Source organism: Flavobacterium solisilvae (genome assembly GCF_012911605.1).
GTDB lineage: Bacteria > Bacteroidota > Bacteroidia > Flavobacteriales > Flavobacteriaceae > Flavobacterium > Flavobacterium solisilvae.
Genome location: NZ_JAAMPT010000209.1, coordinates 230686 through 346028, shown reverse-complemented (window position 1 = coordinate 346028; position 115343 = coordinate 230686). Strand labels below are relative to the sequence as shown.

Annotated in this window: 96 protein-coding genes, 3 tRNA genes and 1 pseudogene (3 of these 100 cut by a window edge); 49 read left to right on the top strand and 51 right to left on the bottom strand. The window is 32.8% G+C overall.

Going from position 1 to position 115343, the window contains the following annotated elements; translation table 11 throughout:
* Positions 1-23 carry the end of an ion transporter gene (locus G6042_RS13885; RefSeq protein ID WP_169525039.1) on the top strand. Its footprint begins 817 nt before the window's first position, so the window shows 23 of its 840 coding nt (coding positions 818-840); the start codon falls outside the window, past its left edge; the stop codon is at positions 21-23.
* Positions 1-957 carry the 3' portion of a tRNA (adenosine(37)-N6)-dimethylallyltransferase MiaA gene (gene miaA, locus G6042_RS13880; RefSeq protein ID WP_235933320.1) on the top strand. 27 nt of this gene lie to the left of the window's left edge, so only the last 957 of its 984 coding nucleotides appear in the window; the start codon falls outside the window, past its left edge; it ends in the stop codon at positions 955-957. Before G6042_RS13885 ends, miaA begins: the two co-directional genes overlap by 50 nt.
* A 59-nt stretch (positions 958-1016) precedes the next feature.
* Entirely contained in the window at positions 1017-1742 is a 726-nt protein-coding gene (locus G6042_RS13875; RefSeq protein WP_169525038.1) for an acyl-[acyl-carrier-protein] thioesterase, read from the top strand.
* Positions 1743-1874: 132 nt separating this feature from the next.
* Here G6042_RS13875 and G6042_RS13870 read toward each other — a convergent pair whose 3' ends face one another.
* The 15 genes from G6042_RS13870 to G6042_RS13800 all read right to left on the bottom strand — a co-directional run bounded on the left by G6042_RS13870 (position 1875) and on the right by G6042_RS13800 (position 25609).
* The gene (locus tag G6042_RS13870) at positions 1875-2576 is read right to left on the bottom strand and encodes a response regulator transcription factor (RefSeq protein WP_169525037.1); all 702 of its coding nucleotides are present in this window, start codon (positions 2574-2576) and stop codon (positions 1875-1877) included.
* 5 nt (positions 2577-2581) lie between these two features.
* Positions 2582-4162, bottom strand: coding sequence for a sensor histidine kinase (locus G6042_RS13865; RefSeq protein WP_169525036.1), 1581 nt, complete (start codon positions 4160-4162; stop codon positions 2582-2584).
* 70 nt (positions 4163-4232) lie between these two features.
* Positions 4233-4817 (bottom strand): dephospho-CoA kinase, encoded by a 585-nt coding sequence (gene coaE / locus G6042_RS13860; RefSeq protein ID WP_169525035.1) that lies wholly within the window; start codon positions 4815-4817, stop codon positions 4233-4235.
* Complete coding sequence (locus G6042_RS13855) at positions 4814-5809, bottom strand: glycosyltransferase (RefSeq protein WP_169525034.1); 996 nt, start codon at positions 5807-5809, stop codon at positions 4814-4816. The genes coaE and G6042_RS13855 overlap by 4 nt, the downstream gene beginning before the upstream one ends.
* 122 nt (positions 5810-5931) lie before the next feature.
* Positions 5932-9225, bottom strand: coding sequence for a T9SS-dependent choice-of-anchor J family protein (locus G6042_RS13850; RefSeq protein ID WP_169525033.1), 3294 nt, complete (start codon positions 9223-9225; stop codon positions 5932-5934).
* Positions 9226-9356: 131 nt separating this feature from the next.
* Complete coding sequence (locus G6042_RS13845) at positions 9357-13367, bottom strand: T9SS type A sorting domain-containing protein (RefSeq protein ID WP_169525032.1); 4011 nt, start codon at positions 13365-13367, stop codon at positions 9357-9359.
* Positions 13368-13499: 132 nt separating this feature from the next.
* Positions 13500-17774, bottom strand: a complete 4275-nt coding sequence (locus tag G6042_RS13840) for a T9SS type A sorting domain-containing protein (RefSeq protein WP_169525031.1) — start codon at positions 17772-17774, stop codon at positions 13500-13502.
* A gap of 181 nt (positions 17775-17955) precedes the next feature.
* Positions 17956-19149, bottom strand: a complete 1194-nt coding sequence (gene fabV / locus G6042_RS13835) for an enoyl-ACP reductase FabV (protein ID WP_169525030.1) — start codon at positions 19147-19149, stop codon at positions 17956-17958.
* Between the two features lie 43 nt (positions 19150-19192).
* Positions 19193-20845, bottom strand: a complete 1653-nt coding sequence (gene recN, locus G6042_RS13830) for a DNA repair protein RecN (RefSeq protein WP_169525029.1) — start codon at positions 20843-20845, stop codon at positions 19193-19195.
* Positions 20846-20874: 29 nt separating this feature from the next.
* Positions 20875-21762, bottom strand: a complete 888-nt coding sequence (gene porD / locus G6042_RS13825; RefSeq protein ID WP_169525028.1) for a type IX secretion system protein PorD — start codon at positions 21760-21762, stop codon at positions 20875-20877.
* Positions 21746-22963, bottom strand: coding sequence for a bifunctional phosphopantothenoylcysteine decarboxylase/phosphopantothenate--cysteine ligase CoaBC (coaBC, locus tag G6042_RS13820; RefSeq protein WP_169525027.1), 1218 nt, complete (start codon positions 22961-22963; stop codon positions 21746-21748). Before coaBC ends, porD begins: the two co-directional genes overlap by 17 nt.
* A 5-nt stretch (positions 22964-22968) precedes the next feature.
* Positions 22969-23289, bottom strand: a complete 321-nt coding sequence (locus G6042_RS13815) for a DNA-directed RNA polymerase subunit omega (RefSeq protein ID WP_169525026.1) — start codon at positions 23287-23289, stop codon at positions 22969-22971.
* A 2-nt stretch (positions 23290-23291) separates the two neighbouring features.
* Positions 23292-24092, bottom strand: a complete 801-nt coding sequence (locus G6042_RS13810; protein ID WP_169525025.1) for an outer membrane protein assembly factor BamD — start codon at positions 24090-24092, stop codon at positions 23292-23294.
* Between the two features lie 112 nt (positions 24093-24204).
* On the bottom strand, positions 24205-25089 hold the full coding sequence (gene dapA / locus G6042_RS13805) for a 4-hydroxy-tetrahydrodipicolinate synthase (protein ID WP_169525024.1): 885 nt from the start codon (positions 25087-25089) through the stop codon (positions 24205-24207).
* Position 25090: 1 nt separating this feature from the next.
* Positions 25091-25609: a DUF6913 domain-containing protein gene (locus G6042_RS13800; protein WP_169525023.1), complete on the bottom strand. Its 519-nt coding sequence runs from the start codon at positions 25607-25609 to the stop codon at positions 25091-25093.
* 78 nt (positions 25610-25687) lie between these two features.
* Between G6042_RS13800 and G6042_RS13795 the strand changes: the two genes are divergently transcribed.
* Entirely contained in the window at positions 25688-26434 is a 747-nt protein-coding gene (locus G6042_RS13795; RefSeq protein ID WP_317168100.1) for a 5'-nucleotidase, read from the top strand.
* Positions 26435-26436: 2 nt separating this feature from the next.
* The gene (locus G6042_RS13790) at positions 26437-27351 is read left to right on the top strand and encodes a bifunctional metallophosphatase/5'-nucleotidase (RefSeq protein ID WP_169525021.1); all 915 of its coding nucleotides are present in this window, start codon (positions 26437-26439) and stop codon (positions 27349-27351) included.
* Here the strand turns inward: G6042_RS13790 and G6042_RS13785 are convergent.
* The 6 genes from G6042_RS13785 to rpsF all read right to left on the bottom strand — a co-directional run bounded on the left by G6042_RS13785 (position 27337) and on the right by rpsF (position 31895).
* Positions 27337-28020 (bottom strand): lysoplasmalogenase family protein, encoded by a 684-nt coding sequence (locus tag G6042_RS13785; protein ID WP_262887315.1) that lies wholly within the window; start codon positions 28018-28020, stop codon positions 27337-27339. The genes G6042_RS13790 and G6042_RS13785 overlap by 15 nt on opposite strands.
* A 117-nt stretch (positions 28021-28137) precedes the next feature.
* Positions 28138-30135 carry an NAD-dependent DNA ligase LigA gene (gene ligA / locus G6042_RS13780; protein WP_169525019.1) on the bottom strand — a complete coding sequence of 666 codons (1998 nt, stop codon included), beginning with the start codon at positions 30133-30135 and terminating at the stop codon, positions 28138-28140.
* A gap of 73 nt (positions 30136-30208) precedes the next feature.
* Complete coding sequence (locus G6042_RS13775; protein WP_169525018.1) at positions 30209-30682, bottom strand: DUF6495 family protein; 474 nt, start codon at positions 30680-30682, stop codon at positions 30209-30211.
* Between the two features lie 67 nt (positions 30683-30749).
* Positions 30750-31190 carry a 50S ribosomal protein L9 gene (gene rplI / locus G6042_RS13770; protein ID WP_169525017.1) on the bottom strand — a complete coding sequence of 147 codons (441 nt, stop codon included), beginning with the start codon at positions 31188-31190 and terminating at the stop codon, positions 30750-30752.
* A 61-nt stretch (positions 31191-31251) separates the two neighbouring features.
* Positions 31252-31548: a 30S ribosomal protein S18 gene (gene rpsR / locus G6042_RS13765; RefSeq protein WP_169525016.1), complete on the bottom strand. Its 297-nt coding sequence runs from the start codon at positions 31546-31548 to the stop codon at positions 31252-31254.
* A 5-nt stretch (positions 31549-31553) separates the two neighbouring features.
* Positions 31554-31895 carry a 30S ribosomal protein S6 gene (gene rpsF, locus G6042_RS13760; RefSeq protein ID WP_169525015.1) on the bottom strand — a complete coding sequence of 114 codons (342 nt, stop codon included), beginning with the start codon at positions 31893-31895 and terminating at the stop codon, positions 31554-31556.
* Positions 31896-32083: 188 nt separating this feature from the next.
* Here rpsF and G6042_RS13755 point away from each other — a divergent pair, with 188 nt between their 5' ends.
* A complete protein-coding gene (locus G6042_RS13755) occupies positions 32084-32779 on the top strand; it encodes a LytR/AlgR family response regulator transcription factor (RefSeq protein WP_169525014.1) in 696 nt (231 codons plus the stop codon).
* Here the strand turns inward: G6042_RS13755 and priA are convergent.
* From priA to G6042_RS13735, 4 genes are all read right to left on the bottom strand, one after another.
* A complete protein-coding gene (gene priA / locus G6042_RS13750; protein WP_169525013.1) occupies positions 32776-35226 on the bottom strand; it encodes a replication restart helicase PriA in 2451 nt (816 codons plus the stop codon). The two genes, G6042_RS13755 and priA, sit on opposite strands and share 4 nt — an antisense overlap.
* A gap of 148 nt (positions 35227-35374) precedes the next feature.
* A complete protein-coding gene (locus G6042_RS13745) occupies positions 35375-36334 on the bottom strand; it encodes a YihY/virulence factor BrkB family protein (RefSeq protein WP_169525012.1) in 960 nt (319 codons plus the stop codon).
* Between the two features lies 1 nt (position 36335).
* Entirely contained in the window at positions 36336-37193 is an 858-nt protein-coding gene (gene nadC / locus G6042_RS13740; protein WP_169525011.1) for a carboxylating nicotinate-nucleotide diphosphorylase, read from the bottom strand.
* A 70-nt stretch (positions 37194-37263) separates the two neighbouring features.
* Positions 37264-38322 carry a sensor histidine kinase gene (locus G6042_RS13735; protein ID WP_169525010.1) on the bottom strand — a complete coding sequence of 353 codons (1059 nt, stop codon included), beginning with the start codon at positions 38320-38322 and terminating at the stop codon, positions 37264-37266.
* A 128-nt stretch (positions 38323-38450) separates the two neighbouring features.
* Between G6042_RS13735 and G6042_RS13730 the strand changes: the two genes are divergently transcribed.
* Positions 38451-39485, top strand: coding sequence for a quinone-dependent dihydroorotate dehydrogenase (locus G6042_RS13730; RefSeq protein ID WP_169525009.1), 1035 nt, complete (start codon positions 38451-38453; stop codon positions 39483-39485).
* Here G6042_RS13730 and G6042_RS13725 read toward each other — a convergent pair.
* Both G6042_RS13725 and G6042_RS13720 read right to left on the bottom strand, forming a co-directional pair.
* Positions 39468-40178: a DUF3307 domain-containing protein gene (locus G6042_RS13725; RefSeq protein WP_169525008.1), complete on the bottom strand. Its 711-nt coding sequence runs from the start codon at positions 40176-40178 to the stop codon at positions 39468-39470. The two genes, G6042_RS13730 and G6042_RS13725, sit on opposite strands and share 18 nt — an antisense overlap.
* Positions 40175-40786 carry a SatD family protein gene (locus G6042_RS13720; protein ID WP_169525007.1) on the bottom strand — a complete coding sequence of 204 codons (612 nt, stop codon included), beginning with the start codon at positions 40784-40786 and terminating at the stop codon, positions 40175-40177. The genes G6042_RS13725 and G6042_RS13720 overlap by 4 nt, the downstream gene beginning before the upstream one ends.
* A gap of 181 nt (positions 40787-40967) precedes the next feature.
* On the opposite strand from G6042_RS13720, the gene G6042_RS13715 reads away from it, so the two are divergent.
* The 3 genes from G6042_RS13715 (at position 40968) to guaB (ending at position 45308) form a co-directional block, all read left to right on the top strand.
* A complete protein-coding gene (locus G6042_RS13715) occupies positions 40968-41831 on the top strand; it encodes a hydroxymethylglutaryl-CoA lyase (protein ID WP_169525006.1) in 864 nt (287 codons plus the stop codon).
* A 123-nt stretch (positions 41832-41954) separates the two neighbouring features.
* The gene (locus G6042_RS13710; protein ID WP_169525005.1) at positions 41955-43778 is read left to right on the top strand and encodes a tetratricopeptide repeat protein; all 1824 of its coding nucleotides are present in this window, start codon (positions 41955-41957) and stop codon (positions 43776-43778) included.
* Between the two features lie 57 nt (positions 43779-43835).
* Entirely contained in the window at positions 43836-45308 is a 1473-nt protein-coding gene (gene guaB / locus G6042_RS13705; protein WP_169525004.1) for an IMP dehydrogenase, read from the top strand.
* 117 nt (positions 45309-45425) lie between these two features.
* On the opposite strand, the gene G6042_RS13700 is transcribed toward guaB, so the two are convergent.
* The 4 genes from G6042_RS13700 to G6042_RS13685 form a co-directional block, all read right to left on the bottom strand.
* Complete coding sequence (locus G6042_RS13700; RefSeq protein ID WP_169525003.1) at positions 45426-47660, bottom strand: cation:proton antiporter domain-containing protein; 2235 nt, start codon at positions 47658-47660, stop codon at positions 45426-45428.
* 94 nt (positions 47661-47754) lie between these two features.
* Complete coding sequence (gene purB, locus G6042_RS13695) at positions 47755-49098, bottom strand: adenylosuccinate lyase (protein ID WP_169525002.1); 1344 nt, start codon at positions 49096-49098, stop codon at positions 47755-47757.
* 109 nt (positions 49099-49207) lie between these two features.
* Positions 49208-49906 carry an SIR2 family NAD-dependent protein deacylase gene (locus G6042_RS13690; RefSeq protein WP_169525001.1) on the bottom strand — a complete coding sequence of 233 codons (699 nt, stop codon included), beginning with the start codon at positions 49904-49906 and terminating at the stop codon, positions 49208-49210.
* Positions 49907-49981: 75 nt separating this feature from the next.
* Positions 49982-50578 (bottom strand): glutathione peroxidase, encoded by a 597-nt coding sequence (locus G6042_RS13685; RefSeq protein ID WP_169525000.1) that lies wholly within the window; start codon positions 50576-50578, stop codon positions 49982-49984.
* A 303-nt stretch (positions 50579-50881) separates the two neighbouring features.
* Between G6042_RS13685 and G6042_RS13680 the strand changes: the two genes are divergently transcribed.
* Complete coding sequence (locus tag G6042_RS13680) at positions 50882-51412, top strand: RNA polymerase sigma factor (RefSeq protein ID WP_169524999.1); 531 nt, start codon at positions 50882-50884, stop codon at positions 51410-51412.
* On the top strand, positions 51412-52203 hold the full coding sequence (locus tag G6042_RS13675) for an anti-sigma factor (protein ID WP_169524998.1): 792 nt from the start codon (positions 51412-51414) through the stop codon (positions 52201-52203). The genes G6042_RS13680 and G6042_RS13675 overlap by 1 nt, the downstream gene beginning before the upstream one ends.
* A 71-nt stretch (positions 52204-52274) precedes the next feature.
* Here G6042_RS13675 and ccsB read toward each other — a convergent pair whose 3' ends face one another.
* A complete protein-coding gene (gene ccsB / locus G6042_RS13670) occupies positions 52275-55403 on the bottom strand; it encodes a c-type cytochrome biogenesis protein CcsB (RefSeq protein ID WP_169524997.1) in 3129 nt (1042 codons plus the stop codon).
* Positions 55404-55704: 301 nt separating this feature from the next.
* On the opposite strand from ccsB, the gene G6042_RS13665 reads away from it, so the two are divergent.
* From G6042_RS13665 to G6042_RS13650, 4 genes and pseudogenes are all read left to right on the top strand, one after another.
* Complete coding sequence (locus G6042_RS13665) at positions 55705-56205, top strand: hypothetical protein (protein ID WP_169524996.1); 501 nt, start codon at positions 55705-55707, stop codon at positions 56203-56205.
* A gap of 439 nt (positions 56206-56644) precedes the next feature.
* Positions 56645-56837, top strand: a pseudogene (locus G6042_RS13660) (VOC family protein); the annotation flags it as partial.
* Between the two features lie 102 nt (positions 56838-56939).
* The gene (locus tag G6042_RS13655) at positions 56940-57302 is read left to right on the top strand and encodes a DUF2200 domain-containing protein (RefSeq protein ID WP_169524995.1); all 363 of its coding nucleotides are present in this window, start codon (positions 56940-56942) and stop codon (positions 57300-57302) included.
* Between the two features lie 15 nt (positions 57303-57317).
* Entirely contained in the window at positions 57318-57677 is a 360-nt protein-coding gene (locus G6042_RS13650; RefSeq protein WP_169524994.1) for a bleomycin resistance protein, read from the top strand.
* A gap of 72 nt (positions 57678-57749) precedes the next feature.
* On the opposite strand, the gene G6042_RS13645 is transcribed toward G6042_RS13650, so the two are convergent.
* Positions 57750-58169, bottom strand: a complete 420-nt coding sequence (locus tag G6042_RS13645; RefSeq protein ID WP_169524993.1) for a lipocalin family protein — start codon at positions 58167-58169, stop codon at positions 57750-57752.
* A 68-nt stretch (positions 58170-58237) separates the two neighbouring features.
* Complete coding sequence (gene holA, locus G6042_RS13640) at positions 58238-59242, bottom strand: DNA polymerase III subunit delta (RefSeq protein WP_169524992.1); 1005 nt, start codon at positions 59240-59242, stop codon at positions 58238-58240.
* A 37-nt stretch (positions 59243-59279) separates the two neighbouring features.
* On the opposite strand from holA, the gene G6042_RS13635 reads away from it, so the two are divergent.
* The 3 genes from G6042_RS13635 (at position 59280) to G6042_RS13625 (ending at position 61638) form a co-directional block, all read left to right on the top strand.
* Complete coding sequence (locus G6042_RS13635; RefSeq protein ID WP_169524991.1) at positions 59280-59720, top strand: type I restriction enzyme HsdR N-terminal domain-containing protein; 441 nt, start codon at positions 59280-59282, stop codon at positions 59718-59720.
* Positions 59721-59729: 9 nt separating this feature from the next.
* On the top strand, positions 59730-60722 hold the full coding sequence (locus tag G6042_RS13630; RefSeq protein WP_169524990.1) for a glycosyltransferase family 2 protein: 993 nt from the start codon (positions 59730-59732) through the stop codon (positions 60720-60722).
* Positions 60723-60798: 76 nt separating this feature from the next.
* Positions 60799-61638, top strand: coding sequence for an OmpA/MotB family protein (locus G6042_RS13625; RefSeq protein WP_169524989.1), 840 nt, complete (start codon positions 60799-60801; stop codon positions 61636-61638).
* Positions 61639-61749: 111 nt separating this feature from the next.
* On the opposite strand, the gene G6042_RS13620 is transcribed toward G6042_RS13625, so the two are convergent.
* The 3 genes from G6042_RS13620 to G6042_RS13610 form a co-directional block, all read right to left on the bottom strand.
* A tRNA-Arg gene (locus tag G6042_RS13620) sits at positions 61750-61823 on the bottom strand.
* 31 nt (positions 61824-61854) lie between these two features.
* Positions 61855-61929 (bottom strand) — tRNA-Pro (locus tag G6042_RS13615).
* Positions 61930-61936: 7 nt separating this feature from the next.
* Positions 61937-62020 (bottom strand) — tRNA-Ser (locus tag G6042_RS13610).
* A 251-nt stretch (positions 62021-62271) separates the two neighbouring features.
* On the opposite strand from G6042_RS13610, the gene G6042_RS13605 reads away from it, so the two are divergent.
* Positions 62272-63450 (top strand): acetyl-CoA C-acyltransferase, encoded by a 1179-nt coding sequence (locus tag G6042_RS13605; RefSeq protein WP_169524988.1) that lies wholly within the window; start codon positions 62272-62274, stop codon positions 63448-63450.
* A 76-nt stretch (positions 63451-63526) separates the two neighbouring features.
* Positions 63527-64288 carry a C40 family peptidase gene (locus G6042_RS13600; protein WP_169524987.1) on the top strand — a complete coding sequence of 254 codons (762 nt, stop codon included), beginning with the start codon at positions 63527-63529 and terminating at the stop codon, positions 64286-64288.
* A 39-nt stretch (positions 64289-64327) separates the two neighbouring features.
* Here G6042_RS13600 and G6042_RS13595 read toward each other — a convergent pair whose 3' ends face one another.
* Positions 64328-65449, bottom strand: a complete 1122-nt coding sequence (locus G6042_RS13595; RefSeq protein ID WP_169524986.1) for a cysteine desulfurase family protein — start codon at positions 65447-65449, stop codon at positions 64328-64330.
* Between the two features lie 93 nt (positions 65450-65542).
* On the opposite strand from G6042_RS13595, the gene G6042_RS13590 reads away from it, so the two are divergent.
* The 4 genes from G6042_RS13590 (at position 65543) to G6042_RS13575 (ending at position 70264) form a co-directional block, all read left to right on the top strand.
* Positions 65543-66517 carry a hypothetical protein gene (locus G6042_RS13590; protein ID WP_169524985.1) on the top strand — a complete coding sequence of 325 codons (975 nt, stop codon included), beginning with the start codon at positions 65543-65545 and terminating at the stop codon, positions 66515-66517.
* A gap of 9 nt (positions 66518-66526) precedes the next feature.
* Positions 66527-68116, top strand: a complete 1590-nt coding sequence (gene bshC / locus G6042_RS13585) for a bacillithiol biosynthesis cysteine-adding enzyme BshC (RefSeq protein WP_169524984.1) — start codon at positions 66527-66529, stop codon at positions 68114-68116.
* A 247-nt stretch (positions 68117-68363) separates the two neighbouring features.
* Positions 68364-68783 carry a nucleoside-diphosphate kinase gene (locus tag G6042_RS13580; protein WP_169524983.1) on the top strand — a complete coding sequence of 140 codons (420 nt, stop codon included), beginning with the start codon at positions 68364-68366 and terminating at the stop codon, positions 68781-68783.
* A gap of 134 nt (positions 68784-68917) precedes the next feature.
* On the top strand, positions 68918-70264 hold the full coding sequence (locus G6042_RS13575) for a DEAD/DEAH box helicase (RefSeq protein ID WP_169524982.1): 1347 nt from the start codon (positions 68918-68920) through the stop codon (positions 70262-70264).
* A gap of 61 nt (positions 70265-70325) precedes the next feature.
* Here the strand turns inward: G6042_RS13575 and G6042_RS13570 are convergent, their stop codons facing one another.
* Positions 70326-71432, bottom strand: coding sequence for a lactonase family protein (locus G6042_RS13570; RefSeq protein ID WP_169524981.1), 1107 nt, complete (start codon positions 71430-71432; stop codon positions 70326-70328).
* A 124-nt stretch (positions 71433-71556) separates the two neighbouring features.
* Here G6042_RS13570 and G6042_RS13565 point away from each other — a divergent pair, with 124 nt between their 5' ends.
* The 6 genes from G6042_RS13565 (at position 71557) to G6042_RS13540 (ending at position 77846) form a co-directional block, all read left to right on the top strand.
* The gene (locus tag G6042_RS13565; protein ID WP_169524980.1) at positions 71557-73485 is read left to right on the top strand and encodes a BatA domain-containing protein; all 1929 of its coding nucleotides are present in this window, start codon (positions 71557-71559) and stop codon (positions 73483-73485) included.
* Entirely contained in the window at positions 73482-74738 is a 1257-nt protein-coding gene (locus G6042_RS13560; protein ID WP_169524979.1) for a dihydroorotase, read from the top strand. Before G6042_RS13565 ends, G6042_RS13560 begins: the two co-directional genes overlap by 4 nt.
* A 101-nt stretch (positions 74739-74839) precedes the next feature.
* Positions 74840-76096 (top strand): LTA synthase family protein, encoded by a 1257-nt coding sequence (locus G6042_RS13555; protein ID WP_169524978.1) that lies wholly within the window; start codon positions 74840-74842, stop codon positions 76094-76096.
* Entirely contained in the window at positions 76093-76812 is a 720-nt protein-coding gene (locus G6042_RS13550) for a glycosyltransferase family 2 protein (RefSeq protein WP_169524977.1), read from the top strand. Before G6042_RS13555 ends, G6042_RS13550 begins: the two co-directional genes overlap by 4 nt.
* A gap of 54 nt (positions 76813-76866) precedes the next feature.
* Complete coding sequence (locus G6042_RS13545) at positions 76867-77190, top strand: hypothetical protein (protein ID WP_169524976.1); 324 nt, start codon at positions 76867-76869, stop codon at positions 77188-77190.
* Positions 77190-77846, top strand: a complete 657-nt coding sequence (locus G6042_RS13540) for an alpha/beta hydrolase (protein ID WP_169524975.1) — start codon at positions 77190-77192, stop codon at positions 77844-77846. Before G6042_RS13545 ends, G6042_RS13540 begins: the two co-directional genes overlap by 1 nt.
* Before the next feature lie 52 nt (positions 77847-77898).
* Here G6042_RS13540 and G6042_RS13535 read toward each other — a convergent pair whose 3' ends face one another.
* From G6042_RS13535 to G6042_RS13525, 3 genes are read right to left on the bottom strand one after another with little or no spacing between them, the layout of a single operon-like run.
* Positions 77899-78387, bottom strand: a complete 489-nt coding sequence (locus tag G6042_RS13535; protein ID WP_169524974.1) for a hypothetical protein — start codon at positions 78385-78387, stop codon at positions 77899-77901.
* Positions 78388-78398: 11 nt separating this feature from the next.
* Positions 78399-78893, bottom strand: a complete 495-nt coding sequence (locus G6042_RS13530) for a hypothetical protein (protein WP_169524973.1) — start codon at positions 78891-78893, stop codon at positions 78399-78401.
* A gap of 4 nt (positions 78894-78897) precedes the next feature.
* On the bottom strand, positions 78898-79665 hold the full coding sequence (locus G6042_RS13525) for an MBL fold metallo-hydrolase (RefSeq protein WP_169525108.1): 768 nt from the start codon (positions 79663-79665) through the stop codon (positions 78898-78900).
* 126 nt (positions 79666-79791) lie between these two features.
* On the opposite strand from G6042_RS13525, the gene G6042_RS13520 reads away from it, so the two are divergent.
* The 4 genes from G6042_RS13520 (at position 79792) to lpdA (ending at position 85383) form a co-directional block, all read left to right on the top strand.
* Positions 79792-81258: a TonB-dependent receptor gene (locus tag G6042_RS13520; RefSeq protein ID WP_211161692.1), complete on the top strand. Its 1467-nt coding sequence runs from the start codon at positions 79792-79794 to the stop codon at positions 81256-81258.
* A 68-nt stretch (positions 81259-81326) separates the two neighbouring features.
* Positions 81327-82070: a tRNA pseudouridine(38-40) synthase TruA gene (gene truA, locus G6042_RS13515; RefSeq protein WP_169524972.1), complete on the top strand. Its 744-nt coding sequence runs from the start codon at positions 81327-81329 to the stop codon at positions 82068-82070.
* Between the two features lie 28 nt (positions 82071-82098).
* Positions 82099-83859 carry an ABC transporter ATP-binding protein gene (locus G6042_RS13510; RefSeq protein WP_169524971.1) on the top strand — a complete coding sequence of 587 codons (1761 nt, stop codon included), beginning with the start codon at positions 82099-82101 and terminating at the stop codon, positions 83857-83859.
* 135 nt (positions 83860-83994) lie between these two features.
* The gene (gene lpdA, locus G6042_RS13505; RefSeq protein ID WP_169524970.1) at positions 83995-85383 is read left to right on the top strand and encodes a dihydrolipoyl dehydrogenase; all 1389 of its coding nucleotides are present in this window, start codon (positions 83995-83997) and stop codon (positions 85381-85383) included.
* 68 nt (positions 85384-85451) lie between these two features.
* Here the strand turns inward: lpdA and G6042_RS13500 are convergent, their stop codons facing one another.
* Positions 85452-86765, bottom strand: coding sequence for a tetratricopeptide repeat protein (locus G6042_RS13500; protein WP_169524969.1), 1314 nt, complete (start codon positions 86763-86765; stop codon positions 85452-85454).
* A 16-nt stretch (positions 86766-86781) separates the two neighbouring features.
* Positions 86782-89334 (bottom strand): DNA gyrase subunit A, encoded by a 2553-nt coding sequence (gene gyrA, locus G6042_RS13495; RefSeq protein ID WP_169524968.1) that lies wholly within the window; start codon positions 89332-89334, stop codon positions 86782-86784.
* A gap of 262 nt (positions 89335-89596) precedes the next feature.
* On the opposite strand from gyrA, the gene G6042_RS13490 reads away from it, so the two are divergent.
* The 6 genes from G6042_RS13490 (at position 89597) to G6042_RS13465 (ending at position 95266) form a co-directional block, all read left to right on the top strand.
* Positions 89597-92140 carry an ATP-dependent Clp protease ATP-binding subunit gene (locus tag G6042_RS13490; RefSeq protein WP_169524967.1) on the top strand — a complete coding sequence of 848 codons (2544 nt, stop codon included), beginning with the start codon at positions 89597-89599 and terminating at the stop codon, positions 92138-92140.
* Between the two features lie 99 nt (positions 92141-92239).
* Positions 92240-93619, top strand: a complete 1380-nt coding sequence (gene rimK, locus G6042_RS13485; protein WP_169524966.1) for a 30S ribosomal protein S6--L-glutamate ligase — start codon at positions 92240-92242, stop codon at positions 93617-93619.
* Between the two features lie 15 nt (positions 93620-93634).
* Entirely contained in the window at positions 93635-94150 is a 516-nt protein-coding gene (locus G6042_RS13480; RefSeq protein ID WP_169524965.1) for a DUF421 domain-containing protein, read from the top strand.
* 4 nt (positions 94151-94154) lie between these two features.
* Positions 94155-94520 (top strand): DUF1304 domain-containing protein, encoded by a 366-nt coding sequence (locus G6042_RS13475; protein WP_169524964.1) that lies wholly within the window; start codon positions 94155-94157, stop codon positions 94518-94520.
* A gap of 82 nt (positions 94521-94602) precedes the next feature.
* A complete protein-coding gene (locus G6042_RS13470; protein WP_169524963.1) occupies positions 94603-94851 on the top strand; it encodes a DUF6364 family protein in 249 nt (82 codons plus the stop codon).
* 1 nt (position 94852) lies between these two features.
* Positions 94853-95266: a type II toxin-antitoxin system VapC family toxin gene (locus G6042_RS13465; protein WP_169524962.1), complete on the top strand. Its 414-nt coding sequence runs from the start codon at positions 94853-94855 to the stop codon at positions 95264-95266.
* Position 95267: 1 nt separating this feature from the next.
* Here the strand turns inward: G6042_RS13465 and hutH are convergent, their stop codons facing one another.
* Positions 95268-96770, bottom strand: a complete 1503-nt coding sequence (gene hutH / locus G6042_RS13460) for a histidine ammonia-lyase (RefSeq protein ID WP_169524961.1) — start codon at positions 96768-96770, stop codon at positions 95268-95270.
* A gap of 400 nt (positions 96771-97170) precedes the next feature.
* Between hutH and thrA the strand changes: the two genes are divergently transcribed.
* The 4 genes from thrA to G6042_RS13440 all read left to right on the top strand — a co-directional run bounded on the left by thrA (position 97171) and on the right by G6042_RS13440 (position 103366).
* Positions 97171-99618 (top strand): bifunctional aspartate kinase/homoserine dehydrogenase I, encoded by a 2448-nt coding sequence (thrA, locus tag G6042_RS13455; RefSeq protein ID WP_169524960.1) that lies wholly within the window; start codon positions 97171-97173, stop codon positions 99616-99618.
* A 240-nt stretch (positions 99619-99858) separates the two neighbouring features.
* The gene (locus G6042_RS13450) at positions 99859-100785 is read left to right on the top strand and encodes a homoserine kinase (RefSeq protein ID WP_169524959.1); all 927 of its coding nucleotides are present in this window, start codon (positions 99859-99861) and stop codon (positions 100783-100785) included.
* A 72-nt stretch (positions 100786-100857) separates the two neighbouring features.
* Positions 100858-102144: a threonine synthase gene (gene thrC / locus G6042_RS13445; protein WP_169524958.1), complete on the top strand. Its 1287-nt coding sequence runs from the start codon at positions 100858-100860 to the stop codon at positions 102142-102144.
* 37 nt (positions 102145-102181) lie between these two features.
* A complete protein-coding gene (locus G6042_RS13440) occupies positions 102182-103366 on the top strand; it encodes a hypothetical protein (RefSeq protein ID WP_169524957.1) in 1185 nt (394 codons plus the stop codon).
* Between the two features lie 42 nt (positions 103367-103408).
* Here the strand turns inward: G6042_RS13440 and ytxJ are convergent, their stop codons facing one another.
* Positions 103409-103798, bottom strand: coding sequence for a bacillithiol system redox-active protein YtxJ (gene ytxJ, locus G6042_RS13435; protein ID WP_169524956.1), 390 nt, complete (start codon positions 103796-103798; stop codon positions 103409-103411).
* 189 nt (positions 103799-103987) lie between these two features.
* Here ytxJ and clpB point away from each other — a divergent pair, with 189 nt between their 5' ends.
* From clpB to G6042_RS13415, 4 genes are all read left to right on the top strand, one after another.
* Positions 103988-106576: an ATP-dependent chaperone ClpB gene (clpB, locus tag G6042_RS13430; protein WP_169524955.1), complete on the top strand. Its 2589-nt coding sequence runs from the start codon at positions 103988-103990 to the stop codon at positions 106574-106576.
* A gap of 739 nt (positions 106577-107315) precedes the next feature.
* A complete protein-coding gene (locus tag G6042_RS13425; protein ID WP_169524954.1) occupies positions 107316-109043 on the top strand; it encodes a sensor histidine kinase in 1728 nt (575 codons plus the stop codon).
* 24 nt (positions 109044-109067) lie between these two features.
* Positions 109068-109706, top strand: a complete 639-nt coding sequence (locus G6042_RS13420) for a response regulator transcription factor (protein ID WP_169524953.1) — start codon at positions 109068-109070, stop codon at positions 109704-109706.
* A gap of 242 nt (positions 109707-109948) precedes the next feature.
* On the top strand, positions 109949-110290 hold the full coding sequence (locus tag G6042_RS13415; RefSeq protein WP_211161691.1) for a DUF4870 domain-containing protein: 342 nt from the start codon (positions 109949-109951) through the stop codon (positions 110288-110290).
* A 32-nt stretch (positions 110291-110322) separates the two neighbouring features.
* Here G6042_RS13415 and G6042_RS13410 read toward each other — a convergent pair whose 3' ends face one another.
* The 5 genes from G6042_RS13410 to G6042_RS13390 form a co-directional block, all read right to left on the bottom strand.
* Positions 110323-113331: a glycoside hydrolase family 3 N-terminal domain-containing protein gene (locus G6042_RS13410; RefSeq protein ID WP_169524952.1), complete on the bottom strand. Its 3009-nt coding sequence runs from the start codon at positions 113329-113331 to the stop codon at positions 110323-110325.
* Between the two features lie 10 nt (positions 113332-113341).
* Positions 113342-113824: an ABC transporter ATPase gene (locus tag G6042_RS13405; protein ID WP_169524951.1), complete on the bottom strand. Its 483-nt coding sequence runs from the start codon at positions 113822-113824 to the stop codon at positions 113342-113344.
* 76 nt (positions 113825-113900) lie between these two features.
* On the bottom strand, positions 113901-114692 hold the full coding sequence (locus G6042_RS13400) for a (Fe-S)-binding protein (protein ID WP_169524950.1): 792 nt from the start codon (positions 114690-114692) through the stop codon (positions 113901-113903).
* A gap of 64 nt (positions 114693-114756) precedes the next feature.
* Entirely contained in the window at positions 114757-115203 is a 447-nt protein-coding gene (locus tag G6042_RS13395) for an LNS2 domain-containing protein (protein ID WP_169524949.1), read from the bottom strand.
* Between the two features lie 80 nt (positions 115204-115283).
* Positions 115284-115343, bottom strand: the end of a protein-coding gene (locus tag G6042_RS13390; RefSeq protein WP_169524948.1) for a (Fe-S)-binding protein. 1248 nt of this gene lie beyond the right edge of the window; the window shows 60 of its 1308 coding nt (coding positions 1249-1308); its start codon lies off the right edge, out of view; its stop codon occupies positions 115284-115286.

Sequence of the window (115343 nt, the reverse complement as noted above, 5' to 3'; positions counted from 1 at the left end):
GAGAAAAAATTTGTGATGAATAACTATTTAATTACCATAATTGGACCAACTGCAATTGGAAAAACGGCGCTAAGCATAGCTTTGGCACAACATTTCAATTGCGATATCATTTCTTGCGACAGCCGTCAGTTTTTTAAAGAAATGAAAATTGGCACGGCCGTTCCATCTGATGAAGAATTGGCAAGCGCAACGCATCATTTTATCCAAAACAAATCGATTTTTGATAATTACTCTGTTGGTGATTTTGAAAAAGAAGCTATTGAAAAATTGGATGAATTATTTTTAAAAAATAATATTCAAATCATGGTTGGTGGAAGCGGATTGTATGTTGATGCTGTTCTAAAAGGTTTTGATGATTTTCCAGATATTGACGAAGAAATTCGAACAAAAATAAATGCTGATTTTGAACAATTTGGAATTGATTATTTACAACAAAAATTAAAGGAATTGGATGCTCATTATTTCCAAAAACTTTCAACCGAAAATCCGCAAACATTACAAAATCCGCAACGAATGAAACGCTTTGTAGAAGTTTGTCTTGGAACCGGAAAACCATATTCTAGTTTTATTGGGCAAAAGAAAAATCAACGCAACTTCACTCCTATTATCATTGGATTGGAAGCCGAAAGAGAAATGATGTACAACCGAATTAACCAGCGCGTTGACATTATGATGAATGAAGGTTTACTAAAAGAAGCTGAAAATTTATTTCCAAATAAAAACTTGAATGCTTTGCAAACCGTTGGCTATCGTGAACTATTTGATTTTTTTGAAGGAAAAACATCTTTGAAATTTGCCATTGAGCAAATCAAAATGAACACACGTAGATTTGCAAAACGCCAAATTACTTGGTTTAAACGATCCGAAAATACTGTTTGGTTTGATTATTTAGTCGATAGAATGGAAATTATAAATTTTATAGAAAATGAAATAAGCAACGCAGATTTAAGAAATTAGAAAAATTTTTGAAATTTTATTTATTTCTTAAATCTGTGTTCGAAAAAAATAAAGCTAAAATGCCAATTTCACCCAACTTCACCTCTATTTTACACGAAGAAAAAGAAATTAATTTTCTTCAATGTTATCCAAACGGTTATTTGAAATATACCGATTTGTGTAATATTTTGCAATTGACTGCTGGTTTGCATGCTGAACTTGGTGGCATTAGTTTTAGCGATATGCAAGTCTTTCATCAAGCTTGGGTTTTAAGCAGAATGCGTGTTGAGATTAAGCGTTTACCAAAATGGCGTGATGTTGTTACGGTTAAAACTTGGATAAAATCGTTGGAAAATTCGCGTTCAGTTCGTTGTTTGGAATTGTATATTGGTGATGAAAAAATTGTAGGTTGTGAAACGTTTTGGGCTGTGATTAATACCAATAAAAGAAAACCCGAAAGCTTGGCTTTGCCTCACGAACATTTTGGAAAATTTCCAGAAAATGCCACCGAAAAATCGTTTTCTAAAATTGATATAAAGGAAGAACTTGAAATTTTAGAAAATTATACCGTTCGGCTTTCGGATTTGGATGTTGTTAATCATGCTAATAATGTGAAATATTTGGAATGGTGTTTAAACAATTGTGATGTTACTCAATTAATTAGCAATGGTTTGAAAGCTTTTGAAATGAATTTTATGCGTGAATTGGCACTTGGTGACGAAGCTGTTATTGGTCGTCATGATGATGTTTTTGTGATTACTAATAATGACAAAGCGTGTTTTGCTTTGCAACTGGAGTGGAATTAATGCCGGAAGTTTTAGCCCCGATTGAAGCGGCATCCTTTATAACGAGTTTGCAAAACGAGTTGTAAAGATATAGCGGAAAGCGGGAATCAGCTCCAAAAAAAAATCCCCGTCAAAATTGACAGGGAAATTTATTTATTTTTTGATTACTAATCTAAATCCTTCGCCGTGAATGTTTAGAATTTCAACGTTTGGATCGTCTTTTAGATATTTACGTAATTTGGCAATATAAACATCCATACTTCTGGAAGTAAAGTAGTTATCTTCTCTCCAAATTTTGGTCAATGCTAATTCTCTTGGCATTAAATCGTTTTCATAGATTGCCATCATTTTCAATAATTCTGATTCTTTTGGAGAAAGTTTGATTGGCTCATTTCCTTCGAAAGTTAAGAAACGTAATTTCGAATTTAAGTTGAATTTACCAATTTGGAATTCAAATTTTGCTGGTTCGTTTTTGTTTTCGCTAGCTTTTCTTTGAATAATGGCTTTGATTTTCATTAAAAGCACATCTGAATCGAACGGTTTGTTCAAATAATCATCAGCTCCAACTTTGTAACCTTTCATCACATCTTCTTTCATTGACTTAGCTGTCAAGAAGATAAGTGGAATATCTTTATTTTTTTCTCTAATTTCTTTGGCTAAAGTATAACCATCTTTGTATGGCATCATTACGTCAAGAATACATAAATCGTAGTTATCTTTCTTGAATTTTTCGAAACCTTCCATTCCGTTTTTGGCTAATGTAACTTCGAAATCATTTAGGGATAAATAATCTCTTAATACAACTCCAAAATTTTGATCATCTTCAACTAGCAATATTTTTTTAGTAGTTTCCATATATATTAATTAATGAGTGGGACTTTTATTATAAACGTACTTCCTTTTCCTTTTTCGCTTTCTACAAATATTTGACCGTTATGGTCATCAACAATTCTTTTTACATAGGATAAACCTAATCCGTGACCTTTTACATTGTGAACATCACCTGTGTGTTCGCGGTAGAATTTTTCAAAAATTCTTTTTTGAGCGGCTTTGCTCATTCCGATACCGTTATCTTTTATTTTGATAATGATAAAGTCTTTTACATTTTCTGTTGTAACGATAATTTTTGGTGCTACAACAGAGTATTTTATGGCGTTGTCTAAAACATTTACAAGAACATTTGTAAAATGTACATCGTTTAGCAATACTGAATTTCGAGGTGCATCGAGATGCGTTTCAATGCTTCCTTGTCTGTCTTCAACTATTAAATGTACGTGTTCGATTGCATCTTCTATAATTTCGTGAACATCGTGAGTTTCTTTAGAAATATCGAGTTCTTTTTTCTCTAATTTTGAAATTCGCAATACGTTTTCAACTTGAGCATGCATTCGCTTATTTTCATCTTTTATCATTTGAAGATAGCGATTGACTTTTTCTTTGTCGTCAAAAACTTTTGGATTTTTTATGGCATCCAAAGCCAAATTGATTGTAGCAATTGGCGTTTTGAACTCATGCGTCATATTATTTATGAAATCGGTTTTGATTTCAGAAATTTGACGTTGCTTGATAATTTGACTTAATGCGCTGGAATATGCAATTACAATTACTAGCGTAAAAATCATTGAAAGCACTGCAATTCCTATCAATTCTGATATTAGAAATTTTTTCTTTTGAGGAAATTGCAATAACAATTGGTATTTTTTATTTCCTTCGTTATCAATCAAAATTGGAATTGAATAGGTTGATTCTTTATCAAATCGAAAATAATCAGACTTTATTTTGGTTGCCAATCCATTGCTATAAACACTAAATTCGTATGGCGTATTGATACCATAATCTTTTAATTCACTAGATAACAATCGATTAAGCAATTCATTTGAAATTCTATTTTGAATAGAATTTAAAGCCGCAATATCTCTGTAGAATATTTCAAATTGTGCATTATCAAGAAGTTCTAATTTTCCTGATTTTTCAATTCGAAGTTCTGGTGTGATGTTTTGCTTCATTCCAGAATTATCAACGCTTTCGTTGTAAACTTCGGTTTTTCTATTGGCAGAAAAACTTTTTATTTTATTGACTTCACCATTTTTATCAAAGAACGACGAGTTTATTCCATAATCTTCTGAAATAATACTGTTGGAATAAATTATGGTTTCGTTTGTTCTTGAATCTCTTTGGTAATAACCAAATTCAAGAAAATCGCTTTTTTGAGGTGTTTTTCCAATGCTATCTTTTAAACGATTGTATCGCTCATAAAAAGTATAGGCTTCATATTTGTTCAGTTTTTCGGATACATTTCCTAAAACTTGCTTAACATGATATCGAAATTGTTCTTCATTATTTTTTAACGAAGTATTGAACCAGTATACTTGAACAAGTATTATTCCTATTAAGGATAAACTCATTAGCACGACAAGCAAACGGAAAAATAATTTATTCATCGAACAAATTTAACATTTTAACATTTAAGCAATAAAAACATTAACCAAAGATTAACATCTTACTGTAAAATTATGAATTATTCAACAATTTAAGAATTCCTTCAGCTTGCTTTAAAGCTTCTTTAACAGAAATATTAGAGATAACATAGTCACTTTTAGAAATTCTTTGTTCGTCTGTCCATTGATTATTAATGCGATGAAGTATTGATTCTCGAGATGTATTGTCTCTTTTCATCACGCGATTAATGCGTTCTTCTAATGGCGATGTTACAGTAATTATAGCGTCACAATCTTTATAACTTCCACTTTCAAAAAGGATTGCGGCTTCTTTAATAATTATTGGATGATTTTTATGAGAATGTAACCAATTTTCAAAATGAATTTTTACCGCAGGATGAATAATGGAATTGAGTTTTTTTAACTTTTTTGGGTTTTGAAAAACAATTTGGGCTAAAGCTTTTCTATCAATTTTTTCGTTTTCGATGATTTCATCTCCAAAAACAGCTTGTAGTTTAGCAATAATTTCAGGATTATCCATGAGTTTTTTTGCCTCATCGTCAGCAATATAAACAGGAACGCCAAGCGATGCAAAGTGTTTTGCTATCGTCGTTTTGCCGCTGCCAATTCCGCCTGTTAATCCAATTATTTTTGTCATCGTTTAAAGAATAATTCGGGAAATGCTTTTTCAGGTTGTTGTTTTAAGATTTTTATTTTTAGAAATGACTTTAAATATCCTAATCCATAGCCAAAAAACTGTCGGTTTACAGCAACTAAAGATAGTAATCCTATTTCGAGACTTTTGTTTTGTATGGTCGAAAAAACTAAAATCATTAAGTAATAAAAAGCATAAAGCAATAGCGGTAGTTTGCATCCAAAAATCAATACTATTACCGAAAAAACTAATCCAATGATAAAAAGCGATGGAAACCAAAATGTGATTTTGCTATATTCTGGATACCACGAGTCAAGTATTGGTCGTGCTTTTCCAAATTTATTCACTTGAATGGAAAATTTATCCCAGTCAATTCTTCGCTTATGATAGACGAAAGCATTGGGAAATAGTCGGGTTTTATAGCCTAATTTCCATAAACGGATGGACAAATCAGGATCTTCGCCAGGATGAATATTTCCAAAGCCTTTTGATTCTTGGAATGCTTTTTTGGAAATTCCCATATTAAAACTTCTCGGTTGAAACTTCCCTATTTTTTCGGAACCACCACGAATTCCACCAGTTGTTAAAAACGAAGTCATGGTGAAATTGATGGCTTTTTGAATTTTTGAGAACGATTCGTGAGCTGCATCCGAACCGCCAAAACAATCAACATAATTGGTTTCAAGTTCTTTTTCAACTTCCGATAAATAATTGGCTGGAATTAAGCAATCGGAATCTAATATAATAAAATAATCGCCTTTGGCAACTTTCATTCCGTAGTTTCTAGAATCGCCTGGACCAGAGTTTTCTTTGAAATAATAGGAAATCGAAAATTTATCAGCATATTGAGCGACAACATCTTTGCAGTCAATTTTTGAACCATCTTCGATGATTACAATTTCATATTCCTTTTTATAACTAGATAACAGCAAACTTTCTAAAAGTTCTTTTATTTCTTCTGGTCTGTTATATATAGGAATGATTAAAGAAAACATGCTCACTTTTTTTTACAAATATATAGTTTAATGATTAATGGTTAAAGTTTAATGAGCAATAACATGTAAACAAAAAAACCACCTAATCTCTTAGGTGGTTTCATTTTATTCAATTAAAAAACTCATTGTTTGATAACTTTAACTGTTTTAGTTGTGTTATTAGAAGTAACTTTTACAAAATAAGCTCCGCTTGCTAAGTTAGACATATCAATTTGTCCTTCATTTGCATTAGGTGTAATATTTGCTACTCTTTGACCAACTAAATTGTAAACTTCAACATTTGAAATTTCTTGGTTGTAGTTAACATACAAGATATTTTTAGTTGGGTTTGGATACACTTTTAAAGCTGATTTATCAAACTGAGGTGATGAAAGATCTGGTCCAATGTAGAAATTATCAAAACCAATATAATAATCATCACTACTTCCTCCGCCCCAATTTGCTGTTATACGAACTTGTATGTATTGACCTTCATACGCAGACAAATCATAAGGTCCGAAAGTGTTATCCCAGGTTAAACTACCTACTGTATCAACAGTTTCGATTTCTGTAAAAGCACCGCCATCAGCTGAGATAGAAACCACAAAGTTACCATTAACTACTGTGTCTTCTGGATCGTAAGGAAACGCTGCGTAATTGAATGATAAAATATTTCCATCTCCTACCTCACCAATACTAATTGTAGTAAAACTTGCTCCTGTTGTAAATGCACTGTAAACGTTTTTGTAGATAAAATCACCTGTACTTCCTGGAATATAATATACATCATTCCATCCATTATATCCATCATCAATATTCCATGACCAATCTGGATTTAAACTCCATCCATCAGGAAGTGATGCGTCAGCAAATTGTTCTGTCCAAGGAATTGTAGCTGGAGCAACTAATGTAGTAAATGAATAGGTTATCCAAGCTCCAAATTCACCTGCATCACAAACACTTCTTACATGAAGATAATATACTGTGTTAGAATCTAAACCAGAAACACTATCAAAAGTATCATCAATATCGTCACCAGCTGTTGGTGGTGTTACTGATGTAGTAACTGCATATTCATAACTTTCAACTCCCAAATCACTCATGTCATCCCAAGAAACATCAGCTGAATTATGAGTAATGCTTCCTGCTACTAAGCCTGTTACGTCCGGACACGAAGGAATTAGTTCTACTACAAAATTATCCACCCAATAATACCAATAATCTGAGTCGGAATTATGTCTAAAAGCAACATACTTATTTCCTCCTTGTAGTTGAGTAGAATCAAAATTAATTGCATATTGATTGTAATCATTATTATCTGGATCTATGGTTTGAACAAGTTCAAAAGTACTTGTGTCAGAAGGATTACTCATAACTCCAACTTCAAAAGTTCCTGAAAAAGTTCCTTCTCTTTTTAGAGAGAATTTAACTCTAAGATTGTGAATATCTTCAACAAATGCTGGAGAAACTGCATAAGTTGGAGTACCTACTTCTGATTGAAATTTTAAACTATTAGGTTCACTAACCGAATTGAAATCAACAATTGAAGGCCAAACAAGCCATTCCGTAAAAGTAACTGGTCTGGTCCAACATACAGGAAACGCATCTGAACCCGTTCCATAAGTATCGAAATTTTCAATATATGGAAGTGTAGTAAACGCAACACATTGTGTCATAAAAGGAGCTGAAGTAACCCAATATCCAAATTCACCACTACCACAACTAGTTCTAACATGTAAATAATAAACCGTTTGAGGTTCTAATTCTGATGCTTCATAAAAAGTATCCGTAATTACTTCTCCAGATGCTGGTGGTGTAATAGAAGTTGTAATAGCATACTCATATCCAATAACTCCATCAGCACTCATATCATCCCATGAGGTAGATGCACTATTAGAAGTTATGCTACTAACCACTAAACCTGATTGGTCTGGACATGATGGCGCAATTCTTATTTCAAAATTATCTACAAAAAAATCAATATTAGCATCTCCATTAGCTGTTCCTTCAACTGCTCTAAAAGCGAATCGTACTGTTTCGCCAGCATAATCATCTAAATTAAGAATATTAAATAATCCTGTATTGGATGGAATGTTTAAACTATTATAAGTATCTAAAACAATCCAGTTAGATGTTCCGTCTACGCTAACTAATACTTCAACAAAATCATCTTCTTCCCACAATGATACTGCTGAAGTTGTATTATAATCAGTAGCAGCAACTTTAAATTTTAATTCATATCCAGTTGCAGGTATAGAAAACTGAGGAGAAATTATCCAATCATTTGCTTCTTCATAGTATAAATTATATCTAATGGCACCGTCATAACCATCATTTGCAAAACCATCTTCACCCCAATTACTATAACCAAAATCTTCTGGTCCAGAAGCTAAATCACCATTCTGACCTGCTAACCAACAATCATTAGGTAAAACATTATCAAATGGTTCAAAATGTGGATATGTTGATAAAGGAGCACAAGCAGTTGTAAATGAACTAGGAATACTCCATTCACTAAAACTTCCTGAACCACAATCGGTTCTAACAAACAAATAATAGACTGTTTGTGGTGTTAAATTATCTAATTCTGCATAAGTTTCTGCATTTGAACCTGAAGAAATTCCCGCTCCTGTTGGAAATGCATTTGATGTTGATATAAAATACTCATATCCTAAAGCAGATGTTGAACCTGATTCATCCCAAGAAACATTTGCAGTAGTAGCAGTAATATTTGACGATACTAAACCTAATGGCGCAACACAATCTGCCAAAGTTCCTTCAAATTGAATTTGAGGTAATGTACTAACTCTTGCATAAGCAGATGGTGGATTATTTGGATCAGGGTTATTCACATCATCATCCGTTCTATACATAATACCTGAATTAGGTGTTGAAGTATAGCTTCTAAAAGTAGGAGGTTCATTCCAACCTGGAGCGTTTTCATAAACGGCTACAGCAATATTTCCTCCGGTATAATCAAAAGGTGCTGTGAAGGTTATTTCAAACCAATTTTCTGCTACTGGATCAGGAGTTACTGCTCCGGTAAACACTTGTGTTAATTCAGTTAATGGAATCCAATCCGTGTTAGAAATAAACGACGTTTTTGTAGTATTTCCAATGTAAACCGTTAAGTTGTTCCAAACTGAAATAGTCCCAATACTAGTAAGATAGTAACGAATTTTTGTAATTTCTCCTACAGTACCTCCACCAGAAGCATACTCTGCTGCAGTTATAATTTGTTGGTTGTAATTGTAAACATAATTACTCACTGGAATTGCTTCAGATCCAGCAACAGTTCCTGTTCCAGAACCTATTTGAATGGTACCTATATCTTGCCCGAACATCATTTGCCCTATACAAGTTGAAAGAATTCCAATCCATAATTTTGTTTTTTTTATCCGTTTCCTACTGGAATCAGAAAAAGTAATTTTTTTCATAATTTATAGAATTGTTTAATAGTTAATTCTATAAATGTATAATATTCTAAAAAAAATCACAAGTCTTTATGATTTTTTATAAAAAAACCACCTAATTACTTAGGTGGTCTTTACTTTTAATACTAAAAAACTTATTCTTTAATAACTTTAACTGTTCTAGTTGCGTTATTAGAAGTAACTTTTACAAAATAAGCTCCACTTGCTAAGTTAGACATATCAATTTGTCCTTCGTTTGCATTAGGTGTAATATTTGCTACTCTTTGTCCAACTAAATTGTAAACTTCAACATTTGAAATTTCTTGATTGTAGTTAACATACAAGATATTTCTTGTTGGGTTTGGATACACTTTTAAAGCTGATTTATCGAATGAAGGAGATGAAAGCTCTTCTCCAATATAGAAATTATCAAAACCGATGAAATAATCTGCATCAACATCAGTACCAGACCAAGTATCTGTAATTTTTACTTTTATAAATTCACCTACATAAGCATCTAATGGATAAGTTTTAGTTTGCCAACCTGCAACGCCATCATTTGTTACAGTTTCTACTAAATCATAAGTTGCACCATTATCAATTGAGATTTCAACTGTATAATTTCCTGAACCTACAGATGGCTGATTATCATCAGGATAATTAATTAATTTATAATTAAAGCTTAATACCTGTCCAGCGGCAATTTCTCCAGCTGAATTAGTTGTAAAGCTACCTGTTGTAGAAAACTCCCATGAATTTCTTCTGATAACGTTAGTTGTTCCATCACCAAATTTAATTGAAGCAGGAAAACCAATACTTGCATTTGCTGCAGCAACAGTATAACCATTTGTTGTCCAACCACCAGGTGTACCCGTTACATCAAAGTTTTCATTCCATGGAATAGTTGAAGGTGCAACTAAAGTTGTAAATGATAATGTTGCCCAATTTCCAAACTCACCACCTGAACAGATTGATCTAACATGTAAATAATGAACAGTATTAGAAACCAAACTAGTAGCTTCATAAAAAGTATCAGTTGTTGCTGTTCCAGATGTTGGTGGTGTAGCGGTAGTTGTTACAGCATATTCATATCCTGTTGCACCATTCCCACTCATATCATCCCAAGATGTAGAAGCACTGTTTGATGTAACATTAGCAACAACCAATCCCGTTTGATCGGGACATAAAGGAAGTGGTTCCCAAGAAACATCGTCAATCAATACACTTAATAAAGCAGTTCCAGTTCTTAAAGCAAAAACTACATCTCCTGATGGTAAACCAGAAGGAATTGTAATAAATGACTGTGGAACAGTTGTGCTATTTGTTACTATTGAATTAATAGGTGTAAACGTAGTTGCATCAGTTGGAGTTGTTAAATAACCTAATTCAATGGTTTCACCTGCTGTAAAATTAGCTCTAACTTTCATTACCATTCTATGCGTTCCTGCACTAGCGTTACTAACAGGAATCATAGCCACAACTGGTCTACTTGTTGCACTAGAACTATACATATATACGTTTCTTGCACCTGAAATTCCTGTACTTGCTTGCGTATAAGCTGAACCTGAACCACCAACTTTTGACCAACATGATGGGAAAAGAGCACCAGTAGTAGTTTCAAAACCTTCAGTGAACGAAGTTACAGAAGAACATAGTGTAGTGAACGAAGTTGTTACCCAATTTCCAAAACTTCCAGAGCCACAATCTGTTCTAACATGTAAATAGTGTACAGTATTTGAATCTAATCCAGAAGCTAAATAAAAAGTATCTGTTGTAGCTGTACCAGAAGCTGGCGGAGTTACAGTTGTTGTAACTGCGTATTCATAACCTGTAGCACCAGATGCACTCATATCATCCCATGAAGTGGACGCACTATCCGAAGTAATACTTGACACTACTAAACCTGTTACATCAGGACAAGATGGAATTGCTTCAACAATAAAATCATCTATGTGAAAATCAATATCTGGAGATAATGAAGTAGAAGTTGCAACAAAACCAATTTTAACAACTCCTGAATAAGCTGTTAAATCTATTGTTTCAGATGATGTTGGTGTATAAGTTCCAGAATATGTTTTAATTACATTAGAATCTGACCATGTCGCTCCACCATCTGTAGAAACTACAACTTTAACAACATGAGTACCTAAATTTGTTTGAGCAGTTGTTCCATTGTAGGAAGTAAGTGCACTTTTATATTTTACTCTGTATAATCCTGGAGTTGAACCTAAATCAATAGGACTTGAAATCATCCAATCGTTATCCGGTGTAGCAGTAGAACCACCATATAAATTTACTTTAGTACCCATATTTGAAGTTGATACTCCAGCAAATTGATAGCTTATCCAAGCACCATCTACGTTATTTAAAGTTGAACTTGCTGTTAAAGCACCAGTTGCTTCACTCCAACAAGAAGGTAAATATGTTGTAAAAGTTTCAGCAACAGTTGGAGCTGTAACTGCAGCACAAAGAGTTCTGAAAGAAATTGAAGTCCAGTTTCCAAATTGACCTCCAGAACAACTTGTTCTAACATGTAAATAGTGAACTGTATTTGAAGCTAATGTTGAAGCAACGTAAAAAGTATCTGTTGTAGCTGCTCCAGAAACAGGTGGAGTTGCAGAAGTTGTAACTGCATACTCATATCCTGTTGCGCCATTTGCACTCATATCATCCCATGAAGTTTCAGCACCATCAGAAGTGATGTTAGCAACAACTAAACCTGTTTGATCAGGACATAATGGAATTGGCTCCCAAGTAACATCATCAATCAACACACTTAATAAAGCAGTTCCTGTTCTTAGCGCAAAAACTACATCACCAGAAGGAAGTCCAGTAGGAGTTGTTGAAAAAGTTTGAGGAACTGTAGTACTATTTGTTACAATTGAATTTAATGCCATAAAAGTAGATGCATCTGCAGGATTGGTTAAATAACCCAATTCAATGGTTTCACCAACAGTAAAATTAGCTCTTACTTTCATAACCATTCTGTGTGTGTCAGCATCTGCGTTATTAACAGGTGGCAATGATACTACTGCTCTACTGGTAGAAGTTGAACTGTACATATATAAAGATCTAGTACTTCCAAAACCTGTACTAGCCTGAGTATTAGCTGTTCCTGTTGCTCCAACTTTGAACCAGCACGATGGAAAATTAGTACCTGTTGTTGATTCAAAACCTTCAGTAAATGATGATACCGAAGAACATAATGTAGTAAATGAAATTGGTAAACTCCATTCACTAAAACTTCCTGAACCACAATCAGTTCTAACAAATAAATAATAAACTGTTTGTGACCATAAGTTATCTAATTGAACAAAAGTCTCTGCACTTGAACCCGAAGAAGTTCCTGGTCCCGTTGGTACTGTATTTGACGTTGATATAACATATTCATATCCAACAGCCGAACTAGATCCAGATGGATCCCAAGAAACATCAGCAGTTGTTGCAGTTACGTTTGCAGAAACTAATCCTAAAGGTGCAACACAACTTGCTAATGTACCTTCAAATTGAATTTGAGGCAAAGCACTAACTCTAGCAGTAGCAGTTGGTGGTGAAGCTGGATCTGGATTTTCTGTATCACTTCTGTACATAATACCAGAATTTGCAGTTGAAGTATAACTTCTGAATGTTGGTGCTGTTGTCCAATTTGGTGTATTTTCATCAACTGCAATTACAATATTTCCTCCTGTATAATCAAAAGGTGCTGTAAAGACAATCTCAAACCAGCTATTTGATACTGGATCTGGTGTAATAACTCCTGAGAAAACTTGAGTTAGTTCTGTTAATGGAACCCAATCAGTTGTAGATGAAAAAGCCGTTTTAGTTGTATTACCAATATAAACTGTTAAATTATTCCATACCGTAACTGTACCAACATTTGTTGGATAATATCTTAATTTGGTAATTTCACCTGCTGCACCACCACCAGAGGCATACTCTGCCGCAGTTACAATCTGTTGACTATAACTAGATACATAGTTAGTAACTGGAATAGCATTAGTTCCTGTAATTGTTGATGTTCCAGAACCAATTTGAATGGTTCCAACATCTTGTCCGAAGACCGACTGACCAACAAAAAACGCTGTGCTTATCGATAATAATCGAAGCCATCGTTTTGCTTTTTCAATTCGATTTTCATCAGAATTGAACAAAGTAGTTTTTTTCATTTTATAATTGTTTAAAAGTTAATTTTATAAAAGTATATTAAATTTTAAAAACTCACAATACTTAATACTAATATTTTACAAAAAAAAACCGTCTAATAAATTAGACGGTTAATTGCTTAAATTAAAAAGGATTTATTCTTTAATTACTTTCACTGTTTTACTTGCATTATTTGATGTCACTTTTACAAAATAAGCACCGCTTGCTAAATTAGACATATTAATTTGTCCTTCATTTGCATTTAACAGCATTGAAGTAACTTTTTGTCCAATTAAATTATAAATTTCAACATTTGAAATCTCTTGAGTGTGTGAAATATACAAGATATTTTTTGTTGGATTTGGATATAATTTTAGATTAGCAAAACTGAATTCATTGTTAGACAATTCAGGCTCAACAGTCAATACACCGCTAATAAATCCAGTTCCATCCCAAAAGTTTCCTCCGCTTGTTGGATTAGTAGCATTTATTCCTCCATAAGCAAAATCACCTCCATTCAAACTAAAACGTGTTGCATAATAATATGTTCCAGGAGTTAATGTTGAACCTATTTGAGCTTGATACTCATCATCATTCCCTGCTTCAACGTTAAAAGTAGCTGAAACCCAATCCGTCCATGTATTAGGGTTTGAATTAGTAGCACTATAACCAACCCAAGCTTGAATACCTGCAGCTTGACCTGATGTAGTATCTGTCAAACCACCTACATAAATTCTACCATAAACTGTTATATTACCACCTTCAGTAATTGTTGCTGAGCCTGGCCATTGTAAGTTAACAAAATCAATTGATGGACAATCTTCTGTAGTTGATATCGCTAATCTAGGACTTTCACAAGTTCCATTATTTGATGCAACATAATAAGTAGTAGATGTGACTACAGTAGAAGAAGGTAAAACATTACCCGCATTTGGAGCGTCATACCATACTAAATCTGTTCCTGTAACATCTAGTGACGCCAAAGTATCTCCAGAAGTTGTACAATATGTTTGATTAGCATTTCCAGATGGAGTTGCTGGTAATGAATTTACTGTAACCGTTAATGTTGCAGTTGTTGCACATTGACCTGCATCTGGAGTAAATGTATACTCAGTTGTAGCTGTATTATTAATAGCTGGCAACCAAGTTCCTGGAATACCTTCTAACGATGTTAATGGTAAAACAAATGTTGAACCTGAACAAACTGCTGGAATAGCATTGAAAGTTGGGGTTGTTGGAGTTCCTGTAACATCCCATTGACAAGAAGTAGAATTAAATGTAGCTGTTTCGTAACAAGCTATTTCTGGTTGAACTGGTTGAGTTCCTGTTACTTCCCATACACAAATAGTTGTATTGAAACTAGCTGTTTCGTAACAAGCTATTTCTGGTTGAACAGGCTGTGTTCCAATATTTTCCCAAGCACAAGTTGTACTATTGAATACAAATTCATCCCAACAATTTACTACTGGTGGCTGAACTGGTTGATCTCCTGTTACTTCCCATTGACATGTAGTTGAATTAAAAGTAGCAGTTTCGTAACACTCTAATATTGGCTCAACCGGTGGTTGGTTTACAGTAACCGTTAACGTTGCCGTTGTTGCACATTGTCCTGCATCGGGAGTAAAAGTATATGTTGTTGTTGCAGTATTGTTAATAGCTGGCGACCAAGTTCCTGTAATATTTTCTAATGATGTTGTTAGTAAAACAAAAGTTGAACCTGAACAAACTGCCGGAATAGCATCGAATGTTGGCACATCAGCAGCATCAATTGTAACTGTAACTGCTAATCTAGCAGAACCTTCACATGTTACTGTTTGAGACGCATAATATACATTTCCAGAAACTAAAGGAGTAGTTGATGTTAACAAAGTACCAGCTGTTGCAGCATCATACCATTTTAAAGCTGTACCTGTAGCTACCAAATTAGCAACTGTTGGATTACTTGCTGAACAGAATGTTTGTGTTGCATCGCCAGTTGGTGCTGCTACAAAAGATGAACAATCATAAGCAGAAACTAAAAACGCATTACTTGTAGGAGTTGCAGCAGCTGGTTCATATTTCCACACAGCTACATATAAAGTTTCTCCTGGTGTTCTTCCTGAAACATTTGCAATTGACATTAAATTATTTGCTCCTGCTGGACCACCATCATCATCACAAATAATTTGAGCTCCACCACATGATGGATAAACCGCAATAACCGTATCTGATAATGAATTTGTTGGTGCTACTTGAGTTTCAATAGTTACTTTTCCAGAAGCTGGAACAGTTACGGTAAACCACACATCTCTACCAAAAGAAGCCTGACATGATGGCGTTACTCCTGCTGTTGTAGTTGCTCCAAGTAAAGATGAAGTTACTGGATTAGCAGCAAAATTTGGACCAACAGTTAAAGCCGTTGCGGTAGCACATGTATCATTTACAGGAATTGTAGTGAACGTAATAGTAGCCCAATTTCCATATGTATCATCATCACAACTTGATCTAACATGTAAATAATAAACTGTTTGAGCGTCTAATCCAGATGCACCATAAAAAGTATTCAAAGTAGCTGTTCCTGTAGTTGGAGGAGTTGCTGATGTTGTAATCGCATATTCATATCCAGTTGCTCCAGTTGCACTCATATTATCCCATGAAGTATCTGCACCTGATGCAGTAATATTTCCTACTACTAATCCTGTTTGGTTAGGACATGTTGGAGGTGTTCCAATAAAAAAGTTATCAAAACCAATAAAATAATCACCACTTGTCCAAGTATCTGTTATTTTAACTCTTACAAATTGACCTGCATAAGCATCTAATGGATATGTTTTTGTTCTCCATCCTGCAACATTATCATTAACTACTTCATCAATTTGAGCGTAAGTATTTCCATAATCTGTAGAAACTTCTACTTTAAATCTACCAGAACCAACAGCTGGTGGATTCGCATCTGCATAATTGATTAATTTATAATCAAAAGTTAAAACTTGACCAACAGCAACAGTTCCTACTGAAATAAGAGAGAAATTACCTGTTACACTACTTCCAAATGGATTACGTCTAATGATATTTGTTGCTCCATCTGCAAATTTTGTTGCGGCTGGACTTCCTATTGAAGCATTTGCTGCTGCAAAAGTGTAACCTGTATTTAACCAACCTGTTGGTAAAGTAGTTGTCGAAAAACTTTCATTATATGGAACACTTGTAAAACCTGGAGTTGTAAAGGTATATGGTCCAGCCCAAGTACTTACTCCTTCTGAAGTAGCATTACAATCAAGACGAACAAACCATCTGTAAGTTGTATTTTGCGTTAAATTGTTTGGAAAAGTAAATGTAGTTCCCGAAACACCTGTTTCAGTATTAGTTCCAGCACCAGCTGTAAAAGTACCTGTATCCCAATTAATGTCAAAAGTTGTTCCAGCACTTGTCCATAGAATAGTTGCAGAATCTGGTAATAAAGTTGATACAATACCTGCTGTAGGTGCAGGACAAGCTACATTTGTAGTAAAATCAATTTTATTTGACCAAGTGCTTAATCCATCTACTCCACAATTTGTTTTTACATACAAATCATAAGGAGTTGAAGCCGTTAAACCAGAAACAACATCTGATGTTCCTGTTATAACTCCAGTTGCAATTGGAGTTGCGCCTGTACCTGCATCATTAGCAACCACAATCCATTCATATTCAGTTGCATTAGCAACAGAAGACCAACTAATATTTGCTGAATAAACAGCAGGAGTTGCAGTAATACCACTTGGCGACATACATGCTTCTGTAAAATATAATTGCATTTGTGGTAAAGTACCTGTTCTTCCTGTACCTATTGGAGGAGTAACTGGATCAGGATTATTTATTGCTCCATCTGCTCTGAAATACAATGCTGTATTTGTTCCTGAAGTAAATGTTCTAAATGTTGGACCACCAGACCAACCTAAACTATTTTCATCAATGGCTACAATCAAATTTCCACCAGTGTAATTAAAAGGTGTACTAAAAGTAATTTCCCACCAATTGTTTGCAACTGGTGTTACAGCACCTGTATATACTTGAAGTAAATTTGCAAAAGGTTCCCAATCGGTTGTTGAAGCAAATTCTGTTTTTGTAGTACTTGCTAAATAAACATTCCAACTAGTTGCCCAAACAGATGTTGTACCAATTGCAGTGGTGTAAAAACGTAGTTTTGAAATCTCTCCGGTAATAGCATTTCCTCCATTTCCAGCTGTAATTTGAGCTTCAGTTATTATCATTTGACAATAACTGAAATCATAATTGGTAACTGGAACTGTTGCACCACCAGCTGTTGTTGTTGCAGTTCCGCTACCAACCTGAACTGTTTGCGCAAACAATAGTTGCCCAAACAAAACCATTAAGCAGGTCGTCAGCAATCTTTGCCATCGACTTACCCAAAGGTTTGGTTTCCTTTTTGAATAATAGTTTTTTTTCATATTCATAAATTAAAGTTAAATTATTTGGTATAAAAGTAATTAATTCAATATATCTCACAAGTATTTGTAAGATTTTGTTAATAAATAAAATAAAAATGAAAAAAATACAAGAGATATAACAACAAAAAAACTCACAAAAATTTGTGAGTTTTTAAAATATATAAATAATTTTACTTCTGTTTTAATTAGCTATACTTGCAACCATTTTTAGTTCATTGGCTTCTGCAGTATAATCAACGCTATCAAATCCGAAGCCAAAAAGATTCAAGAAATCACTTTTATAACCTGCTAAATCTCCATTTTCTGTTAATGTTTCAGTGCTGATTGATTTCCAAAGTTCTGCAATTTCGTCTTGATAAACTTGTCTCATTTCCCAGTCATCAATTCGAATTCTTCCTTTTTCATCGGTAGGAATTTCGGAACCATTATACAATCTATCCGAATACAATCGTTGCATTTGTTCAATACATCCTTCGTGACTTCCGTCTTTTTTCATTATTTTGAACAATAAAGACATATATAATGGAACTACCGGAATTGCTGAACTTGCCTGAGTTACCAATGCTTTGTTAACCGAAACAAATGCTTTTCCGTTGATTGCTTTTAAATCATTTGTAATATCAAAAGCGGTTGCTTCAAGATGATCTTTTGCTCTACCAATTGTACCTTTTCTATAGACAGCTTCGGTAACTTCTGGTCCAATGTATGAATAAGCAACTGTCATTGCGCCATCAGCTAAAACTCCTGCTTCGTTCATTGCATTCATCCACATTGACCAATCTTCTCCACCCATTACAACTACGGTATTATCGATATCTTCTTGGGTTGCTGGTTCAATAGTAACATCTGAAACTACGCCTGTATGAAAATCAACAGTTTTGTTTGTAAACGTATTTCCTATTGGTTTTAAAGTAGAACGGTGTAAAACTCCTGTTGTTGGATGCATTCTTACTGGCGAAGCCAAACTATAAATCACTAAATCAATTTGTCCTAAATCTTTTTTAATCAAATCGATTGTTTGCTGTTTTACTTCATTTGAAAACGCATCGCCATTGATACTTTTTGCATATAAACCAGCTTTAGTAGCTTCGTCTTCAAATGCCGCTGAATTATACCAACCTGGAGTTGCAGTTTTTCCTGCTGATGGTTCTTTTTCAAAAAATACGCCAATAGTTGCTGCATCACATCCAAAAGCACTCGTAATTCTTGATGCCAATCCAAATCCTGTTGAAGCTCCAATAACTAAAACGCGTTTTGCACCGTTTATTTTACCTTTTGACTTTACATATTCAATTTGGTTTTTTACATTTTGAGCACAACCATCTGGATGAGCTGTAAGGCAAATAAAACCTCGCATTCTTGGTTCGATTATCATATTCTTAGTGTTTTTGTTATTCTTATTTTACAAAAGTAATCAATTAATTTAATAATGCTTTAGCATGTGTCAATGCTGATTCTGATGGATTTTTTCCCGATAACATTTCGGCTATTTCCAAAATCCTATCATTTTCGTTTAACAAAATAATTTCTGAAACGGTTGTGTTTTCTTTTATTGTTTTAAACACTTTATAATGTGCTTCGCCTTTTGAAGCAATTTGTGGCAAATGAGTTATCGCAAAAATTTGCATTTGGTTGCTCATTTGCTTCATTATTTCTGCCATATTGTTAGCTATTTCTCCAGAAATTCCGGTATCAATTTCATCAAAAATTATCGTTGGTAATTTAGTTTCTTCTGCTAAAACCGATTTTATTGCCAACATAATTCGCGACATTTCTCCGCCAGAAGCTACTTTTTTCAACAATCCAAAGTTGGAACCTTTGTTAGCAGAAAACAATAATTGCACAGTATCTTTTCCATCGGAAAGAAAATTTTCTCCATACTGAATTTCAAACTGAAACTGAGCATTTGACATGCCTAACTGTGATAAAATTGCACTCAATCGTTGGGTTAAATTAGGCACAACTCCTACTCTATTGTCGTGAATATTTTTGCTTACTTCGTCTAATAAATTTTTCTTCGATTGAAGTTGATTTTGAAAAGCTGCTATTTGATTTTCAATGTCATTCGACAAAAAAACTTTAGCATCTAATTCGTCTTTTATTGCAATTAATTCATCAATTGTTTCTACTTGATGCTTTTTTTGAAGCAAATAAATAGTTTGCAATTTTTGATTTACCAATTCTAATTTTTCAGGATTAAAAACTAATTTTTCAAGCTCGCTATTCAAATCTTGATTGACATCTTCAAGTTCAATAATAACGCTATTTACTCTTTCAAAAAGTTGGTTATAAACAGGCGATAATCCGCTAATTTTTTGAAGTGAAATTCTAATTTCTTTTAAATTTTGAATTACACCAAATTGTTCTTCTTCGGAAATTGCAATCGACTTTTCAATATTTTCTTTAATGAATTCAACATTGCTCAGCATTTCCAACTCGCTTTCCAAGATTTCTTGTTCGCCTAATTTTAAATCGGCTGCAAGCAATTCTTCCAATAAAAAATTATTGTAATCTTGTTCTTTGTCCAGCGAATTTTTATTGGAAATTAATTCCTTTAAACTGTTATCTATTTTTTTATAAAGTGATAATTCTGATTTGTATTGGCTAACTAAATTTTGATTTTTTGCCAATGAATCCAATAACGTAATTTGAAAATCTTGATTGCTCAATTCAAGTGTTTGATGCTGCGAATGAATATCAATTAAATAATCGCTCAAATCTTGTAACTGCTGAAGGTTAACTGGCGAATCGTTGATAAAAGCTCGTGATTTTCCGCTAGGCAAAATTTCTCTTCTTATTATTGTTTCGGTTTCGTAGTCGAAATCATTTTCTTCAAAAAAAAATTTTAAATTATAATTTTCGATGGTAAAAACAGCTTCAATAACACATTTTTCGTCTTTATTTTTCAACGAAGTTAAATCGGCTCGTTTTCCACGAACTAAATCCAAAGCACCAAGAAGTATTGATTTTCCTGCTCCAGTTTCACCTGTAATTACAGAAAAACCTCGAGAAAAATTGATGTTTAATTTTTCAATTAAAGCAAAATTTTCAATTGAAAGCGATGTTATCATAATTAAAAATTAAATTGAGAAGTACTAAATCACAATCTAATTGTTGCCCATTTACTTGAGTTTATGGGAGAAATTCTGTTTAATTTATCAACAAAAGTTCTAATATCCATATTTGGTCCACCTGATAAAACCGACACAATTTCGTCAGCTTTTGCATCAAAGAAAACTCTGGTCAAAAATGCATTTGGTCGCGCTGAATAAATTACCGAAAGTTTATCTACAGCGTTGACAACATTTTCTTTAGCAACTTTTACATCTTCGGTCATAGTGTCAAGTCCGTTTCTGTGGTAGGCATAAAGCGCGTCACGATAAGGTTGAAATGTAGTCGACAGCAAATCATTTATTAGAAAAAATCGATTTTGATTTCCATCATTTTGGCTCCAACCACGATAACCACCTTGTTGCGCAGTAGTTTGAACCTGTAGAGCTAAATCAAGCCATTCTCTTCCACCGTTTAATTTATAAGTATCGGCATCTAATCCTATCATAATGTAACTGTAGAAAGATAAGACAGAAACCAAATTAGATTCAAATGTAGCTGGATTAAAAATTAAGTTTTCAAACTCAGTATATCGAAATGTAAAATCTTTGTCATTAAAATTAAAAACGGGCGACGAATAGGTAGAATTAAAAACTGGTCGTGTAGATTGTACTTGAATTGTACCCGTAAAATTATTATTTTCAAAACCATCAATAATGATGAGCATGGAACAATTTACTTTTTCGTGTTGTTTTAAAACTTCGCCAGTAAAATCAGTTTTATTCATAAAATCATTTATGGCAATTTGCAGATTTTTAAATAACTGATTATTGGTTGTTTGTACTTTATCCGTATTGATTTGAACGGTACAGTTTAATTGCTGAGCGTTTACCGAGCAAAAAAACAACAACAAAAATGCACTAAATATCTTTTTCATAATATGAAATTATTTTGTTTACAATATCATTCGCTACTTCTTCTTTTGATTTAAGAGCTTGAGGTTCAATTGTAAAATCGTTGCTAATAAAAGTTACTTTATTTGTCGATTTCCCAAATCCTGCGCCTTCATCACGAAGCGAATTTAAAACAATCAAATCTAAGTTTTTTTTCTGAATTTTCAACTTAGCATTTTCAATTTCATTTTCTGTTTCTAATGCAAAGCCAATTAGGTATTGATTTTTCTTGATTTTACCCAAAGAAGCCAATATATCTTTGGTTTTTTCTAGTTCTATAGAAAATTCTGCTTCCGATTTTTTAATCTTTTGTTCAGCAACTTGCTTAGGTTTATAATCGGCAACGGCAGCGGCACAAACGGCTACATCCATATTTTCATAATACTGATGACAAGCATCAAACATTTCTTGAGCCGAAACTACTCTAACCAAATTAATAAAAGTATTAGCCGGTTTTAAATGAGTTGGTCCAGAAATCAAAGTAACTTCTGCACCAAGATTTGCAGCAGAATTAGCAATATCAAATCCCATTTTTCCCGAAGAATGATTTCCTATAAATCGAACTGGATCAATGGCTTCATAAGTTGGACCAGCTGTAACCAATATTTTTTTTCCTTTGAGCGGAAGTTTGCTTTCTATGTCTTTTTCAAGAAAAGCTACAATATTTTCTGGTTCCGCCATTCTTCCTTCACCTGATAATCCGCTGGCAAGTTCGCCACTTTCAGCAGGAATCATACTATTTCCAAATTCTTGCAAAGCTTTAAAACTAGCAATCGTTGATGGATGTTTATACATGTCTAAATCCATTGCTGGCGCAAAATAGACAGGACATTTTGCCGATAAATATGTAGCAATTAAAAGGTTATCACAAATGCCGTTTGCCATTTTAGACAACGTATTGGCTGTTGCTGGAGCAATCAACATAAAATCTGCCCAAAGACCAAGTTCTACGTGATTATTCCACTGCGCATTCTCGTCTTCTTCGTTATAAAAAGTAGAATGTACAGGATTTTTTGAAAGTGTGGATAATGTTAATGGGGTTACAAAATCCTTAGAAGCAGGTGTCATTATCACTTGGACATGTGCACCTGCTTTTATAAATAATCTAACTAAAGTCGCAGTTTTATAAGCAGCAATTCCACCAGAAATTCCTAGTACTATTTTTTTTCCGCTTAAAACCGACATGCTTTTTAGTCTTGGTTTGTATTTCTGTAATAGATTTTATCGTCTAACCATTCTTGAACAGCAAGAGCATGAGGTTTTGGTAATTTCTCATAAAATTTTGATACTTCAATTTGCTCTTTGTTTTCAAAGATTTCTTCAAGACTATCATTGTAAGTAGCAAACTCATCTAACTTTTCAATCAATTCTTTTTTGATTTCGGAGTTGATTTGATTTGCTCTTTTTGCCATAATTGTTATAGCTTCATAAACGTTACCAGTACGTTCTTCAATTTGACTTTTGTTGTAAGTAATTGTGTTTACTGGTGCATTCGTCTTTTTTAAATCCATCACTAATTTATTTTAGAAAATTGTTTTAAATCGTTTTCAATTCGCGCCAACATTTCATCGGCTTTGCTTTTAAATTCTGTATTGGCATTTAATTTTACCAAATTGTTATAAGCATTTTTTGCACTTTCTAGACGTTCTTGCATTTTTGAAGGAACACTATTAATGGCTAACTTATAAGAAGAGTCTAATTTATAGTACAATGCTTTTTCTTTAAACGGCGTTCCTGGATAATTAATTATAAAGTTATCCAAAGCCACAACTGCCGCTTTATGATTTTCAATTGTATTGTATTGTTTTGCAGTTTCAAATGCTTTTTTCTCTAATTTTTCTCTTAAATCCTTTGCAACTATATTTGCTTCTGCTAAATAGGTTGATTCTGGATATTCATCAATAAAATTCTGCAATTTCTCAATTGCTTTGTAGGTATCAACTTGATCTAAACTAAAAACTGGAGAAAGTTTTGAATAACTTTTAGCTCCAAGAAATGATGCTTCCTCAAGTTTTTGGCTTTTTGGATAATTTGCTGCAAAACTTTCAAATTGATGACCTGCTAAATAATATTGTTTTGTATTGTAGAGCGATTGTGCATACATATAAAACATCTTTTCTGCAGAAGGTTTCCCTTTGTATGCTGGAGCAATTTGTTCAAACAATCGAATGGCTTTGCTGTACTTTTTTGCTTCATACATTTTTTCAGCCATGTCATATTTGACTGCTACATCTTCTGATTTCATTGCTTTTTGGTATTCGCTACAAGACGAAAAAAGCAAAACAAAAGCAATAAATACTAATAATTTCTTCATTTAATTTATTATTCAGCCCAATTTTAAAGCCTTTGATGAGTTTAAAAAAGCAACTGCAAATTTAGTTATTAATTATGGAATACAAAATATTTTTTTTCGATTAAAAAAACGACTACATATTCGTGATTTTATTCACAAAAGTATGTAATCGATTTGCTAAATCTTCATTAACATTTACCAAAGGTAATCGAACTGTATTTTCAGATAATCCAAGCGATTTGAATATCTCTTTAATTCCGGCAGGATTTCCTTGTTCAAAAATCATATCAATGGAATCAGCTAGTAAATAATGTAATTTATAAGCTTCATCTACTCTTTTATTTAACCCGAGACGAACCATTTCGGAGAATTCTTTTGGAAAACCTTCTCCAATAACTGAGATAACTCCTGCTCCTCCAGCCAAAACCATTGGCAAAGTAATCATATCATCACCCGAAATTACTAGAAAATCTTTTGGCTTATTTTTGATTAAAGTCATTGCTTGAACAATATCGCCAGCAGCTTCTTTAATAGCAACTACATTTTTAAATTCATTTGCCAGTCGTAAAACTGTTGAAGGCAACATATTACTTGCCGTTCTTCCAGGTACGTTATATAGAATTATTGGCAAAGGGGAAACTTCGGCAATTGCTTTAAAATGTTGGTAAATTCCTTCTTGAGTTGGTTTATTATAATAAGGTGAAACCGAAAGTATTGCGGTAAAATCAGATAGGTTTCTTGTCTTTAATTCGTCTATTACTTCTTGCGTATTATTACTTCCAATACCAAGAACCAAAGGTAATCTTCCATTGTTAGCTTCAACAATAGTCTGAATTACAAGCTCTTTTTCCTGCTTACTTAATGTAGCCGTTTCAGCAGTTGTTCCTAATACAACAAGGTAATCAATTCCATTGTCTATTTGGAAATTCACAATTCTTTTTAAAGCTTCTACATCTACAGAAAAGTCTTTTTTAAACGGCGTAACTAGAGCAACTCCAGTTCCAATAAGTGATTGCATATTAAATTTTATTAAGTATTCTTAAATATTTAAACAGTTCGTTTACAAAAATTTTGTAATTCTCGGCATTAGTGTCAATCATAAAATGATTTAATCGCTTATCAACAACACTAAAACCTACTTTAAAACTAGCTTTTGACAATTGAGAAACTAACAATAACGCTGCTTTTTCGGTATCATAATAGTTTATCAATAAATCAAATGGCTCGTTTACAAACTGTTGTGCTTCGGGTATTTCAATTTTTCCGTTCCAACTTAGATTTTTATAACTAAAAACAGGATAATCAAATGTTTCTGTTTTTTTTATTTTATTCTTAAAAACCAATACTTTAACATTAGTTTCCAAAATTCCTTCGTTAACCAATTCTTTGACTAAATCATCTTTCTCATAAAAATAAGTTTCGTCAAAAATAATTCCAACTGTTTTTATCAATCCATCAGAAGATGAAAGTTTTACATTCGATAAACTTTTCTTAACTGTTTTTTTTGTTAAAAGTTCCTTGATATAATTGAAAAACATTGTACTTTTACTTGGGTTACAAATTTACTAAATTTGGTGGCATTAACGATGGTAAAACTAAAAAACTATAACGTTGTATTGAAACATTTTGTTTTAATATTAACATTTTCGCTTTTCTTTTCTTGTGCAGAAAAAAAATATCATGTATCCAGAATTGAAGGTACAAAAATTGGAATTGAAAACACGCTTTCCGAAAGTTCTGAAATTGAAAACTTTATCAAACCTTATCGAGATAATATCAACACCGATTTAAGTCAGGTTTTGTCATTTGCACCGATAACTTTGGACAAAAATGGCACTTGGCAAACCTCGGCAGGAAATTTTCTTTCGGATATTACTTTGGAGAAATCAAATCCTGTTTTTCAAAAAAGAGAAAACAAATCAATAGATATTTGCTTGCTTAATCACGGTGGAATTCGCTCTATTATTCCCAGTGGAAACATCACTGCTAGAACAGCTTATGAAGTGATGCCATTTGAAAACACAACTATTGTTGTAGGTTTAAAAGGCGAACAAATTGAAGAAATTGCCAATTATATTGTTTCCGAAAAAAAACCGCATCCATTATCGGGAATGAGTTTTGTGATTGCAAAAGACAAAAGCGTAAAAGATATTTTGGTACAAGGAAAACCATTGGATAAAAATAAAATTTACTACGTAGTAACTTCTGATTACCTTGTAAATGGTGGTGACAACATGATTTTCTTCAAAAAAAGTGTTGAAAAATATGATTTAGATTATAAGTTGAGAAACGTAATGATTGATTATTTTAAGACTAATAAAGAAATCAAAGCCAATACTAACGAAAGAATAAAAGAAGAATAATTATGAAAAGAAGAGATTTTATTCAAAAAACGGCAATTAGTTCGGCTTTTTTAGGACTTGGCGGACTTTCGTTAAGCAGTTTTTCTTCAGTTAACACAAAGCATTTAACGATTTTACACACCAATGATGTTCATAGTTACATCGATCCATTTCCTGAAAATCATCCCAAAAATCCAAATATGGGCGGAGTTGCTCGACGTGCTGCTTTAATTGAACAAATTAGAAAAGAAAATTCAAACGTATTATTACTTGATGCTGGCGATATTTTTCAAGGAACACCTTATTTCAATTATTTTGGTGGAGAAATTGAGTTTAAGTTAATGAGCATGATGAAATATGATTTGGCAACCATTGGAAATCATGACTTTGATAATGGAATTGACGGCTTATACAATCAATTACCTAACGCTAGTTTTAGCTTTGTAAATGCTAATTATGATTTAAAAAACACCATTTTGGATGGTCATATCAAACCGTATAAAATCTTCCATAAAAACGGAATTAAAGTCGGAATTTTTGGTCTTGGAGTTGAATTAGAAGGTTTAGTTGATAAACGAAATTACAAAGAAGCGGTTTATAATAATCCTGTTGAAATTACTCAAGACATGACAAGAATTTTAAAGCACGAACAAAAATGCGATTTAGTGATTTGTCTTTCACATCTTGGGTATCAATATAAAAATGAACCTGACAAAATTAGCGATACCAAACTCGCTACTTTAACCAAAGACATTGATTTAATTATTGGCGGACATACACATACTTTCTTAGATAAACCTACTATTTTAAAGAATACCGATGGAAAAGATGTTATTGTAAATCAAGTTGGTTGCTATGGCTTAAATCTTGGTAGAATTGATTTTTATTTTGACAATGATAAATCAAAAATAATGGAAGGAAAATCAATCCTCATTTAATTTTTCAGCTTCAATTACATAACGATAAAAAGAATAAAAAGCCATACCGTTTAAAGTCATTGATAGTGGTCTTAAAATGCTGTCGTATTCATTATTCAAATAATATTTTTCTACAAATATTGAAAACTGAAGCATAACAAAAAGCATTGCGCTAATTAGTAAAATAGAGTTTTGTTTGTTATCATTCATCACATAATCTGACAGCGAAATTCCGGCAAAAACAGATATCAAAATATTTTGCAAAATCAAGATTATCAAACTGCTCTCAGGTAATTCTGGTGTTTCAAAATACAAATAGAAAAACACAATTAAAAATGGCGCTGTTGCAATTACAACCGGAATGTAATCTTTAATTTGATTGAGTCGAATAATTAAAAAAATGACTAAAATTCGATGTATGGTAAAGACAACTAATGCATAAAACAGTGATTCAAATGTATTTGGAATAAACAACAAATTAGTCACCAAAGACAAAAACATTAATACAATATATACTACATTTTTCTTTTCACTTTCCTCAATATACATCAGAATCAATGTTAAAGGAATAAGCGGTTTAAAAATCAGTATCAATGGTTTATATGAAAACGATTCTGCAATTACCTCAATTGCAAATACGAGAAAAAAAAGAAAGGTAAAGCATTTTAATATGGTATTCTTTCTAGGCATTTTCAAGTTTTATTTTTTTTGTAAAAGGAGTAAACCGTACTACAATAAATTTCTTTTTAAGGAAATATTATGTGAATTTACAAAAATTTTAACAAGAAAAATAAAAAAATATTAAAATTATTTTAACATTTCAATAAAATCATCTTCCGAAATAATAGAAATCTTTAATTGGCTTGCCTTTTCTAATTTGGCTGGTCCCATATTTTCGCCTGCTATTACAAAATCAGTTTTAGCCGAAATAGAACTTCCTACTTTTCCACCATTATCTTCGATTGCCTTTTTCAAATCATCACGAGAAAATTTTTCAAAAACTCCTGAAACAACAAATGTTTTTCCGGCTAATTTATCAGTAGCATTTGGATTGTGTTTTTCAATTATTTCAAATTGAACTCCAAATTGTTTTAAACGTTCAATTATTCTAATATTTTCAGGATTTTCAAAAAACTCAATTACACTTTGCGCAATCTTCTCACCTATTTCATCTACCAGAATTAAATCCATCAAAGAAGCATTTCGAATAGCATCAATGTTTTTATAATGTTTAGCCAGTTTCTTTGCAACAGTTTCGCCAACATATCGAATTCCTAAGGCGTATAAAACTCTTTCAAAGGGAATTTCTTTTGATTTTTCAATTCCATTTACCAAATTTTCAGCCGATTTCTGCGCCATTCGTTCCAACGGAATTACATCATCAACTTTCAATTCATACAAATCAGAATAATCTTTTACCAAATTATTATTGAATAACAAAGCAACCGTTTCTCCGCCAAGTCCATCGATATCCATAGCTTTTCGGGTTATGTAATGCTGAATTCTACCTATAATCTGTGGCGGACAACCATAAAAATTGGGACAATAATGATTAGCTTCGCCTTCTTTTCGTTCCAACTCAGAATTACATTCGGGACAATGTGTAATGTATTTTGTGACTTCAGCATTTGGATTTCTCTTAGAAAAATCGACCGCGATAATCTTCGGAATAATTTCGCCTCCTTTTTCTACAAAAACTTCATCGCCAATTCTAATGTCTAGTTTTTCAATTTGATCAGCATTGTGCAATGAAGCTCGTTTTACGATCGTTCCAGCCAATTGTACTGGTTCAAGATTAGCAACTGGAGTTATTGAACCTGTTCGTCCAACTTGATAGGAAATTGAATTTAATTTAGTCGAAACTTGCTCGGCTTTAAATTTATAAGCCATTGCCCAACGTGGTGATTTTGCTGTATAGCCAAGTTCGTCTTGATGCTGAAAACTATTCACTTTAATAACAACACCATCAGTTTCATAAGGCAAATCATGACGATGTTTGTCCCAATAATTAATGTATTCAAAAACTTCTTCCAAATTATTAGCTAACTTTGATTCCTTTGGAACTTTGAAACCCCAATTTCTTGCGGCTTCTAAACTTTCATATTGCGATGAAATTCCAAGGTTATTTCCAACAATAAAATACAACAAACATTCTAGCGGACGTTTGGCTACTTCAGTACTATCTTGTAATTTCAAACTTCCCGAAGCGGTATTTCTCGGATTAGAATAAGGAGTTTCTCCAATTTCAATCAATTCTTGGTTCATTTTTTCAAAACCTTCAAGTGGTAAAATAATTTCCCCACGAATATCAAATCTATCGGGATAATTTCCTTTTAGTTTCAGTGGAACCGATTTTATTGTCTTAATATTATTGGTTACATCATCACCTTGAAAACCATCACCACGCGTTACAGCTCGTTTCAGTTTTCCATTTTCATACGTAATACTAATTGATGCGCCGTCATATTTTAATTCACATGTATATTGCAACGGAACATTTCCTAACACTTTTTGAATTCGAGTTTCCCAATCTTTTAAATCGTCTGCCGAATAAGAATTATCCAACGAATACATTCTATAATCATGAACAACGGTTTGGAAATTTTTAGTAATAGTTCCGCCAACTCGTTGTGTTGGAGAATTTTCATCAAAAAATTCAGGATATTGATTTTCTAATTCTTGAAGTTGTTTTAGCTTTTGGTCAAATTCAAAATCGGAAATCGTTGGGTTATCCAAAACATAATAATTATGATTATGTAAATTGAGCTCTTCTCTTAAATCCTGAATGTTTTTTTGAATATCCATAAAATGAAATTGGCTATTTTAGTTGCAAATTGTGTGCACTAAAATAGCCAATATTTTTTAAAAGTATAAACTTTTATTGCTGAATAATTCCGTTGATTTGAAGGTATAATTGTCCGTCGCTTAGAATTGCTCCTTGAGAAATTAAATCAAACAATGCTACATTTCGTTCTTGTTCGTATTCTTTTTTACCAATATGAATTTCAACTAAATCGGTAAACATATTATCACTTAACCATTGTAAACCTTCTTTTTGCATAAAATCTGTTTCTGGAAGTACAGATTTTAAAACAATAGATTGGATTAGTTTTTCCTGGCAATGAAAAAGGAAAATGTAGTTTTTAGAAAAATGCTCTAAATAGTGAGCATTGGTCAAAACGCCTTCCCAAATCAAATCAGAGAAAACGTCTAGTTCTTGTTCGGCAACTTCTGGTTTTTCCGCTTTAATTAAATCCCATTCGGCTTTATCTATAGATTGTGTTGCTAAGAAGTTACTAAACTCCTGGTGCAATGCTCCAAATTGTTCTTTTGTTAATCTTCTATACTTCATGCTAATTTTTTTATATAAAAAAATCCCGACGTGAAATCGGGACTTTTAATTTTTGTATGTTGAAATATTATTTCTCAGCTACAATTTCGTATGGCAATTCAATTACTACTTCTCTGTGTAATCTCACAGTTGCAGCATATTTACCTGTACGTTTTACTACACCACTTGTGATAAATTTTCTTTCGATTGGTTGACCAGCAGCTTCTAAAGCAGCAGCAATATCAATATTAGTGATAGAACCGAATAATTTTTCACCACCTGCTTTTGCAGTAATTTTAATTTCTAAAGCTTTTAATGCTTCAGCTAATTTTTTAGCATCATCAACAATTTTAGCTTCTTTAAAAGCTCTTTGTTTTAAGTTTTCTGCTAAAACTTTTTTTGCAGAAGGTGTTGCTAATTGAGCAAAACCTTGTGGGATTAAAAAATTACGACCATAACCAGGTTTAACTGTTACTACATCGTCTTTAAATCCTAAATTTTGAACGTCTTGTTTTAAGATCAATTCCATGTTGTTGTCCTTTATTTGAGAAGTTAGCCCGCCGTGGCGAGGCAACAACTGTTAGTTTATATTATTTTAATAAATCAGCTACATATGGCATTAAAGCTAAATGACGAGCTCTTTTTACCGCTACTGATACTTTTCTTTGGTACTTTAATGAAGTTCCTGTTAAACGACGAGGAAGAATTTTTCCTTGCTCGTTAACGAATTTTAATAAGAAATCTGCATCTTTATAATCGATGTATTTGATTCCTGATTTTTTGAAACGACAATATTTTTTAGTTTTGTTCGTATCAATGTTTAAAGGGGTAAGATATCTGATATCTCCGTCTTTTTTTCCTGAAGCTGATTGTTGCAAATTTGACATGATAATTAAGCTTTAGATTCTTTTAATTTTGTTCTTCTTCTTTCTGCCCAAGCAATTGCATGTTTGTCTAAACTTACAGTTAAGAAACGCATAACTCTTTCGTCACGTCTAAACTCAGTTTCAAAAGCAATTAACACTTCTGGAGCTACTTGGAATTCGAATAAATGGTAAAAACCACTTTTTTTGTTTTGGATTTCATAAGCTAATTTTTTTAAGCCCCAATCCTCTTTAGATACCATCTTTGCTCCTTTTGACGTAAGAAAATCTTCAAATTTGCTTACTGTTTCCTTTACCTGTACTTCAGATAAAACGGGATTTAAGATGAAAACAGTTTCGTAATGATTCATAATAAAATGTTTAAAATTTTAAATTGGGCGCGAAGATATAAATATTATTTTATTACTCAATCAAAAAGTTACAGAAATCGTCAAAAAGTAAAAAATATCGTTTAAATGCAAAAAAAATCGACGAAATGCTTGGTGGTTACAAAAAAACTACATATTTTTACAGCACCAAATCTATAATAAAAGAAAATATGAAATTAAATTGTGTTGTAGTCGATGATAGTTCTATACAAAGAATGATCATTGCAAAGTTAGTAAATAATCATCCAAATTTACATTTAGTAGGTGATTTTTCTAATGCAATTGAAGCAAAAAATTGCATGTCGGTTCATACTGTTGACTTAATCTTCTTAGATATCGAGATGCCAGTCATTAGTGGATTTGATTTTCTTGACGGATTAAAAGTAAAACCCCAAATTATTTTTATTACGTCAAAAGCGGAATATGCTATGAAAGCATTTGACTATGATGCTACTGATTACCTACAAAAACCTATCGCTTTAGACCGATTTAATTCATCTGTTAGACGAGCAATGGAATTCCATATGCTTAAAAGAGAAAACCATGAAGAAGATGGCGAACACATTTTTATCAAAAGCAACCTTAAAAAACTAAAAGTTTATACTAATAAAATTAAGTGGATTGAAGCTTATGGTGATTATGTAAAAGTAGTTACTGAAGAAGATAGCAATTTGGTACTTTCTACAATGAAATCATTTGAAAAAGATTTACCAAGCGATAAATTCATCAGAGTTCACAAATCCTACATTATTAATATAGACAAAGTAGAACGTTTTAACAGTAAATTCGCAGAAATTGGTGTAACAAAAATACCTTTAAGTCGCAACAAAAAAGAAGATTTGATTAAAGCTTTAGCTTTAGCCTAATAAAAATCAACATTTACAGTAACTTTAATTGTTCTGTATTGCGAAACCATATCAAAACTATTCAGTACTTTCTGGATAGTTTTTTTTGTGGTTTGTAAATTCGTATTACTAGGAATTTTTACGATTATCGTTCGGATGTATTCATTTCTAATTCTACTAATTGCTGGTTCTTCTGGACCAAGAACTGGAATAGAAAGACTTTGTTGTAACACTTGATACAACCACATCGAACCTTCTTTTAGTTTTTCAAAATCTCGGTGTTTTAACGTTAACCGAATTAATCTAAAAAACGGCGGATATTTATAAATTTGTCGTTCATAAAGTTGTTCTTTAAACATTCCTTCATAATCATTATTGGTCACTTGCTGAATAATATTATGCAACGGATTGTAGGTTTGGATAACCACTTTTCCTCTTTTCTCACTTCGACCAGAACGACCAGAAACTTGAGTTAGCATTTGATAACTTCTTTCAAAAGCGCGAAAATCAGGATGATACAACATATTATCGGCATTCATTACGCCAACTAACGAAACATTATCAAAGTCTAAACCTTTGGCAAGCATTTGCGTTCCTACCAAAACATCAATTTCACGATTTTTAAATCCGTCGATGATTTTTTCAAAACTGTATTTTCCGCGAGTTGTATCTTGATCCATTCGCTTTATGTTCTTCGTTGGAAACAATTCTGCTAATTCCAATTCGATTTGTTCTGTTCCAAAACCTTTGGTTTCCAAATCCACGCTTGAACACGCATGACAATTGGTTGGTTTCGCAATACTATGTCCACAATAATGACAACGCAACTGATTTTTAAATTTATGAAAAGTCAAACTTACGTCACATTGCGGACATTGAGGCACGTGACCACAAGTCAAACATTCAATAACAGGAGAAAATCCGCGACGATTTTGAAATAAAATTACTTGTTCACCATTAGAAAATGCTTCGGTGATTTGCTCGATTAAAGTTAAACTAAAATGACCTTTCATCTTTTTACGGAAATAGCTGTCTTTCAAATCGACCAACTCTATTTCGGGCATTTGTACATTTCCAAAACGTTCTTTCAAGGAAACTAAACCATATTTTCCCGAAGTTGCGTTATAATAGGTTTCGATACTTGGCGTTGCCGAACCCAATAAAACTTTGGATTGATGGGAATTTGCTAAAACAATTGCCGAATCACGAGCGTGATATCTTGGTGCTGGATCGTGTTGCTTGAATGTTGCTTCGTGTTCTTCGTCAACGATGATTAATCCTAAATTAGAAAAAGGTAAAAACAAAGCCGATCTTGCTCCAATAACAATTTGAGCTTTCTCAGAATTTTGAAGCACATTTTGCCAAACTTCTACTCGTTCATTATTATTATACTTCGAATGAAAAACGGCAACTTTATTCCCAAAATACTGTGTTAATCGAGAAACAAGTTGGGTTGTTAAAGCAATTTCAGGCAAAAGATATAAAACCTGTTTTCCTTCCTTAATATAATGTTCTATTAATTTCGTATAAATCTCTGTTTTTCCGCTGGAAGTTACGCCGTGTAAAAGACAAATATCTTTTTCAGTGAATGCTTTTTCAATTTCAGTAAATGCGGTTTGCTGTGCATCGCTTAACGCAAGCTGATTTTCAGTTTTATTTTTATCAAAATTTACTCTGTCTTCCTTAATATGATACTCTTCAAAAATATTTTTTTCGACCAATGCTTTTACAATCGATGATGAAGCGCTGGCTGTTTCAGCTAATTGTTTTATCGAAATAGGATTTTTTTGTTGAGCATGCAATTGAAAATACTGCAAAACCAGATTTTTTCTTTTATCGGATTTTAAGTTATCCAAAAGTTCAACCAACTTATTTTCTTCTTGATAATCTTGATGCAAGCGAATGTATTTAACCAATTTTGGTTTGTATTCTTCTTGAATTTCTTCTTGAAGCGAAATAATATTTTTGTGCAATAATTTTTGAATTACCGGAAAAACCGTTTTCTTATTCAAAATAGCAACAATATTTTGAATTTTTAACGACGATTGATGTTGCAACGCTTCGTAGATTAAAAACTCATCATCAGATAATTCGGTTTCATCAACAACTGTTGAAGTTTGTAACGTGATGATAGTTTCGCTTTCTAAAACCAATGCCGATGGCAAAGCGCCACGATAAACATCGCCAATGTTACACATATAATAGGAAGCAATCCAAAACCAATGACTAATTTGAAGTTCGTTTACGATTGGTTTTTCATCCAGAATTTGATGAATTTCTTTGGCTTCGTATAAAGTTGGCGGATTTTGATGTAAATCGATTACTAAAGCTGTGTAAACTTTGTTTTTACCAAATGGAACAGAAATTCGCATTCCTTTTTTTATGAAATAATATTCAGCTTCTGAAACCTTGTAAGTAAAGGTTTTAGGTAGTGATAACGGAACTATTACTTCTATAAAATAATTCATTTAAAAAATGCGATTAGTCTGTTTTTTTAACCCTGATGGAAGTGGAAATCCTTTTTTATTGTTTTAGAAAAAATACCTCGACTGCGCTAGGCATGACAAAACAATAAAAAAGATTGTAACGAACAGCAGGAATATGGTTTAAAAAATGCTATGGATTGGTTTCTACTTCTTTTTGTTCTTCTCGTTCTCTTTCTCGTTTAAGTTTATTGATGGATGCATTCAAATCAAAGCCTAAAAGCAGTATCATGCAGTTGATCCAAACGTAAAACATGACGACTAAAAGTGTTCCAATCGAACCGTAAAGTTCGTTGTATTTTGAGAATTTTACAACCCAAATTCCGAAAAAATAGGACGATAAAATGATTAAAATTGTGGTAAAAACGGAACCAATGGAAATAAAGGCACGGTTTTTTTCGCGTTTTACACCAAACTTGAAAAGCAACGATGTTGAGAATAAAATCATTAAAATTACGAAAATGTATCGACCGGTTTCAAGCAGTGAAATTTTGTCGGAAAGTACATCTTGAATGATGGTTTTTTGAATGATAACTTCCAGAATTACAATGGCTGCAACGGTAATGATCAAAATTAATGATAGCAATAATGACAATGCTAATGACACAAAATATTGGCGGAAAAACTTTCTTTTGAGTGAAAAATCAATGTGATGAGAATTTTCAAATCCGCCAAGAATGGCATTTACTCCATTGGTCATCAAGATGATAGCCATGAAAAAACCAGTAGAAATTAATCCTGTATTACTATTGTTTAAAATATCGCTAATGATGGAATAAATCGCATCATAAGTTGTTGGCGGAACATTTTGCTGCACAAAACTGAGAAAATCTTCCTGAAAACCTTCAATTGGAATATAAGGAATTAGGTTGAAAATGAACAGCATAAACGGAAATAACGCCATAAAAAAACTCCACGCAATGGCTGCGGCACGATAGGAAATTGCGCCTTCGATGATACCGATGAAATAAATATCGAGTAAATCATACAGCGAAAGCCCGTACAGCCAAGGTAATTTTATTTTTTGCAACAGAATGATAACCTGCTTAATTACAGGAAGTTTCATCAATTTATTTTCGATTGGCGATGACATTTTAAATGGCTTTTAAACTCAAATCCATGTTGTAAACCGAATGTGTCAACGCACCAGAAGAAATGTAATCAACGCCACATTCTGCATATTGGCGAATGGTTTTTTCGTTGATATTTCCGGAACTTTCTGTTAAACATTTATCACCAATTAATGCAACGGCTGTTCGCGTATCTTCGAAATTAAAATTATCAATCAAAATTCGATAAACGCCTTTGTTTTCAAGGATTTCTTTGATTTCGTCTAAGTTTCTGGCTTCTACGATAATTTTTAAATCGAGATTGTTTTCGGCTAAAAAAGCTTTGGTTTTATTGATTGCATGTGTAATTCCTCCAGCAAAATCGTTGTGATTATCTTTTAGCATAATCATATCATACAACGCAAAACGATGGTTTTCGCCACCACCAATTTTCACTGCCCATTTTTCGCAAGCACGAAATCCTGGCGTTGTTTTTCGAGTATCGAGAATTTTAGTTTTTGTTCCTTGGAGAAGTTGAGCAAAATGATTGGTTTTTGTAGCAATTGCCGACATTCTTTGCATGGAATTCAATACTAAACGTTCTGCTCTCAAAATAGATTGTGAACTTCCTGAAACGTGAAAAACTACGTCGCCATATTTTACTTTTTCGCCATCATTGATAAAGGTTTCCACGACAAGATTAGCATCGACTTCGGCAAAAATCATTTTGGCAAAGTCAACTCCAGCAATAATTCCTTCATCTTTTACGAGAAGTTTTGCTTTTCCTTTGGCATCAGCAGGAATGCAAGCCAAAGAACTAAAATCGCCTGGACCAATATCTTCGCGAATTCCGTTTCTTATAATTAATTCAAGTTCATGTTGAAATTGTGCTTCTGAAATCATTTTATTGTAATTGAATGGCTAAAATAATACAATAAAATCTGATTTAAAAAGAAAGTGAATGTTTTGAGATTTATTTTTTTAGAACGAAATAAAAGTTGGAACCTTTGTTGAGTTCGCTTATAAAATCAATCGTTCCGTTATGCTCGTTAATTATCTTTTTAGAAATCGCTAATCCCAAACCTGTACTGTGTTCACCAGCAGTAGGCTGCGTTGTTGTTCGTTGAAAATAATTAAATAATTTATGATGTTCTTCTTTAGGAATTCCTTTACCACTATCAATAATTTCTGTTTTTAGATTTTCATTTTCATCTAACGAAACTTTAATAGCAATTTCTGAGTTTTTATTTGAAAACTTAATAGCATTTGAAAGTAAATTAGACGTAACTTCTGTCATATAATTTTCGTCAAAATCAATAAAAAACTCTTCTAAATTGGTTTCCAAATTCAATTGAATATTTTTCTTTTTGGCAATAATTTGATGATAAAAAACTTGCCTTTTAATGAACGGAATATAATCCTGTTTATGAATTTTAAGGTCTATTGTTCCTGACTCTATTTTGGAAACATCAAGAACATTTTTAAGAATATGTAATGAATTTGTACTCAATTCCTTGATATAACCTACTATTTCTTTAGCTTCATCATCCATATTGTTTGAAAAATCAGAAATTAGTAAGTCTGAAAAAGATGAAATTGTACCAATAGGATTTTTTATATCATGAGACGCAATTCCAATAAATCGATTTTTTTCTTCGTTTAGCCGATTCAATTGTTTGTTTAACTCTTCTAACTTGAATAAACGTTCGTTCAACAAACGAAGCAATACACCAAAAGACAAGAAAATAAAAAATCGAACTAATGCATTCCAAACTGGTATTACATCATTAGTATATTCTCTAGAAAAATATTCTGAAACAAACCATACAATCGCAGCAATTATGGTATTGATTACGATTAACGTTTTATTGGAATTTCTATGAAGCGACAGAAAAAAAACGGGGATCAAATAAAAAAATAGTAATGATATTTCTGAACCGGTAAAATAATCGATTAAACCAACTGTAGCTAGAAATAAAAAGGAAATGGCTAGTATTGTTATTTTACTGAAATTGTTATTCAATAATTTCATTCTTTTGATTTTTTTGCCGAAAATAAAATAATTTCTTTCAAAAAAAAATTTTTTAATTTTTTATTATTAAGTCTAAAAATTGAAAAAAATCTTTTTTAATACTATTTTTGCACCACAACACAACAACTATGTACAAACTAATTATTCGTCCGATACTTTTTTGGTTTGATCCCGAAAAAGTACATTACTTTACATTTTCGACAATTCGATTTTTTTCTAAAATTCCATTTTTTTCAAGCATTTGTGCTTCTTTATATGAAGTAAAAGATAAACAGTTGGAAAGAGAAGTTTTTGGCTTAAAATTTAAAAATCCTGTAGGTTTGGCTGCTGGTTTTGACAAAGATGCCAAGCTTTATAAAGAACTTTCTAATTTTGGATTTGGCTTTATAGAAATTGGAACTTTAACACCAAAACCACAAGAAGGAAATCCTAAAAAACGTTTGTTTCGATTAAAAAACAATAATGCAATCATCAACCGAATGGGTTTTAATAATGGTGGTGTTCACGGAGCTGTTGAACGTTTGAAAAAAAATAAAAACGTTTTAATTGGCGGAAATATTGGTAAAAATAAAATCACTCCAAACGACGAAGCAGTAAATGATTATCTGATTTGTTTTGATGCTTTGCTTGATTATGTTGATTATTTTGTAGTCAATGTAAGTTCTCCAAACACACCAAATCTTCGCGAATTACAAGACAAAAAACCGTTGACAGATTTATTAACAAAACTCGAAACTCGAAACTCGGAACACGCAACCAAAAAACCAATTCTGTTAAAAATCGCTCCCGATTTGACTGACGAACAACTTTTGGATATTATTGACATTGTCAACGAAACCAAAATTGCTGGCGTTATTGCTACGAATACTACTATTTCGAGAGAAAATTTAAAGACTGAAAACAATCCTGAAGTTATGGCTGAAATTGGCGGATTATCAGGAAAACCATTGACAAAACGTTCTACCGAAGTGATACGTTTTCTTTCAGAAAAAAGCAATAAAGCGTTTCCAATTATTGGTGTTGGCGGAATTCATTCGGCCGATGATGCCATTGAAAAATTAGAAGCTGGAGCGAGTTTGGTGCAACTTTACACTGGATTTATTTATGAAGGACCAAAATTGGTGAAGGAGATAAATCAAGCGATTTTAAAAAGAAAATCCTAAACTTATTTGCACCAAAAGTCCAATTAATAGCGCAACGCCAAAACTTAGTAACGTTCCAATTAAAACATATTCGGTTAGTTTTCGGTCTTTGGCTTCTTTCAAATCGCCAAAACGAAAAATAGATTTTGCTGCCAATAAAAATCCAATAGCTTCAAAATGACCTGTTAGAATAAAACAAAACACAAAAAGACGTTCCAAAATCCCAATATAATTTCCAGCATTTTGAAGCGAATTGTCTTTGGTTTTATTTTCGGGTGTCCAAATTGAAATGATGTTTTTAATAATTATTGATGTTGGTTTTGTCAGCAAAACAATTCCTGTAAGTACAATCCAAAATTGGCTACTAAAACTCTCAAACTCTATTTTTGTATCCGTATAAACCAATGTAACTAGAAGAATTACAATTAAATGCAAAATTTGGTCAACTGAAAACCAAGTTCGTTTTGTTTTCTTCGTTTGAAAATATAACTTTAAAAAATCGATGCCACCATGGAGAAATGCTAGCAAAACAGCAAATCCAAAAAATGCTTTTTCTCCAACTAAAATCCAAGCAATCGCACCATGAAGAAAAGTATGCAAATACAAATACAGACTTTTTTGTTTATTCTTTTCTTTATCTTCAACCCATGAAGTTGGTTGCAATAAAAAATCGCCTATTAAATGTGCCAAAAGAAGTTTTACAAAAATAATCATACTTCAAGTGATTTAACTTTTTTTCTAAAATAACGTTCCACTTGTAGCATCAATTCAAACTGTGAACGCTTTTGTCTTCGGCTAACAGCAGCTTGGTTTATACCGAGTTTTAAACCAATTTCTTCCTGAGAAAGTGTTGGGTTTTTAATTGCAACCAACACAAATTCAGCCGATTGTTGCAACCAACTATCCATAAACGACATACTTAATTGCAACATCAAATTGAATTCTTCATCAAAATCGGGATTTCCAGAATTAACAGCCAAGTTAATTTTTTGCTTTTTTAAGGTTTCAAATAATTCTCCCGAACGAATAAAAGCACTTCCATTACTTTCAGTTATTTTTTTTGTTTTATACGTTTTATCACCAAAACCCAAACTCATTCTAACATCTAAATTGATCGATTTAAAAAAAGCTTTTATCTGAAACGCAATCAAAAAAGCATCTTCTGGATTTTTAATTTCCAACTGAAATTCATCGCCACGATAGATTTCCCAATCGTTTGGAGACTTTCCAAAACTATTGAGTAATTGCTTAAAATCATTCATCCATTTCTTAGAAGAAAGCTTTCTTGAGTTGATTATATCGGCTGTAAGTATCACAATCATAGTTCAAATATAGAAAAATATTTTAAAAAATCATAAATTATTACGGAAAAGCGTAATATTTTTAATTATTACGGAAAAGCGTAATATTTTTAATTATTACGGAAAAGCGTAATATTTATAAAATCATCATCATAAAAAACGATTTCGTAAAAAGATAATTCTTTAGTATATTTGGCATCCAATGAAAAAAGTCAAAATCATAGAATGTCCGCGCGATGCCATGCAAGGTATCAAAACGTTTATTCCTACCGAAACCAAAGTGCAATACATTCAGTCATTGCTTCGCGTTGGTTTTGATACGATAGATTTTGGCAGTTTTGTTTCGCCCAAAGCCATTCCACAAATGGTTGACACCGCAGAAGTTTTAGCACAATTGGATTTATCTAAAACCGAAAGCAAACTACTAGCTATTATTGCCAATACTAAAGGTGCAGAAATGGCTTCGGTTCACAAGCAAATTCAATATTTAGGATTTCCTTTTTCTATTTCCGAGAATTTTCAAATGCGAAATACACATAAAACCATTGCGGAAAGTTTAGTGACTTTACAAGAGATTTTAGATATTGCAAATGCAACAAATAAAGAAGTTGTTGCTTACTTATCAATGGGTTTTGGTAATCCGTATGGCGATCCATGGAATGTAGAAATTGTTGGTGAATGGACGGAAAAATTGGCGAAAATGGGCGTAAAAATACTTTCACTTTCTGATACCATTGGAAGTTCAACTCCTGAAGTTATTGACTATTTATTCTCCAATTTAATTCCAAAATATCCTGAAATTGAATTTGGCGCACATCTTCACACAACACCTGACAAATGGCACGAAAAAGTAGATGCCGCTTTTAAAGCAGGTTGTACTCGATTTGACGGTGCAATTCAAGGTTTTGGTGGTTGTCCAATGGCAAAAGACGATTTAACTGGAAACATGCCAACCGAGAAACTTCTCTCCTATTTCACGGCTCAAAAAGCTGAAACCAATTTAAGTGCTATGAGTTTTGAAAGCGCTTACAACGAAGCTTCAAAATTATTTGGAAAATACCATTAATTTGGATTTTACATTTCGATTTTTGTATATTAGTCCCGAAACCACAAATTTTATATAGATTTGCCCCAATCTTTAAACAAATTACTACTGCTTTTGTTGCACTTATTTTTATTTCAAAATAACGTGTACGCAAATTCTTACTCGAAAGATTCTGTTGATTATTATATCAACGAAGCTAAAATATATTCTTATACAGATTTTAAAAGAGCAGAAAATTGCCTTAATAAAGCTGCCAAAATTGCTGATCAACTCAAAGATAAAAATCTAATTGCCGAAGTTATTTTCAATAGAGCAGCGAACCATTACATAATCGGTTCTTATGATGTTGCTTTGAAAAACTTTTTAGAAGCTTCAGAATTATTCGAATCTAAAAACAATCAGCTAGGAATTGCCAAATGTCTCATGGGCAAAGGCATTATCCTTCAAGGTATTGGTCGCGATAAAGAAGCAATTGAAAATTTCACCAAATCAATTGCTATTTGCAGAAAAATAAAGAATGATAAATTTACCACTAAAAATTTACTCAATCTAGGCGTTTCTTATATCAACTTAAAAAACTACAATGAAGCCTACAAAAAGTTTTCCGAATCATTAAAAATCAGTAAAAAGAAAGCACAAATCGATGATTACCATATGGGATTGAACAAATTAGGCCAAGTTCACTTCTTTAAAAAAAATCTTGATTCGGCATTGTATTATTATAAAAAAGTTATTGACGATAGTGACAAGCCTAATTTATGGGAAGTTTCATTTGCTGTTTCAGGAATAGCTGAAACATATTTGGAAAAAGGTAATTATCCTGAAGCTATAAACTATGGTTTAAACGGTTATCAATCTGCCGTGAAAGTTCAGGCAAAATGGGATATTGCTCGTGCTGCTGAAATTCTTTCTAGAGTATATCGTCAACAAAACGACTTTAAAAATGCCTATAATTATTTAAAAATAAATAAAAAATACAACGACTCTTTATATGCAGAATCGAAAATAAAGGAGATTAATATTCTTCAACTAGAAGCCAAAGAAGCTGAAAATCAAAAACTATCAGCAAAAGCTGAAATTGCACAACAAAAACTAAATAATACTCGAATTTTCGTTGGATTTATTTTCTTTTTACTGATTTCGTTGTTGATATTCATTTATCAATATTCAAAATATACAACCCAAAAAGAAAAACTTTACAAGCAAATTGATGCAAAAAACAAAGAAATCGAAAGTCAGCAATCGATGATTATTTCTCAAAATTCGGCTTTGGAAGAGTTAAATCAAACGAAAAACAAACTTTTTTCTGTTTTGTCACACGATCTAAAATCACCCATGAATTCGCTGCTTCAAGTCATTGAATTAAATAAAGACGAAGATTTAACCAAAGAAGAACAAGCTGTTATTTATGAACATTTACACAAACAAGTTGAAGGAACTTCGTTAATGCTAAACAACATATTATCATGGGCAAGTTCTCAAATTGATGGTGCCAAAGTAAAACTTGAAAAAGTAGAAATAAACCAAATCATAGACGAAACGGTAAATTCGCTATATCGTGATGCTTTTAAAAAGAAAATTTCATTTCTACACGATAAAAAAGATATTCATTTTGTCAATGCCGATATTGGTCAAACTCGAATTATTTTGCAAAACATTTTAGCAAATGCTTTAAAATATGCGCCTTTAAACAGTAAAATCGAGATATTTTATTCCGAAGAAGACAAATATCAAAATGTTCATATCAGAGATTTTGGCGATGGAATTAACCAAAGTAAAATTCAAGAAATCATTAGTTTTGATAAACGACTTTCCTCCGAAAAAGGAACTTCTATGGAAGAAGGAACTGGTTTAGGATTATTATTAGTGAAACAATTTTTATTGAACAATAAAGGGAAACTTGACATTAAAAGTACTGAAGGAAAAATGACCGAATTTGTTATTTCATTTTTAAAACATCATTCATAAATAATTCAGGTATTTTCATTATATTTGCACGCAATTTAACTACAACTACAAATTGCAATGCATACACACAACTCAAAAATCATCAGTGAAGGTTTAACCTATGATGATGTTCTTTTGGTTCCTAATTTTTCAGACGTTTTACCAAGAGAAGTTTCCATTCAATCTAAATTTTCAAAAAACATTACCTTAAACGTTCCTATTGTTTCAGCAGCAATGGATACCGTTACCGAAAGTTCTATGGCAATTGCGATGGCGCAAGAAGGCGGAATTGGTGTTTTACACAAAAACATGACCATTGAACAACAAGCTGCTAAAGTTCGTAAAGTAAAACGCGCCGAAAGCGGAATGATTATCGATCCAGTAACTTTACCACTAACAGCTTTGGTTGCTGATGCAAAAAATGCTATGAAAGAGTTTGGTATCGGTGGAATTCCAATTGTTGACGAAAACAAAACTTTAAAAGGAATCGTTACTAATCGTGATTTACGTTTTGAGAAAAATAATTCAAGACCAATCGTTGAAGTAATGACAAGCCAAAATTTGGTTACAGTTGCCGAAGGAACATCGTTGGAACAAGCCGAAGTTGTTTTACAAGGACATAAAATCGAAAAACTTCCTGTTATTAATTCTGAAAATAAATTGGTTGGACTAATCACTTTCAGAGATATTACAAAACATACTCAAAAACCAATTGCCAATAAAGATTCTTTTGGTCGTTTACGTGTTGCGGCAGCCATTGGCGTAACAGGCGATTCGCTACAAAGAGCGGAAGCTTTAGTAAATGCTGGAGTTGATGCCATTATTATCGATACTGCTCACGGACACACGAAAGGTGTTGTTTCGGTTTTAAAAGAAGTGAAAAATAAATTTCCACAAATTGATATTGTCGTTGGAAACATTGCAACTCCCGAAGCAGCTTTGTATTTGGTAGAAAATGGTGCCGATGGCGTAAAAGTTGGAATTGGTCCAGGTTCTATTTGTACTACAAGAGTTGTTGCTGGAGTTGGATTTCCTCAATTTTCGGCAGTTTTAGAAGTTTCAGCGGCTTTGAAAGGCACAGGAATTCCTGTAATTGCTGATGGTGGAATTCGTTATACTGGTGACATTCCAAAAGCAATTGCTGCCGGAGCAAGTTCGGTTATGCTAGGTTCATTATTAGCTGGAACAAAAGAATCGCCTGGAGAAACCATCATTTTTGAAGGAAGAAAATTCAAATCATATCGCGGAATGGGTTCGGTTGAAGCGATGCAAGAAGGTTCAAAAGACCGTTATTTTCAAGATGTTGAAGATGATATTAAAAAATTAGTTCCCGAAGGAATCGTTGGTCGTGTTCCATACAAAGGCGAATTAAACGAAAGTATGCAACAATTCATTGGCGGACTTCGTGCCGGAATGGGTTATTGTGGCGCAAAAGATATTCCAACATTGCAAGAAAATGGACGTTTCGTTAGAATTACTTCAAGCGGAATTACAGAAAGTCATCCGCATAATGTAACGATTACTAAAGAAGCACCGAATTATTCGAGATAAATTTTTGAACCACAAAGTTCACTAAAAATGCACAAAGCTCACAAGTTTTTAATCACTTCGTGAGCTTTGTGTTTTTTTTATTCGTGTTTTTATGGTTAAATTTTTATCATTTCATTTTTATACCTTCAAAAATTCTGAAATCTTTTTCTTTTCACCTGCAATCCAAAGAATATCGCTGTCTTCCAAAACTATATGCGATTCAGGATTTAAAATACGTTTTCCGTTGCGCTCAATGCCAACGATAATTCCGTGGGTTTTCTCTCGAATTTGCGACTCGCGAATACTTTTACCAATACAAATTCTATTCTTCAGTTCCACTTTTTGAAGTATAATGTCGGCTTGTTCCGTTAGTTCGGGAACATCAATTTCATTTTTATCCAAAAATATTTTGAATTGTTTTACTTGATCATCCGTTCCAATTACGCTAATTTCATCGCCAGGAAATAATCGCTCAGATCGTACTGGAATATTTATCAAAACATCACCACGACGAATAGATGTAATATTAATTCCAAACTGTTCTCTGATTTTGAGTTCTTCTAATGTTTTTCCTGCCAAGTTTGATTCTTTAGCAATAGAAAAATCAGTCATGTGTCCATCCCAAGGCGACAAAGTATTTTGACGTTTATTTTCTTTCTTTTTCTCTCTATCATTAAAATTATCAATAAAATGACTTTCTATTTTGTAATAAATTGAATTTAGTTTTTTTGGAAAAACAACATAAGCAGTGATAGCAAGTAGAAAAGCAATTAAAGCAACACCTGATGAAAAGAACGTATTCAGAACAAAACCTACATAGAATAAAGCAAGTGCAATTCTAAAAAGTACCAACATAATTATTGGACCTTGATGTTTTTTCTCTTCAAGCAAGATTGCTACTTCGTTTACAGCAACTCTTCGCAAGGATAATGCCCATAAAAATGGCGAAAGAAGAACTATTGTAATCAAAGCTGTTATCGCATTTCCAAATCTTGAACCTTGAACCAACGGCAAAATAAAATTAAAAGACAATAAAATGATAGCAACTATAATTATGGAATGAATAATTACTTGAGTTAAATAACTTCTAATTACTATTTGCCAATTACTTAATGATTTAATTTCTTCTGTGTTTGAACTATACAATTGAATTCTTTTCACCCATTTTCTTGGCAACTTTTTCTCTACAAAACCCGAAAAAGGTTCCGCAAATTTAACCATAAAAGGCGTTGTAAATGTTGTTACTGCCGAAACCGCTACAACAATTGGATATAAAAAATCACTCGTTACTTTTAATGTTGTTCCAAGTGTGGCAATGATAAACGAGAATTCACCTATTTGTGATAAACTCATTCCGGTTTGAATAGATTGTTTCAACGGTTGACCAGATAATAACGAACCTACTGTTGAGCTTAATGATTGACCAAAAATAACTACTAATGTTAAGATTGCTACTGGAATTGCATATTCAACCAACGTATCAGGATTGATTAACATTCCAACCGACACAAAGAAAACTGCTCCAAATAAATCTTTTACTGGTTTAACCAAATGCTCAATGTGTTCTGCTTGAGTAGTTTCAGCTATAATTGAACCCATGATAAATGCACCTAATGCTGGCGAAAATCCAACTCCAGCTGCAAAAATTACCATCAATAAACAAAGTGCTAAAGAGATGATTAGCAGCATTTCATCGGTTAGTAAATGTTTTGCTTTTTTTAGAAGCGTTGGAATAAAAAAGATACCCACAACAAACCAAATTGTTAGAAAAAACAACAATTTCAAAACTGAAAAAACTAACTCCATTCCTGAAAATTGCTGACTAACGGCAATAGTAGAAAGCAAAACCATCATCAAAATGGCAATAATATCTTGAACAATCAATGAACCAATTACGTTTCCGGCAAATTTTTGGGATTTTACGCCAAGTTCATCAAAGGTTTTTAGAATAATCGTTGTTGATGAAATGGATAAAATTACACCTAAAAAGATGCTATTCATTTTATTCCAACCCATTAATTGACCTACAAAAAAGCCAATCGTAACCATTGAAATTATCTGAGTAAAAGCAGTAATAGAAGCTGTTCCACCAACTTTCATCAGCTTTTTAAAACTGAATTCTAAACCTAAACTAAACAAGAGAAATATCACTCCTATTTCTGCCCAAACTTCTACACTGTGAATGTCTCTTATTGTTGGAAAAAAGTCAAATTGATTTCCTGCTAAAAATCCAGCAACAAGATAACCCAAAACCAAAGGTTGTTTTAAAACTCTAAAAAGTAAAACAGCAATAGCTGCTGTAACTAGAATTAGTCCTAAATCACTAATTAAATCTGGTAAATGAACTGAAGTTGCTGTAGATGCTAAAAACATAGGCGTTTAATTTATTTTTTTACAAAATAGCAAAAAATCTGCTTTTTTCAAAATGAAACAAGCAGATTTAAAAAAATTATAACAATTTACAGAGCTAAATTCCCAAATAATTACTTGGTGAAATTTGTTTTAATTCTGCTTTTAATACATCAGAAACATCCAAAGTATCAATAAAATCATGTATCGATTGTTTGTTAATTACTGTGTTCGTTCGGGTTAATCCTTTCAATGCTTCATAAGGATTTGGATAACCTTCGCGACGAAGAATGGTTTGTATTGCTTCAGCCACAACTGCCCAATTTTTTTCTAAATCTTCGGCAAATTTTGCTTCATTCAACAATAATTTATTCAAACCTTTCAATGTTGCTTCAAATCCAATAATCGTATGACCAATTGGAACTCCAACATTTCTTAAAACCGTACTATCAGTCAAATCGCGTTGCAATCTTGAAATGGGTAGTTTAGCCGAAAGATGTTCGAAAATAGCATTGGCAATTCCAAGATTTCCTTCGGAGTTTTCAAAATCAATTGGATTTACTTTATGTGGCATTGCCGATGAACCAATTTCTCCAGCTTTGATTTTTTGTTTGAAATAATCCATCGAAACATACGTCCAAATATCTCTATCTAAATCGATGATGATGGTATTTATTCTTTTCAAAGCATCAAAAAAGGCAGCAAAATGATCGTAATGTTCTATTTGTGTCGTTGGGAAAGAATGTTGTAATCCTAAAGTTCCTTCCACAAAATCGGTTCCAAATTTTTTCCAATCTACATTTGGATACGCCACATGATGCGCGTTGAAATTTCCTGTTGCACCACCAAATTTTGCTGCAAATGGAACATTAAATAACAAACGCATTTGTTCTTCCAAACGTTCTACAAAAACCAAAATCTCTTTACCTAAACGTGTTGGCGAAGCTGGTTGACCATGTGTTCGTGCCAACATTGGAATGTCCTTCCATTCCACACTTAGTTCTTTCAATTTAGCAATTACACTGATTAAACCTGGCAAATACACTTTTTCAAATGCATCTTTAGTCGAAAGCGGAATGGCAGTATTGTTAATATCTTGAGACGTTAATCCAAAATGGATAAACTCTTTGAATTGCGAAAGTCCAAGTGTTTCAAATTTTTCTTTAATGAAATATTCAACAGCTTTTACATCATGGTTTGTTGTTTTTTCGGTTTCTTTAATCCAAAGTGCATCTTCGGTTGAGAAATTTTTGTAAATATTTCTCAAAGCTTCAAAAACAGATGAATTCACATTTTGTAATTGAGGTAAATCATTTTCACAAAGTGAAATAAAATACTCAACCTCAATTAAAACTCTATATTTAATTAAAGCTTCTTCTGAGAAAAATTCGGCTAAAGGTTTGGTAGCTTTTCGATAGCGACCATCAATTGGCGAAATGGCATTTAAAGTAGTTAGTGACATTTGTTGTGTTGTTGTTTAAAGGTGCAAAAATAGTGATTAGTAATTAAGAATATAGAAAATAGAACATAGAAAATAGATAAAAATAAACTAAAAATTTACATTCTAATTTCTATGCTTTATACTCATTTAGTAATTTCTGTCTCAAAAATGGAACACCATCAGTTGCATTCATCGGAATAATTTCTAATGGATTTTGTAAATCATAAATGGTTGCTGGTTTAGGATCAATGTAAAAAACAGGAACATTTGACTTGGCATAATGCAATAATCCTGCGGCAGGATAAACTTGCAAAGATGTTCCAATAACCGCGAGAAAATCGGCGGTTTGGGTAATTTCAATGGCTTCGTCTAATGCTGGAACGGCTTCGCCAAACCAGACAATATGTGGTCGCAATTGGTTTCCGTTTGTATCAACATCGCCTAAATTCAAATCGGTTTTCCAATCTAAAACATAGCTTTCATTTTTTGTACTTCTTACTTTAAATAATTCACCATGAAGATGCAAAACATTTGAACTTCCGGCTTGTTCATGAAGATTATCTACGTTTTGAGTAATAATATGAACGTCAAAATCAGCTTCTAATTCGGCTAAAGTGAAATGTCCAAGATTTGGTTTTACTTGATGCAATTGTCTTCTTCGCTGATTGTAAAAGTCGAGTACTAATTCTTTGTTTTTACGCCAACCTTCGGGCGAAGCAACTTCCATTACATCGTATCCTTCCCAAAGTCCATCAGCATCGCGAAAGGTTTTTATGCCACTTTCAGCAGAAATTCCGGCACCAGTTAAAACGACTAATTTCTTTTTCATATCCTTCGTTATTTTGCTAAAAATAAAAAAACTCTCAAAAATATGAGAGTTTATTATTGTTTAATTTTTAAAAAATTATCCGTTTATCCAACCTACAATTTCATTATCGGTTGGTAAAACTCTTGGTGATAAGACTTTAACCAATTCTCCTTGTTCATTGATTAAATATTTTTGGAAGTTCCACTCTACTTCACTGTCTTGTAAACCGTTTTTACTTTTCTCTGTCAAAAATTTATACAACTCGTGTTTATCATTTCCTTTTACTGATATTTTTCCCATCATTGGAAAAGTTACACCATAGTTTTTTTGACAAAATGTTGCAATTTGTTCGTTTGAACCTGGTTCTTGTGCTCCAAAATTATTAGCTGGAAAACCTACGATAACAAAATTTTTGTCTTTGTATTTTCCATAAATAGCTTCTAAATCTTTGTATTGTGGTGTTAATCCACATTCTGAAGCAGTGTTGACAATCAATATTTTCTTTCCTTTTAATGAGGCAAAATCAAATTCATTGCCATACAAATCAGTTACTTTAAACTGATAAATCGTTTGTTTTTCCATTGTAGTTGTTTTGTTATCTTTTTTTTGTGCTGTATTTTCTTGATTTTGTGCCTGATTTTGACAACTCAACATCAGCAGCGAAATCAATAAAAATGAAGATAGCTTTTTCATAGAATATTTTTTTATAAAATTAAGAAATAGAAACCACACTATATGTTATACAAATGATAAAGTTATGCCAATCTTTGTAAAAAGAGAAACCCAATGAATTGGGAAACATTGGGTTTCAAAACATAACAAAAACTATCCTAACCTTTCGTTTTTGTTATCAGTAAAAACAAAAAACCTAATCACTACATTCATATACGGAGAAATTATAGATTTGGATTTTTTAGAAAAAAATTAAAAAATAGCTTTAAAGAATTGATTTACTGATTTGTTTTAATAATTTTACCTATCACACAAATTATAGCTATGACACAAGAAGAACTTTTACCCTTAGTCTTGAAGAAAGACGACAGAGCTTTTACGTTGCTCTATGACATGTATTCCAAGAGTTTATTTTCCGTTATTTCAAATTTAATTAGCGATCGCGAAGAAGCCGAAGACGTACTTCAAGAAAGTTTTGTTAAGATTTGGAAAAACATCGAAACCTATAATGATTCCAAAGGAAGACTTTACACTTGGATGTTGAACATTACCCGAAATACTGCTATTGATAAATTGCGTTCCAAAGGTTTTAACAACAAACAAAAAAACCTTTCTTCGGATAATTTCGTACATCTATTGGACGACAGTAACAAAGCCATCAACCGAATTGATACTATCGGAATTCAAGAGTTTATTAAGAAATTAAAGCCAAAATGTATTCAATTGTTAGATTTATTATTTTTTAAAGGATTTACACAACAAGAAGCTTCAGACGAACTTGAAATTCCATTGGGAACAGTAAAAACACAAAACCGAAACTGTATTAATGATTTAAGAACGTATCTTCAAGTATAATGGAAGCAAAAGAATTTATAGAATCAGGAATTTTAGAACTTTATGTATATGGTTTATTAAATGAAACCGAAATTGCAGAAGTTCAACAAATGGCAAAACAACATCCTGAAATTAACAAAGAAATTATTGCCATTGAAAAAGCAATTCTCAATTTATCGAGTAGCTTTTCGCCGTTTATTTCGCACAGTCAATTTGAAAAAATCAAAGCACAACTGGAAATTAAACATACTGCTAAGGTAATTGATATGAAGCCAAGAAATAACCGTATGCAATATATTGGTTGGGCTGCATCGATTGCATTATTGATTGGAATTGGTTATCAGTATTTTGAATTGGAAAAAACCAATAATCAAGTTGTAACGATTGAACAAGAGAAAAATAAATTACAGGAAACCGTTGTTGATTTAGAATTAAAAAACAAAACTACTAATGATGTTTTAGCTATCGTAAGAGATGAAAACAACAAAGTAATTCCGCTTGGCGGACAAACGGTTGCTCCAACAGCTAAAGCTAAAATTTATTGGAACAAAAAAACTGACGAAGTTTATGTTGATGCTAGCGGTTTGCCTGAACCACCAGAAGGAAAAGTTTATCAAATTTGGTCGCTTAAATTACAGCCAACTTTAACGCCAACAAGCATTGGTTTATTGGCCGATTTCAAAGCAAACGACACCAAAATATTTGCAGTTGATAAAACATCTGGTGCAGAAGCTTTTGGTATAACGCTTGAACCAGCTGGCGGAAGTGCAACACCAACGATGGAACAACTTTATACATTAGGAAAAGTATAATTTTAGAAAAACTTAGTACAATAAAAAAAGGTTCAACGCAATGTTGAACCTTTTTATTTTTTATGAAATTACTATCGTTTATAATATTTTCTGAATTTTGGATAAGTAACTATTCCAACTAAGGAAATTGTTCCTAAAGTATAATAAATCCAACTTAGTGATTTTGCTTCGCCACTTGCATAAGAATGTAATCCTACTAAGTGGAAGTTTACTCCATAATACGTGAATAATATCGATACAAAAGCAAACATTGCCATCAAATTGAAAAACCATTTACTACGCATTCCTGGAACAAATCGAGCGTGAATGACAAAAGCATAAACCATGATGCTGATCAAAGCCCAAGTTTCTTTTGGATCCCAACCCCAATATCTTCCCCAACTTTCGTTTGCCCATTGTCCGCCAAGGAAATTACCGATGGTCAACATTACTAAACCTACGGTTAACGCCATTTCATTAAGATAAGTTAACTCTTTTATGTTTAACTCCATTCTCTTTTTGTTGCTTTCATTGGTAAAAAACATCAATAAAAGCGACACAAAACCAAGAATAAACCCGAGTGCAAACGGACCATAACTTGCCACAATTACTGCAACGTGAATCATCAACCAATACGAATTCAATACCGGTTGTAAGTTCGCAATTTCAGGATCAATCCAGTTGGCATAAGCAGCCGTTAATATCATTGCGGTTACAAATGCTGATGAAGCAACTGTTAATTTTGATTTTCTATCAAATGCCAATCCGAAGAACATCGTTGACCAAGCTACATAAATAATACTTTCATAAGCATTACTCCACGGCGCATGACCAGAAATATACCAACGAGCAATTAAACCTAATGTATGTACTACAAAAAGTAACCCGATGATAACATGTAATACATTAATGGAAATCGTTAAAAATTTTCTTTCTTTGAAAATTTGAAGAATAACAAGCACAAACATCAATCCTGCAATACTGATATACCAATAAGGTAATTTCTGGAATACATTCAGTTTGTTATACAAAATCTCTGCGTCAATTTTTTTGTTGGTTGGTCTAACTTCGCTTCCGTATTTCATTTGGAATTTTTCTAAACCATCAAGCATTGTGTTTGCCAATGCATAATCTTTGGTCTTGATACCTTTTGCCAAAGCTTCCAGATAAAATGGAAATGCGGTTTTAATTGTGTCCAAAGCCGTTCCAGTAGCATGACTAAGTTCTAGATTTGAAACCCATTTGTTATTTTTATCATTTGGTGTTGGATAAATTCTAAGTATGCTTCCAAATAAAGCCGAATTCAAAAGATTTATCTTTTTATCGGTTTCTACGAAATCTTTTTCAAACTTATTAGGATTTGGCGTTTTATAAGCAGCATCTAAATAAGGTGATAATTTATAATTTCCTTCATCGTCAAAAAATTTCTTAAACGGAATTAACTCTTGTCCTTTTTCAACACCTAAAATTTTTCGGATACTGTCGTTACTACTTTTTACATAAACCAATGGAACTTCTATCCAAGCAAAAGGAAATTGTTTCATCGATATGAATACTTGGTCCGAATTCATTCCTTCATACGTATCATTATGGCTAACTTTTCGCAATAATTCCGATGAAAAAGTGTTGATAGGTTTCATTCTTCCGCCATCATCTTGAATGATTAATCGACCAAAACGAGAAGCTTGAATTTCGGGAACTTGATATTTTTTAATTGAATCAAGATAATTCATATTGGTTTTTGCCTGATGCGAATGATTTTCTTTTTGTTGCGCAAAACCAAGTGTTGAGAATAAAACCAAAATCGTTAGTAGTTTTGTTTTTTTCTTTTTCACGGTTTCCAATTTTCTTTTCAACTCCGCAAAACGAGTATTTTTTGCAAATAAAATCAACATTAAGCAAATGTATAAAAGTGTGTAACCAACATAAGTAATCATTGTTCCCCAAAAATCGTGACTTACTGAAAGTACTGTTCCTTTTTCGTCTGGATCAAAATTAGCTTGGAAAAAACGATACCCTTTATGGTCAAGAATATTGTTCATATAAATTCTAGCATCAAATTTTTCGGTAGAATCAATTACGGTTGCTTTACTTTCAAAAGAAGAATAACTTTTCTCGGTTCCAGGATATTTTTCGGCTATAAAATCATTCAATTTCAAACTAAACGGCAATGTATATACTTTACTTCCAAAGAAAAATGTAAATTCAAGTTCGCCAATTTTTACCATTACCGGTTCGCCAGTTTTTCCTTTAGAACCAACAAGTGTAACTTCTTTTTGCTCTTTACCCGAGGTAACTAATATCGTTAACGCATCATCATGAGCTTTGGCTTTAAAATCACCACTTGATTTGAATACTTTTTTACCTTTTACAGCCATTTCTGGAATAACAAATTGGCTTCCGCTAACGTTGTACAACGAACGATACATCAAAGCTTGCACCGAGTCTTTCACAACTTTTCCTTGCAATTTATCTGCCATTCGCATGAAAGTTCCATCGAATGGAGTTGAAATCGTATTGTTTTTTGTGTCAATATTAATTGCACCTTGCGTAGGTTTATTCAAAGCAAAAAGCACATTGTGAATATTTTGCACTTCGCCTTCTTTCAGCATGTGTTCGTGACGCGTTCCATCGCCCGATTCTACTAATTTCAAATACAATTCACCATCAGCGCTTGGTTCGATAGTTTCTTTAGCATCCAATTCGAAGTTTTTGTATTCGATAGAAAAAGGAATATCGGCAAACTTTTCGTTGATAGAAAAATGATTATTGGTTACTGGCGAAAGCAAAAGCGATTTCTCAAACGTTCGTCTTTTTAATTGACCTTTATAATCGCCATCAACAAGAACGGTTAAGAAATTTTTATCCGAATACATTTGGTTAGCTGTTTCGCCTTCACGAATTGGCATCATACCTTCATAACTGATGTAACGCGTAACAAATGCGCCAACGATGATGAAGATAAAAGACAAATGCAGCAAAAGTGTTACCCATTTTTCTTTTTTGTATAACTGATAACGTTTAATGTTTCCAAAAAAATTGATAACAAAAAACAACATTATAGCTTCAAACCACCAAGCGTTGTATATCCAAATTCGAGCGGTATCAGTATTGTATTTACTTTCTATAAAGGTTCCGAAAATCATGGCTACGGCAAAGCTGATAAAGAGAAAAGCCATTAAACGAGTAGAGAAAAGAATGGCTAGTAATTTTTTTTCCATAACTGGACAATTTGGTTTTTGATAAAGTGGTACAAAAGTAATTTAAAAAACTCAAATTCTAACAGATGTTTATGTGTTTTAAGTAATGTTTAACTTGTTGCGTTTTTGGATTTTTTAACGGTAGATTTATGCAAAAAATCACGAAGTTTTTTGGGAAGAAATTTATTTAATTTTTTAATGATTTATTTTATATTTTTACAATTGTAACAACTCATAAACGTTTGTAATTATTTATTATTATTTACAAATGGAACATTTGTATATCTGTAAGTTAGCAACAAGTTTAAAAAAAACAGAAACGATGAAAATAGAAGCGATTCCTAATATTGGTATTATAATCAATGGAAAAGAATTCAATTGGGGGAATGACAGAAATTTTCTTAGAGAAAGTTTGAATAACTTACATAAAGAAGACGATAATATTTTTGAAATGTCTGATTTTTTTGATGGAGATACTAGTTACGATATCATACAAAAAAGAGATATTTATGAAAATATAAACAGTAAAGAAAATTATTTCTTTCTAAACTATGATGAAGATGAAAAATTAGAATCCGTAGAAATTCACAACGGAATAAATATTTCAATAAATAACATTGATTTGATTTTTGAAAAAGACATCAATGAATATTTAAAATTATTCAAATCTATAGGAGAAGACTATGTTGAAATTGAAGAAGGAAATTTTTTATTCCAAAATCTAAAAATAACTATAGCAAATTCTGAATCAATGGGTGGCGACGGAAATAGATTATCATATTTTTACTCATCAAAAAGTATAGAGCATTTACTTGAAGAATAAAACCAATTGCTAACACTCGTTTGGCGCAATTGCGAATTTTGTAGTAAATACAAGTTTAGATTTCACAAGAAATTTTTAACTTTAATAGAAAATAATCAGTTCCGAAGTTAGCAACCTCGCGAAGCCACGGAACGTCAGGCTGAACAGTTATCCAAAACCAATTACATGAAATCAAAACTTTTCTATATTCTAATTTGTTTTATATTATTTTCCTGCGAAAAGATTAATCAATCAAACAAATCTAAAATTATAAAAGTCAAGGAAAAAAAATGCAACGCCAACTGTTGACATCGAGAGTTATAATTTAATTCTCAATTCTGTTGAGGATCGAAAAACTGATGCACAAGAGATTTTACGGATAAAACGTAAATGGCCACAAATTATGCAATCTCCAACATTTGCAGGTTTTGATACTATACTGTCAAAAGATGTCACTTTTGGTAACAACTTCTCCGTTTCAATCAACACCGATAGCGCAGCAGAAGCTGACAAACTTTTCGTTGGACTTTCAGCAGGTGGAAACGTAATCACGCCTATGGAAAAAACATTTTGGGGTGCTTATTTTTTGAATGTTTACCGATAAATTTGGCATCAACTGGATGATTAATTTTGATGAAATGCCAAAACACTAAATCATTTTTCACGAATTTCTAGAAAACTCCGTCTTTGTGATGGAGTTTTTTTTGTGGAAATTTTTGGAATTATTTTTTATATTTGAGAGAGCAAATAAAAAAATGATCCCAACACCAGAACATAACGAACGCATTGCCAAAATGACTTTTGCATCGGTTTATCCGCATTATGTAACCAAAGTCGAGAAAAAAAACCGTACCAAAGAAGAACTGCACGAAGTGATTACTTGGCTAACTGGTTTTGATGAAGTAACCATTCAAAAACTAATTGATGAAAAAGTAACTTTTGAAACCTTTTTCCAAAAAGTAACCCTCAATCCAAACGCAGATTTAATTACTGGCGTGATTTGTGGTTATCGTATTGAAGAAATTGAAAATGAGTTAACCAAGCAAGTTCGTTATTTAGACAAACTGGTTGATGAATTGGCAAAAGGCAAAAAAATGGAGAAAATTTTACGCAGTTAATCAAAAAACTAAACTATGCTAACATCAATTCACCCAAAGTTACCCATGCGTAACAAAGCGAAAACCAAAGATTTCTACCTAAATCAATTGGGTTTTGTTGATATTAGCGCAGCAGATTATGACGGTTATTTGATACTAAAAAAAGACAATGTTGAAATTCATTTTTTTGAATTCGCAACTTTAAATCCTAATGAAAATTACGGTCAAGTTTACATCCGAACCAATACGATTGACAATCTTTACCAAACGTTATTAGACAACAAAACCCGAATTCATCCTAATGGTTTGTTGGAACTAAAACCTTGGGGACAAAAAGAATTTTCCATCCTCGATCCTGATAAAAATTTGTTGACTTTTGGGGAAAGTATACTATGATGATATAATGATAAACTATATTAAAGGGTAAAAAAAAACATTAACTATTGTGTTAATGTTTTTTTTACTTTTCTAGTTATTTGTAAAGTTAACTTTTACATTTTCTTCGTCGCCATCATCATCATAATCAGCTCGAACTGTTAATTGTAATTCTGTATCACTTAACTTTGTTACTTTACCGCTGTAATTCTCACCATCAATCGCTACAGCAACAGTATTCCCATCTAAAACCCAACTTCCAGTTGAAGAACCTGTTTCTAATGGACTACAATCATTTACATAAAATTCAATATAACTACCATTTGGTAAAAACTCAACATAATCTTTGGCACATGGTAAATGGTCATAAGCTTCTGTTTCTCCATTTGCTTGATAACTCTTGTAATACCACTTTTTAGTTAATTTATCCTCTGTAACTTTTACAGAATCATCTGAGGAACAAGACGACAACATTGCCATTGAAGCTAATGTAAATAGTAATATTTTTTTCATTAAAATAAAATTTTGATTAGATTGCTAAAATAAAAAAAATATTACATTATACAAATTCTAACGAATATTTAATTGAAAATCTTAACCAAAAGTTCTTTATACAAATCAGCTTCGGGTAAATTGGCCGCGCCAACACCTTTGCTTTTTCCGTCAATATTACGTAACGTACTCACAATTCCGCTTACTTTTTTCATCGGATAATTTTTGGATGCTGTCACATAATCGGCTACAAAATAAGGATTTACACCAAGTTCTTTCGCAACATTTCCTTGTGATTTATCTTTTAATCCGTGGAATTTCAACAAACTCGAAAAAAAGCTAAACAGTTGCGCTATGACAACAACCATCGGGTTTTCTTTACTATTTTGGGCAAAATAATTTACGATTTGATAGGCACGAAATTGGTCTTTGTCGCCTAAAGCTTTACGCAATTCAAAAACATTATAATCTTTGCTGATACCAATATTTACTTCAATATGCGATGGCGTGATTGTACTTCCTTTGGGCAGAATAATTTCGAGTTTTGTCAATTCATTCGCAATTCGGCTTAAATCATTTCCAAGATATTCCACCAACATCAGCATTGCTTTAGGTTCAATACCATAACCTCGACCTTGCAAAACACGTTTCACCCATTCGCCTACTTTGTATTCTTTCAACTTTTGGCTTTCAAATAAAACACCCGTTTTATCAATCGATTTTACCCATTTTTTTCGTTTATCAACCGTTTTATATTTGTAGGCAATAACCAAAACCGTTGTTGGTTGTGGGTTTTCTATATAACTTTCTAATTTATCGATAGTTCTTGCCAATTCCTGAGCTTCTTTTACAATAACAACCTGTCTGTCAGCCATCATTGGGTAACGTTTTGCATTGGAAACAATTTCATCCACCGAAGTATCGCGACCATAAATCACCATTTGATTGAAACCTTTTTCGTCTTCCAACAAAACATTATCCTCAATATATTCGGTAAGTTTATCAATATAATAAGGTTCTTCTCCCATCAAAAAATAGATAGGTTTAATATTTCCGGCTTTTATATCGTTGATGATTTTTACAACTTCATCCATTCTATGGAATTTTGATTTTTTAAATTACATTTGCTCTATGCAAAAACTAAATTTTCCTGCTTATACGTTTCGGTTCAAAAATAGTGAAAATAAAGTCGCTATTTTTGATGTTATCAGGAAAAAATTTATCATTCTTACTCCCGAAGAATGGGTTCGACAACATACAGTTCAATTTCTTTTGGAGGAAAAAAAATACCCGAAATCTCATATCAATGTCGAAAAACTCATCAAAGTAAATGATACCAGTAAACGATATGATATAGCCGTTTTTAAACCTAATGGCGAATTGTTTTTGCTCATAGAATGTAAAGCACCAGAAGTTTCTATTTCTCAAGATACTTTTGACCAAATTGCTCGCTATAATCTGAAATTGAAAGCCGAATATTTAATGGTAACCAATGGGTTAAATCATTATTTTTGCCAAATGGATTTTGAAAACGAAAAGTATGTTTTCTTGAAAGAATTACCCAATTTTTAAACCAATAAATTGAAAAAAATAGCTGTTGTTATACTGAATTGGAATGGTGCCAAACTGTTGGAGCAATTTTTACCTTCGGTAGTTGCTTTTTCAGATGAAGCCAAAATATATGTCGCTGATAATGCTTCGACCGATACTTCATTGGAAGTAATAAAAAATCAGTTTCCGTCAATAACTATCATTCAAAACGATGCTAATTATGGTTTTGCCAAAGGTTACAATATTGCATTACAAAACATTGAAGAAGAATATCTTTGCCTTTTAAATTCAGATGTAGAAGTTACTCAAAATTGGCTTACTCCTATTCTTTCTCTATTTGAAAACAATCCTGAAATTGGAATTATTCAACCCAAAATATTAGATTACAAAAACAAAGCTTATTTCGAATATGCTGGTGCTGCTGGAGGTTTCATCGATAAATTTGGTTATCCATTTTGTCGCGGAAGAATTTTTGATACTATCGAAAAAGACAACGGACAATATGATGACGAACAAACCATTTTTTGGGCAAGCGGTGCTTGTTTTTTCATCCGAAGAACTATTTTTAATCAATTAAACGGTTTTGATGATGACTTTTTTGCCCATCAAGAAGAAATTGATTTATGCTGGCGTGCATTTAATTTAGGTTACAAAGCAAAATATTCTCCAAATTCGCTTGTTTATCATGTTGGTGGCGCAACTTTAAACGAAGGAAATCCTAGAAAAACATTTCTGAATTTCAGAAACTCATTGTTGATGTTACTAAAAAATCTACCCGAAAATCAGTTGTTTTTTATCATTTTAAGCCGACTTTGTTTGGATGGATTAGCCGGAATTCAATTTATTTTCAAAGGAAAGTTTAAACATTGTTTTGCCATAATAAAAGCGCATTTCTCTTTTTATTCTTTGATAAACAAAACATTAAAAAAAAGAAAGCAATCTCAATCTCAAAATTATTACCAAACCAAAAGCATCGTTTACCAATACTTCATTAAAAATGGCAAGGTATTTGATAACATTTAACAATAGTTTATCACTTTGAACTATTACCCGAATTTAAAATAATCCTTATTTTTGTTAAAAAATTAATTACCCTTTTATGAAAAAAGTAATTTTAGGTCTTTCAGTCGTTGCTTTAACATTGACATCATGTGGCACAAAAAAGAAAATTGCAGCTTTGGAAGCGCAAAATAAAGAATGTCAAGATTTATTAAACTCTACAACAGTTAAGTTAAACCTTTGTTTATCTGAAAAAGAAGCGCTTCAAAAGCAAAATGAGTATTTAAAACAAAATAATTCTGATTTGATTAATAATCAAAAAGAATTGACAATGCTTACTAGTAAAGGTGCTCAAAATTTAGAAAAGTCATTAGAAAGCTTAAAAGAAAAAGACTTGAAAATCACTCGCCTTCAGGATGCTTTAACTCGTAAAGACAGTGTTACTTTAGCATTGGTTACTAGTTTAAAAAGTTCGGTTGGAATTTCTGATCCAGACATTGAAGTAAATGTTGAAAAAGGAGTTGTATTTATCTCTATCGCTGATAAATTATTATTTAAAAGCGGAAGTTACGTAGTAAGTGACAAAGCAAAAGAAGTTTTGGCTAAAGTTGCAAAAGTAATCAACAGTCGTCCAACATTTGAATGTATGGTTGAAGGTCATACCGATAACGTTCCGTTTACAGGAAACGCAATATTAGTTGACAACTGGGATTTGAGTGTGAAACGTTCTACAGCTATTGTTAGAGTTTTGACTAAAGATTTAGGTGTTAAACCATCTCAATTAATTGCTGCTGGACGTGGAGAATTCATTCCGTTAGTAGAAAATAACACGGTTGACAATCGTTCAAAAAACAGAAGAACACGAATTGTAGTACTTCCAAAAATCGATGAATTCTATGAAATGATCGAAAAGGAAATGAAAAATCAAAAACAACAATAAAAATATAAAGCCGAGCTAAAACTCGGCTTTTTTTATGCTTTCTCTTTTCTAATAAATTTTACGAATTGTTATAAAACAAAAAATCCCTTGAAAAAATCAAGGGATTTTTTGTGATCTCAGAAGGATTCGAACCTTCGACCTACTGCTTAGAAGGCAGTTGCTCTATCCAGCTGAGCTATGAGACCAAGCTCTTAGATATTTTCTTTTACAATTTTGTCGGGGTGGCAGGATTCGAACCTGCGACCTCCTGCTCCCAAAGCAGGCGCGATAACCGGGCTACGCTACACCCCGAAAAAAGCGGAGAGACAGGGACTCGAACCCTGGCGACGGTTACCCGTCGACAGATTAGCAATCTGCTCCGTTACCACTCCGGCACCTCTCCTAAATTTTCAATATTGTAATAAGAACTTTTTCTTTAAGCGGTTGCAAATGTAATTTAACATTCTATAATTTACAACTATTTCAAGCCTTTTTTTATTAATATTTTTAAATTAATTCTAAAAAACTTCACTATCAACACACTAGCTAATTCATATTTTTGTTAATCAACATCAATTGAAGATTTATTAAGGATTGAATTCCATAATTTGTAATAAAAGTTTAGATTTGCAGGACAAACAAACAACAATTATTATGAGTAAAAAAGTAGTTATAGTATCGGCTGTTAGAACTCCAATAGGAAGTTTTATGGGAAGTTTATCTTCAGTTACTGCTCCACAATTGGGTGCAGCAGCTATAAAAGGTGCTTTAGAAAAAATAAATTTAGATCCGAATTTAGTAGATGAAGTATTAATGGGTAATGTTATCCAAGCTGGTGTTGGACAAGCTCCAGCAACTCAAGCAACGCTTTTTGCAGGTTTACCAAATACAATTCCTACTACAACAGTAAACAAAGTTTGTGCTTCGGGAATGAAAGCGGTAATGCAAGGTGCACAAGCCATCATGAATGGTGATGCTGAAGTTGTAGTTGCTGGTGGAATGGAAAATATGAGCTTAATTCCTCATTATGTACACATGAGAAACGGTGTGAAATTTGGACCAACTTCATTAGTTGACGGAATGCAAAAAGACGGTTTAACCGATGCTTATGATGGAAATGCCATGGGAGTTTGTGCCGATTTATGTGCAACCGAATACAATATCAGTCGTGAAGAACAAGATGCTTTCGCTATTCAGTCATATGAACGTTCGGCAAAAGCTTGGGCAGAAGGAAAATTTGACAACGAAGTAATTCCTGTTTCAATTCCACAAAGACGTGGCGAACCAATCATTTTTGCTAAAGATGAAGAATTCACTAACGTAAAATTAGACAAGATACCAACTCTTAACGCTGTTTTCACTAAAGACGGAACTGTTACAGCCGCTAATGCTTCAACAATTAATGATGGTGCGGCAGCATTAGTCTTAATGAGCGAAGAAAAAGCCCTATCTTTGGGTATAAAACCTTTGGCTTATATCAAATCGTATGCAGATGCAGCACAAGAACCAAAATGGTTTACAACTGCTCCAGCAAAAGCTTTACCAATCGCCTTAGACAAAGCAGGAATGTCAATTTCTGATGTTGATTATTTTGAATTTAACGAAGCTTTTTCTGTAGTTGGATTAGCAAATGCCAAAATATTAGGTTTAGAAAACGATAAAGTAAACGTTAATGGTGGTGCAGTTTCTCTCGGACATCCGCTGGGTTGCTCTGGTGCGAGAATTATTGTAACCTTAATTAATGTTTTAGAACAAAACAATGCAAAAATCGGTGCTGCAGCTATTTGTAATGGCGGTGGCGGTGCTTCTGCTATTGTAATCGAAAGAGCTTAAAAAATTACGAATTACGAATTATGAATTACGAGACAATTCATAATTCGTAATTTACCATTCATAATTCATTTAGTAGATGTTTGCCATTTGTAACCTTGCTATAATTCCTTTAAGAGCCGAACCGAGTGATCGAAGCGAAATCGTTTCACAGGTATTATTTGGCGAGCATTTTGAAATTTTAGAAAGACAAAATCAATGGGCAAAAATCAAATTGCAATTTGATGATTATGAAGGTTGGGTTGATTCAAAACAATATCAAACTATTTCCGAAAAAAGCTATACTGATTTGTCAAAGGATGCTGTTATTTTAAACGCTGATTTGGTTGAATATGTAACCAATGCCAAAAATATGTTTATCCCAATTCCGCTTGGTGCATCGCTTTCTTTTTTAAATCATTCAGAAATAAACATCGAAGGATTTGAATTTGAAGGAATGAAAATCAGTGGAATTAAAGATAAATCAAATTTGATTGCAACAGCTTATCAATACTTAAATGCGCCTTATCTTTGGGGTGGAAAAACACCTTTTGGAATTGATTGTTCAGGTTTTACGCAAATGGTTTACAAACTAAACGGTTACAAATTGCTTCGCGATGCATCTCAACAATCTACTCAAGGCGATGCGTTGAGTTTCATTGAAGAAAGCGAACCTGGCGATTTGGCTTTTTTTGATAACGAAGAAGGTAAAATCATCCATGTTGGTATTATCATGGAAAATAATTACATCATTCACTCCAGCGGAAAAGTTCGCATTGATAGATTAGATCATCTTGGAATTTATAATGCAGAACAAAACAGACACACTCATCGACTTCGTGTAATCAAGAAAATTATATAACAAAAAAACCGAAACATAGTTTCGGTTTTTTTTATCGTTTTAAATCTCTTTCAAGCAAGTAATTAAAATATCAATATCTTCTTTGGTATTGTAATGACTGAACGAAATTCTCAAACTTGGCTTTTTCAAATCTTCTCCTGTAATCATTTCTGCTAAAACATGTGACGGCTTTTGGCTTCCACTTTGACAAGCACTTCCACGAGAAACCGCAATTCCTTTCATATCCAAATTAAACAAAATCATCGCTGTTTTTGTTTCATCAAATGGTAATAATATATTTAAAATATTATAAAAAGTAGTTATTCCGTTTTGTTTTACTTCAGAAAAATTAGCTTTCAACTGCTCAAAACAGTAGGCTTTCAATTCTTCAATATACTTTCTTTCTTCGTCCAAATTTTGATAAGCCAATTCCAATGCTTTTGCCATTCCAGCAATTTGATGCACTGATTCGGTTCCGGCGCGCCAACCTTTTTCTTGTTCGCCACCAAATAATATTGGTTGCAAAACAAATCCTTTTTTTACAAAAGCAAAACCAACGCCTTTTGGTCCGTGAAATTTATGCGCACTAGCTACCAAAAAATCTACCTTCAATTCGGCTAAATTAATTTCGGTTTTACCAATTGACTGAACGGTATCACAATGAAACAACACCTTATTTTCATAACACAACTCGCCTATTCTTTTGCTATCATTGATTACGCCAGTTTCATTATTTACATGCATCAACGAAACCAAAGTTGGCATTTTGCTTTTCAATAATTCTTCCAAATGAGCATAATCCAAATTTCCATCTGGAAGCGTTTTCACATAATCAACAACTATATTAAACTCTTTTTCCAATGCCTGAATGGTGTAAAGCGTTGCGTGATGCTCAATTTTTGACGTAATAATTCGTTTTATTCCATAATCACGAACAGCACTTCTCAAAATCCAATTGGTCGCTTCCGTAGCACTTGAGGTAAACAATATTTCTGAAGCTTGGCAATGCAAAAGTTTAGCAATCGTCTTTCTCGAACTTTCTATAATTGCTTTTGCACTTCTTCCAATACTATGGGTTGACGAAGGATTTCCATATTCTAGTTGCATCACTTTTACCATTTCATCAATAACTTCTTGACGGATTGGTGTTGTAGCTGCATTATCTAAATAAACTTTTTTCATGTTGCAAATATAAAAAGTCCTTCTCCTAAATAAATGATAAAAGATTTAGTATTGAACTAAAAAACTTTATTTTTGCTTCAAAATATATTTGCGATGAAACGATTATTAGCTCTTTTTTTGTTAGGTTTTGTAATAAATGCATGTGATGACGGTGATTTAGAAGTTGAAAACATTGATTTTACAGAAGTTACCGCTACTAAATGTACTTCAAAAGATGTTGTTTACAAAATTAAAGACAGCGAAATGCTTTTGATAGAAATTCCTGCGGAAACTTTTGCTAATGACCAAACACCAGAAGGTACACCAATTAGTGTCGCTATTTCAGAAACTGGAACATTTCCTGTTAGAGTAAAATATCGTCAATATAATGGAAATATCTCTGCGGATAATATTTGTCCAACTATTCCTGACGCAAATCCAAGTTTGCAAGAAGAATGGAATGCTATTGCTGGAACCATTCAAATTACTACAACCGCTATAAAGTCTACCAATCAAACGACTGGCGCAACTAGAATTACAGGTTACAGACATTATATTGTTTTTAAAAATATCACTTTTGAAAAACCAAATGGAGTTCAAACTTATGAAACTTATGTTTTTGGAAATTACAACACAACTGCTACACAATTGCCTTTAGGATTTAGTGAAAATGCTCAAAAAAGTTCTTGTGACAATAGAGTTTTCAACATTAGCGGAAGCGAGTTGCTAACCCTAAATACAGCAAACTATGCAACCTTATTTGAAAACACGGTTACAACCACACCAAGAACAGCTTTAATTAATACATCAAATACACTAAGCTACAAGCTTTACAATGGAGCAGTTAACGATGCCTTTTTGTGTTCAACTTCGCCACCAGATTTTCCAGCTGTAACTCAAGAATGGAATGCCGTTGATGGTGTTGAAAATGTATCTGGAATTATTGAAGTAACCACAAATACTGATGGACTTGGCGGCGTTGGTTTTAGACATATTGTTCGCTTGAAAAAAGTAACTTTGAAAAAAGGAAATAGTGATTTCTATCTTGGCGATGATTATCTTTTAGGTAGTTTTATCGTAGCACAATAATCAAAAAGTATGGACATCGACTGTATTAGTTATCAAAAATCGGGGTATTTTTCTAAACTCATCGTTGAGTATTTAGATGAAAATCCTGCATTACAATCGTTATACCATCGTAGTCCGAAGTTAGAAAATTTCCTTTTGCAGCTTGAAGAAAAACAACAAAATTTCCCTTTTGAAAAAAGAGAAGTTTTGGTTAATTCGTTGCAAAAACAATACCGCTCAACAAAAACATCGGAGTTTACAAAAAGTAATATTCAGTTGTTAAAAAGCGATAAAACGTTTACCATAACAACTGGACATCAATTGAATTTATTTTCTGGTCCGTTGTATTTTTTGTACAAAATTATCTCTACGATAAATTTGTGTAAACAATTAAAGGCAAACTATCCGAGTTACAATTTTGTACCAATTTATTGGATGGCAACGGAAGATCATGATTTTGAAGAAATCAATCATTTTGTTTTTAAAGGAAAAAAAATCAGTTGGAACAAAGAAACTTCTGGACCAGTTGGACGTTTATCTACCAATGGTTTAGAGGAAGTTTTTGAAGTTTTTGAAAAAGAATTAGGCATTGGAAATAATGCTAACTATTTGAAAGATTTATTCCAAAAATCATACTTAGAACACCATAATCTAACTGATGCAACCCGATTTCTAGCGAATGAATTGTTCCAAAATGAAGGTTTAGTGATTATTGATGGCGATGATGTTGATTTGAAAAAAATATTTGCTCCTTATGTCGAAAGAGAATTAACGGAACAAGTTTCTTTTCAGAAAGTAAATGAAACGTCAAAACTTTTGGAAAGCTACAATATTCAAGTAAATCCAAGAGAAATTAATCTTTTTTACATTCAGGACAATCTTAGAGAACGTATTGTTTTTGAGGATAACATTTTTGCCGTAAACAATACTGAAATCAGTTTCACAAAAGATGAAATTCTAGCAGAATTAGAAAATCATCCGGAAAGATTTAGCCCAAATGTAATTTTACGTCCTTTATATCAAGAAGTTATTTTGCCAAACTTATGCTACATTGGCGGTGGAGGCGAAATTGCCTATTGGCTAGAATTGAAATCTAATTTTGAAGCGAATGCTGTTCCGTTTCCGATACTTTTAGTACGAAATTCGGTTTTATTAGCGACAAAAAAGCAAATCGAAAAAGCTCAGAAATTGAATTTAAAAATGGCTGATTTGTTTCAAAAGCAAAACGAACTTTTGAATAATAAAACAAAAGAAATCTCTAATTTTAATATTGATTTTTCGGCTCAAAAAGAGTTTTTGAAACAACAATTTGAAAATCTTTATTCGATTGCGGAACAAACTGATATTTCGTTTAAAAATGCGGTAAAAGCTCAGGAAGTCAAGCAAACAAAAGGTTTAGACAATCTTGAAAAACGTTTACTGAAAGCCGAAAAAAGAAAACTTGCTGACCAATTGCAACGCATGAAACAAATTCAAGATGAATTGTTTCCTAATCAAGGTTTACAGGAACGAAAAAACAATTTCTCAGAATTTTATCTTGAGTTTGGTGATGATTTAATTCAACGATTATTGAACGAATTAAAACCTTTGGAACAGGAATTTAAGGTTATTGTTTTTTGATTTTTAAAAGAGCTTACTATACAAAAATGGTTTCCTAAATAACCCTGATTGAAGTGGAAATCCTGTCATTGCTAATCGAATATTTGATTATGAGATTGCTTCGTTCCTCGCAATGACAGATTGAAACGAAAAGCAGGAAAATGGAACCCAAAAATTCGCAAGCCTTTCGTTTCAAATGAATAATCTTTTTAGAATTTGAAAAAATAACACTACTTTTGCACCCGAATTAAAAAAATCATTCAAAAAAATGGCAACAAACAGAACTTTTACTATGATTAAACCAGATGCTGTTGAAAACGGACACATCGGTGGAATTTTAAATATGATTACTGAAGGTGGTTTCAGAATTGTAGCGATGAAATTAACGCAATTAACGGTAGCTGACGCTCAAAAATTTTATGCTGTTCACGCTGAAAGACCTTTCTTTGGTGAATTGGTTGAGTTTATGACTCGCGGACCAATCGTTGCAGCTATTCTTGAAAAAGAAAATGCTGTTGAGGATTTCAGAACGTTAATTGGTGCTACAAATCCTGCTGATGCTGCTGAAGGTACAATCCGTAAAAAATATGCAACTTCTATTGGAGAAAATGCTGTTCACGGTTCTGATAGCGACGAAAATGCAGCTATTGAAGGTGCATTTCACTTTGCTGGAAGAGAACAATTCTAATTTTAGATATTAGATATTTAATATTAAATATCATAGAAATCATAGAAATCCCATTTCGTTACAGATTTGGGATTTTTTCATTGAAAAAAGTACCAAATTTGAATTTACTACCTTTGCAAAAATTTCCAGAAACCATGAACACGTTTGAACAGTTTAATTTACCGAAATCATTACAAAAAGCTATTGACGAATTGGGATTGACAACGCCAACTCCTATTCAGGAAAGAGCATTTCCAGTTGTAATGTCTGGACGTGACGTGATGGGAATTGCACAAACCGGAACAGGAAAAACCTTTGCTTACTTACTTCCTATTTTAAAACAATGGAAATTTGCTGCAACGGATACGCCACGAGTTTTAATATTGGTTCCAACAAGAGAATTGGTTGTTCAAGTTGCCGCCGAAGTGGAAAAATTGACACAATATATGTCGGTTAGAACGCTTGGAGTTTATGGTGGTGTAAATATTAATACTCAAAAAACTGCGGTTTATCAAGGTATTGATATTTTGGTTGGAACGCCTGGACGTGTAATGGATTTGGCAATGGACAATGTGGTTCGCTTTGATGCTTTGCAAAAATTAGTCATTGACGAATTTGACGAAATTTTAAATCAAGGATTTCGATTTCAAATCACTTCTATCCTATCGATGTTGCGAAATAAACGTCAAAATATACTTTTTTCGGCAACAATGACTGACGAAGTTGATGAAATGCTGGAAGAATATTTTGAGTTTCCCGAAGAAGTTTCTTTGGCTCCAAGCGGAACGCCTTTGGAAAAAATCGAACAATTAGGTTATAAAGTTCCTAACTTTTTGACCAAAATAAATTTGATTGCTTCGTTACTTGAAGACGAAGCTTTTGAACGTGTTTTACTTTTTGTAAACAACAAAAAAACGGCCGATTTATTAGCCGATAAATTGGAAGAAATTTATCCGGAGCAATTTGGAATAATTCATTCTAATAAATCTCAAAACTATCGTTTGCAAACGATGGCTTCTTTCCGCGAAAGCCAAATTAGAGGAATTGTGACTACCGATGTTATGGCTAGAGGTTTGGATATTTCGGATATTTCGCATGTTATCAACGTAGAATTCCCTGAAATTCCAGAACAATATATCCACAGAATTGGTCGAACTGGTCGTGCTGATAAATCAGGTGTTGCTATCAGTTTAATCAGTCCGCGGGAAGAAGAAATCATGATTGAAGCAGAAGTTTTGATGGAAAAAGAAATTGATTTCATTGAAATGCCTGAAGGAATTGAGATTGCCGAAAGATTACTTGAATTTGAAAAAGACAAGAAAAAGAAAATGAAGTTTTTAATGAAAAAACCAAAACTGGAAGGTGGTGCGTCTTTTCATGAAAAAATTGCTAAAAACAAAAAAGTAAATCTTGGCGGACCATCAAAAACCAAAAAGAAAACGAGTTCTTCTGTTAATAGAAATATTTTGAAAGCTCGAGCTGCAAAGAAGAAAAAGAAGTAATTTTTTTCTAAACCGTTGAGGAATTAAGATGTATTCATACTTAACTTAAACTCGTAATTTTCTAGTCAAATACTAAACAAACTGGCGAACAAAGTGCAATTCGTTTTTTAGTATCGGTCAATTTTCCGTTGTTTTTATCGCGTTTGAAAATTACAATTTCATTGGTATATTGATGTGCTACTAAAAGGAAATTTCCCGTTGGATCAATAGCAAAATTTCTTGGACCTTTTCCTTCTGTTTTTATCGTTTGCACTAATTTTAATGTTCCATCTTCCTTTCGTTCAAAACAAGAAATGGTATTTGCTGTACCACGATTTGTAGCGTATAAAAACTTTTCATCGGGCGAAAAATGAATATCTGCTGTGCTAATTTCTCCTTTAAAATCCTTGGAAACAAGGGTTGTTTCTTGAATTACTTCAAGTTTTTCTTTATGATACTTAAAAACCGTTAACGTTCCATCCAATTCCTGAACTAAATACACGTTTTTCCCATCTTTACTGAAAGTCAAATGTCTTGGTCCGCTTCCTGATTTTACTTTTTTTACTTGAAAAGGTTCTAATACTTCGTCTTCACGATTAGGGAAATATCGATAAATATAAATTAAATCAACCCCTAAATCAGTGGCAAAAACATACTTTCCGTCTGGAGAAAATTGCAGTTGATGAATGTGTGATTTCTCTTGGCGTGCTGTGTTTATACTTTTTCCACTGTGCAAAATAACCTGCTTTTTATCGGATAAACTTCCGTCTTCATTTTTTCCGAAAACAGCAATACTTCCGCCACTATAATTAGCAACCAAAACATTTTTATCATCATTAATAATATGACACGGATCATTTCCTTCGGAACTTTTTGTATTTAAAAATTCTAAAATTCCACTATCCGAATTATAATTAAATGCCGAAATTTTACTGTCATTTCCACTTTCATTGGTTGCATAAATGTATTTTTTATCATTTGAAATGGTCAAAAAACTTGGATTTACAACGCCTTTTGTTGAAAATTTTAATTGAAAATCGGCTGTTTCTGTATTGAAATCATACACATAAATTCCGTCACTTTCACATGAGTTTGTGTATGTTCCAACAATCAAATTGAGGTTTTTCTGTTGAGCATGAACGGTTTGCAAGGCAAAAAAAACGACTAAATAATGTAAAACTGCTTTCATTTTCTATTTTTTATCAAGTAACAAAGGTAATCCTTAAACGATTAGGATATTTTTTTAAATTTAAAACATTGAAACTATCTTTCAAAATGATAAAAATAGTATTTTTGACAAATCGAAAATTCAAATGCAATTTAAACATCCCGAAATTCTGTATTTCCTTTTCCTGTTGGTTATTCCAATTTTGGTTCACTTGTTTCAATTACGTCGATTTAAAAAGGAATACTTTACCAATGTTCAATTTCTAAAAGAGCTTTCTATTCAAACCCGAAAAAGTTCTACCATCAAAAAATGGTTATTGCTTTTTACTCGTTTGCTTTTGCTTACTTTCTTAATTTTAGCATTTGCACAACCTTTTTTTCCAGGAAAAGACAGCCAAAAATCGACCAACGAAATGTATATTATTTTGGATAATTCCTATAGTATGCAAGCCAAAGGCAAAAAAGGTGAATTGCTAAAACGTGCGGTTCAAGATTTATTGGAACAAACACCAGAAGCACAGAATTTTTCGTTAATTACCAATTCAGAAAGTTTTTGGAATACCGATATTAAATCCATTCAAAAAGATTTGCAAGACTTGAAATACAGCGCAATACCTTTTCGATTGGATAATTTAATTGCTAAGGTAAACGCGCGGAAATCGGCTTTCAACAAAGATATCATTGTCATTACCGATGCAATTGGAATTAACAGCAATGAAGCTAAAAGTTTCAAAAAAGAAGACAATGTTTACTTTGTAATTCCGGAAGCCGAACAAAAAAACAACATTTCAATCGACAGCGTTTTTATTGCTCAAAATTTGGATAATTTCTATGAAATTAGCGTTGAATTGACTTCAAATGGAGAAAATTCCAAAGCCATTCCGATTGCGTTGTACAACAAAAACAAGTTAACTGCCAAAACTCTTTTGGATTTTGAACAAAGCAAAAAAACCATCAATTTCACTATTCCAAAAGAAGATTTTCATGGTTATGTTTCCATTACTGATAAAGGTTTGGAATATGACAACACCTATTTTTTCAGTATTTCAAAACCAAGTAAAACCAATGTAATTAGCATTGGCGAAGCTGAAAAAAGCGGTTTCATGGCACGAATTTACACTTCGGATGAATTTAATTTCACAAATTATCCAATTGCCAATTTGGATTATAATTTGTTGGAAAAACAAGATGCTATCGTTTTAAACGAATTAAAAGAAATTCCGCAAGCCTTACAAACTACCTTAAAATCATTTGTAAACAAAGGCGGAAATTTGGTTATCATTCCGTCGCAAGAGTTGAATATTTCAGCTATGAATTCCTTTTTAAGCCAATTTGGAGCTGTGAAATATGCTTCGGCAAATGGCAATGAAAAGAAAGTAACCAAAATCAATTTCAATCATCCGCTTTTCAGTAGTGTTTTTGAAAAGAAAATTGATAATTTCCAATATCCATCTACTAAAACGTCGATTGGTTTAAGCAGTAATTCGCCTGCCGTTTTGAGTTATGAAGACCAAAGTGCATTTTTAACTTCGGTTAGTAATCCGATTTCGAGTGTTTATGTTTTTGCTGCGCCAATTAATAAGCAAAATAGCAATTTTCAAAATTCGCCATTGATTGTTCCAACGTTTTATAACATGGCGCAAAACAGTCAAAAAACAGGCGTAAACGCAATCACTATTGGCGAAAATCAACCTTTTATTGTTGATGCTTTACTTTCAAAAGATGAAATTCTAACCATTAAAAATGCTGACGAAAGTTTCATTCCGGTGCAACAATTATTAAACACTAAAGTCAAAATGACGTTTAACGACAATCCGTTATTGGCTGGGAATTTTGGTATATTTAATGGTCAAAACGAAATTCAGAATATCAGTTTTAACTATACTCGAACCGAAGGAAATCTTGCCAACATCAATACAGATATTGCTGCCGATTTTGAAAAAACAAACAACATAGAAACGGTTTTTAACACCATTCAAACCGATAGAACCGACACGCAAATCTGGAAATGGTTTGTGATATTAACACTACTCTTTTTAGCATTGGAACTACTAATCCAAAAATTTGTAAAATGAACCTACTACTTCGCAACACAACAATTATTGACCCAAAAAGTTCATTCCACAACCAAACCGTTGACGTAATTATTGAAAACGGAATAATCAATAAAATAGGCAAATCGCTTCCTAATGAAAATCATTTGGAAGAAATAAATATTGATGGTTTGCACGTATCACAAGGTTGGTTTGACAGCAGCGTTTCACTTGGCGAACCTGGATTTGAAGACAGAGAAACGATTGCAAACGGTTTGAACGTAGCAGCAAAAAGCGGTTTTACCGGAATTGCTTTGCAACCCAACTCCTTTCCTATTATTGACAATCAGTCGCAAATTCATTTTGTAAAACAAAAAGCGACAAATTCGGCTACCGATTTATTTCCGATTGGTGCTTTGACCAAAAATAGTGAAGGAAAAGATTTAGCAGAGCTTTTTGACATGAAAAATGCCGGAGCTATTGCTTTTGGCGATTATGGAAAAAGTTTGTCGAATGCTAATTTGCTAAAAATTGGACTGCAATATGTTCAGGATTTTGACGGATTAGTGATTGCTTTTTCGCAAGATGAAAATATAAAAGGTCACGGCGTTGCCAATGAAGGAATTGTTTCCACTCGATTAGGACTGAAAGGAATTCCAAATTTAGCTGAAGAATTAATTGTTGCCCGAAACTTATTTTTACTAGAATATACTGGAGGAAAACTTCATATTCCAACGATTTCTACAGCAAAATCAGTAGAATTGATTAAAGAAGCAAAAGCCAAAGGTTTGAATGTGACTTGCAGTGTTTCGGTTCATCATTTGGTTTTAACCGATGAAAAACTGGAAGAATTTGACACGCGATACAAAGTTACTCCGCCGTTGCGAAACGAAACCGACCGACAAGCTTTGCTAAAAGGAATTTTGGACAATACAATCGACTGCATTACTTCCGATCATAATCCGATGGATATTGAACATAAAAAAATGGAATTTGATTTGGCTAAAAACGGAACTATCGGATTGGAGAGTACTTTTGGTTCGTTATTGACCGTTTTACCATTGGAAAAAGTAATTGAGAAATTAACTTCTGCCAAAACCATTTTTGGAATAGAAAACCAAGCAATTGAAGAAAATTCAAAAGCCAATTTATCATTCTTTACAACCCATAATGATTGGACTTTTAGCAAAGAAAATATCCTTTCAAAATCAAAAAATTCAGCATTTTTAGGATGCAAAATGAAAGGAAAAGCAATTGGAATTTATAACAATCAAAAATTGTCGATTTTTTTCTAGAAATTTCAAACCTAACTTAAAAGATATATCAATAAATATGAGTTATTATTGAAAAAATTGGCTTCAACTAATTTTAATAAAACTTTAAAGTTTATAAAAGATTGAAAAAGCAACTTCTTAAATATAGGTACGAAATTATTTTAATTCTAACAGGTATTGTTTGGTTAACTTTTCTTAATGAGTTGATACAAATAAACAACCAGAATAATATCTGTAATGATTGTGATAATTATAGAGAATCAGCTTATTATTTATATCACCATTTTAAGTCTCATTATTTCAGACCAATTGGAATGGCTATTATAACTGGTTTTCCATATCTTTTTAATGCATCAGATTATACGATATATAAATTTAGTTTGATATTAAATGTACTGTCTTGGATAGGAACTTCATTATTACTATTTACTTTATTGAAAAAATATGTAACCAATAAAAAAGCATTTTTTTTTACGCTTGCATATCTATCTATACTCGGCAGTATATTTATTATTTTTAATCTTTTAACCGAAACCATTTTTACATTTTTAATAATCGTTTCTTTTTATTTTTTAAAGAAATATCACAAAAACAAGGCATTTCTTTTCTTGTCTCTCAGCATCAGCATTTTTCTGTTTACAATATTAATTAAACCTAGTATCAAATTTTTTGCGATTATAGTGTTTCTTTATTTTGGAAAAACAATACTAAAAAATTACAAAAACAGAAGTATTGTTTTTATTTATTTAAGTCTGCTTTTAATAGCTTTTCAATATATAAAAATGAAAAAAGATTATGGTAATTATACTTTAACCTATATCGATAGTGTTACATATTACAACTATCTTGGAAGTAAAGCTATGTGTTATAAAACAAATGATATATTTAGTCAGGAAACCAATAATAGAGCTAAATTTTTAGAACAATTTTCTTATCCTGAACAACGAAATATAGCAACCAAAGATTTTTTAAGCCAACTAAATGATAATAAATTTAATCTTTTAAAATCATATATTTCAAATTTACTTGAAAATATGAAAACACCAAGTAGCTCTTGCTTCTATTGGAAAAATTTAAACCATAAAGATTATTTTGAAAAGCTAAAAACAACTGTCAATTTTATTACAAAATATCAAAACAGAATTCTTAGTGTTCTAGGATTTTTTCTATCTATTTTTTATATTTTAAAATCTTATAAAACAGATAAATTTCTTTTCTTTATAAGTTGTTATATTCTTTATACTATAACAATTTCTGGTGTATCATGTTCACAAGGAGATCGTTTTCATATAGTATTCTATCCGTTTGTCATTATATTGTTTGCAAAATTTTATACTGACCTAAAAACGAAACCTTTTATTTTAAAAAATCATAAATGAAAAAATTATCTATAATAATACCTGCTTTCAATGAAGAGAAAACAATTCATTTGATACTCAATAAAATAAAAGAAACCGTATTGCCAAAAAATATCACAAAAGAAATTATAATCGTTGATGATTGTTCCACTGACAAAACTGCTCAGATAATAGAAACTTTTTGCAACGATAACCCCGAATTGACTGTAATATTCTTAAAACACACAAAAAATAGTGGAAAAGGTAAAGCATTACAAACAGGTATTAAAAAAGCAACAGGAAATTATACCGTTATTCAAGATGCCGATTTAGAATATAATCCTAAGGAATACAAAATTCTATTAAAACCCATTTTAGATGGTTATGCCGATGTAGTTTATGGTTCAAGATTTATGGGTGGAAATCCACATAGAGTATTATTTTTTTGGCATACAATCGGAAATAAATTTCTAACTTTTTTGTCAAATTTATTTACAAATCTTAACTTAACTGATATGGAAACTTGTTATAAATTATTTGACACTAAATTGCTACAATCAATACATTTAAAAGAAAACAGGTTCGGTTTTGAACCAGAAGTAACTGCTAAAATAGCTAGAATAAAACAAATAAGAATATATGAAGTAGGAATATCCTATTATGGTCGAACCTATGAAGAAGGAAAGAAGATAAATTGGAAAGATGGATTTTACGCCATATATTGCATACTAAAATATGGTATGTTACGTTTAAAATAAAATCAAAAAATCAACACTATACAATATACATTTATACAAAATACAATTAAAAAAATGAACGATATTCAAAAAGGAAAAAACACCGCAATTGTAGCTTACATGACCATAATTGGAGCTGTAATTGCTATTTTTATGAACCAAGAAGAAAACAAAACTGATTTTGGTTCGTTTCATATTAGACAAGGTTTAGGAATTTTTCTTTCTTTTTTCTTGTTGGGCTATTTTGTTGGTTATGCCGATAGTTGGATGGTTTCTGGCGCATTTTATTTATTCTATTTTATCCTATGGATTTATGGATTTCTTGGCGCGTTACAAGGACAAAAAAAGGAAATTCCGCTACTTGGGAAATTTTTTCAAAACCTATTTAAAAGTTTATAATGAATTTATCGTTGCATCATTTGGTTAGAGAACCAAAAATTAAAAATCCCGACGCTTCGGGAAAAAATCCGTTGTTGTTATTACTTCACGGATATGGTAGCAATGAAGAAGATTTGTTTTCATTCGCCTCAGAATTACCCGAAGAATATTATGTAATTTCAGCTCGTGCTCCATTTGATTTGATGTATGGAAGTTATGCTTGGTATGCTATCAATTTTGATGCAGACGAAAATAAATTCTCAGATATTGGTCAAGCTCGAGCTTCAAGAGATATTATTGCCGGATTTATTGATGAATTGGTTGCCAATTATCTAATTGACGCTGAAAGCGTTACGCTGATTGGCTTCAGTCAAGGTTGCATTTTGAGTTATGCCGTTGCTTTATCTTATCCTGAAAAAGTACAACGTGTTGTTGCGATGAGCGGTTATTTGAATACTGAAATGGCAGTTGATGATTTTAAAGATAACAATGTTTCAAAACTAAAAATATTTGCTTCACACGGAACGGTTGATCAAGTAATTCCAGTTGATTGGGCACGAAAATCAATTCCAGCTTTGGAAGATTTAGGAATAAATGTTACTTATAAGGAATATCCCGTTGGTCACGGCGTAGCACCACAAAATTTTTATGATTTTAAGAATTGGTTGCAATCTTAATATTAGATATAAGATTTCAGATATTAAATATTTAATATTTGAAATTTAATATCTACTGTTCCGTATCACTTCCCAAAACTTTGTGACCAATTTCGCCATCGCCAGAAAAAAGATTTTTATCGCCTTGTTTCAGCACATAACCTTTCCATGGAATAAGTTGCCATTCGCCTAAAATCCAAGGTTGACCTTCAGCTTTTCGGGTTAAAACCAATGAGTTTTCTTGATTTGGTAAAAATATTTCGGCTTGATTTACATCTTCGCTAAAAAGTACATAAGCACTTTTGGTTTCGTCTTCATTATCCTGTAAATCAATTGGATTTAACTGAATTCCAGAGAAACCTTTTACACATTCTTTATTGACTTTTGACCAAATATATCCAGCCGAAGCCAAGCAACCATGTTCGTCTTTGTCGGAAACAGTAGTACTATCTTTCACCGAAGCTTCTAAAAGTTCACTTTCTTCTTCTGGTGATTTTCCATCGGTTAGTTTACATGATGTAAACGATAACGCAATGATTATAAACGGAATTATTTTTTTCATCTGCTTGACTTTTAATTAAGTTGTTTTGGATATAAATAACTTTCAATAGTTTCAAACGAAATACTTTGATCTTCGTTTATAAAATATTTAATCAAAACTTCACCCCAAAGTTCGCCATTGCTATAATCTGCAATAATCCAACGATGGTTTATAATTTTCATTTTATTGATAATAAATTTTTGCTCTCCAATTTTTTCTTGGTCAATGTATTTGTTTCCAGCTTTATCATCATTGTAAGCCAATAATGCTTGTTTTACTTTTTCAGAAAAAGCGGCAATTTCTCCTTGACCTTCCAAATAATTTTGTGCTCTATCGTTATGTTCTAAAGTAAAAGCGGCATCGTCAATTGATTTATTAAACATAATCAAAGTACTGTCTTTCAGTTTTTTATTTTCAACTTTTAAAACATTTACTTCATCTGAACCTTTGGAAGAAAAATATTTATAAGTAAAAACATTCATCAAAACAGCGATGATAAATAAATAAAGAAACAACGATTTTTTCATAATTTTAAATGGTAATTTTTAAATTGTCATAAGCCAAAAACACATTTTTAGGTAATCTTTTTTGCACTTCTTCATGAAATCCAAGCAAATGACTGATATGTGTTAAAAAAGCTTTTTCTGGTTGTACCAAATGTATAAAATCTAACGCATCCTGCAAACTAAAATGTGAATGATGTGGTTCTTCTCGCAATGCATTCACAACTAAAACCTTCACTCCTTTTAACTTATCAATTTCAATGCCATTCATTTTTTTTACATCGGTTAGATAAGCAAAATCTCCAAAACGATAACCAAAAACTTGCGTTCCGCCATGATCAACATCAATTGGAATAATCTCTAAACCATCCATAAAAACCGATTGATTATTGATAACTTCAATGGGTTCAACACTTGGCGCGCCAGGATATCTATTTTCGGTTCTAAATATATAATCAAAACGTTGTGCTAAATTATCTAAAACATAACGATGTCCATAAACCGGAATGGGTTTTGCTTGCATAAAGTTAAATGGACGAATATCATCTAATCCAGCGGTGTGATCAGCATGTTCATGAGTTAAAAAAAGTGCATCCAATTTTGTACAACCCGAAGTTAACATTTGTTGTCTAAAATCGGGTCCGCAATCAATTACAACCGAGCTATCATTCCAAGTTATCCAAACCGAAACTCGCAATCGTTTGTCTTTTAAATCGTTACTTTTACAAACAGAATGATTACTTCCAATGACTGGAATACCTTGAGATGTACCTGTTCCAAGAAAATAAACTTGCATCATAGCATGGTTTTTGATTATAACTTCGTAAAATTAAACTTTAAGTTCAATAGATTCCAAAAATTGGGTTAATTAACTTTTAATAAAACACCTATTTTACTAACTTTGCAAAGTATATAAAATATTATGGATACAATCATTTCAAACATAAAGTTAAAAGGCGACAAAGCCATTGAACAAATTCCTGCCATTAAAGATAAAGCACTTCGAATTAATCTAAATGAGAATATCTATGGAACTTTTGCTGAAATTGGCGCTGGACAAGAAACTGTAAGACATTTTTTCCGTGCTGGTGGTTCGTCTGGAACAATTGCAAAAGCAATGTCGGCTTATGATAAAGATTTTAGTGACGCTATTTATGGTGTTGAAGATGACGGACGATATGTTACCGAAAGTCGCTTAAAAAAAATGCTAAACCATGAAGTCGAACTGATTGAAAAGCGTTTAAAAAGAGACAAACATCCTAATAAAATATTCTTCAGTTTTGCCAATACGGTTGCCACAATCGATTTTGCAAAACAATTTAAAGGTCATGGTTGGGTTGGGATTAAATACCAAGTTGAACCTGATGAAGATTATAACGAAATTACGTTACACATTCGTTTTAAGGAAACCGATGCAAAATTGCAACAAGAAACGCTTGGAATTCTTGGCGTGAACTTGATTTATGGTGCTTATTACAAATACAACGATCCAAAAAAATTGCTTCGTTATTTGTATGATCACTTAGATAAAGACCAACTAGAAATTGATACTATCAACTTTTCTGGTCCAAGATTTGCTAATGTTGATAACCGATTAATGAGTTTACAATTGGTTAAAAACGGAATGACAGAAGCGGTAATGTTTGGTCCAGATGGAAACAATATTTTACCCGCAGCAATTTTATATAAAAAGAATATCCTAGCTATTAGAGGAAGTTTCCGTCCTGTTACTCAGGTAAATATGGATATGTATGAGAAATCATTAAAAATGTTTCTTGACGAAAGTAAAGTTGATAAAGATAATGCTTTAGTAGTTTTTGAAATTACGTTATCAAACCTTCGTTCTGAAGGAGAAATTGACGAAAGAGATTTCATGGACAGAGCTGAATTACTTTGCTCATTAGGTCAAACAGTAATGATTTCTAACTTCCAAGAATATTATAAAGTAGTAGAATATTTCTCTAGTTATACCAAAGCCAGAATGGGATTAGCAATGGGAGTAAATAATCTTATTGATATTTTTGACGAAAAATACTATCGCCATTTAAGTGGTGGAATTCTTGAAGCTTTTGGGAAATTATTCTATCGCGACTTGAAAGTTTTCTTGTATCCAATGGAAGATGAAAACGGAGAAATCATCAACTCTCAAAACCTGAAAGTACATCCGAGAATGAAAGAATTATACAAATTCTTTGCTTACAACGGAAAAGTGGTCGACATCACTGATTTTGACAAAGACCATTTAAAAATCTTCTCGCGCGAAGTGTTAAAAATGATTAGCAACGGAACGCCAGGTTGGGAAAAAATGTTACCAAAAGGAATTGCTGAAGTGATAAAACAACATCACCTTTTTGGTTATGATCCAAACAGAATTTTAGAAAAAGCATAAGTAGAAAAATAAATCACTTACAAATCCAGATTGCCAAAACAATTTGGATTTTTTTGTGAAAGCAACCAATGAGATATTTCATAAAATTAGCCTATAAAGGAACAAATTACTTCGGTTGGCAATATCAACCCGATGCAATTTCGGTTCAGGAAACGCTCAACAAAGCTTTGAGTACGTTGCTCAAAACCACCATCGATATTCTTGGTGCTGGAAGAACCGATTCTGGAGTTCATGCCAAAGAAATGTTTGCTCATTTTGACTATGAAACTGAAATTGATACCAAAAAAATAGTTTATAAACTGAATTCTTTTTTGCCAAAAGACATCGCTATTTTTGACCTTATCAAAGTTCATGATGATGCTCATGCACGATTTGACGCAACTAAAAGAACTTACGAATACCATATTCATACCAAAAAAAATGCGTTCGAAAGTGACGATAGTTGGTATTACAGTTTACCTCTTGATGTTGAAAAAATGAACGAAGCGTGCAAAATATTATTTGAATATATTGATTTTGAATGCTTTTCAAAAACGAATACTGATGTAAATACGTTCAATTGCAAAATTTTTGAAGCCAATTGGAAGCAAAACGAAGACAAATTAGTTTTCACTATTGCTGCCGATAGATTTCTTCGAAATATGGTTCGAGCTATTGTTGGCACAATGATAAATATTGGTTCAGGAAAAGTATCTTTGAATGATTTCCGAAAAATAATTGAAAGCAAAAACCGAAGCAAAGCTGGATTTTCTGTTCCTGCACACGGATTGTATTTAACCAAAATTGAATATCCTTATTTGAGTAAAGAGTAAAGAGTAAAATCTAAAATTTAATATTTTAATGAAAGCCAAAGCATTTGATTCTAATCTTTTTAAAAGAATTTTAAAATATACCAAACCTTATAAAGCAAGGTTTTATGGTGTAATTGCTTTTGCTATTTTGTTATCAGTATTTGCTGCTTTACGTCCTTATTTATTGAAACAAACCGTTGACTCTTATATTCAACCTAAAGATCAAGAAGGTTTACTTTGGTATGCTGTTTTGATGGGAATTGTTTTATTGTTTGAAGTTTTTTCTCAATTCTACTTTGTTTATTGGGCAAACTGGCTTGGTCAAGATATCATTAAAGATATTCGAACAAAATTGTTCAATCACATGCTTACTTTCCGAATGAAATACTTTGACAATGCACCAGTTGGACAATTGGTAACGCGTTCGGTTTCAGATATTGAGCAAATTGCCCGCATTTTTAGTCAAGGACTTTTTATGATAATTAGTGATTTACTAAAAATGATTGTCGTATTAGGTTTTATGTTCTACATGAATTGGCGATTAACTTGGATTGTGATTTTGGCGATGCCAATTTTGGTTTATGCCACAAGAGTTTTTCAACAAAAAATGCAATTAGCTTTTGAAGAAGTTCGAAATCAAGTTGCTAATATGAATACTTTTGTTCAAGAACGAGTAACTGGAATGAAAATCGTACAACTTTTTAACCGAGAAGATATTGAATTTGAAAAGTTTAAAGAAATCAATCAAAAACACAATAAAGCTTGGATTAAAACTATTTTATACAACTCCATCTTCTTCCCTATTGCCGATATTATTTCATCGTTATCTCTTGGTGCTGTCGTAATTTATGGTGGTTTTCATATTTTGGATGGTGATAAATTTACCACGTTTGGAGATTTATTCTCCTATACCATGTTTATCGGAATGTTGTTCAATCCATTGCGACAAATTGCTGATAAATTCAATGAAATGCAAATGGGAATGATTGCTGCCAATCGTGTTTTTGACATTCTTGATAGTGAAAGTGATGTTCAAAATAACGGTACAAAAATAGCTGGACATTTCTCGGGAGAAATTCGTTTTGAAAATGTTAGATTTAGTTATGTTAAAGATCAAGAAGTTTTAAAAGGAATAAATCTAAACGTAAAACCGGGAGAAACCGTTGCCATTGTTGGTGCAACTGGCGCAGGAAAATCGACTATTATCAATTTGCTTAATCGGTTTTATGAAATAGATTCGGGTTCGATTTATATTGACAACCAAAATATTAATGATTTTCAGTTGGAAAGTTTGCGTAAACAAATTGCCATTGTATTACAAGATGTTTTCCTTTTTGCTGATACTATTCACAATAATATTACACTGAATAATCCAGCTATTTCAAGAGAAGAAGTTATTGAAGCTGCGAAGAAAATTGGTGTTCACAAATTCATTAAAACGTTGCCAAATGGTTATGATTATGACGTAAAAGAACGTGGCGTGATGCTTTCATCAGGACAAAGGCAGTTGATTGCTTTTCTTCGTGCTTATGTTAGCAATCCGAGTATTTTGATTTTGGATGAAGCAACCTCATCGATTGATACATATAGCGAAGAATTGATTCAAAAAGCAACCGAAAGAATCACAAAAGGTAGAACTTCGATTGTTATTGCGCATCGATTGGCCACCATTATTAATGCTGATAAAATTATTGTAATGGACAAAGGAATGATTGTGGAACAAGGTTCGCATCAAGAATTGGTTGCTAAAACAGATGGTTATTATAAGAATTTATATGAATCTCAGTTTGCGGTGGAAAAATCAGAATAGATTTAAACTGAAATTAAAATGGTTTAAAAAATAGCCCAAGCGATTCGCTCCAAAAAATAAACAATTTTGAGACTTTATTAAAAGAGAATAAATCCTTAAATTCGCAGTCTCAACTAATTTAGTAAATTTTATACAATGAAATACGATATTATAGTTTTAGGTTCTGGTCCAGGCGGTTATGTTACAGCAATTCGTGCTTCGCAATTGGGCTTCAAAGTAGCGGTTATTGAAAAAGAAAATCTTGGTGGAATTTGCCTTAATTGGGGTTGTATTCCAACGAAAGCGCTTTTAAAATCGGCTCAAGTTTTTGATTACCTAAAACATGCTTCTGATTATGGTTTAACCATCAAAGAATTTGACAAAGATTTTTCGGCTGTTGTAAAACGTTCTCGCGATGTTGCTGACGGAATGAGCAAAGGTGTTCAGTTCTTAATGAAAAAAAATAAAATCGACGTTATTAATGGTTTTGGTAAAATAAAACTAGGGAAAAAAGTTGATGTTACTGCTGCTGATGGAAAAGTTACTGAATATTCAGCTGATCATATCATCATTGCGACTGGTGCGCGTTCAAGAGAATTACCAAATCTTCCGCAAGATGGTGTAAAAGTTATTGGTTACAGACAAGCCATGACGTTACCAACGCAACCAAAGAAAATGATTGTAGTTGGTTCTGGTGCGATTGGTGTTGAGTTTGCACATTTTTACAACTCAATGGGAACAGAAGTTACTATTGTGGAGTTTATGCCAAATATTGTTCCTGTTGAAGACGAGGATATTTCAAAACAAATGGAACGTTCTATGAAAAAAGCTGGCGTAAATATCATGACAAATGCTTCGGTAGAACGAATTGATACTACTGGAAATGGTGTAAAAGCTTTCGTAAAAACGGCAAAAGGTGAAGAAGTTCTTGAAGCAGATATTTTACTTTCGGCAGTTGGAATTAAAACAAATATCGAAAATATTGGTCTTGAAGAGGTTGGAATTGCAACGGATAGAGATAAAATTTTAGTAAACGCATACAACCAAACTAATGTTCCAGGATATTATGCTATTGGTGATGTAACTCCAGGACAAGCTTTGGCACACGTTGCTTCGGCTGAAGGAATTAATTGTGTGGAGAAAATTGCAGGTTTACACGTTGAACCAATCGATTACGGAAACGTTCCTGGTTGTACGTATGCAACTCCAGAAATTGCTTCTGTTGGTTTAACCGAAAAACAAGCAAAAGAAAAAGGATATGAATTGAAAATTGGCAAATTCCCATTCTCGGCTTCAGGAAAAGCAAAAGCTGCTGGTGCTGCTGATGGTTTTGTAAAAGTAATTTTCGATGCAAAATATGGTGAATGGTTAGGTTGTCATATGATTGGTGCTGGTGTTACCGATATGATTGCAGAAGCAGTTGTAGCAAGAAAACTAGAAACTACTGGACACGAAATTCTAAAAGCAATTCATCCACATCCAACGATGAGTGAAGCGGTAATGGAAGCTGTAGCTGCTGCTTATGATGAAGTTATTCACTTGTAATAAGAATTCAGATAATAAAAAATGCCTCGAAAATTTCGAGGCATTTTTGTATTGAATAAATCTATAATTTACATTTTTGCTTTTAAAGCTTTGTATTTATCTGTCATTTCAAGTGCGTTGTAAACACTTAGTAACGTTTTCTTTGCTGGTTGACTTGTTGGATCTAATTCAACTGCTTTTTCTAAATAAGGAAGGATTGCATTGAAGTTTTTCTCTCTTTCAGCTTTTAAAACAGTATATCTTTTGTTGTCTTTTTCAGAGGTTCCAAGTTTGTTCATTTCATCAACAAATTTTTCATCACTTCTAAGCATTAACTCTGATAAATTCAGATAAGCATTTGCATAATCAGGTTTGATTTCAATAGCTCTTAAATAATGTTTTTTTGCTTCATCAATTTTATTGGCATTTCCTGCAACAACACCTAAGTTAAAAATCAAATCCGCATTTGTTGGATTTTTAGCCAAAGCTTCGTTTACTAGATTAGTATATTTATCAAAATCATTTAGTTTTAAGTACAAATCCATTTCTGTAAACAATAAACCTTCATCATCTGGATTTATTTTTCTCGCATCTTGAATAGCAGTAATGGCTTCATTAGTTTTTCCTTGTTGTACTAATATTAGAGCAACATTTTTATAAATTTCACCACGCTTTGATGGTGTTTTCTCATCACGAGGTTTTTCGTGGGTTTTAGCTGAATTAACTGAGATATCTCTTAATTGCTTATTGCCAAAATTTTCTTCAACTTTAGTTGTTTTATTTGTAGCATAATAATTTGTTGATTCACCTGAATAATTTAATCTCTTCAATTCATTGTAGTATTCTATTGCTTTGTCATAATCCTCAGCGTTTACAGAATATCCAGCTGCATAAAACAACATGTTTACATCATTTTTATCTAACATGTAAATTGAATGCAACAAACTAGCTGACTCTTTGTATCGTTTGGCATCCCCAAGTGCAATGGCGCCGTTTAATAACTCTGGTTTGAAAAGAGCTATTTTTGCTAAAATATCATCGGTATAGATTTTTTTACCTACCTTTTTCTCATAATCTAAAGTAGCATTTAATCCTTTTTCAACCTCAGCAACTACTTTTGGAGTAGCAATTTGAGCTTTTTTCTCTGGTGTTGCTGTTGCTCCTAATGACATAATTTCTACAATTGGTGTCATTGCTTTATAAAATCCATAATATACGTTATCTGCTTCTGCGGTTGCTAAAGGTTGTAATGCATTTAAGGTTGCTTTATATTCTGAAACATCATTTATAGTTGGAGCAGATTTTTCATAAATTTTTTTCAACTTTTTCAACTCATCTTTTTGAGCAAATGATGATACAGAAACTAGCAAAGCCGAAGCTAATACAATGTGTCTTGTTTTCATTTTTTATTATTTTAAATTATTCTTGTGTTTCATTGGTTTCTTCCGAAGTTTCAGCGGTATTATCTCCATTTTCGATTTCGCCTTCAACTCCTTCTTCTGGTTCGTCTTCTTTCATTACTTTAGTAACAGCAGCAATCGAATCGTTTCCTTTGATATTAATTAATCGAACACCTTGCGTTGCTCTTCCCATAACTCTCAAGTCTGAAACTTCCATTCTAATGGTTAATCCTGATTTGTTGATAATCATTAAATCATCAGCATCAGTAACCGCATTAATCGAAATTAAAGCTCCTGTTTTTTCGGTAATATTAAGCGTTTTTACTCCTTTTCCTCCACGGTTCGTAATTCTATACACATCTTCTCCATCGTCGTCAACCAACTTAGTTCGCTTACCATAACCATTTTCAGTTACTACTAATAATTGAGTTTCATTGATATCATCTTTATTTACAGAAACCATCCCAATTACTTCGTCTTTTTCATCGGCTAAAGTAATTCCACGAACTCCAGAAGCTGTTCTTCCCATCGGACGTGTTTTTTCTTCTTCAAAACGAACCAATTTTCCTGACTTAACAGCTACCAATACTTGGCTGTCACCATTAGTTAATTTTGCTTCTAATAGTTCGTCATCTTCTCTAATGGTAATCGCATTGATACCATTTTGACGCGGACGTGAATATTGTTCAAGCGGTGTTTTTTTAACTTGACCTTGTTTCGTAGCCATAATTACATAATGACTATTAATGTATTCTTCGTCTTTTAAGTCTTGTGTACAAATGAATGCTTTTACTTTATCATCTTGTTCGATGTTGATTAAGTTTTGAATAGCACGACCTTTACTTGTTTTGCTTCCTTCTGGAATTTCATATACACGCATCCAGAAACATTTCCCTTTTTGTGTAAAGAACAATAAATATTGGTGATTTGTAGCTACAAATAAATGTTCTAAGAAATCCTGATCGCGTGTTCCTGCACTTTTTTGTCCAACTCCACCACGATTTTGTGTCTTGTATTCTGATAAATTAGTACGTTTGATATAACCAGCATGTGAAATTGTAATTACTACGTTTTCATCGGCAATTAAATCTTCAATACTTACATCGCCACCAGCATATTCAATAGCAGAACGACGCTCATCGCCATATTTATCTCTTATTTCGATTAATTCATCTTTTATCAACTGCATTCTTAATTCTTTGCTTGCTAATAAATCTTTCAAGTGCTGAATTAATTTCATAATTTCTTCATATTCAGCTCTCAATTTATCTTGCTCAAGACCTGTTAACTGACGTAAACGCATTTCAACAATAGCACGAGCTTGAATTTCTGAAAGCGTAAATCGCTCAATTAATTTAGTTCGAGCTTCATCGCCATCTTTTGAAGAACGAATCAATGCAATTACTTCATCTATATTATCAGAAGCAATGATTAAACCTTCTAAAATATGCGCTCTTTCTTCTGCTTTGCGCAATTCAAATTGGGTTCGTCTCACTACAACATCATGACGATGCTCCACAAAATAGTGTATCAAATCTTTTAGATTTAACATTTGTGGTCTTCCGTTAACCAATGCAATATTGTTTACGCTGAAAGAAGATTGTAATTGAGTGAACTTATATAAGGTATTCAAAACTACATTTGGAACTGCATCACGTTTTAATTCATAAACGATACGCATTCCACTTCTATCCGATTCGTCACGGATGTTTGAAATACCTTCAATTCTTTTTTCATTAATTAAATCGGCAGTTTTCTTGATCATTTCTGCCTTATTCACTTGATATGGAATTTCAGAAACGATAATGGCTTCTTTCCCGTTTACTTCTTCAAAACCTACTTTGGCACGCATTACAATTCGTCCACGACCCGTTTTAAAAGCTTCACGAACACCATCATAACCATATATTACACCGCCAGTTGGAAAATCGGGTGCTTTAACATGGTTCATCAATTCGTCAATTTCAATTTCTTCGTTATCAATATAAGCCAAAGTTCCATCGATAACTTCAGTTAAATTGTGTGGCGCCATATTAGTTGCCATACCAACAGCAATACCTGATGCACCATTAATCAAAAGATTTGGAACACGCGTAGGCATTACTTTTGGCTCATACAAAGTATCGTCAAAGTTCAATTGAAAATCAACTGTTTCTTTGTCAATATCTGCCATAATGTCTTCTGACATTTTTTTCATTCTGGCTTCAGTATAACGCATTGCTGCTGGACTATCGCCATCAACCGAACCAAAGTTACCTTGACCATCAATTAACAAATAACGTAAACTCCATTCTTGCGCCATACGAACCATAGCATCATAAACTGATGTATCGCCGTGCGGGTGATATTTACCCAAAACTTCTCCAACAATTCTTGCGGATTTTTTGTGAGCTCTATTAGAAAAAACTCCTAAATCATACATTCCATATAATACTCTTCGGTGAACTGGTTTTAAACCGTCACGAACGTCAGGCAATGCTCTTGAGACAATAACAGACATCGAATAATCGATGTATGCTGATTTCATTTCATCTTCGATGTTAATAGGAATTAACTTTTCTCCGTCAGACATAGTTGTATAAATTATTATAAAATTAGTTTAAATTCAAAACGTGCTAATATAGGATATTTATCGCTTTTGAAGGTGTTTTTAGTTCACAAATTTCAAAGATTTATTAACAAAATGAGGTTGTTTTTTGGTTAATAAAATACTTTAATGACTACTTTTATTATTGGTATTTTTTTTGTCAATTAGCTGACAGTACTTTTTAAAGGAATGATTTTTGATTTACTCATTCCGATTAGTTAAATTTACTTCACAAAATCAAATTGCTATGGATGATAATTTTTCACCAAGAGTTAAAGATGTAATCACTTACAGTAAAGAAGAAGCACTACGATTAGGGCATGACTTTATTGGAACGGAACACTTGATGCTTGGTATTCTTAGAGACGGAAACGGCAAAGCCATATCTATACTAAACAATCTTTCGATTGATTTAGAACATTTGCGTAAAAAGGTGGAAATTCTAAGTCCGGCCAACCCAAATGTTGAAATCAGCAACGAAAAGAAAAACCTGCACTTAACACGTCAGGCAGAACGTGCTTTGAAAACTACTTTTCTTGAAGCAAAGGTTTTTCAAAGTTCTTCAATTAGTACTGCGCATTTACTTTTGTGCATACTGCGAAATGAAAATGATCCAACAACCAAATTGCTACATCGATTAAAAATCGACTATAATGTAGTAAAAGAACAATACTTAAATATGACACCAAACGAAGAAGATTTTACAGATAACTTGCCAAGAAACGAATCATATAATGAAGATTCAGGTCAAGATGACAGTTTAAAAGAAGGAAGTTTCAATAATCCTGCGAACAAAACCAATAAAAAATCTAAAACTCCGGTTTTGGATAATTTTGGTCGCGATTTAACCGAACTTGCCGAAGAAGGAAAACTCGATCCAGTTGTTGGTCGTGAAAAAGAAATTGAGCGCGTTTCTCAAATTCTTAGCCGAAGAAAGAAGAACAATCCGTTACTAATTGGTGAACCAGGCGTTGGAAAATCTGCCATTGCCGAAGGTTTAGCACTTCGAATTATTCAAAAGAAAGTTTCTCGTATTCTTTTCAACAAACGTGTGGTTACGCTTGATTTAGCTTCATTAGTTGCTGGAACAAAATACCGCGGCCAATTTGAAGAAAGAATGAAAGCCGTGATGAACGAATTGGAAAAAAACGATGATATCATTCTTTTCATTGACGAAATTCACACTATTGTTGGTGCTGGTGGCGCAACAGGTTCGCTTGACGCTTCTAATATGTTCAAACCTGCTTTAGCAAGAGGCGAAATCCAATGTATTGGTGCTACAACTTTGGACGAATACCGTCAATATATTGAAAAAGATGGCGCATTAGAAAGACGTTTTCAAAAGGTAATTGTAGAACCAACTTCGGTGGAAGAAACGATTACAATTTTGAATAATATCAAAAACAAATATGAAGATCATCACAACGTAATTTACACACCTGAAGCCATCGAAGCTTGTGTGAAGTTAACCAATAGATATATGTCTGAACGTTTTCTTCCAGACAAAGCTATTGATGCTTTGGACGAAGCCGGTTCTCGTGTTCACATCACTAATATTGATGTTCCAAAACAAATTTTGGATTTAGAACGTCAATTGGAAGAAGTACGCGAACTAAAAAATTCTGTGGTTAAAAAACAGAAATATGAAGAAGCTGCCAAACTTCGCGATGACGAAAAGCGTTTAGAAAAAGACTTAGCCATTGCACAAGAACAATGGGAAGAAGATTCTAAAAACAATCGTATTCGAGTAACCGAAGACAATGTTGCCGATGTAGTATCGATGATGACCGGAATTCCTGTTAACAGAATTGCACAAACTGAAAGTAATAAATTAGCTCATTTACCAGAACTTATCAAAGGAAAAGTAATCGGTCAAGACGAAGCAGTTACCAAAATTGCTCGTTCTATTCAACGAAATCGTGCTGGACTAAAAGATCCAAACCGACCAATTGGTTCCTTTATTTTCTTAGGTTCAACTGGAGTTGGAAAAACCCAATTAGCAAAAGTTATTGCTCGTGAATTATTCGATTCTGAAGATGCTTTGGTTCGAATTGACATGAGCGAATACATGGAAAAATTTGCAATTTCTCGTTTAATCGGCGCACCTCCAGGATATGTTGGCTATGAAGAAGGCGGACAATTGACCGAAAAAGTTAGAAGAAAACCGTATTGCGTTGTGCTTTTAGACGAAATTGAAAAAGCTCATCCTGATGTTTTCAATATGATGCTTCAAGTTTTGGACGATGGCTATTTAACCGATAGTTTAGGTCGAAAAATCGATTTCAAAAACACCATTATCATCATGACTTCCAATGTTGGAGCGCGTCAATTGAAAGATTTTGGTCAAGGCGTTGGTTTTGGAACTTCAGCAAAAGTGGCACAAGCCGATGATCATTCAAAAAGTGTTATTGAAAACGCTTTGAAAAAAACATTTGCGCCTGAATTCCTTAACAGAATTGATGATGTAATCGTTTTCAATCCGTTAGAGAAAGAACACATCGATTTAATTATCGAAATTGAATTGAAAAAACTTTATGCCAGAATTTCAGAACTTGGTTATAATTTAACCTTATCTGATAAAGCAAAAGCATTCATTGCTGAAAAAGGTTTTGACAAACAATTTGGTGCTCGACCATTAAAAAGAGCAATTCAAAAATATGTTGAAGATGCATTAGCCGAGGAAATTATTACTTCTAAAATAGCATCAGGAGACGAGATTTTCATGGATTTAGATGAAACTTCGCAGGAATTAACAGTGACTATTCAAAAAACTGAAAATCCGACGAAATAATAAAATTAATTTCTACTTTTATAAACCATTAAGAGGTTAAGAAAATTAAGTGTTACTTAATGAAACTTAAACTCTTAGTGGTTTAATTTTTTATTACAAATGAATTCAAACAAAATCATATTAGGTTCAGAAGAATGGTGTTCGTTTCCTGAACTTGGAATTCCAGCTATCAAAGCACGTGTTGATTCGGGTGCAAAAACTTCGGCGTTGCATGCTATTAACATTGCGCCATTCATCAAAGAAGGTGAAAATTGGGTAAAATTTGACATCAACCCAATTCAGAATAATCTTAAAACTGTTATTCATTGCGAAGCAAAGCTAATTGATAAACGCGTTGTAAAAAGCTCCAGTGGTTTTCGCGAACAACGTTATGTTATCCAAACCATACTCAAAATTGGCAACGATAATTGGGCAATCGAAATGACATTGACCAACCGTGATTCAATGGGTTTCAGAATGTTGCTTGGTCGTGAAGCTATGAGTGGAAGAATTCTAGTCGATCCAGAACAAAAATATCTTTTAGGGCAAACTTCTACAGAAAATTTAAAAGATTTATATCAGAATTCCATTTCCAAAAAATCTGGTCTTCGCATTGGACTTTTAGCTAGTAATCCTGAATTGTATAGCAACAAACGAATAATGGAAGCTGGCGAAATGCGTGGTCATGAAATGCATTTTTTGAACATCAAAGAATGTTATATGAAACTCGATGCCGATAAACCTGAAATCCATTATCGTGGTGGAAAAATCCTTGATAATTTTGATGCTATCATTCCTCGAATTCGTCCGAGTATTACATTTTATGGTTGTGCATTAACCCGACAATTTGAAGCAATGAAAGTCTATTGTTTAAATTCGGCTGCGGCAATTACGCAGTCGAGAGACAAACTATTTTCACTGCAGTTGCTTTTGAGAAATGGTGTTGATATTCCAACAACTGGTTTTGCCAATTCGCCTTTAGATACCGACGATTTAATTAAAATGGTTGGCGGTTCGCCTTTGATTGTCAAACTTTTGGAAGGAACACAAGGAAAAGGCGTTGTTCTTGCCGAAACCAAAAAAGCAGCCGAATCAGTAATTAATGCTTTCAAAAGCCTAAATGCCAATATTTTAGTTCAAGAATTCATCAAAGAAGCCAACGGAAAAGATTTACGTCTTTTTGTCGTTGACGGAAAAGTAGTTGCCGCTATTCAACGTGAAGCTGCTGCGGGAGAATTTCGGGCTAATATTCACATGGGCGGAACAGCATCGGTTATAAAACCAACAGCTGAAGAAAAGAAAATTGCCATCAAAGCTGCCAAAGCTATGGATTTAAAAGTGGCCGGAGTTGATATTATTCGTTCATCAAAAGGTCCGCTTTTATTGGAAGTAAATTCTTCACCAGGTTTAGAAGGTATCGAAGGCGCAACCAACAAAGACATTGCCGGAGAAATGATTAAAGCGATTGAAAAGAATTTTAAAAAATCTTCCATAATTTAAACAAAAGCATTGAGTATGAATCCTTATCTTGATATCATCTTAAGAAGCGTAAGTGTTTATCTGTTCATGATAATTGCTTTACGTATTTTTGGTAAAAAAGAATTATCTCAACTCAATACTGCCGATGTTATTCTCATTCTATTGATTAGTAATTCGGTACAAAATGCTATGGTTGGTAGTAACGTTTCACTTTTAGGCGGAATTACAGCCGCAGTTGCTTTATTTTTAATTAATTTTCTTTTCAAAAGAATAATGCTAAAATCCAAGTTCATTAAAAATTTGGTTCAAGACAAACCCGAAATTTTAATTCACAACGGAAAACTTGAATTTAAAACTTTGGCGCGTTTAGGAATTTCCTCCGATGAACTTCAAGAAGCCATGCGTGAACACGGTGTAGAATATTACAAAGATGTAAAATTAGCCATGCTCGAAATTGATGGCAATATTAGTGTGATTTCAGGGAATGAAAACTTGAGGCAAACACATCATAAACGAAAAATACACAAAACGCTAGGTAACTTAAACCAATAGAATTATGAACTTACTTTCTCAAATTATCATCGGATGTATTGCAGTATTGCATATTTATATTCTTTGGCTCGAAATGTTTGCTTGGACAACTCGTGCTAAAAAAGTGTTCAAAACCATACCCGAAGAACAATTTGAAAAGACAAAAGTCATGGCTGCCAATCAAGGTTTGTACAACGGTTTTCTTGCCGCAGGATTGATTTGGTCGTTGCTAATTTGTGATGACATTTGGAGTAAAAACGTAGCGTTATTCTTTTTAGGATGTGTTTTAGTTGCTGGAATTTATGGTGCATTAACCGCTTCCAAACGAATATTTTTTGTACAAGCTGTTCCTGCGATTTTAGGGATTTTGAGTTTGGTATTTCTTGGATAATCCAAAAAAAAACCGTATAAAAAAACAAAAATATACACGTATAATTATTTTTAACTATCTTTGTTTCAAATAATTTAAAATCATGAGCACAAAATTGACCATAACTATTGACGAAAATGTTATTGAAAAAGCAAAAAAATATGCCAAAGGCAAAAAAAATAGCTTGTCAAACATCATTGAAAATTATTTAAAAACATTGGTAGCCGAAGATAAAAAAGAAACATCAGAGTTAAGTCCGATAGTGAAATCATTAAAAGGTTCGTTCAAAGCCGATAAAGATTTTGATTATAAAAAGGAATTAACCAAACGTCTTTCAGACAAATACCTTTAACATGAAAAACGTTTTAATCGATACCGATGTTATTTTGGATTTTTTCTTTGATAGAGAACCTTTTTCTGAAAACGCAGCCCAAGTTTTATCGCTTTGCGAAAAGAAAATTGTTATTGGTTACATAACGCCAGTAATTTTGAGTAATGTTTATTATCTGTTAAGTCAAAAAGGAAAGCAAGAAAAAGTAATTGAAAAACTAAAAGCGCTAGTATCTTTTTTAGAAATTTTAAACATCGATAAAAACGCAATTATAACAGCTTTAAACTCTAATTTTAAAGACTTTGAAGATGCTTTACAAAATTTTTCTGCAGAACAAAACGGAACAATAAATACCATTATCACAAGAAACACCAAAGATTACAAAAAAAGTAATCTTGGCGTTATAACTCCCGAAGATTTTCTGAAAACAAATTGATTTATTCCTCCAAATCAATCATAAAACTATCCAAAAACGCTACCGATTTCTCAATATCATAATGTAAAATTCGGTCTTCTTTCACTAACTGAACTTCTTCGCGATACGATTTTACAAAGCTTTCTATAAATTTACTCGATTTTAAAGGTTCTCTGAAATGAATAGCTTGTGAAGCATTCATCAACTCAATAGCCAAAATTCGTTCTAAGTTTTCAATAATTCTAAGACATTTTGTAGCAGCATTTGAACCCATTGAAACGTGATCTTCTTGACCGTTACTCGAAACAATACTATCAATACTTGCCGGAGTTGCCAATTGTTTATTTTGACTAACAATACTTGCTGCGGTATATTGCGGAATCATAAAACCAGAATTCAAACCCGGATTGTCAACTAAAAATGCTGGCAAACCTCGTAAACCAGAAATCAACTGATATGTTCTTCTTTCGGAAATACTACCTAATTCCGCCAAAGCTATTCCAAGAAAATCTAATGCCAAAGCCAAAGGTTGTCCGTGGAAATTTCCGCCAGAAACAATCAAATCTTCGTCTTTAAAAATATTAGGATTATCGGTAACAGAATTGATTTCAGTCTTAAATACTTTCTTCACATAATCAATCGCATCTTTCGAAGCACCATGAACTTGCGGAATACAACGGAAAGAATACGGATCTTGAACATGTTCTTTTTGTTGCGCAATAATTTGGCTTCCTTCTAACAATTCATTCATTCGTTGCGCTGTTACAACTTGTCCTTTATGCGGACGAACATAATGGATTAACTCATTAAACGGCTCAATTCTTCCGTCAAAACCTTCCAAAGAAACCGCCGAAATTACATCTGCCAAATAGGAATATTTCATCGCTTTCAGTAAAACATAACAACCATACGAACTCATAAATTGCGTTCCGTTTAACAATGCCAAACCTTCTTTAGACTGTAAAACGATTGGCTTCCATCCCATTTTCTCCAACACTTTTCCTGCTGGTTGACGAAATCCTTCATAATTCACTTCGCCTTCGCCTAAAAGCGGTAAACTTAAATGTGCCAACGGAGCCAAATCGCCACTCGCGCCAAGCGAACCTTGATTATAAATTACCGGTAAAATATCATTGTTGTAAAAATTAACTAATCGTTCCACCGTTTGCAATTGAACGCCTGAATTTCCGTAACTTAAACTTTGGATTTTAAGCAACAACATTAGTTTCACAATTTCTTGCGGCACTTCTTCACCAGTTCCACAAGCATGCGATTTTACTAGATTTTCCTGTAGTTTGGATAAATTCTCATTCGATATTTTCACATTACATAACGAGCCAAAACCTGTATTTATACCGTAAATTGGTGTTTCATTGGAAGCCATTTTTTGGTCTAAATAATCACGACATTGTTGAATATTTACCTTTGCTTCTTCTGACAATGCCAATGTTTTGTGTTCAGAAATTATCTCTTGTAATGTCTCCAAAGTCAATACTTCAGAACTAATATAATGCGAATGCTCCATTTTTTCTAGGAATTAAAAGCCCAAAATTCCGTAAACGATTGTTAAAAAGCAATTATTTTTTCGCTATTTTATTGACAAATTATCAATAATAGTTTTCAAAATAAATTTACTTTAAAAATTTAACAAACTATATCGTTTTTCTTTTGTCAAATCCTCAAAAATCACTCTTTATGTAAAAGTTTAAAAATAAATACTATATATTTGAAAAATATGATTGCCAATAATTTTACATATAATTTCTCACAAACAACCAATTCTTTGGTTGAAACAACTGTTGGCACTACATCAACTACTACAACCCCATTTGGGGTATAATTTTCACATATAATCCTATTTATGTGCTTTCATTTGAAAGCTACTTAAACATTAACTTAAATTCAAAATTCATAACTAAAAAGTCATGATAGCATTAAAATTTGGCGGAACATCTGTAGCCAACGCCGAAAATATCAACAAAACAATAAATATTGTTGCAGAAAAAAGTAAATCCAAAAAACTAGCTGTAGTCGTTTCAGCTTTTAGCGGCGTAACCGATTTATTGATTTTAGCAGGAAAAACAGCTTCCGCAAAAGACAGAAATTACAAAAATATTGTCTCCGAAATCGAAAAGAAACACAAAGAAGCTATTGATGAATTAATTCCGTTAAGCGATCAAAGCGAAATCATTGACACTGTTAATAGCAATATCAACCATTTAAAAACCTTATTAGACGGTTGTTATCTTTTGGGCGAATTATCCAATAGAACTGCTGATATTGTTGCGGGTTTTGGAGAACTACTTTCATCACAAATTATCGCAACAGCTTTAAAACAAAAAATAAGCAATTCAACCTTTAAAGACAGCCGCGAACTCATTAAAACCGACAATAATTTTGGAAAAGCTTCCGTTAATTTTGCTGAAACTAACACATTAATTAAAGATTATTTTAAAAATAACAATCAACAAGTTACACTTTTACCAGGGTTTATAGCTGCTTCTGCCGATGGAAATATAACAACACTTGGTCGTGGCGGTTCTGATTATACAGCAGCCATTATTGCAGCAGCTATTAATGCCGAAGTTTTAGAAATTTGGACTGACGTAAATGGTATGTTTACAGCTAATCCAAAAATCGTAAAACAAGCCCAACCTATCGAAACCATTTCCTATCAGGAAGCAATGGAATTGTCGCATTTTGGCGCAAAAGTGTTGTATCCACCAACCATTCAGCCGGTTTTGAAAGACAATATTCCAATTCTTATCAAAAATACGTTTGAACCCGAAGCCGATGGAACATTAATTTCAAATAATCCATCATCAACCAGTAATCCAATCAAAGGAATTTCTCATATTGACAAAATAGCTTTATTAACACTTGAAGGCTCAGGAATTGTAGGTGTTTCCGGTTCGTCAAAACGTTTGTTTGAAGTACTTTCTATCGAAAATATCAATGTAATTTTCATCACTCAGGCTTCGTCCGAACATTCTATCTGTATTGGAATTCTAAATTCAGATGCCGAAAATGCCAAAAATGCCATCAACAAAGCCTTTGAACTGGAAATCGCTCAAGGAAAAATCGATAAATGCATCGTCGAAAAAGACTTATGTATCGTAGCATTGGTTGGTGAAAGCATGAAAAACCATCAAGGAATTTCAGGGAAAATGTTCAGCACTTTAGGCAAAAACAACGTTAACATTCGCGCCATTGCGCAAGGTGCATCCGAAAGAAACATTTCGGTAGTAATCAATGAAAATGATGTTAAAAAAGCCTTGAACACACTTCATGAACGCTTCTTTGAAGATAATACCAAGCAATTAAACTTATTCGTTATGGGCGTTGGAAACGTTGGTGAGAAATTCATTGACCAAATCAGTCAGCAAAAGAAATTCCTGAAAGAAAATCGTAGAATTAACGTTCGAGTAATCGCATTAGCAAACTCTCGAAAAATGTTTTTTGACGAAGATGCCATCAATCTAAAAGACTGGAAAACCGCTTTAGACAACGGAGAAACTGCCAATGTAGAAAGTTTTATTTCTCGTGTAAAAGAACTCAATCTTCGCAACAGTATTTTTGTTGACATCACAGCAAATTATGATGTAGCCGGAATTTACAACCAATTTTTATCAAAAAATATTGCCGTAGTAACCTGTAATAAAATTGCCTGTTCATCAGAATTTAACAACTACAAAAACCTGAAAGATTTATCCCGAAAATACAATGCACCATTTCTGTTTGAAACCAATGTTGGTGCAGGCTTACCAATCATCGACACTTTGAAGCTATTAATTGCTTCAGGCGATAAAGTTAATCGTATCAATGCAGTTTTATCAGGAAGTTTAAACTTTATTTTCAATAATTTTAGTGAAAGTTATAGTTTTCATGATGTCGTTAAAGAAGCAGGAGTTCAGGGATTTACCGAACCCGATCCAAAAATAGATTTGAGCGGAGTTGACGTTGCTCGAAAGATATTAATTCTAATTCGAGAAAGCGGTTATCAAATGGATATCGAAGAAATTGAAAACAACTGTTTCCTTCCTGACGAATGCATGAAAACGACAAACAATGATGATTTTTTCGCCTCATTAATTAAGCACGAAGCTCATTTCAATAAATTATTAAACGAAGCAAAAGAAAAAGACAGTCGCATCAAGTTTGTAGCGAGTTTCAACAACGGAAAAGCAGCAGTTGGCTTGCAATTTATTCCAAAAGAAAGCCCATTTTACAACCTCGAAGGAAAAGACAATATTGTCGAATTCTACACCGATCGTTACGTGGATCAACCACTAATCATCAAAGGTGCTGGAGCTGGCGCAGCCGTTACTGCTTCTGGAATTTTTGCTGATGTTGTCCGAATTGGAAATGTGTAATTTTTTTTGAAACGAAAAGCTTGGACTTAATTTGCATACCATTTTCCTGCTTTTCGTTTCAATCTGTCATTGCGAGGAACGAAGCAATCGCATATTCAAATTCTGAACTAGCAATGACAGGATTTCCACTTCAATCAGGGTTAAACAGAAAATGTATTGAATATTTGCAGCAAAAATCTGTTAAATCCGTGTAATCTGTGGCAAAAAGAAATTGATTTAGAACAAATTTTCACAATGACTATGAACGAAATAAAAATATTCTGTCCAGCAACGATAGCCAATCTAAACTGCGGTTTTGATGTATTGGGATTATGCTTGGAAGGCATTGGCGACGAAATGATTTTCAGAAAAACTTCCCAAAAAGGAATTACAATTTCTAAAATAACTGGCGCCGATTTACCATTAGAAACTAATAAAAACGTTGCTGGAGTTGCCGCTTTGGCAATTTACAACACCATCAATCCTGATTTTGGAATTGAAATCGAAATCCATAAAAAAATCAAAGCCGGAAGCGGAATTGGAAGTTCATCTGCCAGCGCAGCTGGAGCTGTTTTTGGCGTAAATGAATTACTTGGAAAACCTTACACTAAAAACCAATTAGTCGATTTTGCCATGAAAGGCGAAGCTATTGCCAGCGGTTCTGAACATGCTGACAACGTTGCACCGTGTTTGCTTGGTGGATTTACTTTAGTTCGAGGTTACAATCCACTGGATGTGATTAGAATTGACAGTCCGAGTGAACTTTTTGCGGTTGTTCTTCATCCACATATCGAAGTCAAAACTTCCGATTCAAGAGCTGTTTTAAAACCAGAAATCAGTTTGAAATCTGCCATTACACAATGGGGAAATTTGGGCGGATTTATCGCCGGATTATATACTAAGGATTATAATTTACTTAGTCGTTCGTTGCAAGATGTTGTCATTGAACCGCTGCGAAAACATTTAATTCCTAACTTTGATTTAGTAAAAAATAGCGCAATACAAAACGGAGCTTTAGGTGCTGGAATTTCTGGTGCTGGACCGTCAATTTTTGCCTTATGCAAAGGTCAAGAAACCGCCGAAAAAGTAGCCTATGCCATGAGCAACAGCTATCAAGAAACCGGAATTGAATTTGACATGCATATCTCAAAAATCAATCCAGATGGAGTAACCGAAATTAAAAATTAAACACAGATTTCACAAATTCACACAAATTAAATCTGTGAAAATTTGTGAAATCTGTGGCAAAAAAAATAAAAAATGAACTATTACAGCTTAAACAATAAAAACCATAAAGTAACTTTTCAAGAAGCCGTTATCAAAGGATTGGCACCTGACAGAGGTTTGTATTTCCCGGAAACAATTTCGCCTCTACCCGATTCGTTTTTTCAAAATATCGAAATGCTTTCCAATGAAGAAATTGCTTTTGAAACCATCAAACAATTTGTTGGCGATGAAATTCCAGAAACCGAACTCAAAAAAATCATAACCGAAACACTTTGCTTCGATTTTCCATGTATTCCTGTAGAAGATAATATCTTTTCATTGGAACTTTTTCATGGTCCAACAATGGCTTTTAAAGACGTTGGCGCACGATTTATGTCGCGCTGTTTGGGTTACTTCAATCGAAATACCGATAAAAAAGTCACGGTTTTAGTAGCAACTTCTGGCGATACTGGCGGAGCTGTTGCCAGCGGATTTTTGGGCGTAAAAGGCGTTGAAGTCGTTATCCTTTATCCATCAGGAAAAGTGAGTGATATTCAGGAACGGCAACTTACTACCTTAGGACAAAATATCAAAGCATTGGAAGTTGATGGCGTGTTTGACGATTGTCAAGATATGGTAAAAAAAGCTTTTTTAGACGAAAGTTTGAAACACAAAAACCTCACTTCGGCTAATTCTATCAATATTGCTCGTTGGTTGCCACAAATGTTCTACATTTTCTTTGCTTACAAACAACTTAAACAATACAACAAACCAATTGTATTGTCATGTCCGAGTGGAAATTTTGGGAATATTTGCGCCGGAATTATGGCAAAAAGATTAGGATTACCTATTTCACATTTTGTGGCTTCTACCAATGCCAACGATACAGTTCCAAGGTTTTTGGAAAAAGGAAATTATGAACCAAAACCATCTGTTACCACTATTTCCAACGCAATGGACGTAGGCAATCCAAGTAATTTTATTCGTATTCAGGAATTGTACAATAATGATTTAAACGAATTTGAAAAAGATTTTTCTTCTTATTCTTTCTCGGATACTGAAACAGAAAGGACTATCAAAGACATTTATTCTCGAACCAAATATATCGCTGAACCGCACGGTGCTGTTGGTTATCTTGGTTTGAAAAAAGAAATGCAAAAACAACGTAATTCCATTGGAGTTTTCCTAGAAACAGCGCATCCAATAAAATTCTTAGACATTGTTGAACCTTTATTGGATTTACAATTACCTATCCCAAAACAGATAGAAAACGTTTTGGGTAAAGAAAAAGTTTCTGTTAAAATTAAAACGTATGGAGAGTTAAAAGATTTTTTGCATTAAGAATTTAACATTTATATTTGCTCAAAATCCTAACCTCATGAAAAAAATTACTTCGCTTTTAATTTTATTGATACTTCTTTCCTCTTGCGGCAAGCGTCAAACCCGAGACATGTTGACTTCAGGCGATTATGACGGTGCAATTCAAAACGCTGTTGAAGGGTTACGCGGAAACAAAGCAGCTAAAGGAAAACAAGATTATGTTTACATGCTCGAAGAAGCATTTGCTAAAGCTAAAGAACGTGATTTACGCAATATCAACATCTGGTTTAAAGATGCAAATCCGCAGAATTTAGAGAAAATCTACAATACTTACGTTCAACTAAACTCACGTCAGGAAAGCATTCGTCCATTATTACCTTTAAAGTTGTTAAAGGAAGGTCGAAATGCTATTTTTCCTTTTGACGACTATTCAGACCAAATTGTTAGCAGCAAAAGTGCTTTGGCAAAATACCTATACGACAATTCTAAAGCACTTTTGATAAACAAAGATAAAAACGTGCTTCGTCGTGCGTATGATGATTTAGTATATCTTAAAAACTTAAGTCCAGGATTTAAAGACACAGACAAACTAATTGAAGAAGCTCGTTTCAAAGGAACCGATTTCGTAAGCGTTTATACCAAAAACGAAACCAATATGGTCATTCCTGTTCGCCTTGAAAACGATTTGTTGGATTTCAGTACGCTTGGCTTAAATGATAAATGGACAGTGTATCACAGCAATCGTCAAAAAGGAATTGATTATGACTATGGGTTGGTGGTTAATTTCCGTCAAATCAATATTTCTCCTGAACAAGTAAAAGAGAAAGAACTACAAAAAGAAAAAGTTATAAAAGTTGGAGTTAAAAATCTATTAAATGCCAACGGACAAGTGGTTAGAGACAGTTTAGGAAACCCAATTAAGGTGGACGATATGCGAACCGTTCGTGCTACGGTTTACGAATTTGCCCAATTCAAAGCGTGTCAAGTAACCGCAAAAGTAGATTATATCGATTTTAGAAATAACCAATTACTACAAACCTTTCCTTTGGAAAGTGAATTCGTTTTCAATCACATGTATTCACGTTTAAAAGGTGATAAACGAGCTTGCGAACAAGAATACTATCCAAACTTTGACCGAAAAGCTATTCCATTTCCTAGCAATGAACAAATGGTTTACGACACAGGAAATGATTTAAAAAACAAACTCAAAGACATTATTACAAGGAATAAATTTAGAAGATAAAAACAAAAAACGCATTGAAATTCAATGCGTTTTTTTATTCTCTTAATTCAAATACTGTTCTAATTTTTTGGCATCAATACTTTCGTGAGAAGTATCAAAAATGGCTTTTCCATCTTTTATCACTATAATTTGTGGCGATTGATGAATAATACCAAAACGTTCTGCAATGGCATTAGAAATTTCACGATACACCAACAAATCCAAATAATACAAACTCATTTTATCATCGGGAATAGTAAACTCCTTCTGGAATTGGTTCCAAGCCATTCGGCTGATACTACATCGCGTACTGTGTTTAAAAATCACTATCGGTTTTTCAAACGACTCTGCTTCTACATCTTTTAATTGCTCTAAACTTTCCAGCTCATTCCAAAACACATCAGGCATTGACTGAGGCTTATTATTTCCAAATAACTTATCTAAAAAACTCATAATAGTCAGATTTTAAGACATTTTGTCTTTATTTTATGCAAATATAACTAAAAAAACAGCCATTTTGACTGCTTTATAACATTGGAACATAAATTGAATACAATATCAAAAAATCAATTTCAATTTCAAAAGTCAAATTCAAAAATTAATTACAACAATACAGTATACAATAACAACAAAACAAAAAAAATGAACATTAATAAATTCACAATCAAATCGCAAGAAGCGTTGCAACAAGCTCAACAACTTGCACAAGCTAATGAAAATCAACACATCGAGAACGAACACCTGTTCAAAGGAATTCTTGAAGTGGATGAAAATGTTACACCTTTTATTCTGAAAAAACTCAACGTCAATGTCGAGCTTTTCAAAAAGATTTTAGACAGCACCATTCAAAGTTTTCCAAAAGTGTCTGGTGGCGATATTATGCTTTCTCGTGAGGCTGGAACAACCGTAAACGAAGCTGAAATCATCGCTAAAAAAATGAACGACGAGTTCGTTTCTATCGAACATTTACTTTTAGCCATTTTCAAATCAAAAAGCAAAGTTGCTCAAATATTGAAAGACCAAGGCGTGACCGAAAAAGCACTACAAGCCGCCATTGACGAAATCCGTAAAGGCGAACGTGTAACCTCTGCCTCTGCCGAAGAAACTTATAATTCTTTGAATAAATATGCTAAAAACCTGAATGAATTAGCCAAAAGCGGTAAACTTGATCCGGTTATTGGCCGCGATGAAGAAATTCGTCGTGTGTTGCAAATCTTAACACGACGTACCAAAAACAATCCAATGTTGGTCGGCGAACCTGGCGTAGGTAAAACCGCTATTGCCGAAGGTTTAGCACACCGAATTGTTGACGGCGACGTTCCGGAAAATCTAAAAGACAAAATCGTGTATTCACTCGATATGGGAGCATTGATTGCCGGAGCCAAATACAAAGGAGAATTTGAAGAACGACTAAAAGCTGTCGTAAAAGAAGTAACTTCTGCCGAAGGCGATATCGTGCTTTTCATTGACGAAATCCACACATTGGTTGGTGCTGGCGGTGGCGAAGGCGCAATGGATGCCGCTAACATCTTAAAACCGGCATTGGCTCGTGGTGAACTGCGTGCTATTGGCGCAACGACTTTGGATGAATATCAAAAATATTTTGAAAAAGACAAAGCACTTGAAAGACGTTTCCAAAAAGTAATTGTTGATGAACCTGATACCGAAAGTGCCATTTCGATTTTGCGTGGTATCAAGGAAAAATATGAAACGCACCACAAAGTTAGAATTAAAGATGATGCCATTATAGCTTCTGTGGAATTATCACAACGTTATATTACCAATCGTTTTTTACCTGATAAAGCTATTGATTTGATGGACGAAGCGGCTTCTAAATTACGCATGGAAATTAATTCAAAACCCGAAGAGTTGGATGTTTTGGATAGAAAAATTATGCAATTGGAAATCGAAATTGAAGCTATTAAACGTGAAAATGACGAAACCAAATTGAAAGGTTTAGGTTTGGATTTAGCTAATTTGAAAGAAGAACGTAACGAAATTTTCACCAAATGGAAGTCAGAGAAAGATGTTGTTGATAACATTCAAAATGTGAAACAAGAAATCGAAGACTATAAAATAGAAGCCGAACGTGCAGAACGCGATGGTGATTATGGAAAAGTTGCTGAAATTCGTTATGGAAAAATCAAAGAAGCTCAAGAACGTCTTGATAACCTTCAAAAGCAATTGGCAGAAAATCAAGCCGGAAATTCATTGATTAAAGAAGAAGTAACTCGTGAAGACATTGCTGAAGTCGTTGCCAAATGGACAGGTGTTCCGGTAACCAAAATGCTTCAAGGCGAAAGAGAGAAACTTTTAAATTTGGAAGACGAGTTACACCAAAGAGTTGTTGGTCAAGAAGAAGCAATTCAGGCAATTAGTGACGCCGTTCGCAGAAGTCGTGCCGGTTTACAAGACATGAAAAAACCTATTGGTACGTTTCTTTTCCTTGGAACTACAGGAGTTGGTAAAACCGAATTAGCCAAAGCGTTAGCCGAATATTTATTTGACGATGAAAATGCAATGACTAGAATTGACATGAGCGAATACCAAGAACGTCATTCTGTAAGTCGATTGGTTGGTGCACCTCCGGGATATGTAGGCTATGACGAAGGCGGACAGTTGACCGAAGCCGTTCGTAGAAAACCTTATTCGGTTATCTTGCTTGATGAAATTGAAAAAGCCCATCCTGATACCTTCAACATCTTGCTCCAAGTACTAGACGAAGGACGATTGACGGACAACAAAGGTCGTTTGGCCGATTTTAAAAACACCATTGTCATCATGACCTCCAATATGGGAAGTCATATCATACAAGAAAAGTTTGAAAACCTCAATGGAAGTATCGAAGCCGCAACCGAAGCCGCAAAAGTAGAAGTATTAGGTTTATTAAAGCAAACGGTTCGTCCAGAGTTTATCAATAGAATTGACGAAATAGTAATGTTTACTCCATTAACCGCTGCCAATATCAAGCAGATTGTTGGCTTGCAATTAAAGAGCGTTATAAAAATGCTAGCACATCAAAACATTACTATGGATGCTACTCCGGAAGCTATCGATTATTTGGCACAAAAAGGCTATGATCCTGAGTTTGGTGCGCGCCCAGTAAAACGTGTTATTCAAAGAGAAGTTTTAAACCAGTTGAGTAAAGAAATATTATCTGGCAATATTAAAACCGAAAGCATTGTACTGCTAGACAGTTTTGATGGAAAACTGGTTTTTAGAAACCAATAACCTAAAACAATATGACTAGTCCTAAAAAACCGATTAATTAATGTAATCGGTTTTTTTTATTTAAAACTTAAAAAAAATGTCATAATTACCCGAAAATTTTAGTCTAAAAAATACTACCCTTCCAATAAATTCATTAAATTTGAGATAACGACAATTGAAAACTTAGCCTTATCATTAGAAATAAACTCTAAACAAGTATAAAATGCGTCAATCCAAAGTTAAAAATTATGCTAAATCAATAACCAATAAACCATTACTGAAATAAATATTGAAAGTAAAAAAATGTTACAGTTGAATATCTTGTTCGTTCTTACCAAACTTATTGTAATTGTATAAATATTAATCACTAAAATACATTTTACTAAAAATCAATCAGATAAATAATTTTCATTTCAAATTAATTACTTAAAATTTAATAATAAATAATAATTCAAAGATATTTTATATTAATTTTTCATGTAGAATAAATTCTACATAGGCATAAAAAATGTATTACAAAAAAAGAGACCGTTGTAGTGTATTTTTGTATAATATTTTGAAGCAATATCAATTATTTTTGTAGTCCAAAACTTTAATTTTTAACAAAAACCTACAAAAAACAATAGCTAACAAAAAATTTTAAGAAAAAAACAGCAAATATTCTTTCTACAAACATATAGGAATAGTTTAATACCGATAATTTTTATTTAATCAAAAACGTAGTCTAAGCCAAAAATAAGTAGCTCTAAATTAAACTCTATTGAAAACATTTTTTTTAAAAAATCTAAACTTTAAAAACCGTAAAAGAATTAATTATGGTTTAATCGCTTGTATAATTGCTCTACAGATTATTGCTATTATAGTTTGGTACAACGAAACTATTAATGAAGGAAAAGTGGAGCAAAATATTGAAAATACAAAATTTTCAAATCAAATTGCACAACAATCTAGTAATGTTACTTCAGCAATTATTGAATCCCAAAAACATTTTAATAATTATATTAAAACAAAAAACAAAGAATCGTTCGTCAATTATCTAAAATCCATCAGCGATACTAAATCGGCTATCGATCGATTGGAAATAGATACCAAAAAGAACGATGAATTCAACGTCATTTGGAACAAAAAACAAAATACCGAAAACAGTATTCTTAAAATCAATACTGCAATTGATTCTATCTTGAATTTCCAAACAAAATCTAATTTTAACGAATTAGAATCACCAATCATTTTCAATCCTTTCAAATACAATAAAATCCTAGACAGCGTAAAAACAAACACATTCATTTCTGTTGATAGTGTTGCCAAAAAAGGATTTATGGGAAGAATTGTAGCCGCATTTTCTGGAAAAGTTGAAGTTCAAAAAGAACATTCAAATACAGTAATAACCATGAAGTTTTTGGACAAAGTGCAAACAGGAACTGTTGAAGAACAAATGAAACGCCTTTTTCAAATAACCAATTATTATTATAAAAAAGAGTTTGAAAAACTTAATGCATCTTTCTTAGGATTAAAAGCAAAAGACATGCAATTGATGGATTACAACAACCAACTGTTGCTTTTAGCTCAAACTACTCTACCCAATTTTACTACTGCTGCAGATAAATTCAAATTTGATAATCAAGAAAACCTAAAACAACAATTAAAAACTAACAAAGCCATCAGAAGTTATGCTGTAATAGCTTTAATTTTATTGATGTTTATTATTTCGATACTGCTTTTTGGACTAACACAGCTTTCTTTTGAATATGAAAAAAGATTAACCGAAGCCAAAGAAAAAATAAGTCGAAATTTAAGCTTCAAAAACCGAATTATGGGAATGATTAGCCATGAAATTCGTTCTCCTTTAAGGATCATTTCACTTTATAGTAACAAAATTAGTCAGTCGATAAAAGATGAAGATATTAAAGAAAGTTTAAAATCGGTACAATTCACTACCAATTCATTGCTGTTATTATCCAATCAAATATTAGAATACTCAAAAGACGAAGAGAAAAAACTAACTGTAAAAAGCAAAAACTTTTACCTAAAATCTGAAATTGAACAAATTTTATTTGCAATGAAATCATTGGTTGAAAGCCATGATAACAAACTAAACCTAAAAACAAACATGGAAAGCAACGAAGAGGTTTATTCTGATGTTGCCAAAATTCACCAACTTTTCTATAACATTATAGGAAACGCAAATAAATTTACCAATAAAGGCACAATAGAAGTAAATATCAATCAAACATTACTATCTGATTTCGAGCTAAAACTTGACGTAATCATTAGAGACAATGGAATTGGTATAGACAAAGAAGATTTAGTTAAAATCTTTGATGCCTATTATCAAGGAGAAACGTCATCAACCCAACTTCTTGGCGTTGGTTTAGGACTTAACTTATGCAAAGAAATAGTCGAATTGTTAGAAGGAGAAATTTCTATTGACAGTCAAAAAAATCAAGGCACAAAAGTAGATTTTCATTTAATTCTGCCTCGAACCTAAAACCAATTATCAAACAATTATTTTATGAAACCTAATCAACAGTACAGTTTTTTAATTGCTGACGATCATAGTATCGTTAGACAAGGTGTTTCATTACTTATCAAGGAACTATTTTTCAATGTCAAAATCTTTCACGCTGGAAGCTTTAAAGAAACTTTAAAAATTGCATCCGAAAACAAAATTGATTTACTAATTCTTGACATCAATTTTCCCGACGGAAATAGTTTAAGCATCATGACGGAAGCAAAAGCAATGCAACCTGATATGAAGATTCTAATTTTCTCCGCATTGGATGAAGATATCTATGCCTTGCGTTATTTGAATGCTGGAGCTTCAGGATATTTAAACAAAGGAAGTAACGAAGACGAAATGAAACAAGCACTAAAAAGCATGATGGTTACGGGAAAATACATTACTCAAAATATTAAAGACAGAATTTTAGATTCCTACATTTCAAAAAAACCAATAAATCCGCTCGAACAATTATCAAACCGCGAAGTTGAAGTAGCTCGATTATTGATAAAAGGTTTTGGAAATTTAGAAATAGCCGAAATGCTTAATATCAAAAAATCTACTGTTAGCACCTTTAAAAACCGAATATTTGAAAAATTAGAAATAGATAATCTAGCCGATTTAATTGATTTCTTCAATCTTTACAGCTAATGCCTACAAAGCAACCACAAAGGTTGCTTTTTTTTATAGAAATAATTCTACATGAAGTAATTATAATTCTACAACATCTTACATTTATGTTCCTTATTTTTGGTGTTCATAATTTGTGGTAATCCCAAAATCCTATTGTTCTTCAAGTTGTTGAACAGCAAGATGACAATAGGTTTTTTGCGGATTTTATTTCAGACGAAATTTAGTTACAATTATTACTACTTAAAAGAATACTATTTTCAATGAAATCCTTGAGAAAAAAAACAATAACTATTTTAAGCTACATTACTATTATTGGCTGGGTTATAGCCTATTTTAATTATAAGAAAAAGAACAAATCTTCTTTAATTAAATTTCATTTAGAACAATCATTAGGCTTGGGTATCCTATCAATTATAACCAATTTAGTAATCATTTTAATTGAACTTTTTTTTAACTATCCGATAAGCTTGGCTATTGTGTTAAACAATATGTTACTCTTTATTTTATGGATAGCCGGAATTACTAGTGCATTGTATGGTGTAAGACTTCCTCTTCCAATCATAGGTTCATTGTTTGAAGATAAATTCCGTTTTATTGAATAAAAAAACTCTAAGTTTCCTTAGAGTTTCTTTTACTATTTTATAATAGCTTCCTGAATAATTTTTTGAATATCTTCTCGAATGTTTTCTTTAGAAAGTTTGTTTGAAGCATTGCTATCTGGAAACGTTCTGTTAGAAAGGAAAACATACACAATTTCAGTTTCTGGATCAGCCCAAGCCATTGTTCCAGTGAAACCAGTGTGTCCAAAACTAGATTTAGAAACACATCCACAGGTTGGTCCTGATTTTTCTAACTGAGGTTTATCAAATCCAAGTCCGCGACGATTTCCTTCAGCACAATAATAACAAGTGTTAAAAGCGTCAAATGTTTCGGGAGAAAAATAAGTTATTCCACCATAATTTCCTTTTTGAAGAAAAAGTTGCATCATTTTGGCAACATCCATTGCATTTGAAAAAATTCCAGCATGACCGCCAATTCCGCCTTCCATTGCGGCTTCCATATCGTGAACGTAACCTTGTAAAAACGTGTTACGGAAATAGGTATCCACTTCGGTTGGAGCAATTTTACCACAATCAAACTTCAACAACGGATTGTACATTGTATTATTCATTCCAAGTGTTTTGTAGAAGTTTTTATACGTTAGTTCATCCAAAGATTTTCCGCTAGTTTTCTCCAAATATTTCTTTAAAATAATAAAAGTAAAATCGCTGTATTTGTATTCTTTTTTATCGATTAAATTACTTTCCACTATTTTTTTCATAATAGTATCTTGATAATCGTCTCTAATGTATAAATTTTCCGCTACTTGTTTTGTAAATCCTTCGGTATAGGTTTTTCTATAATATTTTTCTAAAGGTTGATTTTTAGCATCCAAAGTTGTTTTGTAAAACGGTATCCAAGCTTGTAATCTTCCATAATGCGACAACAGTTCTTTAAAAGTAATTTCGCTTTTATTGGATTTTCTAAATTGATGAACCATGTCGCCCAAAGTAGTTTCTAAAGTCACTTTTCCTTTATCAAATTGCTGCATAACATTAGGCAATGTAGCAATCATTTTAGTCAACGAAGCAACATCATACAAATCATCATTATTCACTTTGGTTTGCTTGTCATAAGTTTGATATCCAAACGATTTTTGATAGACAACTTTCCCTTTTCGAGCGACTAAAACTTGCATTCCTGGTGCCATTTTTCCATCAATCGCTTTTTGAGCAATTTTATCAATTTGAGCTAATTTTTCCGAACTCATTCCAACATTTTCTGGGAAAGAAAATCCAAGACGATTGATTTTTGAAGTCTCTAAACCATCTTCTACTTTGAAAAAATTGTTGATAGAAACAGGTAATTTCCCTTTTGCGCTTAAAGCTCCAAAAATAATTTGTGCCGAAATTTCCTGAGAAACATCGTTATTTTGATAGGAAACAATTACGTTTTCAATTTCATCAAAATTGGTAATCTGAAGCAATGAATAAGGTCGTGTGAAAACATCCAAAATTACTTTGTTTTGTTTTGCTATTTCTTGTATCCAAAGCAATTCGGTTTCGGTAAAATCATGTTTTTTCCATGCTCTATCTGATTTATGAAAACCAATAATTACTTTGTCATAACCTTTTAATTGCTTCTTTAAACTATCAATATTAGTATCTGAAACTTCGGTTACTTCGGTATATTTTTTTAAAGTATTTACAAAAGTTGTATTCGTATCATCGCCCATTTTTACATAGGCAATTTTTTGGTCAAGCTTTTCAATTGGAACAATTTCGTGTTCATTCTTTAAAACCGTAACGATATTTTCATATAATTCATATTGCAATGCATCTTTAGAAACTGTATTCAAATCTTTAGATAAATTAGCTAAATCAATTGGTTTATAATTATTTAAACCTGCTTTAAATTTATATCGTAAAATCTTTTTAACCGAATAAGCCAATCGTTCTTCTGAAAGCAAACTATCTTGATATGCCATGCAAATTTTCTCCACCGCAACGGGAACATTTTCGGCAAAAAGCAATACGTCATTTCCAGCCAATAATGCTTCTAAATCTATTTCACCTGGCTTTTTGAAGTTACTTGCGGCTTTCATATTCAAGGCATCGGTAAAAATCAATCCATCGAAACCCATTTCTTGTTTCAACAAATTGGTAATAACATTATAAGACAACGAACTTGGATGTCCATCACGGAATTCAATACTTGGAACATTCAAATGAGCAACCATTACTGAAACCAATCCTTCGTCAATCATTCGTTTATATGGATACAATTCGACTTTGTCCAAATGCTCTTTGGTAGCAGTTACAACTGGCAAAGTATAATGTGAATCGGTTGCTGTATCGCCATGACCAGGAAAATGTTTTCCAGTAGAAAACACACCTTGACTTTGAACACCTTGCATCAAAGCAATAGCTTTTTCGGTAACATTTACTTTATTTTCTCCGAAAGAACGGAAACCAATAATTGGATTTTTAGGATTAGTATTGATGTCTAAAACTGGCGCAAAATTGAAATGGATTCCCATTCGCTTTGATTCTTTAGCCATGTTCTCACCTACTTTTTCAATCAATTTTAAATCTTGAATTGCACCCAAAGTCATGTTAAACGGATAACGATAAGTAGAATCTAATCGCATGGACAAACCCCATTCGGCATCAATCCCAATAAATAATGGAACTTTGGCTTTGGCTTGATAACGATTAGTTAACTTGGCTTGACGATTTGGTCCACCTTGAAAAAAGATTAATCCGCCAACTTTGTATTCGCTTACTAGTTTTTCAACTTCGGCAATATGCGCAGCATCTTTGTTAGAATAAGCGGCAACCATAAAAAGTTGCCCTACTTTTTCTTCAAAAGATAGTTGATTGTAAATACTATCAACCCATCGAGTTTCAGCATCAGTATCAGGAAAAAAGTTCTTTCTTTCTGATTTTAAATGTGGTATATAAATTTCTTCCTCTTCAGCAATAGCAGCATTTCCAAGCGTTACAGATTTTGTTGCATGAGGTGTTTTTTTGGTTGACGAACAATTCGTTACCAAAAATAGCAAAGCCAAGAACAAACTTATTCTAAACCAAAAAATCTTCATGAAAAAAATATTAAAAGAAACGACTATGCCAACTTTCTCCTGCTGGAACTTCCCAGTTTTCGTTGAACTCTTCGATAGTATTGACCAAATTATTAAAAACAATCGTATTGGCTGTAACGGCTTTTTCTTTTGCCATTCGTTTGAAATCTATTAATGATTTATGAGCAATATGTTCACCATTTTTGAACGTAACATTCATTTTATCAAGCAAATCGACATTGTATTTTTGCTCTAAACCTTGAATAAAAGCTACTGAACTATCAATAGAACAACCAGTTGCTTGTTGTACTTCTTGATTAACGGCAAGTATTATAAATCGATTGTATTTTAATAAATAAGAAGCTTCAAGACTTGTTCCGTGTGCTGCCCAATTTTCTATAAACGATTTTAAATCATTCTCGATTTCGGCTATTTCTTCATCAGAAAATTTGCGATTGGATTGGTAAATCCAAATTCTTGATTCTTCGGGTAAATTATCAAATGGGATAAACATATTATATTAAATTTTAGATATTAGATATTAAACTTCAGATATCGAAATATTTAATATTTAATATTTTATATTAGACTTATAAATCCTGTGCATTTGCAATAAGTTCAGCAATATCCATAACCTTCACATCAGCTTCTTTTTCCTTGGCTTTAACACCATCGGTCATCATCGTGTTGCAAAACGGACAACCTGCAGCAATGATTTCGGGTTTTACATCTAATGCATCTTCGGTTCTTTCGATGTTTACTTCTTTGTTTCCAGGTTCAGCATCTTTGAACATTTGCGCACCGCCAGCACCACAACATAAACCATTAGCTTTTGAACGTTTCATTTCTACTAATTCGGCATCCAATTTTTGAATTAAATCTCTTGGTGCTTCATAAATATTATTTGCTCTTCCTAAATAGCAAGGATCGTGAAACGTAATTCGTTTTCCTTTAAATTGTCCACCTTCAATGGTCAATCTTCCGGTATCTAAAAGTGATTTCAAAAACTCAGTGTGATGAATTACTTCATATTTTCCACCCAATTCTGGATATTCATTTTTCAGAGTATTAAAACAATGCGGACAAGCGGTAACGATTTTTTTGGCTTCATAAGCGTTCAAAACCTCAATGTTCATCATCGCTTGCATTTGGAACAGAAATTCATTTCCTGCTCTTTTAGCTGGATCACCTGTACAGCTTTCTTCGGTTCCAAGAACAGCAAATTCAACATTGGCACGATTTAAAATCTTAACAAATGCTTTGGTAATTTTTTTTGCTCTATCGTCAAAACTTCCTGCACATCCAACCCAAAATAACACTTCAGGTTGCTTTCCTTGCGCTAACATTTCTGCCATTGTTGGCACGTTTATTACTTCTGACATCTTTTAAATGTTTATGAGTTTATGAAGTTTATGAGTTTAAAATAGCTTAAACACAAAAACAATATTATTCATGATGTTCGTCGTCAAACACCTGAATGGTTACTTCTTTTTCTACTAAATCGGTAAATTTTCCTCTGTAACGGGTTGCTTTTACCAAATGATTATCAATCCAATGGTAGTTTCCGCCACGTGGTTTTCCCATTACCATTCCATGATATTTAAAACCGTGTTGTTTTAACCAACGTTCGGTGTATTCTCTGTGCGCTTCAGTTCTTGATGTGAAGAAAAATATAATATGACCTTCATCATACCATTTGTTTAAGGTAACTAATGCATCTGGATACACTTCGGCAGTTAACATTCTTTCTGGTTCTTCGTTTGGAATATCGTCACAGATTGTTCCATCAATATCGATTAAGTAATTTTTAATTCCTTCAGGTAAAATTGGACTTAAATGTTGTCCGTTTTCTGTGATGCTTTGCAAGTTTTTTTCAATGTCTTCCGCTTTCATTTTTTTACTTTTTAAGTGTTTTCAAATTCATTTGACAAATCCTCAAGCCTCACAATTATGAGAATTTATCTAGTTTATAATTAATTTTCGTCTTTCCAGTTTAATCTGTCCATTTGGTTGTATTGCCATGGCGCGCCGTT

What these genes read in the sequence shown, in the direction of transcription:
- G6042_RS13875 (WP_169525038.1), top strand. Translation starts at nt 1,017, where the DNA reads ATGCCAATTTCACCCAACTTCACCTCTATTTTACACGAAGAAAAAGAA.
- G6042_RS13870 (WP_169525037.1), bottom strand. Translation starts at nt 2,576, where the DNA reads ATGGAAACTACTAAAAAAATATTGCTAGTTGAAGATGATCAAAATTTT.
- G6042_RS13865 (WP_169525036.1), bottom strand. Translation starts at nt 4,162, where the DNA reads ATGAATAAATTATTTTTCCGTTTGCTTGTCGTGCTAATGAGTTTATCC.
- coaE (WP_169525035.1), bottom strand. Translation starts at nt 4,817, where the DNA reads ATGACAAAAATAATTGGATTAACAGGCGGAATTGGCAGCGGCAAAACG.
- G6042_RS13855 (WP_169525034.1), bottom strand. Translation starts at nt 5,809, where the DNA reads ATGTTTTCTTTAATCATTCCTATATATAACAGACCAGAAGAAATAAAA.
- G6042_RS13850 (WP_169525033.1), bottom strand. Translation starts at nt 9,225, where the DNA reads ATGAAAAAAATTACTTTTTCTGATTCCAGTAGGAAACGGATAAAAAAA.
- G6042_RS13845 (WP_169525032.1), bottom strand. Translation starts at nt 13,367, where the DNA reads ATGAAAAAAACTACTTTGTTCAATTCTGATGAAAATCGAATTGAAAAA.
- G6042_RS13840 (WP_169525031.1), bottom strand. Translation starts at nt 17,774, where the DNA reads ATGAAAAAAAACTATTATTCAAAAAGGAAACCAAACCTTTGGGTAAGT.
- fabV (WP_169525030.1), bottom strand. Translation starts at nt 19,149, where the DNA reads ATGATAATCGAACCAAGAATGCGAGGTTTTATTTGCCTTACAGCTCAT.
- recN (WP_169525029.1), bottom strand. Translation starts at nt 20,845, where the DNA reads ATGATAACATCGCTTTCAATTGAAAATTTTGCTTTAATTGAAAAATTA.
- porD (WP_169525028.1), bottom strand. Translation starts at nt 21,762, where the DNA reads ATGAAAAAGATATTTAGTGCATTTTTGTTGTTGTTTTTTTGCTCGGTA.
- coaBC (WP_169525027.1), bottom strand. Translation starts at nt 22,963, where the DNA reads ATGTCGGTTTTAAGCGGAAAAAAAATAGTACTAGGAATTTCTGGTGGA.
- G6042_RS13815 (WP_169525026.1), bottom strand. Translation starts at nt 23,289, where the DNA reads ATGGATTTAAAAAAGACGAATGCACCAGTAAACACAATTACTTACAAC.
- G6042_RS13810 (WP_169525025.1), bottom strand. Translation starts at nt 24,092, where the DNA reads ATGAAGAAATTATTAGTATTTATTGCTTTTGTTTTGCTTTTTTCGTCT.
- dapA (WP_169525024.1), bottom strand. Translation starts at nt 25,089, where the DNA reads ATGCAATCACTTATTGGAACTGGAGTTGCTCTAGTTACGCCGTTTAAA.
- G6042_RS13800 (WP_169525023.1), bottom strand. Translation starts at nt 25,609, where the DNA reads ATGTTTTTCAATTATATCAAGGAACTTTTAACAAAAAAAACAGTTAAG.
- G6042_RS13790 (WP_169525021.1), top strand. Translation starts at nt 26,437, where the DNA reads ATGAAAAGAAGAGATTTTATTCAAAAAACGGCAATTAGTTCGGCTTTT.
- G6042_RS13785 (WP_262887315.1), bottom strand. Translation starts at nt 28,020, where the DNA reads ATGCCTAGAAAGAATACCATATTAAAATGCTTTACCTTTCTTTTTTTT.
- ligA (WP_169525019.1), bottom strand. Translation starts at nt 30,135, where the DNA reads ATGGATATTCAAAAAAACATTCAGGATTTAAGAGAAGAGCTCAATTTA.
- G6042_RS13775 (WP_169525018.1), bottom strand. Translation starts at nt 30,682, where the DNA reads ATGAAGTATAGAAGATTAACAAAAGAACAATTTGGAGCATTGCACCAG.
- rplI (WP_169525017.1), bottom strand. Translation starts at nt 31,190, where the DNA reads ATGGAATTGATCTTAAAACAAGACGTTCAAAATTTAGGATTTAAAGAC.
- rpsR (WP_169525016.1), bottom strand. Translation starts at nt 31,548, where the DNA reads ATGTCAAATTTGCAACAATCAGCTTCAGGAAAAAAAGACGGAGATATC.
- rpsF (WP_169525015.1), bottom strand. Translation starts at nt 31,895, where the DNA reads ATGAATCATTACGAAACTGTTTTCATCTTAAATCCCGTTTTATCTGAA.
- G6042_RS13755 (WP_169525014.1), top strand. Translation starts at nt 32,084, where the DNA reads ATGAAATTAAATTGTGTTGTAGTCGATGATAGTTCTATACAAAGAATG.
- priA (WP_169525013.1), bottom strand. Translation starts at nt 35,226, where the DNA reads ATGAATTATTTTATAGAAGTAATAGTTCCGTTATCACTACCTAAAACC.
- G6042_RS13745 (WP_169525012.1), bottom strand. Translation starts at nt 36,334, where the DNA reads ATGTCATCGCCAATCGAAAATAAATTGATGAAACTTCCTGTAATTAAG.
- nadC (WP_169525011.1), bottom strand. Translation starts at nt 37,193, where the DNA reads ATGATTTCAGAAGCACAATTTCAACATGAACTTGAATTAATTATAAGA.
- G6042_RS13735 (WP_169525010.1), bottom strand. Translation starts at nt 38,322, where the DNA reads ATGAAATTATTGAATAACAATTTCAGTAAAATAACAATACTAGCCATT.
- G6042_RS13730 (WP_169525009.1), top strand. Translation starts at nt 38,451, where the DNA reads ATGTACAAACTAATTATTCGTCCGATACTTTTTTGGTTTGATCCCGAA.
- G6042_RS13725 (WP_169525008.1), bottom strand. Translation starts at nt 40,178, where the DNA reads ATGATTATTTTTGTAAAACTTCTTTTGGCACATTTAATAGGCGATTTT.
- G6042_RS13720 (WP_169525007.1), bottom strand. Translation starts at nt 40,786, where the DNA reads ATGATTGTGATACTTACAGCCGATATAATCAACTCAAGAAAGCTTTCT.
- G6042_RS13715 (WP_169525006.1), top strand. Translation starts at nt 40,968, where the DNA reads ATGAAAAAAGTCAAAATCATAGAATGTCCGCGCGATGCCATGCAAGGT.
- guaB (WP_169525004.1), top strand. Translation starts at nt 43,836, where the DNA reads ATGCATACACACAACTCAAAAATCATCAGTGAAGGTTTAACCTATGAT.
- G6042_RS13700 (WP_169525003.1), bottom strand. Translation starts at nt 47,660, where the DNA reads ATGTTTTTAGCATCTACAGCAACTTCAGTTCATTTACCAGATTTAATT.
- purB (WP_169525002.1), bottom strand. Translation starts at nt 49,098, where the DNA reads ATGTCACTAACTACTTTAAATGCCATTTCGCCAATTGATGGTCGCTAT.
- G6042_RS13690 (WP_169525001.1), bottom strand. Translation starts at nt 49,906, where the DNA reads ATGAAAAAGAAATTAGTCGTTTTAACTGGTGCCGGAATTTCTGCTGAA.
- G6042_RS13685 (WP_169525000.1), bottom strand. Translation starts at nt 50,578, where the DNA reads ATGAAAAAGCTATCTTCATTTTTATTGATTTCGCTGCTGATGTTGAGT.
- G6042_RS13680 (WP_169524999.1), top strand. Translation starts at nt 50,882, where the DNA reads ATGACACAAGAAGAACTTTTACCCTTAGTCTTGAAGAAAGACGACAGA.
- G6042_RS13675 (WP_169524998.1), top strand. Translation starts at nt 51,412, where the DNA reads ATGGAAGCAAAAGAATTTATAGAATCAGGAATTTTAGAACTTTATGTA.
- ccsB (WP_169524997.1), bottom strand. Translation starts at nt 55,403, where the DNA reads ATGGAAAAAAAATTACTAGCCATTCTTTTCTCTACTCGTTTAATGGCT.
- G6042_RS13665 (WP_169524996.1), top strand. Translation starts at nt 55,705, where the DNA reads ATGAAAATAGAAGCGATTCCTAATATTGGTATTATAATCAATGGAAAA.
- G6042_RS13655 (WP_169524995.1), top strand. Translation starts at nt 56,940, where the DNA reads ATGATCCCAACACCAGAACATAACGAACGCATTGCCAAAATGACTTTT.
- G6042_RS13650 (WP_169524994.1), top strand. Translation starts at nt 57,318, where the DNA reads ATGCTAACATCAATTCACCCAAAGTTACCCATGCGTAACAAAGCGAAA.
- G6042_RS13645 (WP_169524993.1), bottom strand. Translation starts at nt 58,169, where the DNA reads ATGAAAAAAATATTACTATTTACATTAGCTTCAATGGCAATGTTGTCG.
- holA (WP_169524992.1), bottom strand. Translation starts at nt 59,242, where the DNA reads ATGGATGAAGTTGTAAAAATCATCAACGATATAAAAGCCGGAAATATT.
- G6042_RS13635 (WP_169524991.1), top strand. Translation starts at nt 59,280, where the DNA reads ATGCAAAAACTAAATTTTCCTGCTTATACGTTTCGGTTCAAAAATAGT.
- G6042_RS13625 (WP_169524989.1), top strand. Translation starts at nt 60,799, where the DNA reads ATGAAAAAAGTAATTTTAGGTCTTTCAGTCGTTGCTTTAACATTGACA.
- G6042_RS13605 (WP_169524988.1), top strand. Translation starts at nt 62,272, where the DNA reads ATGAGTAAAAAAGTAGTTATAGTATCGGCTGTTAGAACTCCAATAGGA.
- G6042_RS13600 (WP_169524987.1), top strand. Translation starts at nt 63,527, where the DNA reads ATGTTTGCCATTTGTAACCTTGCTATAATTCCTTTAAGAGCCGAACCG.
- G6042_RS13595 (WP_169524986.1), bottom strand. Translation starts at nt 65,449, where the DNA reads ATGAAAAAAGTTTATTTAGATAATGCAGCTACAACACCAATCCGTCAA.
- G6042_RS13590 (WP_169524985.1), top strand. Translation starts at nt 65,543, where the DNA reads ATGAAACGATTATTAGCTCTTTTTTTGTTAGGTTTTGTAATAAATGCA.
- bshC (WP_169524984.1), top strand. Translation starts at nt 66,527, where the DNA reads ATGGACATCGACTGTATTAGTTATCAAAAATCGGGGTATTTTTCTAAA.
- G6042_RS13580 (WP_169524983.1), top strand. Translation starts at nt 68,364, where the DNA reads ATGGCAACAAACAGAACTTTTACTATGATTAAACCAGATGCTGTTGAA.
- G6042_RS13575 (WP_169524982.1), top strand. Translation starts at nt 68,918, where the DNA reads ATGAACACGTTTGAACAGTTTAATTTACCGAAATCATTACAAAAAGCT.
- G6042_RS13570 (WP_169524981.1), bottom strand. Translation starts at nt 71,432, where the DNA reads ATGAAAGCAGTTTTACATTATTTAGTCGTTTTTTTTGCCTTGCAAACC.
- G6042_RS13565 (WP_169524980.1), top strand. Translation starts at nt 71,557, where the DNA reads ATGCAATTTAAACATCCCGAAATTCTGTATTTCCTTTTCCTGTTGGTT.
- G6042_RS13560 (WP_169524979.1), top strand. Translation starts at nt 73,482, where the DNA reads ATGAACCTACTACTTCGCAACACAACAATTATTGACCCAAAAAGTTCA.
- G6042_RS13550 (WP_169524977.1), top strand. Translation starts at nt 76,093, where the DNA reads ATGAAAAAATTATCTATAATAATACCTGCTTTCAATGAAGAGAAAACA.
- G6042_RS13545 (WP_169524976.1), top strand. Translation starts at nt 76,867, where the DNA reads ATGAACGATATTCAAAAAGGAAAAAACACCGCAATTGTAGCTTACATG.
- G6042_RS13540 (WP_169524975.1), top strand. Translation starts at nt 77,190, where the DNA reads ATGAATTTATCGTTGCATCATTTGGTTAGAGAACCAAAAATTAAAAAT.
- G6042_RS13535 (WP_169524974.1), bottom strand. Translation starts at nt 78,387, where the DNA reads ATGAAAAAAATAATTCCGTTTATAATCATTGCGTTATCGTTTACATCA.
- G6042_RS13530 (WP_169524973.1), bottom strand. Translation starts at nt 78,893, where the DNA reads ATGAAAAAATCGTTGTTTCTTTATTTATTTATCATCGCTGTTTTGATG.
- G6042_RS13525 (WP_169525108.1), bottom strand. Translation starts at nt 79,665, where the DNA reads ATGCAAGTTTATTTTCTTGGAACAGGTACATCTCAAGGTATTCCAGTC.
- G6042_RS13520 (WP_211161692.1), top strand. Translation starts at nt 79,792, where the DNA reads ATGGATACAATCATTTCAAACATAAAGTTAAAAGGCGACAAAGCCATT.
- truA (WP_169524972.1), top strand. Translation starts at nt 81,327, where the DNA reads ATGAGATATTTCATAAAATTAGCCTATAAAGGAACAAATTACTTCGGT.
- G6042_RS13510 (WP_169524971.1), top strand. Translation starts at nt 82,099, where the DNA reads ATGAAAGCCAAAGCATTTGATTCTAATCTTTTTAAAAGAATTTTAAAA.
- lpdA (WP_169524970.1), top strand. Translation starts at nt 83,995, where the DNA reads ATGAAATACGATATTATAGTTTTAGGTTCTGGTCCAGGCGGTTATGTT.
- G6042_RS13500 (WP_169524969.1), bottom strand. Translation starts at nt 86,765, where the DNA reads ATGAAAACAAGACACATTGTATTAGCTTCGGCTTTGCTAGTTTCTGTA.
- gyrA (WP_169524968.1), bottom strand. Translation starts at nt 89,334, where the DNA reads ATGTCTGACGGAGAAAAGTTAATTCCTATTAACATCGAAGATGAAATG.
- G6042_RS13490 (WP_169524967.1), top strand. Translation starts at nt 89,597, where the DNA reads ATGGATGATAATTTTTCACCAAGAGTTAAAGATGTAATCACTTACAGT.
- rimK (WP_169524966.1), top strand. Translation starts at nt 92,240, where the DNA reads ATGAATTCAAACAAAATCATATTAGGTTCAGAAGAATGGTGTTCGTTT.
- G6042_RS13480 (WP_169524965.1), top strand. Translation starts at nt 93,635, where the DNA reads ATGAATCCTTATCTTGATATCATCTTAAGAAGCGTAAGTGTTTATCTG.
- G6042_RS13475 (WP_169524964.1), top strand. Translation starts at nt 94,155, where the DNA reads ATGAACTTACTTTCTCAAATTATCATCGGATGTATTGCAGTATTGCAT.
- G6042_RS13470 (WP_169524963.1), top strand. Translation starts at nt 94,603, where the DNA reads ATGAGCACAAAATTGACCATAACTATTGACGAAAATGTTATTGAAAAA.
- G6042_RS13465 (WP_169524962.1), top strand. Translation starts at nt 94,853, where the DNA reads ATGAAAAACGTTTTAATCGATACCGATGTTATTTTGGATTTTTTCTTT.
- hutH (WP_169524961.1), bottom strand. Translation starts at nt 96,770, where the DNA reads ATGGAGCATTCGCATTATATTAGTTCTGAAGTATTGACTTTGGAGACA.
- thrA (WP_169524960.1), top strand. Translation starts at nt 97,171, where the DNA reads ATGATAGCATTAAAATTTGGCGGAACATCTGTAGCCAACGCCGAAAAT.
- G6042_RS13450 (WP_169524959.1), top strand. Translation starts at nt 99,859, where the DNA reads ATGAACGAAATAAAAATATTCTGTCCAGCAACGATAGCCAATCTAAAC.
- thrC (WP_169524958.1), top strand. Translation starts at nt 100,858, where the DNA reads ATGAACTATTACAGCTTAAACAATAAAAACCATAAAGTAACTTTTCAA.
- G6042_RS13440 (WP_169524957.1), top strand. Translation starts at nt 102,182, where the DNA reads ATGAAAAAAATTACTTCGCTTTTAATTTTATTGATACTTCTTTCCTCT.
- ytxJ (WP_169524956.1), bottom strand. Translation starts at nt 103,798, where the DNA reads ATGAGTTTTTTAGATAAGTTATTTGGAAATAATAAGCCTCAGTCAATG.
- clpB (WP_169524955.1), top strand. Translation starts at nt 103,988, where the DNA reads ATGAACATTAATAAATTCACAATCAAATCGCAAGAAGCGTTGCAACAA.
- G6042_RS13420 (WP_169524953.1), top strand. Translation starts at nt 109,068, where the DNA reads ATGAAACCTAATCAACAGTACAGTTTTTTAATTGCTGACGATCATAGT.
- G6042_RS13415 (WP_211161691.1), top strand. Translation starts at nt 109,949, where the DNA reads ATGAAATCCTTGAGAAAAAAAACAATAACTATTTTAAGCTACATTACT.
- G6042_RS13410 (WP_169524952.1), bottom strand. Translation starts at nt 113,331, where the DNA reads ATGAAGATTTTTTGGTTTAGAATAAGTTTGTTCTTGGCTTTGCTATTT.
- G6042_RS13405 (WP_169524951.1), bottom strand. Translation starts at nt 113,824, where the DNA reads ATGTTTATCCCATTTGATAATTTACCCGAAGAATCAAGAATTTGGATT.
- G6042_RS13400 (WP_169524950.1), bottom strand. Translation starts at nt 114,692, where the DNA reads ATGTCAGAAGTAATAAACGTGCCAACAATGGCAGAAATGTTAGCGCAA.
- G6042_RS13395 (WP_169524949.1), bottom strand. Translation starts at nt 115,203, where the DNA reads ATGAAAGCGGAAGACATTGAAAAAAACTTGCAAAGCATCACAGAAAAC.